Below are 115,343 nucleotides of genomic sequence, written 5' to 3'. Positions count from 1 at the left end.
CAGGCAGTGGATAACTTGCCCTGGATTAATGTGGAATGGTTGAACAAGCTTGGACTGAAGATGCCAACAACAACCGAAGAACTGAAAGAAGTATTGATCGCCTTCAAAACCCAAGATCCTAACGGCAACGGTAAGGCAGACGAAATTCCGTTATCTTTCATTAACAAACCGGGCGGAGAAGATCTGACATTTCTCTTTGCGGCATTTGGACTCGGAGAGAACTGGGATCATACCGTGGTAACCAATGATGGGAAAGTGGTCTTCACGGCAGCTGATGAAGGTTACAAGGAAGCGGTTAAATACATTCATGAGTTGGTTCAGGAAGGTCTCGTGGATGTTGAATCGTACCAGCAGGATTGGAACACGTATCTTGCGAAAGGCAAGGACAACAAGTACGGCATGTACTTCACTTGGGATAAGGCTAACATTACAGGCATGAATGATACGTATGATGTTCTGCCTCCGGTTGCCGGCCCTAACGGAGAGGTCAATGTTACAAGAACAAACGGAATAGGGCTTGATCGTGGTCGCATGGTCATTACCAGCAGCAATAAAAACCTGGAATCCACAGCGAAGTGGGTAGACCAATTGTACGATCCGCTCCAATCCGTGCAGAACAACTGGGGTACCTATGGAGATGAGAGTCAGCAAAATATTTTTGAATTCGATGAAGCCAAAGGGATGCTGAAGCATCTTCCGCTGGAAGGCTCTGCACCTGTGGAGCTCAGACAAAAAACCAGTATCGCAGGACCATTGGCCATTCTCGACAGTTATTATGACAAATACACAACCAAACCGGAAGATGCGGCTTGGCGGATGGAACTTCTTGACAAGGTTATGGTTCCGCATATGAAAGCGGAGAACGTATATCCAAGTGTGTTCTTCTCCATTGATGAACTGGATCGATTGTCCACGATCGAGACCGATCTCTTCGCCTACGTGTTACGTCTGCGTACAGAATGGTATCAGAACGGGAAAATAGATCAGGAATGGGATGCTTACTTGAAAGAGCTGGATCGCCTTGGATTGCAAGAATGGCTACAGATTAAACAAGCGGGATATGACCGTAATAACAAATAAAGAAAAGTACGGAGGAGAAACCATAATGTCGACAATTCTTAAACAAGATTACAGAAATGAATACCACTTTTCACCGAAAGAGAAGTGGATGAACGACCCAAACGGCATGGTGTTTTTCAATGGGGAGTATCACTTGTTTTACCAGTATCATCCATTTGGTACTACATGGGGGCCGATGCATTGGGGTCACGCGGTAACCCGAGATCTCGTCACTTGGGAGGAACTTCCTGTAGCTCTGGCACCGGATGAACATGGCATGATTTTCTCCGGCAGTGCGGTGGTGGACTGGAACAATACTTCTGGATTTTTCGAAGATGAGCCGGGGTTGGTAGCCATTTTTACACATCATCTGGAAGTACCAAATGAGCATCCTGTTCAGCGTCAGAGTCTGGCGTATAGCAAAGACAACGGCAGAACCTGGACTAAATACGAGGGCAATCCGGTATTAAAACATGAGTCCTTTGTTGATTTCCGTGACCCCAAAGTGTTCTGGCATGAGCAGACCAAGGAATGGATTATGATTATCGCTTGTGGTCAAACGGTATGTCTGTACCGATCTCCCAATCTGAAGGATTGGACGCTAGGAAGTGAATTTGGCGAAGGGATCGGTTCACACGATGGCGTGTGGGAATGCCCGGACTTGTTCCCGCTTGCAGTGGATGGAGATTCAGGGCAGGTGAAATGGGTGATGCTCGTTAGCATCGGTGCAGATCCTGCTTTTAAAGAAGGATCCAGAACACAATATTTTACCGGAGATTTTGATGGAAGAACATTTGTCCCAGATGAGGCATCCCATACGATTCGCTGGATTGATCATGGCCGGGATAACTATGCGGGAGTTAGTTGGTCTGACATTCCGGCTGAAGATGGCAGACGCCTGTTTATGGGGTGGATGAGCAACTGGATGTATGCCAATCAGACGCCAACCAATGATTATCGTGGAGCAATGACCATTGCACGGGAGCTGTCTCTGGAGACAAGAGCCGGAGAAGTAATACTGATTCAACGTCCTGCACGTGAACTTAAGCAAGCCCGTACGCCATTATTGTCCCTACAGGATGCTTCGATTCAGCAAGTGAGTGAGCAGTTGAACGCTTTGCAACTAGTGAACTATGAGATCCATGCAGAGTGGACTCCAAATCAGTCGTTCCATTTTGCCTTAAGAAGCGGAGCTGACAACGAAACTCTCGTTGGCGTAGACGCCAACCGAGGGGAAGTGTATATCGATCGTAGTGGATCGGGTATCGGCGATTTTCATGAACATTTCCTGAGCCGTCATACAGCTGAGTTAAAGGCACCGAGTGCGAATCAAAGTTTGCGTATCTTTGTAGATCATTCATCTGTGGAGGTATTTGCAAATGATGGTCAGGCGGTTATTACGGATCTGATCTATCCGGATGTGGATTCCAAGGGCATCTCTGCTCATGCCGAAAATACTGATCTGGTCTTCTCTTCACTTCATATCTATGAGATATCACCAACCAAGGCTAAAGGTTAATTGTAATGAAGGAAAGGAGTCCAGAACGATGCGTATTGGAGCCATAGAAGCGGGTGGAACAAAGTTTGTATGTGGTGTAGGTAATGAGCATGGACAGATTGAAGATCGGATCAGCTTTCCAACAGAACATCCGGAGACCACTCTTGCCAAGGTGATCGACTATTTCAGGGATAAAGATGTGGAAGCAATGGGGGTTGGCTCCTTTGGTCCGATTGATCTGCAACCGGATAGTCCCACCTATGGTTATATTACGACCACACCTAAGCCTGGGTGGGGAAACTGTAATGTGATTGGAACCTTGAAGCATGAATTTCCGGTTCCTTTTGGATGGGATACGGATGTGAATGCTGCCGCGCTCGGTGAAGTGACGTGGGGAGCGGCGCAAGGGCTGGACAACTGTGTATATTACACGATTGGTACAGGCGTTGGTGTTGGACTTGTGGCAGGGGGCCAACGAGTCCATGGATTGTTACATCCCGAGGGTGGACATATTCGCACAAGACGCCATCCAGACGATCACTTTGCCGGATTATGCCCGTATCATGGCGATTGTCTGGAGGGTATGGCTGCAGGACCAGCCATTGAAGCCCGTTGGCAGATCCCTGGCAGTGAATTGCCGGCAGATCATCCGGCGTGGGAGATCGAATCCTTTTACATTGCGGAGTCGATTACAACGGCCATCCTGCTTCATTCGCCGCAGAAAATTATCTTGGGCGGTGGTGTGATGCAGCAAGATCATCTGTTTCCTATGATCCGGGAGCAGGTTGTACGGAATCTGAATGGTTATGTGAATGCTGCCCCAATCACGCAACATATCGACCAATATATTGTCCAGCCTGGATTGGGCCAGCATGCAGGTCTGTGTGGTGCGCTCGCATTGGGTCTGGAAGCATTGCAGCATGCAGCACAAGCGTCACATGCTTCGTAGTTTTCTGAAATAATCTACATCCCAGAAGGGACGGTTGCGGATTCGCTTATTTGTATAAGCAAGAATGCACCGTCCTTTTTGGGCTTTTTTATTTTTTGCGGAGATAAATAGTTTGGAAAATATATTACGTTCTAAAATCCGCTGTTGCTCATGTGAGCTGCCAAAGGTATGATTTTTAGTGTCCTATCCCTATCGTGGGATAAGACATTCAAAAACTAACGTGTCTCCACTGGAAAGGAATTCAACAAATGAACCCAATAACAATGCGTCAAGCTGTACAGGCAGACCAAGAGCAACTCGCTGATTTGCGAGCGTTGGTACTCTACGATGATCTAACCAGACTGGGAAGGTACGATGATGTGAAAGTACGTGAACGTTTCCGGAATACATTCAATCCTGTCCAGACACAGATTATTGAAGTGGAGGGTTCAATGGTAGGTTGTGTAGCGTTGAAGCCCAAGTCTGAGGCATATCTATTGGAACATTTCTACATACATCCCGATTATCAGGGCCAGAGAATAGGAACTCAGATATTGAACATGCTGCTGGAACAGGATGAAGTTCAGGGGAAAAGGGTTATTTTAAATGTTTTGCAGGGAAGTCCTGCTCGGCGATTGTATGAACGATTTGGATTTATATTGGACAGTGAAGATGAGGTCGATGTATTTATGTCGGTCCAAGTGCAGTAATAGTATGATTACCATACGTATTGAAAATTAACTTCATATTTACGTTCTGACTGAGTAGCGGTCAGTGTAACGGTTACGTAACAGACCCATTCATTTAATTCTTGAATGGGTCTATTGAACTTTTCTATTATACTTTCCGATGACGTTACCCTAATATGGATAATAACCTACTTTTTATATAGGAATTATATAGTATGGAGAATGCCAAGATGCCACAATGGAAGAGAAATCTGTATATTCTGTGGTTCGGCCTGTTTTTCAATCATATGGCGTACTCGCTATCCGTTCCGTTCTTTCCTATATTCCTGCAAAATGATCTCGGTATCCAGAGTGGCTTGGAAGCTTGGTCGGGTATCTCCATCTCCATCAGCTTTCTGATCAGCGGATTATGCGCACCCTTCTGGGGATCACTGGCTGATAAATATGGCAGCAAACTGATGCTGGTCCGTTCCGGAGTGGGGCTAGGCATTGCACATCTGGCTAACTTCTTTGTGTATGATCCGTATACGTTTATCGCGGTGAGGGTCTTTCAGGGACTCATGGCTGGTTTTCATCCCGCCTCGATTACACTGATCGGCACCAATACTCCGGAGAAACAGGTGGGTTATGCACTTGGCGTGATCTCTACGGCCAGCGCTGCGGGCGGAATTCTTGGTCCTCTTGCCGGTGGTGTATTGAGTCACTGGATCGGACTGCGGGGATGTTTCATTGCATCCGCTGTAATTACATTGCTCGCGGCTCTGATGGTCCTCGGTGTTAAGGAGTCACGACAAACTCGTACGATCGTTCCAACGAAGATCATAGGGGATTTGAAAAGAGCGGCTTCCACGCCGGGTTTGATGCGAATCTACGGTTTGATTCTCTTAGTCTCGACCTCCGTGCTCATCATCGAACCGGTGCTGACGCTCTATGTGGTCCAGATTGGCGGAGATATTGGCAGTGCAACACTCAGTGCAGGAATTGTCTTCTCGGCGATTGGTGTGGCAACCGTCATTATGGGGCCGCGATGGGGGAAGATTGGTGGAAGGATCGGATACGAGAAAACCCTGTTTATCGGTCTGATCGGCGGTGGGATTGGCAGTCTGCTGCAAATGACAGCAACGAATCTGATTTATTTTGGCAGCCTGCGATTTGTTTATGGTTTGTTCTTTGCGGCAGTCTATCCGGCGCTTAATGCCCTGATCATCAAATATGCTGATCACGATTTTCGTGGGAGGGCTGTCAGTCTGAGTCAGACGGCGAGTCAGTTCGGTATTGTGCTTGGACCGTTAATTGGTGGTTTTCTCGGTGGATGGATCGGCATTCCGTTTATTTTTCTATTTACAGGGATTGTATTGCTTGGAGCGGCTTGGGCAGTCCGGGTAAGTGATGTGAAACAGGCGGATAAACCGGGATTAGGCATGGCAACAGCAGAAGTTAGCGGAAACAGCATAAAGAAATGATGAAACGACTCTCAGAGATAAAAGGATACTCGAACTGAATGGTCATCACCACAACATAGGGAGGAATATATATGTCGCAACGACAATTGAAGTTGGGAGCCAATCTGAACGGAGTGGGTAACAGCATTTCCTTTTGGCGTCACCCGGATATTCCAATTAACGCGAGCGTTAGTCTGGAATTCTACAAGAAGCAGGTGCGTATCGCGGAAAAAGGGAAGTTTGATCTGCTCTTTATTGCAGATGGCCTCTTCATTAACGAGAAGTCCAATCCACATTTTCTCAATCGCTTCGAACCTCTCACGCTTCTGTCCGCACTCGCTGGGGCAACTTCCCATATCGGGCTGGTTGCTACATTGTCTACTTCCTATAGTGAGCCCTTCACGGTTGCGCGGCAATTTGCCTCGTTAGATCAATTAAGCGGTGGGAGAGCCGGATGGAATGTGGTTACTTCACCTCTGGAAGGATCGGCACTTAATTTTGGCAAAGGCGAACATCCGAACCATGCGCTGCGCTACGAGATTGCGGAAGAACATCTGAATGTGGTCAAAGGACTTTGGGATTCCTGGGAGGATGATGCCTTTATCGGAGACAAGGAACAGGGCGTATTTTTCGATCCTGCTAAGCTACATACGCTAAATCACAAGGGAGCGCACTTCTCGGTACAGGGTCCGCTTAATGTGGGGCGTTCGAAGCAGGGGCATCCGGTGATTTTTCAGGCGGGCTCATCTGAATCTGGTAAAGATCTGGCCGCCCGATCGGCAGATGCCGTCTACACGGGACATGAGACGTTGGAGGAAGCAAAGGAGTTCTACCGCGATGTGAAAGCAAGAGCGGTGGCTTATGGACGCAAGGCAGAGGATATCCTGATCTTCCCGGGCATCGGCCCCATTGTGGGTAGAACAGCGGAAGAGGCTGAGCAGAAATATCAGGAAATTGCCGAACTGGTGAGTATTGATCAGGCGTTGAATTATCTGGGACGTTACTTCGATCATTACGACTTCTCCCAGTTCCCGCTGGACGAACCTTTCCCTGAGATTGGGGAGATCGGCAGCAACAGCTTCCGCAGTACAACAGATAAGATTAAGCAGCAGGCACGGGAACAGGGGCTGACCCTGCGCCAAGTCGCGTTGCTGGCATCCACTCCACGTACATCGTTCATTGGTACACCGGATCAGATCGCAGATCAGATTCAGGAATGGTTTGAAGGCGAAGCGGCAGACGGATTCAATGTTCGTACCGTGGTGCCCAATGGTTTGGAAGATTTCGTGGAGCTAGTTGTCCCGGTTCTGCAAGAACGAGGGCTGTTCCGCACGGAGTATGAACATGAGACGCTAAGGGAGAATCTGGGTCTTGAGATTCCGCGTAACCGGTATACGTTAGAGAGCGTGAGATAGAGAAGTTAGAGCGGTAATGACGTTAATATAACGTTGTTGCGGCTCTTTTTTAATGGTTTCTTTTTCGGAGAGTACTGCTATTATAAAATGATAAAGAAAATGATACACAAGCTGCAATTCCAGACTAGTCACAGGAGGAGATTGGGATGATTAGAGGGTTAACGAATGCGGGACTGGGCAACATCGAGTCTGATGAACAATATATCACAGAGGCGGCCAGGCACGGATTCGGATCTGTAGATTTGAATCCGCTCTCATTGATTGAAACGTATGGCAAGGAACGGGCGCAACATCTGCTGGAAAGCAATCAGGTGATCATCGGTTCATCGGGTCTGACGGTAGAGTGGCGGACGACAGATGAACAATTTCGTGAGGGGTTGCAATCTTTGGTCGCTATGGCAGAAGCTTCTGCTTCACTGAATTGTTACAGCTGCTGCACGTATATTTTACCCTCGACGGATCAGCCAGCAGCGCAATTTATGGCGGCGGCTACGAAACGCTTGAGACTCTGCGCAGATATCTTGGATGCTTACGGGATTAAGTTAGGGCTGGAGTTTGTTGGTTGCCATCACTTGCGGACCCAATGGAAAAATCCGTTTATCTGGCGTGTGGAGGATACCCTGGACTGGATCGAGACGATCCATGCACCTAACGTAGGTTTACTGGTGGATTCCTATCACTGGCATACGAATGGTCTACCGATGGAAGATCTGTTGAAGCTGAAGAAAGAACAGGTTGTTCATGTGCATATCAATGATGCTTATGATCTGCCTGTGGAAGAATTGCTGGATTATGAGCGTTTATACCCCGGCGAAGGGGTCATTGATTTGGGTGGATTTCTGAGAAATCTGCAGGCGATTGGTTACAATGGCGTGGTGGCTCAGGAAGTACTGGCACCGGCATCGAATCTAAGTTTGAGTGAAATATTGGCTAAGTCGAAAGCGGGTTTTGACAAGGTATTTGCGGCAATCTAAGTTACTGAAAAAAGGAGGGGGTGTTCCTAGCTATATTTGTGGCTTATGGAACACCCCTGTTCTTGTTCAATTAATCCAGCACGCCGTGATCTTTCATCAGTTGTCTCGTAACGATCCACAGTCTGTTTTGCATGGCCTCATCTCCTCCAGGATGTGTAGGAACAATAGATGCTCCAGTCCCCACATTGAAATATCCTCCCGAAACCTCGCCATACTTCGAATCCACAGCCAACCGAGTAATGATATCCGCACCCCGGCGCGGGTCGCCAATGTGCAAAAAGGTTAAAATGCGTTCAAGCACACTTGCAAACCATAGCTCTCGTCCAAGACCCGTAACATTAAAGCCAGGATTCAAGGCATTTACGCGAATTCCGGTTCCACGCCATTGTCTGGCTAGTTCACCAGTAAACATAATATTGAGCAGTTTGGTTTTGCCATAGATTGGAGAGGAACCGCGTGCAGTAAAAGGAGTGATATCCGTTAAGTCATCTGGCAATACCAGTGTGCCATGATTCCGCGAAGCTTCAGATGCAACATTGACGACTCGGGCATGGCCCGCCTGAAACAGGGAAGATTGCAATGTGTGCGTTAACAGCCAAGGTGCCAAATAATTCACGGCAATCATCTCGGCATATCCTTCGGACGTGACTCTCTGTTCAAAAGCATGAAGTCCGGCATTGTTCAGAAGTACGTCTATACGTGGATAAGCGGCTGCAATCTCAAGCCCAACACGTTTTACATCACTCAGTAAGGACAAGTCTCCATAGAAAAATTCAATTTTGGCAGAAGGCATGATTTCCTTGATTTTGTACCTGGTAGCCTCGGCACGTTCCTTGCTTCGGGCTGTGAGTATAAGATGTGCCCCGCGTTTGGCGAGTTCCATGGCTGCAAGCTGCCCTAAACCGCTTGTTGCTCCGGTAATTACAATAATGGGATGTTTAGTTTTCATGAGAAGATCTCCTTTTGACACGAATAGATTCGGAATTATATAATGGACATAAATCAACTATAAATATTAATTGATATTTGTCAACTATATTTCAAGAAGTCTACTTTCATGTATCTGGGAGAGGGAGTTAACAATAATGAGTGAAAATCCAGTCAAAACCAAAGATAGAACAGCCCTGGAGCTAGCGCTGGGTGAGCAGATTCATGCACTGATCAGTGCTTCGCATGCGCTTAACGTTCGATCTGCCGAGCGTTTTGATGCGAATCTGCAACCTGCCGCTTTTCAACTGGTACGGTGGCTCTACTCCTATGGCCCAACAAGCGCCGCGGCTTTGGCAGAAGCGAATGCAATGGACCGCAGCTCGGTCAGCCGATTAATCAAACAACTCGAAAAGTCGGGATATGTTAGCAAAGAGCAAGACCCCAAGGATCGGCGCGGGGTTTTACTGTCTCTTACGGAACTTGGTCAACAATCGACGGTTGGTGCGCTCAAGGAGAAGGAGTCAGCTTTTTATGACCGTATATCCAGATGGGATGATAAGGAACTGGAGCGTTTCACCGCCATGCTCAGGCAGTTTAACGGATTGGAAGAAAAGTGAGATGAACAATAGTGTGGATTGTATTTGATACCTGAACCATAGGACATGTCACCATTGAGCGAGGTAGACTACAAATTCATAGCAAAAGCGAACATCTGGTGATGTCCGCTCGTGAAGTTCCCAGATCATTTTATAGTTTCCAGGGAAGCTGCGGGATTTTATATCGGAAACCCTGATGGTTTCCTTTTCTCACATATATCCAAGGTGGTGGGACAGGGGTGCCTAGTGCTTTATACAAGACCGTTCCTTCATCGCTTGCGGAATATTCTTCGATACTACTTTGGATATCCTCCCAATGAACCTTACCTTGGTAAGACAGTGTCTGCCCTTGAACGATAACATGAGGTGCACCTGAAATGATTCTCTGCGTTATGTTGAGAACTCCAACCTTTCCTGAGGACAACATTATCAATTCGCTCATGAAAAGTATGATAATCAAAATGACTATGCTCACAATCCATCGCTTTTTGCTCATTTTGTGACCTCCACTACCTAGGGATCATTCCCTCATAGTTAATGTCTTTTAATGACATAATCTCGTCAGAGATGGTATTGATTTTGACTGAGTAGGGCTTAATAGCTTGCAGGAATTCATTAATGGTCTTCTTACGATCTTTATGAAATACGCCAGATGTTATGTGATTCTCCTTTAATACGTTATCGTTCATTATGACTTGTTTAGAATAACTAACAGTATTGCTATAATCGATTAGATGCGTAACCCCCGTGAATTTGCCATTAGTTAATGTACCTTTGGAGAATTCGGATGGTTTAATCCCAATATATTTTTCAGAAGAACCGTGTTTCTTTTTATAATCGATAATCGTGTCAAAAAAGTCCTTGTCCCCGGTTAACTTTTCGTTGAAATAATCATTTTTGAGAGCAATCGTAGTTGTGTGATCAGTATATCCTAGTGAGACAGTATCTGAAGAGTGAATTGCGTAATATCCTTGAGTCATCTTGCCCTGATTGAATGTTCCATTGTTAATGGTGTTGATGTATCTGTCAAGTATAGGGTAAACCTTACCATCAGAAGTAAGATACTGTACTTCTAACCATTGCGTAATTTCTTTTCCTTTACCATGATATGTATCATTAATCCATGATCCGGTGTAGGTTTTTGTAGTGAATTCACCTGTTCCATGGCCCATATTAGATTCATCGTAATCCTCAAAGGGGACACCTCCACCTTTAACTAATGTATATGTATACTTGCCTTTTCCTTGCCGCTTACCACTCATCCAATCTCCAGAGTAAACTTCGGTTTCTCCCCATCTTGCGGTTCCTTTACCATGAGGTTTCCCGTTTAAAACTTCACCATAGTACGTCGCTCCCTCTGACAATTTTAAGTTTACTTTCTTCGATGCTGCTTCTGTTGGAGTAGCGCTTGATAACAGTCCAATGATAATGGTGATCGTTAATCCAAAGCCTAGATAGAATCTTTTCAAAAGTGTGCAACTCCTTCAATGTATATGGATCTTTGCGTTGTTAGACATCTTCAACATTATCGGTATATGTATCGTATTTTTCCAGTTTAAATATAAAGTGGAGATAGGTCGGATCTTACAAACAACACACTACCCAGTCCACAAAAGATTTTCTTCGGGTGGCATGTAAGACGTTCCATAGCTTTAATTCACGAAACGAAAAGACACGTTACTGTGATAGAATGATTTAGGTTGGGATGATGAAACGGTGGGGGCTTAGAAAATGAACAAAACTGAGCGACAGCTTGCGATTACGCTTGAATTGCAGCGAAGAAAGATGTTAAGAGCAGAAGATTTAGCTGCTCAATTGGAGACGAGTGTACGTACGATATATCGAGATATTCAGGCATTAAGTGAGGCTGGTGTTCCGATCATGGGTGCTCCGGGTCAGGGGTATTCCCTCATGGAAGGATATTTTCTGCCCCCGGTAAGCTTCACCGCAGAAGAAGCCGTATCCCTGCTAATGGGAGCTGATTTTATCGAACAGAGAATGGATACAGAATACGCGATGGAGGCTAAGTCGGCTCAACGAAAAATTGAAGCGATCTTACCAGAATCCGTTCGTAATGAATCAACACGTGTTCGGGAAACGATGCGACTGCTTCATACGGTTGAACCTTTAACCCGAGCACGGGTGAAAACATACCTTAACCAGATACGTAATGCCATTCTGGATCAACGTAAAATCAGCTTTATGTATCTGAAAAAAATGCCAGGAACGGATGGGAATCGGTATAACATGCGTGAGGTTTCACCCTATGGCCTCTCACTGGTTCAGGAGAATTGGATGTTAATTGCACGTTGTGATATGCGACAAGACATCCGTCATTTTCGTTTGTCACGCATGACTGAACTTTCCGTGCTGGAGGATCAATTCCTTTTGCCGCCGGATTTTGATCTAAACAGTTATCGACCTCCTGACGACCGTAACGAACACATATTAATCAGGGCTAAACCTGAAATCGCTGACAAAATTATGGAGGCCCTTCATTTTTATATGGATGCATTTGAGGATCAAGAGGAAGGTGTGATTTTTCATTTTCGTGTCCGCTACCCGGAGGAAATCTTGCATTATTTACTTGGTTGGGGTGGAGATATCGAGGTCTTGGAGCCGGAGTCTTTACGCTTTCGAATGCAGGAAGTAGCCAAAAACATCTTAAAACACTACTGACATACACCTGTCAGTAGTGTTTTTTTATATTTTGATATATCACAGATTAAGAGGAGTGGGTTGAAGGATGAGAAGTACAACGGAAGTATTGAAATCATTGGAAATGACAGACAGAAGATATTGGATTGGCGTTGTGTCTGCTTCTCATGTAAATGTAGCCGTAGAGGGAGGGTTTGCGCAGCTATGCCATGGCAAGTCAGCAATGTTGCGACAGATGTCCGCGGGTGATTGGATGATATACTACTCTCCACGTACAGACATATCAACTGGCAAGCCACTTCAGGCTTTTACCGCTATTGGTCAGATTATCGACGACAGGGTCTACCAATATCAGATGTCGGAATCATTTGTACCCTTTCGCCGAGATCTCCGTTATCTTCTGTGTCGAGAAGTAAAGATCGCAACGTTGTTAGATCAGCTCAGTTTTACACGGGGAAATCGCAATTGGGGGTTTCCGTTTCGTAATGGTCACTTTGAAATTGGGGCTGAAGACTTCAGGATGATAGCTTCCTCCATGTTGGAAAATGAGGCACAGTCACTACTGGATATTAGCTTAAGCCATAAATGTTAACCAAACCAAAAGGCCCATAGATTGTCTATGGGCCTTTTTGCTTTATGGATAATCATAAAAAGCTCTGACGATCATTACGGATGTGTGAGACATCCATGAGTAACCGTTGTGTACATGTTATGGATAGTCGGTTTGACATCAACAGACCAATAGTGAGCGTAGGATAACTTAAGAATGCATGACGAGCCGCTAATTATGCGGCATTTTTTTGATTTTCAATTGAAGAACCATAACTCTGAAGGTGATCCTAAAACCATAGTCAGATTTTTGTGGTAATTATCTGCATAAAAACATATTATTTATATATTATTACAAAATGTAACAATGCGGCACTGCAACCGCTGGGGGATTTGAATGGATGCGGAATTATTATCCTAGTTCCAGTATTGGATATTATGCTAATGCAGCGTTAGGTTGGGCTGCCTGGTACAATACTACGGGTGGGCTTACGACTTTCAATTATTATCACACTTCGGTTGCCAAAACAAATAGAGCGACTCCAATGTATTCTAGCTCTTGTAATAATTTGTCTGGTGTAATGAAAGGGCTTCAGTCTGACTATTATATGCAATTTTTTGATGCTGAATTGATGGCTTCTACATATAATCCAAATGCGTGGAGGTTGCAGGATCACCAAGCAGGATCTAACTCAACAGGATATTTTGATAGTGGATATGTAAATGGCTGGAACTTAAAAGCAGAATAAAGCGTTAAGAATATATACTGACTAAATTAGAGGAGGGCCAACCTGTGAAGAAAAAAACATTGGTTTCACTACTCACCATACCACTGGTAGCTGCATCTGTGAGTGGCTACATGTACTTGAATGAACCGTCTATAGTTAGTGCTCAAAGCGATGTTGAAAGCGCAGCACTTAAGGCGACCCAGGGTAAGATTGATTACATTAAAGAATCGTTTGAAGACGGATCATATATCGTTCGCTACCGGGACCGTGTAAATTTGACAGAAATCACTGAGGAATACCGTGATAACCAGCTTCATAATAAATTGATTATTGAAGATGGCGGTAAGAAAATCACTTCGTATGGTCGAGATTTCGAGAAAGGGAAATTGGTTGGGAATACCTGGACCATGCCGGACAACATAGCTGCTGAAAATGAGAAGTTGCTCCAGATCTCGTTGTTGGAGAATGCTAAAGAAGAATTACAGAGTCAGGATTGGACAGTACTGGAAACTGCGGGCACAAAATCCCGTTCTGCTACTGAGAGTAACGAGCAAAAAGCTGTCTCGGAGGATAACCTCCACAAGGAAGTTGTAACCATTGATGTAAATACGGGTTTACCGACGAAACGTGTGATTTATCAGAAAGACAAAAACGGTGAAATTGTAACTAGCTCAACCAAGACAGAAGAGTACAAGTACCTGGATTCCATGCCGATGAAGATCCAGAGCTTTGCTCCGGAAGAATCCGTTGAGATTAAAGAAATACCGGCGCCTGTAATTGAAGATAAGGTGCTTGAAGGTTCATAAGACTTTCAGTCTATTTAATTGTACATAGCCGAAATTAATTGGACTGGTTTTCATCAGAAAGTTGCGGGTACGTCTTCTTAAATCACTTTTTTCCTTCTCCATCTCCTATGCATCGATTTCAATGAGGGGCTGTTCAGCTCATCTCAGCCGCTGTATCTCTAATGACGTTTGGGCATTGGATCAGTCTTCTGATAAGCCTTCTCCCCAGAAAAACAAAGTTGCCTTACAACTTTCAATATTAAGGAAGATTGCGTCTAACTTTCTGAAGTGTTTTGATACCATTAAGGTTTAAATTCAAGTGGAAAAGTCAATAAAGGCTCTGTAAGCAACGCTGTACAATCCACCGAAAACCAGTACAATTGAACCTATAAGAACATGAGATAAAGAGAGGTATTTCTCCATGACCGATACAAGTGGGAATCGCAAAGTTGACGGCTATCTTAAGAAACTCAAAACGTGGCAGGAAGAGTCCACGAAGCTGAGAGAGATTATTCGGGATTTTGACCTGCCAGAGGATATGAAATGGATGCACCCTTGTTATATGCTCGATGGGAAGAACATTGTGCTAATCCATGGATTCAAAGAGTACGTGGCGATCCTGTTCTTCAAAGGTGCTCTGCTGAAGGATACACACGGCATTTTGGTCCAGCAAACGGAGAATGTACAGGCAGAACGCCAGCTTCGCTTCACCAGTCTGAAGCAGATTGTAGAGCAGGAGGCTATGATCAAAGCCTATATCCAGCAAGCGATTGAAGTGGAACAGGCGGGATTGCAGGTGGAAATGAAAAAAACTGCCGAATATAGCGTTCCTGAGGAACTTCAACAGCAATTCGATGAGAATCTTGCTTTCCGAGTTGCATTTGAAGCACTGACACCCGGACGGCAGCGAGCATATCTCTATTATTTCTCACAACCGAAGCAATCCAAGACAAAAGTGTCACGAATCGAGAAGTACATGCAGCCGATCCTGGAGGGGAAAGGGTTGAATGATTAATTCTAGTTATAAAGGTTTCTCCAATTGACAAATATAACGTCTTCCACTAAGATAATCGTACAAGTAAATAATGAATATAATCAGGATTGTTACTGATCAGCAGGCAAGACCGATTGATATGCAAACATGTATAGGCTATATACGATGTGGGCATTATTAATGGTCTTTTTTTTGTTGCTAAATCTTGTTAACGTTTCATTATAAAAGGAGATTCGTATGAAAATCACGCGAATTATTAATAATAATGTCGTCTCTGCGGTCAATGAACGACAACAGGAGATGATGCTTCTGGGAAGTGGCATTGGCTTTCAGAAGAAAAAGGGAGACCTCGTGGAGACAAGTAAGATTGAGAAGGAATTTTTCCTGAAATCCAAAAATGTAACAGGTAAATTATATGCCTTGCTCGCCCAGATTCCCATGGAGTATATTCGGGTGTCCGACAGCATTATTCAACATGCCAAGCAGTCCTTAAACAAGGAACTCAATGAAAATATATATCTAACGTTAACGGACCATATAAATTTTGCTGTGGCACGTTACAAGCAGGGTATGAATTTCAATAATGCTTTGTTGTCTGAAATTAAAGCGTTTTATTCCAATGAATTTCGCGTGGCTATGAAAGCCCGGGATATGATTAATGAGGAATTTAATATTACACTGCCTGAAGATGAGGCAGGCTTTATTGCCCTTCATATTGTCAATGCAGAACTTGGATCTGAAATGGAAGAAACCATGAAGATTACACAGTTGATTCATAAAGTCTTGAATATTATTCGATATCAGTTTAATATACATTTTAATGAAAGCTCACTCCATTATTCCAGACTAGTCACACATTTGAAGTTTTTCGCCTATCGCTTGTTTAATCATACGGTTGTGAAAAGCGGTGACAGCGACTTTCTCCATATCATTAAAGAAAAGTATGCGAATGAATATCAATGCAGTCTCCGGATTGCACAGCTGATTCGAGTCGATTATGGAAAAGAATTAACGGAAGATGAATTGGTGTATTTAACGGTTCATATCAAAAGGGTCATTGATGAAGAGAAGGACTGATTCATCAGCCACTATAATGAGTAAACTAGGATTGTTACTGGTGAGGCAGGCAAGACCTAGAGTTCCATCGTGTATAGAGCTTATCTATATTCGATAGAATTCTAGGTCTTTTTTTATACCTAAAAACGTTTGAGGGGGAGCAGTACATGAAACATGAAAGCACAGCCGCCGAGATTTTAAAACTGGTCGGTGGAGAGAAAAATGTAGATAGTGTAACACACTGTGCTACAAGATTGAGATTTAATCTGAAAGATGAGAAGGTTGCGAACAATGAAGCATTAAAAAATGTACAAGGTGTGGTGGGTGTTGCCAGCAGTGGTGGGCAATATCAGGTCATTATCGGTAATGAGGTAAACAATGTGTATAAAGCTTTGACGAAGCTGGGGAACTTTACAACCAATGACGATGCTCCTACTGTGAAAAAGGGAAAACTGACTACGCTTCTGGACACGATCTCCGGAATATTCACACCGATTCTGCCAGCCATGATTGGTTGTGCGATGATCAAAGCTGTTCTTCTTATATTGAAAACATTTGATCTCGTTGATCTGGATGGGCAATTCAATACAATTATGACCTTTATCGGTGATGCAGCGTATTACTTCTTGCCGATGCTGCTTGCCTGGAGTGCGGCTGTTAAGCTTAAAGCTAATGTGGGTTTTGCATTAACCATTGCTGGTGTTCTGTTGCATCCTTCATTAGGGGCGTTGATGTCTGTAGGTGAGCCTGTTGCGTTTTTAGGACTGCCTGTCACTCCGGCGACGTACACTTCGTCAGTTATTCCAATTATTTTAGCGGTATGGGTCTTGTCGTATGTTGAACGCTTTGCCGAGAAGTATTCTCCATCGGTTATCAAATCCATTCTTAAACCATTGATCGTGATTCTTATTATGGCTCCACTAACGCTGATTGTACTGGGTCCAATCGGTGCCATCGCGGGTAACTACCTGGCGTCAGGCGTTTCTTTTGTTAATACACATGCAGGTTGGTTAGTATCTGGTATTATCGGCGGGGCATTCCCGTTCTTGATTATGACAGGTATGCATTATAGTTTGGGACCTGTTGTGCTCACTGCTTATGCTCAGACGAAAACCGATAGTATTGTTGGTCCAGGTATGCTTGTACACAATATTTCTCAAGGTGCAGCTGCGCTTGCGGTCGCTCTCCGAACTAAAAATAAAGCATTTAAACAAGTTGCATATTCTACAAGTGTAACTGCCCTGCTCGGAATTACCGAACCCGCTTTGTTTGGTGTAAATCTACGCTTGAAAAGACCGCTGATCGCTGTAATCGTTGGTGGCGCTGTAGCGGGTATATATGTTGGATTGTTCGGTGTAGCTCGATCGGCTCTAGGTATTGCAGGTATAGCTACCCTGCCGGCATTTATCACGGATCATCCATGGAACCTGGTTCATGCGGCAATTGGTTGTGTGATTGCATTTGTAGTTACATTCATCATGACTCTGATCTTGGGATTTGAAGATGTACCTGAGGATGGAAAGAATCAAGCAACACAAGAAAAATCATCTGCTACGAACGGTCGTACGCCAGTTGCCGGTGTTTCTGAACATGTCCTCACTGCTCCGTTGACTGGTAAAGTTCTGGAGTTATCCACGATTAAGGACGAAGCTTTTGCAACGGGCGCTATGGGAAAAGGGATCGCTATTGAACCTACGGTTGGAAAACTTGTAGCACCAGCAGATGGTGTGGTATCCGCGGTTTTCCCTACGTCCCATGCCATCGGTATTAGTTCAAATGATGGTGCGGAGATTCTCATTCACATCGGGATGAATACGGTGAAGTTGAAAGGCGAGCATTTTAAGGTTCACGTCAAAGAAGGCGATACTGTAAAAGCTGGAGATCTGCTCATTGAGTTTGATACAGATGCCATAGCGGCTAAAGGTTATGATCTGACTACACCGATCATTGTTACGAATTCGGATGATTTTGTAGATGTCATCACAACGGACAAAGCATCCATTACAATCGGTGAAAATCTCATCAAGATTATTTAAGGAGGACTTGTTTATGTCTAACAAAAATGGTTTCCCCGAATCTTTCATGTGGGGCGGTGCAACAGCGGCGAATCAATACGAAGGTGCCTGGAACCTTGATGGTAAAAAAGCGAGTACAGCCGATATGATGACGGGCGGAACCCATACGGTTCCCCGTCGGATTACGATAACGACTGAAGAGGGGGTTCATTACCCTTCTCATGAAGCAGTAGATTTTTATCATCATTACAAGGAAGACATTCGTTTGTTTGCAGAGATGGGTTTCCGTTGTTACAGAATGTCCATTGCATGGTCCAGAATTTTCCCTAACGGAGACGATGCAGCGCCGAATGAAGCAGGACTTCAATTTTACGACAATGTGTTCAATGAATTGAAAAAGTATAATATCGAACCCATCGTTACAATTTCCCATTATGAAGCACCGTTTGCTTTAACTAAGAAATTCAATGCTTGGGCTTCCAGAGAAATGATCGATTGTTATGTGAAATATTGCGACACAATCTTTAATCGTTACAAAGACGTGGTGAAGTACTGGATCACCTTTAACGAGATTAATAGCCTGATTGTTCCGGCAGGTGCTTACCTGGCAGGAGGACTTCTGGTTGATAAAAAAGGCGGCGTATTTAACAATACAGCAGTGGATAGCAAGCAGATGAGATTTCAAGCGTTGCACCATCAATTCGTCGCGAGTGCCAAAGCTGTCAAGCTTGCACATGAGATTAATCCAGACTTCAAACTTGGTTGTATGATTAATTATAGTCATGGTTATGGAAGCACATGTAAACCGGAAGATATGTTAAAGGCTCTGAGAATGGATCAGATCAACAATATGATGAGCAGTGACGTACAAGTTAGAGGGGAATACCCTGACTTTGCGAAGAGATATTTTGAAGAGAACAATATTCAGATTGAGATGGCAGCAGAAGACGAAGCGGTGTTAAAGCAGGGCTGTGTTGATTTCTATAGCTTTAGCTACTATAAATCTCACGTGGTGGGTACCCGTCCAGAGGGTGATGAGACCCAAGGGAACGTCTTTGGTGGATACAAAAATCCATATCTGAAAGCTACGGACTGGGGATGGCAGATTGATCCGGTTGGACTTCGGTACGTGCTGAACCACGTATACGATCGTTATCGCATCCCGATGATGGTTGTAGAGAATGGTCTGGGTGCAGTGGATGTCGTTGAAGAGGATGGCACCATTAACGATACGTACCGAATTGAGTTTTTGCGCGCTCACATTGAACAAATGAGAGAAGCTGTCCGTGATGGCGTTAACCTGATCGGTTATACAGCTTGGGGTTGCATCGACATCGTTAGTGCATCCACTGGTGAGATGGGAAAACGCTACGGATTTATCTATGTAGATAAGGATAACGAGGGTAAAGGTACCCTGAAAAGAAGCAAAAAGAAAAGTTTCCACTGGTATAAAAAGGTGATCGCATCCAACGGGGCAAGTTTGGAGTTGTAAGTTAAGAAAAAGTAGAATTTATCAGAAGCTTACCATTGAATGGATAAGCCAACGGTTAAGATAAAAAGATAAAAAGATAATTTCATAAACTTAGGAGGCAGTCGAGGTATCATCGACTGCCTTTATTTATTGGATAGGGCGAAGGAGTTCAAAGTAGTTCAACCAAAAAGGTTAAGTATTATGCCTAGCATGAATTCACAACTAATTTGGATCTCGATCTCGGACTCACCAAACTGAGTTTAGAACATCGTCGACTTCTCTGATTCTTGTGACAGATGGTGTTTGAATTAGATTTCCTTTGACCATGACCATTGCGATGTCTGACAAGGCCTCGATATGTTCCAGCGGATTTTGCTCCATGATAATCAGATCGGCATGTTTTCCGATATCCACCGTCCCTGTAACATCGTCAACACCGAGGATCTTCGCATTAGTTCGAGTCACCATGTCGATGACCTGTTTGTTGTTCAGGTTGGCCTGTCTCATGTAGTGATCCATTTCTCTCCACATATTATAGTGAGTCACGTAAGGCATGGCGGCATCGGTACCGATCCCGATGGTGATGTCGTTTTCGATCGCTTGTTTTACACCTTTGAGCATGGAATCGTAGACCAGTTTGGAATTCTCTTTTACCGTTGCACTTACCTTTGTTACGCTGGTATCCAGTGAAGCGGATGGATAGGCGGCTTGCAGGGTGGGGATGAGTGCAGTGTAGCCATTTAGGGTATTGGGATTATTTTTGTACAAACGAATGATTTCGTCGTCCATCTCCGAACCGTGCTCGATGGTATCGACGCCACCTTGTAAAGCTATTCTTACGCCTTCCGTGCTTTCCACATGAGCTGCCACCCGCAGGCCAATCTTATGCGCTTCATCGCAGATCGCCGCAACTTCCTCCACAGTCATCTGTAAACGTCCAGCTTCGCCCACCATTTTCGCATCCGTCACGCCACCCGTCACACAGATTTTGATCAGATCCACGCCGTGTTTCACATTGATGCGCACATTCTTTCTGGCTTGCCACGGAGAGTCGCCCACCAGAGCCAGGAATGGAGCACCATGTCCGCCCGTGACACTCAGGAAAAATCCGGATACTAGCAAATTGGGACCGACAAAGTCACCGTTGTTAATCTCATCCCGCAGCTGGACGTCCGTATAAAAGAATTCGCCCACACTGCGCATCGTTGTCACACCCGCATGGAGTGCGGTCAGCGCGTTGCGTTTCATGCGTTTTTTCAATATGTGTCTGCCGAATTTCGTGTTCAGGATTCGATCATAGGCAAACTGCAACAAACCTTCACTGACCGAGAGACTGAACGGTTTACCATCTGCAAAGAGGTGTACGTGGGCGTTGATCAGTCCTGGCATTACGTATTTCCCTGAGAGGTCGATTGTTGTGTAGTGACTAGGGATATGCAAATCATGATCTCGGCCGATATCCTGAATGAGACCTTGCTCATTGATGAGAATGGTCATGTTATTTTGCAGATTGCGGCTTGAGTCGCCGTGGATCAGATGGACGTTTTTCAATGCGTAAGCGGTGTTCATGTTGTGTTCCTCCTTAGAATGGTGGGTGAGGCTATATAAGTTGAATAATGGGTATGTACACTTATCACTCCGATGACAGAACAACCTTCGGATCGCTGTTATCCCCAGATTTTTTTGATACTCTCTTATTAGGGGAAATCCGGTGATAAATACGAACGCTTCGCTTCCTCTGGTTATTTCTGTCCTCTCCGTTATCGTGTAAATGTAGGTTCAACTTAAATAGTTTGGTAAATGGTAACATTCAACTTAAAAATGAATAAATAATTCATTTTTGGGTCAAAAAAATAAAGTGACTTAATGTTTGATATTTTTTGCGTGCAAACCAAGTGAAGATGATCTGATCTGCACGCTTTGGCTATCCGGTATAAATAATGAGATGGAGCGTTATTCGTTGAGGCTCTTCATGCCGTATAGTCTGTATACATACAACGCTTCGAAAATTTGCTTCCGGCTGTCCTCACTCATATCCCGCTTCAATAGATCCAGGTTCATGTCGATCACGTTGTGTGCGAGGATGTTCAGTAAGATCAAGTTCTCCTCGGTGCCAATCTCATATCGTTTATATTGATTCTTAAGATACGCCTTCTTGGTTTCGATCATCAGCTCAACAAGCTCATTCTTAGCGTTGGTGTAGATCGTTCCTTTATTCTTTTCGAAGATGATCACAATCTGATTCCGGTATTTACGTAATACATCCACTTGTTCCTGCAACAGTGCCGATTTTCGCTCGCTATCGGTTTCCTCGAATAAGGTCTGGTTATCAAAGTGAATCGTCTCCACCAGCACATTTTTCAGATAATCCACCAGATCCGGCGGGACAACGGCGTAGAAGAGTTCTTTCTTGTTCTTAAAATAAGTATAGATATTGCCCACGGAAATATTAATCTCATCCGCGATATCGCTCATCTTGGCATCCACATAGCCCTTTTCAAAAAAGACCTTGAGCGCCGCGTATTCAATCTCTTTCCTGACTTCGTCTTTCTTGGCTTGCACCATAGGGAACGACTCCTTAATAGTGAATGGTTGGTTCGTTATTAGGATAGACCTTTTTGAGGGGGGTGTCAAATGGGATAGTGTTAAAAAATTAAATGAATATTGATGGTTTTGTGTTAATTAATGGAATATTTAATCATATTTAACTCTGATATCAATTGATATGTTATATAATAAACAATATAGGAGGTTAAGAAAAAAATTAGGAACAAGTGGAATTAAATGTTGAGAAGGGATGGTATTCATGGAGGCTTTCTACAATCCAGTTATTGCTTTTTCAGGTTTTTTTAGGTACAGTTGTATTTTATGTCTTTACTACATATTTAAAAATGACTAAGAATCCATTGCGTTTCTTTGTGTCACTTGAGGAAATATTTTATATGGGAAGTACAATGAAATTTTTTAGATTTGTATACATATGGACTTTAATAGTAATAAGTGCTGGAATCTACGCTGTACTAATGTCTTCTTCTCTTTATAAATGGATGAGCAATGAAATTGTATTTGTTTTTAGTAACGTAGGCTATGCACTTTTTTATTTATTTTTCTTTCTAGCAATTATTCAAATTTTATCATTAAAAAAAATGCAGAGTGCTATTACTTCTTGGGCATATAATAAAAAGAGTACACTAAAAAGAAGAAAGTGGTTAATACTTGGCTTAATGATTTTCATTTTGATATATTTAGTCCACTATTCATTATTATATGGTTGGGTGATAAATAAGATTCTAAGTATGCAAGGGAATGCTCTAGGTGGAAATGTAGATGATCCACTCAGTGTGCTGTTACTAATTAGAGATTTTGACCCTTCCACTATTAGTGCCTCAGTGATGATTACAGTTTTATACTTTTTTTTGCTTTTGCGAACAAAAAATTTATTTAGATATATCGGGCACTCGCAAATTTCTGCAAACTTCATACTAAAGGATGGAACAGCCTTTAAAAATAAACAGATAATTCATACAGATATAGATAAAAGTTACTTAGTTGCAGATTCATCTAATGTTTTTGAGTTGAATAAAGATTTAATTCCTAAAGATAATATTAATTTTATAAGTCACAATTACTTTTATTCTAGCTTAGGAAAGATAAGCGAACTTCAAGATTCGAAAAAATTACAGATAGACATGCTAAATTCTGAGGAAAGCTCACTAGTGAATTCACTTCTTAAGAGTAATAAAAAATTTAATATAAAATAACATTGTATCTATTACGCAACGACGTACCACATCCTCTCTTTGGATGTGATACCCTCTCCTTAACAAAGGAGTGGTGACATGACAAGTACCAACAGCGAAGACCTCGCTTTGCAGTACGCACAACTTGTTCAACAAGAAGACGATTACGTTAACCAACTGGTCACATGCAACAAACTCATCCTCGATGCCATGGACATCATCGCAAAGCAGGCAGGTGTGTTAGACATGGACACGGTGAAACAAGCAGCATTTCACCTTCATTCCATGGAACAGGATCTAAACCGCAAGTTATTTGAAGTCCGGCTGGAGAAGAGCATCTTGGCAAATCAAATTAGCCAGTCTACATAAAACCACCTCAACTAAAGGACAGTGCAGGATCACACAAGATGATCTTGAACTGTCTTTTTGTCTGTCCATCCAAACGTTTTTCGCTCCCAATGTAGCATTGACTTTTCTCCCAAATCCCCCTACACTTCAATTATTAAAATACTTTTAAAAACATTCATTGAATGGTTCGGAATGAACGAAAGGAGGCATATAACTAACCATGTTACCCACATCACACAACACCCAACAGGTGAAGCGGATCAACGTTGAACTTGTGAAGAACACTCTCAGATCCATGGGCGTAGGCACGAAGGCTTCCATTGCGAACCTAACCAAACTCAGCGTAGCTACATGTGGCACGATCCTGAACGAATTGCTCCAAACGGGTGAGATTATTGATCTGGGTCCGGATGAATCGAGCGGGGGGAGACCGGCGAGTCGGTATCAATTCAATGCGGACTACGCCAGTGTACTGTGCCTGATTATTCGAACAGAGGGCGGCATTCACTCGATCACACATACATATGCCAATCTGAACGGAGAGATGGCGGACGAACAGACACTCATTTTGGATGAGATTAATGTCCCTGTGGTAGAGGATCTGATTGCAAACCTGATCGAACAACACCACAATGTGCAGGCGATTGGTATTGGCATACCTGGTGTGGCACACAACGGCGTTATTGGGATTTGCGACGTACCGGATCTGATGTATCAGCCTTTAGGCCCAAGGCTCAAGGAGCAATATGAAGACATGGAAGTGGTCATTGGCAACGATATGAACCTGACGGTCTACGGACTGTATAACCAGCAGCAATTTGAGGAAGAGAAGAACTTTGCGGTGGTGACTTTTCCGGAGAACCATTTTCCGGGTGCAGGCTTTATCATTGATGGTCGTCCGCTGACCGGGAATACGCAATTTGGGGGCGAGGTGTCCTTCTTACCATTTGGCGTATCACGGGAAGAGCAGTTGCACATGTTGAAAACGGTGGAAGGGTTGCAGGAACTGGTCGTACAGACGCTGGTATCCATCATCGCGATCATTAACCCGGCTACGATTGTGGTTACAGGGGATACGATGGACCCAGCTATGCGGGATGGCTTGAGGCAAGGTTGTCTGGAGCGAATGATTCCACTGGAGCATATGCCGGAATTGATTATTCAGAGAGACACTCGCCGCGAATATGTTACGGGGTTGGTCGCAGTGACGCTGGAGAGCCTGACCTACCGCATTCAAGTAATTGAGAAGCAATGGTAAAGGAACGGAACGTTGATCAGAAGGATGATCTTTCATCTGATCGAATAAAATTGTAGTAATCCTTTTATATAAGATGAACTATTTCATTAAACAGGTAACGGAGAGGACAGAAAAAACCTGGAGAAGCGAAGCGGTCGCCTTTATCACCGGATTTTCCCTTTGGAGAAGGGAATTCAAAAAATCTGGGGATAACAGCGATTGGAAGGTTATTCTGTCATTGGAGTGTCCAGTTTATGACCCTTGTTTCAACTTATATAGACACACTGGAGGAACTTATTTTGAATCAGCAAGCAGGTACGCAAGGCAACAAACGAAAGTTCAACAAGCTGTACGCCATGCAACTGGCAACGATCTTTCTCGGATTTATCGTATTTGGTATATCAGAAAATATTAAGGGGCCGGCCATTCCGCGCATTCAATTCGACTTCAATCTGGATGAGAAACAGCTCGGGACATTATTATCCCTGAATGCACTGGGTTACCTGATCGCCTGCTCCTTCACGGCTGTTCTGGTTCGCAAATGGGGCATCAAGGCGGTTAGCATCATATCGTTTGCATCGATGATCCTCTCGGGTGTGTTCATTTATGTGTCTCATACCTATCCACTCTTTGCTTCATCGTACTTCTTCATGTACATCGGTAACGGCATGCTGGAGATTGCTTTGGCGATTCTGGGTGCGCGTATCTTTGTGAAAAATACAGGTACGATGATGAACCTGTCCCATTTCTTCTATGGGCTGAGTTCAACAGTAGCGCCTTTGCTGGCGACAGGTGTGATGTCTTTGAGTGTGTTTGGACACGAGCTGGATTGGCGCGGTATGTATCTGGTGATGTTGTCACTCTGCCTGCTGCCGATTATTGCGGCACTGCGCAGCAAATTCCCGGGGGATGATCTTCCTCATGAGGATCGGACTTCACTGAAGACGTTAACACGTGATCCTGCCCTTTGGCTGATGGTGCTCATTCTTTCTTTTGGCGTGGTATCGGAGCTGGCGGTTGGGGGTTGGCTGGTTAATTTCCTGGAGAAAGCCTACACGTGGGACACGGTCAAAGCCTCCGGGTTATTATCTGCGTTTTTCCTCACATTCTCGCTGGGACGCCTGCTGCTTGGGCCATTAACGGACCGGATCGGATTTGTATTGTCACTGATTGTGTTCTCGGCTTTCTCGGGAGTATGTACGTTCGTGGCGCTTGCAGGGGGAGAGCGTCTTGCGATTTTCTTTGCGATATCTGGCGCGGGAATAGCGATGATCTATCCTACTGTGATGGCGTTTATCGCACGCAGATATCCGAACGGCAGTGACACAGCGATTACGTTCACGGTTACCTTGATGGGGGTTGGTAGTGTCATCGGTAACTATGTGATTGGCTGGGTCATTGAAGGCGTGAAGAATATGTACGGTTCATCGACTCAGTTAGGGCTGCTGCGCGGACTTCAGGCGGGATATGGATTCATTGGTTTATGTGCGGTGATCTGTGCGGCATCAGGCGTAGTGTTGTATGTGTATTTGAAAAGACGACAGGAATTGATTTAGATTGTATGATAATTGAAGTTTCTTTGATAACTCTTTCTCATCCAATTATGGAGTGGGAAGGAGTTTTTTTTTATGCTTCATGACAGATTTTCATGTGTAGACAGGGAACAACGGAGTAATTGCTACGATATATAACTTGGGTTCAACTATTCGTCAAATGATACAAAATAGTGCTATTTTCCTTAATGATCAGAATATTCTGGTAATTAATTATTGTTATAAGCTAAATTACATATTATGATGTATAGGTCTTTTGATTCAATATTATACAAAAATCAGGAGAAAAGACTTAATCATTAGGAGGCAATATGGATATTTCGAAAAAACTGGGTGTAGCAGCTATGGCAACGATAGCTCTTACGCTAAGCACGGCAATTCACTCCAACGTGTCGGCAGCATCCGATCCGTTCAAAGATGTTGCACAGGCATCGCCTTGGGCAAAGGGACTTATTCAAGAAGCTCAAGAGAAGATGTTCATGAATGGAGATCGTGAGGGTTATTTCCACCCCTTACAGGAGGTAACTCGTCAAGAAGCGGCAGTCGCGCTTGCCAAATTAATGGGCCTTCAACTAAGTAACAATGTGGTTTCTTCATTTACAGATGTTGCTCCTGATTCATGGAGTGAAAGTGCGATTAATGCGGTACAAAAAGCAGGATGGATGAATGGAGATCGTAATGGAACATTTCGTCCTAAAGCAGTAATTACACGAGAAGAATTAGCTTCCATTTTGGCCAGAGCTACACAAGTAGATGCAGTGGCAGTTCAAGAAGATGAGCTTCCAGCTATTAAGGATAGTCAGAAAATATCCGCTTGGGCTAAAAACTCAGTTTCATCCGTTGTTTCATCAGGTTTGATGACAGGAAGTAATGGAAGCTTTCATCCACAGAAACCAGTACTTCGGCAGGAATTGGCAGCTATTTTAGTAAGAATGGATTCTAAGACTACAAGCAATAAACTTCAAACGATCAAGAAAATAGAAAATGGAATGGTGACGATTGGAAATACCAACTATAGTGTGACGGAAGCATTAAAACCACTTTTCTCGGAAAATAATGTAGCTGCACTTGCTAACGCGGAAGTTCGTGTTGAAACCGTAGATGATCGTATCACCAAGGTATTTGAACTAAAACTCCTTACGCCAGGTCAGGGAGCAGAATCGGGTAAAAAAGAGTTCTCAGGTAATACCATACTAGATGGCGGACAAGCAGTCATTGAAGGCAATGTAAAAGTTGCAGCTGACTACATAACGATTAAGAATATCAACATTAGCGGCGATTTGGAAATTACGAAGGAACTCGAAAATGACTTTTACGCAGAGAAGATTACGGTAAAAGGTACAACATACGTTAAGGGCGGAGACGATAATACGGTCGTATTCGACCATTCGTCACTCCAAGGAATGAATATTACCAAGGAAGATGTTCGGGTAGAAGCAGTAAACAAAACGGTCGTTAAAGAAGTCCATATTGAGTCGAAGCTCTCCGGATTGTGGGGGGATGAATCCATTACATATGAGAGTGTAACTGTAGGAGAAGGTGTTCAAAATGCTTCTTTGTATGCCCACATCCAGAACTTGGAGATCAATACAGGTAATAAAGAAACAACAATTTCTGGAACAGGTCATATCGAATCGGTGACCATTAAAGGTTCTGGCACAATTGCGCTACAAGGTACCGGCGTAATAGGGTCCGTAACGATTACAGATAGTGCCAGCCAAGTGTCACTCCCAGCTAACGGTTCCATTCAACGTCTAGTGCTTCCAGACGGAATAGCACCAGAGAGAGTGATTGCAAACTACGATAAAGTAAAAACACAGATCGCTACGATTAACGGAGCATCGAATCCAGCTTACGTACTCCCAAGTTCAGGAGGCGGTAATTCTTCCAATAGCGGAGGTAATGCGGGGAACTCCGGAGGAGGAACGCCCTCTAATCCGGGTACAACACCAACACCAACGAATCCGAACCCAATAGCATGGTATCCGTACACTTACAAGAGTTATCAAAACCGCACAGAAACTTCGGCTGATGGTTTGATGACCACGAACAAAACGGGTACGGTCTATTACATGGCTGTTCGTTCAGGTGATAATGTACGTCCTACAACTGAACAAGTGAAGAGTGGAATACTTCCTAATAACCTGCCTTCAACACATGGTGCGTTTTCTATAACCGCTAACCAACCTGTAACCTATAAAATTGAAGGCCTGGAACCGACCAAAGCATACAGCATGTATGCCATTTTCAAAAATGGAGAAACGGGTCAGGAAACGCAGCCAATGTTTATCCATTCCGTTATGAATTATATTGCGAACGACATTAGTGTACTTCCTTATGAGAATTCAAACTTAAGTCAGATTAGAATTCAGTTCACTGGTGTACTCACTCCTCCGGCCACAAGTACAACCAATCCGTCTGCCATCATTAAGGATGGTCATCTGCGAAACTATGGCTACGGATTTATTGAGATTAATTCAATAGAATGGGATCTAACCATTCCCGAAATGCCTATTATGAATCTAAATTTTGACCCTGTAACATTGGGAGACGGGACATCCTATCGGTTGGATTGGACCTATGTAAAAAATGCTTTAACGATTAAAAATACAGATGGAAATGGTTCCCGTTCGTTCGGCGGACATGGAAGTTACTCAGGTCCGGAAGTTGTTTCATTAATCACGAAGCAATTATTCATAGAAACGGGCAACATGATCGATCCTTTAAAGGGAGAAGCAGTCATGCGCATTCTTGGAGTGTATCCTTCTCCGTTGAAAGAGGAACTGGAATTGGTTGAATTCAATGGACAACATTATCAGAAAGCTCTGGCAGAAAAAGCAGGCCAATATACGACATTCAGTGATGTCAAACAGATTATTCATGCTACAAACCAGCAATATCCTGCTCCATCCAGCACTGAAGCCAGTGTGATCCGTAATATCAATAGTGCAGCAACCGTTTCTATTATGGAATCTTACCTGAAGAGATATGCATCCACATTAAATATTGATGCAACGGCATACAGCAATATGAATCAGGCTGCTCGAGCAGAAGTTGCCCAAACAATTATTAATAATCGAAGACTTCTGCCTGATAACAAATTCACGAGCCTTGAAGAAATTCGTACTACTTATGAACTTGCATACGTCAAGGCTGCTTCTATACCGATGAGCATTTCTTTTGTGGATACCGATACGGCTGCAGGCTTTATTGGGGGAGATATTAGATGGACTACAGGTACAGATGATAATTCAGTCATTTCTTATGAGATACTCTGGGGAGATGCTGGGCTAAGTCTTTCGAGCATTGCAACAATCGACAAGGATGAAGAGAATAGTTATACCTTACCACAAGGAACGGCTATTCCTTACGGATCGACTCAACTACTTGTACGAGCCGTGCTTCAAGATGGATCTCAAACAGCTCCAATATCCATTGCGATCAAAGATACATTGCCTTCGGCTCCTGAGGAACCAGCAATTAAAATCAATGATGAAAGAAATATACTGATTGATGCGAATTCAAGCATGGAGTTTTCGGTGGACGAAGCTCAATCTTGGATTTCATATAATGATGTAGATCCGCCGATTTTCCCTGGTGATGTATTTGTAAGAGTGCGTGTTAAAGCTGATTCAGCGAATCAAGTTCCAGCAGGGAACTGGTTAACAGTTAGTTTTGTAGATAATGTAAAAATGTATGTTGGTCATAATGATGCCAGTAATACGTTCTATACAGACCACATGACCTCAGCAATGGAGTATTCTGTGAATGACGGGGAAACGTGGACAACGTACAACGAAGAAAATCCACAACAATTTCCTGGGGATCTAACTGTTCTCGTTCGCGAGAGAGGCGGTCAATACTTGGAGGCTGCACCAGCTAAAAGCTTCACATTTACATCGGAAGTTCAGGTTTGGAAGTCAAATAATTCAATTATGGCTTCTTCATCGATACTTGAATACTCCAAGAATAATGGAGAATGGATTCCATTAATCAGCGAACAAACTGTTCCTTTCCAAACAGGAGATTCGGTTCGAGTCCGGGAAGCAGCACAATATCCTTTTCCGGCTGGCGAAGCAACGACATATAATTTCGAATAAATAGAAATATCAAAGGGAGAATCTCTAAACGATTCTACACCCAACAATCACAATAAAGCCCCGCTGATTTTTTAAATCAGCGGGGCTTTACATAACAAATAAATTAGATGAGTTTTTTCATAAGACTATTTCAAAGAATCAACATCAATCTGCGCATCTCATTTCCTTACTTAAACAAGCCTATGACTTGTTCAAAGCCGTTCTTCTTTTCCAACGTTTCAACAGCACATACAATCCAAAAGCACCTAAGAAAACCACCGCTGCCGGCACGATATAAGGCTTAACAATCTCGTCCACGTGCTCCCATTGAGAGCCTAATTTGAAGCCTAAGTAGATGTACAGTGAGGTGATCGGAAGCATGGCCAAGAATGTAAAGATACTGAACTTAAACACATTCATCTTCGCCATACCACAAGGGATGGAGATCACGGTCCGAATGCCGGGTACAAAACGTCCATAGAAAGCTACCCCACTGCCATATTTCTCGAAGAATGTATCGGAAGCGTCCAGATGGTGGGGGCGAATCAAGAAATACTTGCCGTATTTTTCGACCATCGGCCTGCCGCCGTATCGTCCCAACGCATACAACGTCAGAGGTCCAAACGTTCCGCCTACGGTACCAGCGAGTATAGCCAGCCAAAGCTTCATATCCCCAAGATACACCCAATATCCTGCCATGGGCAGCACAAGTTCAGCGGGTACGAATTCAAACGACAAGGCAATAACGAGACCTGCGTATGACAAATCTTTAAAAAAGAGTATAAATTGCGTGATCCATTCTGTCATGCTTTCCCTCCACGAATCTATCTATTTTTTATATTTAATAAACACTCCTCTACAAAGAGTAACAATAGCGAATAGAGCTTGTCAAAACTCACACGCATATCCGATTTAGCCCGTCACGGCGGGATATGTTAGGTCATACATAAGTGATATCTCATTCGACATGTATTGAGCAGGAGGTTGCTTCTCGAACAAGTTGAACTCCATAATTACCCCTAACACCAATATAACGCTCTGAAAATGCTTCCAATTATAGTATGATAAGACTATCACTAGCTTCTTCACCATCCTGTACATAAAGAGAAGGAGATCAGAACATGACCGTAACTTCGATTATCGACCAGATCCATATTATTGAATACGACCCCTCTTACGCTGCCGCACTCGCGGATATGTGGAACCGCAGTAACGAAAGCTGGGGAGGTGGCACCAACCTTAGAACAGAGGAAACGGTTCGCCGCGAGATGGAAAGTTCGTCCAATCTGTATGCATTTCTAGCTGTTCATGAGAAAGAGGTTGTTGGCTTCTGCAGTTTTGCTCATTACCGATATGACGAGAGAGCGCTATATGTACCGCTGCTTAACGTACGCCCCGACTATCACGGATACAAGGTTGGACGCAATCTGATCTTGAATGCTGTGCGCAAGACCGTAGAGGCCGGATGGCCCCGCCTAGATCTGTTCACATGGGCAGGCAATACGAAGGCTGTACCGATGTACAAGAAATGCGGATTCTTCTGGGAGAAAAAAGATGATAATGTGCATCTGATGAATTTCATCCCTACCATCTTGCAGACCGAAGCACTCGCTCCTTATTTTGAGGAGTTGGATTGGTATGCAGACAGCACGCGTGAACTCGTCATTGAGCCAGATGGCCGACGGGAACGTGGTTTTGATTTCTTTGACTATACATGGAAAAAGGGAGATGTCTCCCTGCGGGCTGAATTTGAAAAGTCGGGTCGCGGGCTGACTGCCCTCGAAACACCGGATTACGAAATCTCAACAGAGGTCGACGATCATGATCTGGTATTCGGTTCCAGCTATAAGGTTCGCTATCGCATTAAGAACAATTCAGCTTCCGAACTGGCGGTTGAGATCAAGGGTGAGGATAACAAAAACATACGATTTGCGCTGGACGTAGCACGAGCAGTGGCTTCGGGAGAAACAATCATCGTGGAAAGTGAGTTTCACCTTGATCCGATTACAGAGGAACAGAATAACAATAAGACCCACCCCGTGGTTGCCAGCACCTGGTTGATCGGCGGTAAGAAAGCGGAGTTCAGGTTGGGTATCGCCCCGAAATTCCCGGCCAAGATCAAGACTATCTTGCCTGTGAAGGAGCTCTATCCAGGTATTCCAGCGGAGTTGGTTCTGAACGTGGAAAATAATGTGGATGCAGAAACGGAGTTCAGTTTGGACCTGCCCGAGGATGAATTCCTTGAATGGGCGGAGCGTTCGGTGCGCTTTACGATTCCTGCCAAAGGCAAAGTGTCGGTGCCAGTGCCTTTCACCTTACGTTCGTATGGTCTCTATTCCCAAGAAGTAGAAGTGACGGCTGTCCCAGTGGGGAGCCATGCGATCTCTTTTACAAGCAAACTTTCTGTACTGATGAAGGGAATCGAAGGGAAATATGGCGGGCAGATTGAGGATCAATGGGTGGCTGTTAATGGCGCATTCTCTCTTCATATGAGCAAACAAGATAATAACATGTGGATTGAATATCCCGGTTCCCGTCATTCATTCTGGTGGACTTATCCGAAGCTGGGTAGGCCGTTTGCCGAAGAGTTATCCAAGAAACAAGCCAAAGAAGTGAATATTTATCCCGAAGGGGAACGTCAGGTTCTTGAAGCACTGTATGACTCGGAGGATTTCCCTGGTTTGCAGATTAAGTCCGTGGTCAAGCTGTCTGCGAATGGAATCGCCGAATTCCACCACGAGGTTGAAAACACACGAGACACCGCCTGGGAAGAAGACCTGTATCTAATGAATAACTTTGGTTTCTACGGAAACCGGTTAATTCTACCTTACCAAGGTCGTTTTGTGGATATGGAAGATGATTATGCAGGTGATCCGAACCATTGGGACAGTTCAAAGATTACGGAAAACTGGCTGTTTTGCAAGGAAGAGTATGGCGCGTGCGGCATCTATTGGGACCCTTCTCTGAAGTTGCTTCGTCCGGAATACACGTTGGGGTTGCAGCATGAGCTTGGACGTTTGGAGGCTGGGGCTGTGGCACAAACCAAGGAAACGGTGTTTGCCCTGAACACGTTTGCTAAATGGTCGGATTTTCGTGCGTTTGCACGGAAGCAGCGTAACCCGGTCATTCCGTTGCTGGACAGTCATCTGGATCTGACACTGAGTGAGGGGAATCCATTTGCCCCGGATGTGCTGCAAGCAACGTTGACTGAACATAAACTGGTTTCGCTTGCGGGCAAGCTGGAGCTGTATGTACAGCAGGGTGGCGAATCGGAGGTTATGGCCAATGTGAAGGAATTCAATCCGGAGCAGAATCTAAACTCCGCCAAGCTGACATTTTCACCAGACGAAGCGGACCGAGATCAACACGTGAGTGGTTGGAAAGTTCGTGGGCTATATCGGGGCGAAGATCGGATTCAGGAGCGAACTGCCCTTTGGTTCCCTCAGAGCGGAACAGAGGTGAAGCGGAAGATTGAAGAAGGTTCATCTGGACCTGTGTACAGCGTAGATAATGGAGTGCTGTCGATCTCCGTTGCTCCTGAATTCGGGAGTGTAATACACTCTCTGAAATATGCAGGAGAAGAATGGCTGGATAGCTCGTACCCTGAACCGGCTCCACGCTCGTGGTGGAATCCGTGGTATGGTGGGCTGGGTGTGGGGGTTCCAGGCATGAATGGTTTCAGCCGCCAGTTGGAACAGAGAGCCGCTTCCTGGACAGAGCACAAGGATCAATACGGCAACGTCTGGAAGGGTATAAAGCTGACTACCCGAATTGAAAAGCATGAAGCGAATCGGGGAATCACGATCAACCAGCATTATCTGATGCTGCCGGGTGTTCCTGTGCTCTGCACGCTGCTTGCCGTGACAAACGAAAGCGGCCTGACGCTGACGAATTACTCGCTTGCGGAAGAACGTTTCCTCCAGCCTTCATCTGTCTTTGCGGAAGGTTGGATTGAGCAACCGGGTAAAGATCGATTCCCGCTAGGCAAGGTGGATGTGGGCCTGCCACTTGATGACCTTTTGCGAGTCGGATCGGTTTCGCGTGAAAACATGCTGCATGCGGTCCATCGTTACCCGAATCAGAGTGCATGGGCTTTTGCCAATAATCAGGTGACGGGTCTAAACGTGAATCATCATCTGACTCTCCAACAGGGAGAAACGGTCTGGACGGAGCCGACATATCTGGTTCTGGGACCAATCCCGCTGAGTTCAGCGGATGTGCATGACCTTCTCAAACTGAATTTTGCAACTTCTACCGATGAAAAGGAGGCTTCACATGCCGATCATTGATATTCACATTCATCTGTCGGACATCGACAGCTTTCACCAAACAGCGATTGATCTGTCCAAAGTGGATTACTCTGCCGCTGGTCTTAAAGCGGAGTTTGATAAAAACGACGTCATTCTGGGCATCGGAATGGGGGTTACGGAGCAGACGAAGGGAGCGTTCCCGGATTCCAGTTCCCCTAACCCGATGGGACTTGACCTGGAAGAGAAGGTTCCGTCATTCCTCATGGAATGTGTGGGGATTAATCCTAATGCGTTAGATGGTAAAAACGCTCAGGACGAGCTGGACCGGATTGAAGCTAGACTCCAATCCCCGGAGGTAGCCGGAATTAAACTCTATGCCGGATACTATCATCATTATGTGTATGACAAAATCTATACTCCGGTCTATGAACTCGCAGCCAAGTACAACTTGCCTGTGGTGATTCATACGGGAGACACTTACTCGATGAATGGGTTACTTAAGTACTCACATCCACTGACGGTGGATGAATTAGCCTTGCAACAGCGCGGTGTGAACTTCATGATCTGTCATCTGGGTGATCCCTGGGTGATGGATGCAGCTGAAGTGGTGGCGAAGAATTCTAACGTGTACGCAGATTTGTCTGGTCTTGTGGTGGGGGATCGGCCCCATTTTGAACGGTTCATGAACGAGCCTTTGTTCATGGATCATTTCCGCCGGGCTTTGGTCTATTCGGATCATTACGAGAAAATGCTGTTTGGCACCGACTGGCCGCTTGCGCCCATCGATCTGTATGCCGAATTTGTCCGTCGACTTGTACCGGAACAGCATCATGATAAAGTCTTCTATGAGAATGCTTTTAGGCTGTTTCCGCGTATTGGACAGCGGATAGCCGACCTGGGTTAGAACCTAAGTGCCTAATTATTAATATCTGAGGGGATGTAGACCATGCATGTTACGGAAGCATGCGATGGTTATACTGAATCCTTGTGTTGTAAGCTCCTGCCACTTTGTTGGCAGGAGCTTATTTTGTTCAGAAAAACATTGTTTAGCCATGATAGACTCCATACTCATCGGTTATCTCCTTCTTGCATGTATTTGTTTTTACGAATAAAGAGAATTATAATGGTGGATGCACAAAATTTCAGACTTTTTTTGGAGGAACATACGTAATGAGATCTTTTCAGTTTTATAATCCGACCCGGCTGATTTTTGGCAAAGGGCAACTTCAAGCACTACAGACCGAAGTTCCAAAATACGGAAAACGTATTTTGCTTGTATATGGTGGTGGAAGCATCAAACGCAGCGGGCTGTACGATCAGGTAATCAGCCAGCTGAATGAAATCGGAGCAGAGGTTACGGAACTGGCCGGTGTAGAACCAAACCCACGTCTGTCTACGGTTCACAAGGGTGTAGAGTTATGCAGAACACATGATATTGATTTGGTTCTTGCGGTTGGCGGCGGCAGTGTACTTGACTGCGGGAAAGCCATCGCAGTAGGAGCCAAATACGAAGGAGACATGTGGGATGTTGTTGTACGTGAAGCAACCCCGGAAGGCGGACTTCCACTGGGTACAATTCTAACGATGGCAGCGACAGGCTCTGAGATGAACAACGGTTCAGTAATAACCAATCAGGACACACAGGAAAAATGGGCATGGTTCAGCGAGTATTCTTTCCCAGCGTTCTCCATTCTTGATCCGGAGTACACATACACCGTACCACTGGATCAGACGGTATACGGCATGGTGGACATGATGTCTCATGTGTTTGAACATTATTTCCATTTGGATACCAATACACCGGTTCAGCTTGGATTCTGTGAGACGATTCTTCGTACCGTTATTGATACGGCCCCTCGTCTGATTAAAGATCCAGAAAACTATGAACTGCGCGAAACCATTCTCTACTGTGGAACAATGGCGCTTAACGATGTCCTGAATATGGGTCTTGCCGGAGATTGGGCTTCTCACAATATTGAACATGCCGTGTCGGCTGTGTATGACATTCCCCATGGGGGAGGCCTTGCGATCCTTTTCCCACACTGGATGAAGCATAATCTGGATGTGGATGTAGATCGATTCAAACGTATGGCTGTTAATGTATTTGATATCAACCCTGCTGGAAAGTCGGACAAACAAGTTGCTGAAGAAGGCATTCAAGCGCTGCGTACATTCTGGACTTCAATTGGTGCCCCTAGCCGTCTGGCGGACTATGACATCGACGACAGCCAGATTGATGTGATGGCTGATAAAGCGATGCGATTCGGTCCGTTCGGATTCTTCAAAAACTTGCAGCGTGAAGATGTAGTACAAATTTATCAAGCTGCACTGTAATTGTAAATCTCACAATCACTTTGTATAGTGAGTCATATTAAACAAGGACCTTCCTGTATTACTTAGGAAAGTCCTTGATTTTATTATGACATCATATCGTGTACTCTCCACCGTTTTTTCTGGACTTCAATGTCATGTGATTCCCTTTTCGAATTAATTCTTCGGTTCAACTACGGCTTCATTGACAGGGGTATCCTTTCGTTTCAGATACAACTTGCTTGGACGATGCAAGAGCACGATAAGCAGGGCGAAGAGATGAATCAGGGTAAACAGGTTACTCTCATTCGGAATGGCAACGAATAGCGCCAGACTCAGAAACGTCACGGTGAGCTTGAACTTTCTTCTGGTGATGAATATAACAGCGAGCAGGCTGGGACCGATGATAAACAACATTCTGGCTGAGATTACGCCAGAGGCGTAAGCCAGATCATCTCCTTTGCGTAAGAAACCCAGATAGGCCTCCATATTCTGGTTGAAGTCAATGAGGAACACGATAAAGGACACAATCACGTAGATCAGTTTCACACTCAATAAAATGCGCACGACATTTAATAGCGTAGGTAATGCTGTTTTTACCATATCACTTCTCCTATTCTCTTCGAACCTATAACCGCAGATTCTTCTGGTTGTATTCTTCCCGAGAGTTTTCCTGCTTCAGATACACCTTGCTGGGCTTGTGGAGCAGCAGCGTAAGCAACATAAAGATGTGCAGCAAGACGAGAAAATTCTGAAAGAAAACAACGCCAAAAAATAAGGCCAGGCTCATAAATGTAATTGTTAGCTTATAACTTCGTTTGGAGATAAATACGATAGTCAGAATTGGGGGAACCAGAACCAAGAGCACACGGAGCCCGATGCTTGTAAAATAGGCGATCTGATCAGATAGCGGAAACGCGAAGTAATCCGCACTATTACGGAATAGATCTGCAATAAGGAATGTCATGGAAATCCCAATGAAGATGGATTGTACGCCTAACAGGGCACGGATAACATTTAATAAAGTAGGCATTTTCGGATTCAATGCGTTTTCCCTCTTCCTGCACGATATGTATTTCATATATTATACGATGTTGATGTCATATTTTGTATTAACCCAAAGTCTTCATTTTCCAATCGTGTGCAGTGGCCTTTGACCTAGTATAACTGGGGAAACAGCTTACAGATTATTTGATATCGACCGATATAAAGTAGATACATAGAATTTGGACTTCATAATGATGAAAATGAAAATGGATGGTGAATGTAATCATGGTATTTAGCAAGGCAAGAGAACGCATGCGCAACATGTCGTTCAGAGTCAAATTACCACTTATGATCAGTCTGTTGGTGTGTATCGTACTGGCGGTAACTGCGGTAGTGTGTTACAGCGTAGCGGCAGTTATTACACTCGATAAAAGCAAAGATGAAATTAAGGCAACCTCGGACCGGGTGGGGGCAGGTTTGTATGCTTCACTAAGTTTGGAAGAACAGTCCACCTTTCTGATTACAACACATCGTACCTTCCGGGATCTGCTAGAGATTCGGAATACGGATGGGCAGGAAGGTGAGAACTTTTTCTCGGAAAACAATGAACTGCTGGATAAGGCAAGTGGTATTCTCGCGGACAGTCTTGCAGGTATGGAAGGTAACAACAGTCTGATTTTGTTGGATCGGAATGGCATTATTGTTGCAGCGAATGATCCGGCAGTTATCAAGGCAGAACGCGGAGATCGGGCATATTTCCAAGAAGCGATTCAGGGTAAAAACGTGATTAGTGAAGGGATTGTAGCCAAGTCCTCAGGACAACTTGGTACGGCTTTTGCCATGCCAATCTACAATGAGAATCAAGAAGTACAGGGAGTGCTCGTATCTGCGGCATCCACCTCGTTCTTCGTTAATCAGCTACAAAATATCAATATTAATGATGAGGGAAAAGTGATCATTCTGGACCGTGTAGGTACGGTCATCTACGATTCAGCGGATGAGAAGTTGGCAGGCCAGAAGATGGAGTCCGGCGAATACCAATCATTGATAGATCTTGCTCCTGGCGCTGAACTACAGCAAGGGGATATTAGCACAGATGAGAAAGTGGCGTATTACTCCAAAATCCCAAGATCCGACTGGACTGTCGTTGTAGAAGATAAAATGAGCGATGTGCAGAAGCCTTTACGTGCGATGGCAAAACAGATGTATATTGTTTTGTTTAGTGCTATTGCGGTTTCCGTCGTAGCGGGTATCCTGATCTCTTTGCTGGTAACCAGACCAATTACAAGACTAACTGTGTTGTTCAGACAGCTTGCGGGCGGCGATCTGACGGTGCAGGCTCAAGGTAAATATAGCGGAGAATTCAAACAATTGGTGGACAGCTTCAATACCATGGCAGCAGGCAATAAACAGTTGATCTCCAGCATGAACCATTCCATCGGCATCCTGAAAACAAGTACATCCGAGCTGGAACAGTCCACTCAGCAAACTTCGACCACGATTGCCGAAACAACGACAACAGCATTTGAGATTTCACGAGCTATGGAGTCCCAGGCGAACGATACGGGAGCCATTGTGGATAAATTCATGAATGTTGGTAACAAGATTGCCAACGTGAATGGGATGTCGCAGGCAGTGAAGTTCAAGGCAGATGAAATTACGGATGCATTCAAAAATAATCATGAAGTTATTGATGCACTCATTGCGGTGAACGGGCAAAACGAGATTGAAGTTGGCAACATCTCCAAAATTACAGTCCAACTCGCTGAAAGCTCCTCGGGCATTCACCAGATCACGGGTACGATTGCTGAAATCGCAAATCAGACGAAATTACTTGCGTTGAATGCTTCGATTGAGGCCGCAAGAGCAGGTGAGCAAGGGCGCGGCTTTGCCGTGGTTGCTTCCGAGATTCGCAAGCTGGCAGAGCAGACAACAGCTCAATCGGAGGATATCAACCGAATTGTGATGCAGACCATTGATCACGTGGAGCAGAATAACCGAAGTGTTCAGGCTATTGAAGCGATTGCGGAACAGCATAAGAGCAGCGTTAGCCAGACCAAGGAGACATTCAATTTTGTCACCGAGAATATGAATGAGATGATGAGCCAGGTTCAGGCTATTGCTACTGAGATCGAATCCATTGAACGTGATAAGGATGACGTCATTGGAGCTGCACAGAACTTGTCCGCTTCCGGTGAAGAGGTGTCGGCTTCTGTTGAGGAAGTCACAGCAACAATGCAGGAACAGTCCGGCATGACGGAACATTTGACAGATATGGTGCAGAGAATCGATGAACTGACCAAACAACTTGCCGAAGAAGCATCTCGCTTCAAAACAAAATAGGAATACGAAAAGAAACCGATTTCTCAAAAGAGAACCGGGTTTCTAGACAAAGAGAGCACCTGTACCCATCTATGGCTACAGGTGCTCTTTGGTGATGTGTTACTCTCCTCGGACGGAAGGCGCATACGCCAGCACTTCCATTTCAATTAAATAAGGACCTAACCCGCTGAATACGGTAATACGGGCGGGATACGGCTGCTTAATCATTCGCGCATACACTTCGTTGTATTCGGGCTGATCCTCGACTCGGGCCAGATGAGTGGTTGCCTTCACAATATGATCGAGTGTAAGTCCGGCTTCTTGCAGGATCACCTCAATATTACGAATGCACTGCTCAGTCTGCTCCTTAATACCCCCGATAGGCTCAAGCGTCTGTGGATCAACGCCTACCTGACCTGCAACGTAGACCAAATCTCCTGCGCGGACAGCATGGGAGAAAGGAAGCGGGAACTTGGGTGCTGCACTTGCATGTATGATGGTAGACATCGTAGCTGTCATTCCTTTCCTAATGAGTGTGTATATTTGTTGTTAACTGATGCCAGTTCGTAACCTGCTGATAATGATGAACGATGGACAACAAGCGGTCTTCTCTCATGTGTGGACCGGCAAGCTGCATGCCGATAGGCAATGGCTTCCCTGAGGTGGTATCAAACCCGATGGGTACGGTGATGGACGGTAGACCTGTATTGGTAAACGGTCCGTTGAAAATCGGGCTGCCTGTCTTGTAGCCATATGGGGCCACATACGGTGTGGATGGAGTCAATAACACATCTACTTCATTGAAAAGCATCATCATTTCGCTCCGGAATATCGTTCGGATGCGTTGTGCCTGCAAATAATCAACGGCACTCGTCTGGTAACCGAGTTCAAGCTGCTCCCGCATCGTGTGGCCGTAACGATCAAAGGCTTCCGCGAAGCGTTCCTGATGGAAGGCGGCAGCTTCTGCCCGCATAACCGTACGATGAGCAGCAATGGTCTCTTCCATATAAGAAGGCAGGTCAACTTTCTTCCATTGCATGCCCAGCTTCTCAAGCACAGCGATTGCCGACTCTACCGCTAACAAGATCGCGGGTTCATCAGTCTGGAAGAAGTTGCTCGGCAGACCGATCACCATTCCTGAAATAGGATGCTCAAGAGCATTTGTTAAATCTGGCTTGCCGTGAGGGAGCGTGAAGGAGTCCAGCTCATCTTGTCCGGCCATCGCTTCCAGAACGATTGCGTTATCTTGTGCGGATCGAGTGAAGGCGCCAATATGATCCAGGCTCCAACTCGCTGTGATGACACCATTACGGCTAACCCTGCCGTAAGTGGGTTTCATACAGGTTAATCCGTTGTAAGCTGCGGGTCTAAGCAGAGATCCAAAGGTCTGTGTTCCGAGTGTGAAGGAGGCCATGCCAGCTGCTACTGCAGCGGCGGAGCCGGAGCTGGAACCGCCCGGGGTATGTTCTAGATTCCACGGGTTGCGTGTTGGCGGTTCTCCTCCCTGAAAGGCGTATTCCGTCGTTGTTGTCTTGCCGAGCAGGATAGCGCCTGCAGCTTGCAACTTATTAATCACAGTTGCATTCGTTCCGGGTACGAAGTCAGGAAAGGTATTTGATCCGGCCGAGGTGCGTATGCCAGCGGTATGGATAATGTCTTTGGCTCCATAGGGAATGCCATGCAGAGGACCGAGATATTCGCCATTCATCAGTAGTTGTTCAGACTCTCTTGCGGCCTGCAAAGCCTGTTCGGCGGTGACTGTAACGAAGGCTTGCACCGCAGGTTCTACTTTCTCAATGCGATTCAAATAGGATTTCGTAAGCTCTACAGGAGATATCAACTTGTTTTTAATCAATTTTGCGGCTTCAGCAATCGTCAGCTCGTTCAGTGGTTCGGTAATCATCGCAGAGGCACGCTCCTATACGGGGGATTGGGCCCTATTTCTTCTGGCAACTTGAAGCCACGAATCAGTTTCAAGTCGGCTGTAAATAGGGCAAGCTCCTCGCTGGTAATAACTCCATTCGCATATTTCGCACTTTCCGTACAGCGGTGTGTGAGATAGTCGTCTTGGTTCAGAGTAATCAACCTTTCTCTCTCTATTTGGTGAAGCTTGAATCGATAATATCCTCGTAAGCGAGTTCTTCCTTCAGATTCCCGATGAATCGCTGCATATCGATTGCGGTGTTAAAAGCTGATTCATTGATGAGCCCATCAGCAGGGTATACCTTGCTGTCGATCATGCGTTGTACTGCTTGCTCCACGACTTTCTGGTCCAGATTCGGAAATTCCTTCACTGCAACAGCTTTGGCGCCTTCAGGGTTCGATTGAATAAACTCCAGGGCTTGCTCGATAGAGTTGACAAAGCGCTGGGTGAGATCAGGATTTTTCTTAATGAAGCTTGCAGTTGTATTCATCGTTGCAAAAGCGAAATCAGGATAGTCCTTCGTGAAATCATGGACAATATGCAGCCCTTCTGCAATGCCTTGATCCAGCTGAGGCTCGTAAACGATAGCAATGTCGGCTTTGCCGGCTAATACAGCACCAAGCTCGGAGCCATTCTGAACCTCAGTGATCGTCACATCCTTGTCGATATCGATGTTATTGTCAGCGAATAGTTTCCGCAGTAAGCTGTTCGAGCTTGTAGGTGCCAAGCCCACAACGATGGTTTTACCTTTGAAATCCGCTGTCGAGTTCACGGTTACTCCTTCTCGCGCAACTGCCCATACTGGAGCACTGCCGGATAGAAGGACCAGTGAGCGAGCATCTCCGCCCTTTGCATTAGCAAATGCGACATGCTCAGGACCGTGGAAGGAGAACGCAGACTCGCCTGAGATCACCGAAGACAATGCTGTTGGTCCACTTCCGGCAGCACGGATGGAAGATAGCTCAATGCGATTCTCCTCTAGGAATCCTTGGTTATTCGCTACATACAGAGGAAGGTAGAGCAGGTTGTGATACACCTCGGACACCATAATTTTGTCCACCTGTGTATTTGCTTGCCCCTCGCTATTAGATGCACCTGCGCCGTTAGCAGGTGTTGTGGCATTGCTGCCACACCCGCTGAGCAGTGTAGTCAATAGAAGTGTCATCGCTGCTAGAATAGCTATCTTTTTGAATGTACGCATTAGTCATCAGTCCCCTTTAATCGTTGTAGGTCAGCTATACAGATGTGGATTTGCTGCTGGTCTTGTTGTCATTCCATGGAAGGAGACGGGATTCGATATAACCGACACAGGTGTAGAGGAGCATGGCGACCAGCATAAGCATGAACACGCCGACCCATACGGCCGGAAGGTTGAACAGGTTGCCTTCGACAAATACCATATGTCCAAGTCCTTTGTCAGAAGAGATGAATTCTCCACCTACAACAGACACCAATGCCAAACCGATATTGATCCGGAAGGCCGAGATGATCCATGGCAGAGAGGAAGGAACGATAATTTTACGGAAAATTTGTGATTTCTTTGCACCGAAGGATTTCATCAGGTTGATCTGGGATTCGTCGATTTGATGAGTCGCTTGATAGGCGGATAATAGCGCTACGATAAATGTTGCTACGGAGGCCAGAGCAATCTTGGAGAAGATGCCTGAACCAAACCAGATGATAATCATGGGAGCGAGTGCGATCTTCGGAATACCGTTCATCGCAACAATGAACGGATCAAGCACACGGGCAACGGACTTGGAATACCACATGAGCAGTCCTGCCAATGAGCCGATTAAGCTTCCGGCTACGAATCCGATAACGGTGGCATTCACCGTTGCAAACGCGTCTGTAAGCAGTTGCCCTGAGCTGGCCATGGTGATGGCGGCATCAAGAATGGCGCTTGGTGATCCCATGAGAAATCCATTAACAAGATTCAAACGAACGGCGGATTCCCAGATCACCAGGATGACCGCTACAATAATGAACCGCCACAGCATCGTCATCAGCCATTCCTTGGAGAAAGTGGACTGTCTGCGTTTGCTCTTCGCAACTCCAGCAGGCTTCCCGGCAAGGGTAATTTCAGGTGATGTGCTCTTCATTAGCTGATCCTCCCCATTTGGATATCAAGCTCTGACCAGATCGATTCAAAATACTGCTTGAACTTGTGGTCGGAGCGGGCTTTCAGTGCTGAACCGTATTGCGAAGCGAGCCCAATGTCATACACCTGCTTCACGGTCGTTGGTCGTTTACTCATGACGGCAATACGGTCGGAGATGGCGATCGCTTCCTCGATGTCATGTGTTATAAGGACGCCTGTCTTGCCCTCAGATTTCAGGATGGACAAGATTTCATCTTCCAGAATGAGTCTGGTCTGATAATCAAGTGCGGAGAAGGGTTCATCCAGTAATATAATATCGGGCTGGGTAACGAGGGTACGTATGAGGGCTACACGTTGGCGCATACCGCCTGATAGTGTGGAGGGATAGGCTCCTGCGAATGAAGCCAGGCCATAACGATCCAGATAATCCATGGCAATATCGCCGCGATCCTTTTTGGACAAGCCCTTCACTTCCAAGCCTAACGTGACATTGTCCAGGATGCTTCTCCAAGGAAGTAACAGGTCCTTCTGCATCATATAACCGACATGCCCGGTGGTCTGATCGATCTCTTCGCCACAGACGATTACCTTGCCATTTGTTGGCTTAAGCAGACCTGCGATAATATTAAAAATCGTACTTTTGCCGCAGCCGCTCGGTCCCACGATACTGAAGAACTCCTGTTTCTTGATTTGCATCGAAACCTCAGCCAGGACCTGAATATCTTCTCCGGTTGCACTGACAAATGATTTGGATACGCCTTGTATCTGTATAGCCATGATAGGTAGCCCCTTTCCTACAGCCTGATGTTTGTTTATTTCTTGATGTGAAATGGTGTTAAGTAATATAACATTGATGAATATATTCCTAATCATATAGACTGATTGACGAATTGTCATTAGTTACTCTGAACATAAAAATAGAATTAAATCAGTTAAAATGCACAAATGAAGATTGAATCTGAATTGAATATGAAAAGAAAACAAAAAAACGTGTCATTATACATGACACGTCCTCGGTTCAAGTCGTATGATTAGCTTCGCTAGGGGCTGGATGAACATTCAGAAGGGACTCAAGTGCGAAGGCAAGTCGGAAGCGCAGGCTCTCCATCGGGTCCTTAATGTTCCTGCCGGTTAGTTTCTCGCATTTCTCCAATCTGTAGATCACTGTATTGCGATGTACGAACAACTCTTTCGCTGTATCGACGATCTGGCAATGATTCTCATAGAAAGAGGACAGGGTTTTCATAAGTTCACTGCGCTCGTTCGGATCTCGGTCTTCGAAGGGTTTAAAGGTTTCTTGATGAAATTGCAGCATCTCATCGTAAGGAATCATGCGCAGCAGACGGCTTATATCCATGGTTTGATAGGAATGAGCGAAGCGTGTCTTGCGCATCTGATAGCCGGATTGGAGCGCCTTGACTGCTTCTTTATAGGAGAGTCCAATATCCAATACGTTCGTGTAGGGATTACCTATTCCGAAGGATAGGCTGAGCTGCGACTCTGTATACAGATTGCTCGCAATCCGCTCAAGCTGCTGAACAACGGTGTGTTCGTCCCAAGACGATTCGGCCAAAAAGACGAGTATGCCGAACTGGTCGTTCTTTGTGAACATGACAAAGGAGAGATCGAGTCTGGCGAACTCCTGCTTAATCAGCTCGTAATAAGCGTCTCGTTCCGAGATGAATCGCTCTTCCCCAGGGGGAGTGAGGATGTGATTAGGTTTGTTCGTTAAGGGTTCATCCATCTTGGCGATGATGAGAACGGAGCTACCTTTTGCTTGCAGCCCATATTTCCTGCCACGATGCAGGGCTTCTTGTTCAGAACGAATGAACCCTTGAATGAGATCGGAGAAATATTCATTTTTGTACCGACGGGAGCGTTCCTTGACTGCTTGTTTCTTGGTTAACTCCAGACCGATCACATTGACGGCTTGCTCCAGTGCCAGAGTGGAGAGTTTAGAGGTTGCCGAACTGTCGTATAGTGAGATTAAATAACCCTCGTGCCGATCCGTGAAGATGGGATGAAGCTCGGCGTGTCGATATTTATCAGCAGTAAGCAGGCAGATCGAGATTGCGGTATGGAAGGAAGGGTGTTCATCAATAAATGTCAGTAAGGGCGCGGCGAGAGACTGGTCATCCATCTGTTGTGCATAATGGGAGCTTGCCGTAATCTGCTTCTTTGAGCCAAGCAGAAGTACAGGTGAGGATAGCAACTGAGATAACGTATCTACGATGGAGGGTATGCCTTTTCCCTGCATAACCATCGTGGAAAATTGCTTGTGAATAGACAAAGCATAGTGGAGTTCATGGGTTTTGTTCTGTAGGATGGCACTGATCGAATGTTGAAATATCTCGCCCAGTGTATTGTCTATCTCAGACAGCTCGATGATAGGGAAGCCCAGTCTGTTGGCTGTCTCAAGCAGTTGCGGAGATAATTCAAGAGAGAAACGCTGTGTCTTGACAGCAAGCGCCGCACAGCCAATAGTATGCATGTCTGTAATGAATGCAAGATGAGCATCGGGACGATCTTTCAAGATATAACCGTTTGTCAGCAGCATATCTCCCGGCTTCAGGAATTGGACAATATCTGGCGCATCCATAATATTAATCGATTGCACCAAGCGATCAAGGCCACGATGTCCGGCAATAACCTTTGCTTTGGAGAGAATGGGGATAGTTAATAACTGTTGCAGATCCATCTTCAACCCACTCGCTTTCATAATGATATGTTATAAAATCTAACATTAAGTGAGGTGGGCGTAAAGAAGAGTTTGGATAAAGAGGATAAAAGATATCGGATTTTTTAAGCTAATTGTACAAGGTGTTGAGGTAATAAGGTGTTTGTCTATTAATTTGCGTGAAGTAAAATTACATATGATTAGGATGATTAACAGCTGCTTGATTCGGTGATCAGCGGATGCTGTCAATGGGAGGCCGTCTGCTTTAAGTGAAGGGGTTTACGGATACGTGGAGAATGTTACGGAGAACAAGCAGCTTGCAGAAGAGTCATGGGAGATTCGATGTAAATAAAATTCTCATAAATATAAAAACTTTCCAATAATTTAATGCATTATACTAGGGCGTGTCTTCAAACTCAAGCAAGCTACACCATAATGGATGCAATGCCAGTTGAATCTTCGGATGGACATCAAGGCAAGGTGATTTTAACAAATGGATAGAGCTGCTTATTCCGTTAAAGGGCGGATATCTGAGAAATGCGTTTTGTATTGCAGAATCTGAATAACATACTCGAAAATAGAACATTTAAAGTCATATATAATTTCAGAATTAAAATCCATTTTGATCAATCTTTTCAAGATGGATTTTTTTTCATGCTGAAATATAAGTTTAACTGAAAAATGATAAGTCAATTCTTATTTGTCCATATTAAAAATACCTTCCTTATAGTTTCTTGATATTTATTTTCTATATTTGTATTAAATAAAGATAAGGGGTTGTAATAATGGCTAATTACATTTTAGAAACAAGACATTTAGAAAAGAAATTCAAAAACGAAAAAGTGCTGTCAGACATAAACCTGCATGTGAATTATGGAGAAATTTATGGTCTTCTCGGACTAAACGGAGCTGGTAAATCCACACTAATGAAAATAATAAGTGGAATTTTCCAAGAAACAAATGGCGAAGTGCTATTTGAGGATGATAAGTGGAAAAGAGATGATTTAAAAAAGATTGGATCACTCATAGAAGGTCCTGCTATATATGGAAATCTAAGTGCGTACGACAATTTAAAAATCTTTTGTTTACAGGAAGGTATTCCTTCTGAGGAAATTAATGAAGTTTTAAAAAAAGTAAATCTCTCTAATACAGGTAAGAAAAAGACAAAAGAGTTCTCTTTAGGAATGAAACAAAGGTTAGGAATTGCTCTAGCTTTAATAAAAAAACCAGTATTTCTAGTTTTGGATGAACCAGCAAATGGATTAGATCCGGCAGGAATAAGAGAATTAAGAAATCTTTTGAACGAGTTAAAGAAAGATGGTGTGACAACCATGATTTCTAGTCATATTTTAAATGAAATACAAATCTTATCAGATACCATTGGTATTATTCATAATGGCAAGTTGGAGTATCAAAATAAATTTAATCACCAAGATAGCCTTGAAGACTTGTTCTTTGAAATTACTTCAGGCAATAGAAAGGACGTATAAGTATGTCTAATTTTATTCAAGCTGAATTATTAAAAATGAAATCATCTTTATCGAAGAAATTACTTTTAGCTATTCCAATTTTCTTTCTAGCCTTTGCTGTTTTTTCAAATATATATGCGGAGCAACAGTCGTCTACAAATGTTTTTTTAACAATTGTTTATAATCTTTGGCCTATATTTTTCCTGCCTGTGGGTTTGGCTATGGCATGTGGGATGAATATTAATCAAGAGAAAAAAATTGGTGATTATAAAAACGTTTTGACAAACAACATATCTTTATCCAAAATGTTCTTTTCTAAAGTTGTTGTAATTTTAATTTACCAATGTGTCTCGGCAGTATTGATAGCTGCTGCGTCTATATTGGGTTCATTGCTAATATATAATGAATTGCCAATCATACCCCAAGTAATTATGACAACCGCGTTCATAATAATTGTTGCTTTACCATTAATTCCTTTCAGTTTAATTGTGAGCAAGTATATCGGTGTACTTATGACGACTCTAATAAACCTGATTGGTGCCGTCGGCTCAGTGTTTATCGCTTTAAAATCTTATTTTTGGGTTCTTCCTTGGGGAAGTATGTTAAGGGTACCAGTGGAAACAATGGGAATCCATCCTAATGGTACACCCATTGAAAACTTCAATTTAGTACCAGACTTTCAGGTTTTAGCTATAGCAATGGGAGTTAGTGTGGTATATTTCCTAATTTTAATGTGGTTATCCAATAAGATTTTTAAAAGGAAGATGTATATATGAAATATTTAAATGTTATGCTTTATAAAATGGCAAAATCCTTTTGGTTTCTTATAATGATTTTAGCTCCTATTATATATGGGGTTAGCTTATTTTTATATCTTGAGAGGTATGATTCTCTAAACCATATATTCGTTGACTATACGGTCTATTTTAATAGTGCAATACCATTTGGTATTTCGCTAATGATAAGTCTGTATGTTAGATACGAAGAACAGATAGGACACTTCAATCACCTTTTACAGTTGCGAAGCAGAAAAGAGTGGAGTACGGATTTAATCTTGGTAAGTTTAGGTTCAGTTATGTTCAGTACGTTAGTTAGTTGCATACCATTATGGATGCTTATTGGTAATCATTTCACAGGGGATATTTTATTATATTCTATTTTAACAACGATATTCTCTTTACCCGTTATAATTATTTTATGTTTCATAGCATTAAAAATAAATACAAGTGTATGTCTCGGTATGGGAATCTTTTTCAGTATATTTCTTATCTATTTTGGTGCAAACAGTTTAGGGGATTCCATATGGCAGTACATTCCTTTACTGTATGGCACAAGATATTTACATCTGCTAACCATTGGTGACTATGGAGTTTCCACTTTGGTGTGGGGGCTATACACTAGTGTGAGTGTGATTTTATTCGTAGCATTTGTAATATGGTTTAATAAATGGGAGGGGAGGACAATTAGTGAATAAGAAAATATTGATTGCGGAAGACGAAGAAGATATGAGACAGATACTCTCGCTTCATCTGACTTCCAAGGGGTATATAGTTTCGGAAGCAAAAGATGGCATAGAAGCGATTGATAAGGCAGAAGCAGATGTTGACTTAATTCTGCTGGATATCATGATGCCAGGGTATGATGGGTTAGAAGTGTGCAAACAAATTCGTAATCAAGTAATTTGCCCAATAATATTCATTAGTGCCGCTTCAGATTATATGAATAAGATGAAGGCATTTTCTTTAGGAGGTGATGATTTTATATCTAAACCTTTCTCCTTGAAGCTGTTAACATATAAGGTTGAAGCCTTATTTAAAATGAGAGAACGTCTTCTGCAAAATCATGATGAAAGTAAACGAAAAAAAATATTGATTGACGACCTAGTTGTTGATATAACTTCACGAGAGATTATGTATAGTAAAAAGGTGATCCCCTTTACTAAAAAAGAATTTGATTTATTGGTCTTGTTACTTTCATCGCCAAAGCAGGTTTTTACCAAAGAACATATATATGAGCGTATAAGTGGAATTGATGGACAAGGAGATGCAAGTTCTGTAGTGGAGCATATTAAAAATATAAGAAGTAAATTATCGTTTGCCGGTTTTCCTGAAAATTATCTACAAACCGTTTGGGGAATAGGGTACCAATGGAACAGTCAATAATCAAGGATATAAGAAGGTTATATATCAAAAGCATAATATGGACTATTATAATGAGTGTATTTACAATTATTATTTCAATTTTGGTTATTTTTGCAACTATTGAACGGACAGCTAATCATAGTGAAAAACTAGTCCATAAACAGAGCAAAAGCATGACGGATCATCCATCTGAATATATGAAGTCTTCTAAATTTAATGAGATGAAAGGGAATCTGAAAAAGAATGATATCATCCTAAACAAATTTAGCCCCATTGGTGAGTTCATTGATGGTAGTGAAAAATTCAGTGGTTTATTTCAGGGAGTAAATGTTGTTGATATGTTTAATAGTACTCATTTTTACAAAGATTACTATCATCTCGTTCAGCCAATAGTAATTGAAAATCAAATTAAAGGACTTTGGGTATATTCTTATCAGATAAAAAGTCGGCATTCTGTTTCTGGCTATATTATGTTTGGGTTAATAATTATCCCTTTAATATCACCGATTATTTATTTCATTATATTTTCGAGATCCTTTATTAATAAGCTTTATTATTCCGTAAAAGCTCCTTTGGAGGAGTTATTAAATGCGTCGATTATGATTAAAAATAAAAATTTGGAATTTAACCTTAGTTATAATAGTAATAATGAAATTGGCGAATTAACACAGTCATTTAGACAAATGCAAGGAGAACTAAAGAAGTCTTTATATAAAAATTGGCAACACGACTCAGAGTGGGCAGTTATGATGTCTAGCTTGTCACACGATCTAAAAACACCTGCTACACTCATTGCTTTAAGTACTGAAATGTTAAATAGTGTGGACGATTTAACACCTAATCAACAATTACAGATAGACATTATAAATAGAAACATCTTAAAGGTAAATAATATATTAGAAAGTATGGGACAAGCAAGTAACATCAAGGATCCAACACTGATTTATGATGTTACATCTATTGATGAATTAATCAAAGACGTGGAAAATGATTTTATTCACTTAATGGAAAAGAAAAATATTCAATATGAGCATGATTTAAAAATAAATAATCACGTGGAAATTCCTTACCTAAAGGTCAATCGAATCTTAGAGAATCTTTTTGCCAATGCTATTCAATATACGCCAGAAAATGGTGAAATTCGTTTTTTTGTTAAGGAAAAAGGCAATAACATTCATTTCGCCATTGAGGATTCGGGAGTGGGAATAGAAAAGGAACACCGTGATTTGGTGTTTTCCAAACACTTTAGGGAAGATAGATCAAGATCTAATTCGTTGGGTAACGCTGGTTTAGGTTTGTTTATTACTAAAAAACTTGTTGATGAACTATACGGAAATATTGAAGTTGTAGATCCCTTAGTGTTATCGGGGGCACGTATTGAATTTAATATTCCGTATAAGTAATCTTTCCCTTTTTAAGGATGCAAACTTAAAAAGTTATAAATCTACAGATCAGATACGAAAGCCTAATTTCTCTCTAAAAGAAGGAGGAATCAGGCTTCTTTATTCTTCATTATTTTCAATATTTCACAAAAGATAAATGGGTGACAACAAGTGATAAGCTTTTTATCAACAGTAAAAAGATAACAAATAGTAGACATTCTCTTGGCGTGATCTACCAGACCACTTCCCCAATTGGAAATCCGTCTACAGCCGATTTCGACGCTGGCAGAAAGCGGTGATTTGGGATGAAGTGTTAAAGCATGTTTCCCTGGATCCTGACGAGGAAAGTGTGATGATTGACGCCACGATTGTGCGAGTTCACCAGCATGGATCAGGCGCAAAGGGAGCAAATCAAGCAAGCGATCGGACGTTCCCGACGTGGATTAAGCACGAAAATTCATGCGGTCGTTGACGCGTTAGAAAATCCACTTCGCTTCGACTTGACCGGACGCGAAGCGCATGACTCCGTCCAAGGTTTCAACATCCTTAAAAGCATGAAACTGACCCGGAAGCAAGTTCTAGCCGACCGAGCGTACGATAAGAATGTCATTCGGACCTTTTTGAAAGAACAACAGGCCATACCGGTGATTCCAGGGAAGAAAAATCGCCGAATGACCCTAAAATATGAACGGTATGTCTACAAAGAACGCCATTTAGTGGAATACTTCTTTAATAAAGTAAAGAATTATCGTCGTGTGGCGACTCGCTATGATAAATTAGCGTGTACTTTCAAGTCTTTTTAGGCCTTGGCATCCATTATGGTGTAGCTTACTTGAGTTTGAAGACACGCCCTAAATAGATCTAAAGAAAATTTGATCACTATTACTAACTCTATCACTAAAAAGGAGTTCTCAATCCATGAAACGAAAAGGATTAGTATCGCTTTTACTTGCCAGTGTTGTTGCTGGTTCTATTTTAGTAGCATCGACTACGACTGCGGAAAGAGTTGTAGCCCAAACTCCGATGGAAGCAGCAACGGAGTATTTTCAGGCTTACATTGCTAAGGATGTAGAGGGAATGATGTTTTATTCTAAAGATACAAATTATTTGGATGAGAAAAGTCGTGAAGAAGGATATGTGAAGGACTTTAAGACCAATCCAACTACAGGGTATGAAATTGTGGAAAGCAAACAAATCAATACGGATGAAGTTCAACTTTATGTAGTTCAAAAGTATGCAGGACAAGACTACGAACAGTCGGGTTGAGTGGGGATACGATTTTAATTTTATTGTCTTCATAGGTTCCCATAAACCAATTGGGCGCATCTGGCTCGTTTATTGCTTGATGAAAAGTAGGCAGATCCGGATAGATCTCAATAGCGATTTTCTGAGAAGGTCGATGACGATAGGTTGTAATAATTCGATCTACATTTCTTTTCAACTCTTCAAATAAGTCATGGTACACCTTGTTCATACCATCATTCTTGGAGGGAGCCTCGCTTTTATCCACAATTGATATCAATTCGCTAATAGACATGATTGTAATGTCACCCCATTCTTTTAATTCTTTTTTTAGTTTGTTTAAGGCACGATAGAGTCTGTTCTTGACTGCGCTTTGAGGCATCCCGATGATTTCGGATATTTCCAATAAAGTGCAATCGACGAAAAAACGCAATGATATAATTTGCTGATCTAATTCATTCAATCGGGCTAATGCAGCACTAATATCAAGACGGATATCGACATCTCTAGCAATATCGAGGGATATCGATTGGGACTGAAAATCGATTACTTCGTACACCATTTCTTTATTTCGTGATTTCGTGGGATACTCGTTTTTCACAATATTTTGCGCGATTTTGAATAGCCAAGTAAATATACTGGAGTTACACTTAAACAAGTGAAAGTTTTCCATTGCTTTTAAAAAAGCTTGTTGCGTTAAGTCATCGGCAGTTGCCGAATTTGTCTTTACTGCAATATAATTTCGAATTCTATCTCGATATTGATTATAAATGGCTTCGAAATGCTGGATGTGCTCCTGATCCTCCGGAAGAACAGGGATTTTCTTTTTGTCTTGAGCTCGTGACACCAGTAATACCTCCTCATGAACTTACAATTCATTAGACACCGAAGGGAGGTAAAAAGCCACATCGTTTTAAAATTATATTACACGACGCCACTCCACTTTTTTTAAACCCCGAAAAAGCAAAGCGTAAAGGCAATTCGGCTATGTGGTATTAAGTGAGGATTACCAATGGAGCTTAAAAAACGTATTGAGCTTTCTGGAAAAGCAAGTTCAGCTCATCTTAATTGGAATCTTTCAATTTATAACCCTCCAATCAATTGAACTAACGGGGAACGTTAGCTCAATAAAACCAACAAAGCAGCTGACCAACGTGATCGGCTGCTTTTGTTCAACTAACATGCGGGTTAGTTTAATTCATACAGAAGAGTAGCAGTTTAAAGTCCGCTTAAAAAAAACGGTTTTTTCTTTTTTTCATCAATTAATGTGGAATTATGCTATCAAAAGAGTTGATTTAATTGGAAATAAATACAAAAATAACAATTAGCTTTGTAGATGAGGATGTTTTAAGGTACTTTGAACAGATCATAATCGATGTTTTCGCCTTGCTGAAGCCAACGATGAAAGCCCAGGGCGACTACCTGAACATTCGGCGAGTAGTCGTACTAGCGGGAAAAGACTCCCTTCCTCAGACCTTGCGTAACCAAGGTGAGAAGGCGAGCAGGGTTTCACCCGAAAAAGATTACTAAGTACCCACTAAATCTTAGATCCAGACAAAGCCGATTCAGCAATGAGAGCAAACCAAACGAAGCGACGGTACGACTAAGTAACATTTTTTTCCTAAGAGATTCAGATACCGAATCTTACGCGGCAGATTGTGTCCGTTATGGATTACATCTTATTCCGATTGGTACATGGGACATGCTTGCTTGTATGCAACAGACTTCGCCTCCTGATGAACCTCATTAGCATTGATAATGAGTACGTTATGAAGTTGTAGTCCTGGTATTCCGAGCAGTATTTTTTAAAACTCAATTAACGAACAAATTGTCTTAACTGGAAAACATTTTTTTGATTGTGTTAATCTGTTTACTAGTGGACTCCATTTAGAGAGAGGGATGTTACTTGAAAAGAAACGTATTATACATTGAAGATAATGAGAAAATAGGGAGTTGGGTAAAAGAAGAATTGGAACAGCGAGGATTTTCAGTTCAGTGGCTGCTTTCTGGGGAAGGGGCCGAAAAAGAAGTAAATCAACATGAAATCGTTATTTTGGATATCATGTTACCCGGTTTAGACGGCTTTACTGTGGGAAAACGATTAAAAAAGGCAGCTCCTGCTGTTCCTATTTTGCTGTTGTCTGCCCGAACATCGATAGATGATAAGGTAGATGGTTTACAATTTGCTGATGACTATGTAACGAAGCCCTTCCATACGGATGAATTAGTTGCAAGATTAGAAGTATTAATTCGTCGAAGCCGTGGAATACATTCCGAACGCATTTCATTAGGAAATCATATCGAAGTGGATCCAGAAGGCCATATGGTATTTGACAAACGCACAGGAAAAGAAGTCATATTGACGGGGAAACAGCATCAAATTTTAATGTACTTCTTACGCCACCCTAATCAAGTTTTACCAAAAGAACAAATATATGAAGCCGTTTGGGAAGAAGCTTATATCACTGGTGATAAAACTTTAATGGTGCATATCCGTCGACTGCGTCAGAAGTTGGAACGTGATCCAGATTCCCCAGAGATAATTGAAACGTTGAAGGGAATAGGCTATCGGGTGAAACTATGAATCAGACTAGATCATTATTTCGTCGTTATCTAAAAGGACATTTTCTGTTTATCTTTTTTCCTCCAATTTTGCTGATTTTCTTATCTACGTTCATTGGGGTTTCTAACAAAGGAGAACATCTGAATACGTTAAATCTATTTTACGTTACCGTACTTTTGTTTGGTTTTATAATTGTCGCATTTGTTGTAATGTCTTGGCTGTTCTTCTTGAGACTTCGTAAACGTCTCACCTATTTACAGGAGGTTATGTCATTTTCAGCTAATCATAATTCATTTCCTAAACCAATATCTGTTCAAACGGATCGTATGGATGAAATAGACCAGTTAGGAAGTTCTTTTAATTGGATGATTCAGCAGCTTGAAGACAGTCGCAAGCGAGAATATGAAGAGGAATTATTACGACATCGGCTCATTGCGAATTTATCTCACGACTTACGGACGCCACTTACCATTTTGAGAGGACATATCAACAGATTAAATAAAGAATCAATGAGTTTAGAAGGGCAAGACTCATTAGCAGAAATGAACCATACGATTACAAGAGTCGGAGATTTAATGGATGATTTACTTTCCTACACATTGCTTACATCAGGGAAACATCCGTTTCATCCCACTTCAACAGATATTGTACGTTTAGTAAGAGCATCTGTTGCTGCGTGGTATCCTGCATTTGAAGAAAAAGAAATTCAGTTAGATGTTGATTTATCGACAGAGAAGACTTTTTATTGGGAAGCAGATCCTAAATGGATGACACGGGTTCTGGATAATTTATTTCAGAATATTCTTCGCCATGCAGCAGAGGGGAAATATACAAATATTGTGGTTGATGTAGAAAAAGAACTGATCATTGTTGCAGACAGAGGTCCCGGTATGGATAACTCTTCCTATGAGGGCGGGTCGGGAATTGGTTTATCGACTTCAAATTATATGTTGAAAAAAATGAAGCTGAAAGCTGACTTTACATCAAATGACATTGGCACAAGAGTAGCTATTGGTAGAGCTCAACCTAAAGTTAAACCAGAAGTAAACAGCATGATAACCGAGATGTAACTTTGCTTCTTTATAATGAGAAACATAACAGAAAGGGAGTGTTATGGTTGCTTACCATTAATAATTTAGTCAAACATCGTGGAACTGGGGAAATCCTATCAGGTATCAGTTTTAAAGCTAGACCAGGTAGAGTAACTGGTTTTTTAGGTCCAAATGGGGCAGGTAAAAGCTCTACACTTCGCATACTGCTTGGATTAGATCGTGCCACCTCAGGGAGTGCACTGATTAATGGAAAGCCGTTCGCAGAATTACATAATCCTCTAACAACCGTAGGTGCCGCACTTGATGGATCGGGAGCTCATCGTATGCGAACAGGACGAGCTCATTTGCGTTGGATTGCCCGTGCCGCAGGGTTGCCCCGCTCCCGTGTCGAGGAAGTTCTGGAAATCGTAGGTCTTACGAATGCAGCTGGCAAAAGAGTTGGGAAGTATTCCCTTGGTATGGGGAGAAGGCTTGGAATGGCGGCTGCATTACTTGGTGATCCCCATATATTGATTTTAGATGAGCCCGTAAATGGGCTCGACCCAGAAGGAATTCGCTTTATTCGGACATTTTTACGTGAACGTGCTGAGTCTGGAAACACGGTGTTACTTTCTAGTCATCTAATGGGAGAGCTTGCAGAGACTGTTGATGATGTGGTGATTATTAAGCATGGAAAAATCGTTGTAGATGGAACATTGGAAGAAGTAATAGGTAACCATTCCAACCTAGAGGAAGCCTTTTTTGCTCTGACCTCCGAAAATGCAGGTGAAGTTGTATGAGAGCATTTAACTCGGAACTATCTAAATTGCTCTCCCTGCCCGGCATTTGGCTTGCCTTTCTTATTGGGGCCTTTGCCCCAGCGTTCATTGCTGCCATGGACAGTATGGCACAAAAAGAGGAGATTATAGCTGGAGTTAGCACACGGGTATCGGAAGTTGGCTATATTGGATTGGCTCTTGGTGTACAAGGTGTCATCATTCTTGGTGTGTATGCTGTCAGTAGCGAGTATTTGATGGAGAGCAGTGAATCTGGTGGAGGACAACAGATTACAACGAGTTTAACGGTTGTTTCATCCCGTATTCATTTTTTGCTGGCAAAAGCAGGCGCTGTGACCGTAATCAGCGTACTGCTTTGTATTGTTGCTATAATGACAACTGTGTCAGCCACGCATCTTGTTCTTGGTGAGTATACCCCTGCATTTGAATGGTCTAAACTGCTCGGTGCAGTTTGTTACTGGACATTCACTGCTCTTTTAGCATTTGGGATTACTGTTCTAACTAAGAATGGCACTATTCCGCTTGCTGTGCTCATCATAAATACTTCCGTTGTATCATTTAGTTTCCTGCTTTCTAAGGTTACACAGTTAGCGTTATACTTACCGGATCGGGCTGGCCTTGAAATGTTTATGTTTCTGAGCGACAGATTTCTCACCCCGTTCACTGGCGGCTTAGTCATGTCTGCCTGGGTAGTCGTTCTTTTCATTGCTTCAGCAATTGTATTCCATAGGAGGGACGTTGCAGCATGAGTGTCCCTTCTAGTAGAAAGATAACACAAATTCTTCGTGCTGAACTGGATAAATTAGTTACATTACCATTGATATGGCTCACTCTAATAAGTACATTCATTCTTAATTTACTATTAGCCGCAGCTTTTACTTCTATTGGTCTACAAGGGGCAGCAGGGACGCAAAGTATACTGAATATAGGGCTTGCTTCTATGGGATATCTTCAAGCAGGATTCATTATTCTTGGGATCATAGCTACTTGTTCGGAGTATACCAGTGGACAGATCCGAACGACGTTAGCTACGATACCTTGGCGTGGGATTCAATTATCCATGAAGCATTTGGCATTGGCAATCATAACCGTTCCTGCGGCGTTTATTATTGCTGGATCCGGTATACTATATACTTTTATGATGATGAGAGACACAGCAGTAGAGATTGAAATCGACACACTGATCAAGACATTAGCAGGTGCAACAGGCTATCTGACATTAACCACACTTCTCAGTGCAGCTATAGGTAGTTTACTAAGACGAACCACTCCTGCATTAGTGATACTGCTTGGTTGTTATTTCGTTGTCAGTCCTTTGTCGAGAGATTTTCTACCTAGTACTAAAATATATTTTCCGGATACGGCAGGATATTATATGTATATGCCGCTTTCCTCTGATGAAATAAATATCCTTACACCCACGCAAGGGACAGGTATTTTAATGTTATGGACATTGATCTTTATTACAGTAGCTATTGTATTTTACCGTAAACGAGATGCCTAAGTTTAAGTTCCATCAATTCAAAAATGTAACGGTAGTGATTTTTTTTAGGTGGTGGGCAAATGACAACGCAGGCACTATTAACACTTAAGGAAGTTTCCAAAAAATATGGAAATAGAGATGTATTAATTGATGTCTCTCTTACGATGAACAAAGGAGATTGTATAATTTTAAGGGGTAACAATGGATCCGGAAAAAGTACGATGCTCCGAATTGTGGGTGGGCTAATTCCAATAAGTTCAGGAGAAAGGTTACTGAAGCATTCTGATTTAGTTATTGGGTACACCCCTGACCGACTCTCAAAACTAAGGATGACGTCTACTGAGTACCTGACACACATGGGGAGAATATCTGGTGTATCAAAAATAAATCTGAAGACTCGTATTAGGGAGTTGCATGAGTTTTTTAGTCTTGAACAGACTAATACGTTGAAAATGACTCATTTTTCTAAAGGAATGTTGCAAAAAACGAACCTAATGCAAGCAATGATCAAAGCACCGGATATCCTTATACTGGATGAGCCGTTTTCAGGATTAGATAAAGAATCTACAGGGCACTTACTAAGCTCATTAAAGAGAATAAAATCTCAAGGAACTTCAATACTTGCGGCGGTTCATGATCCGTTACTAGCAAGTCAATTGGAGAGTAGGACATACTGGATCAGGCAAGGGCGAATACTGATGGATGATGTAGATGATTCTTCAGCTCATTCGACTGATTTTTTCGAAATGGAAGGTTCAGTGGACCAGGAGACTGTAGATCGTCTTTCAAATTTATTTTCTGACGTTACTTGGAAAACATACGATAATGGTGATCTCCTGTTCACCATTATGAAGAAAGATTATCGTGACTTTTTAATTGAATTTATACATAAAGGTGGAGAGATTAACAGCCTTTCAAGAAAGGAGCTGAATGAATGACTTCACTGGTGTCCTTCTTACATATTTGCTACATGCGTTCTTATCGGTATGGCTCGCCTACATTTGTCTTTTTTCTGGGTATCATATTTGTGTATAGTGTAGTTCCAAATCCCGTGATGGCAAGTTATGCGTTTTCAACGACATTTTTATTTATTATTTCTGCGATTATTTGTTATACGCTCATAGATATTGAAACGGCGAATCAGGAATCTGTAACGATGTTGCACAGTGGAAGTATACTTAAACTGTATATTTCTAAATTGGTATATAGCTGGCTATTTTCTGTCCCGTTGGCGTTATATGCGGTGTTGTTTCCTGCATTATTTCAAAAATTTGATAGAAATCCCAGCCTTGGAGAACTATGCATGTCGTTGATTTATCATGTATCTTCATCCTGGTTAGGTGTCGCACTAGCTTGTTGGTTCAGTTCTAAATTTTTTCGATCCCGAGTAATGTCTTTATTATTGTTAAGTGTTGTCGTTGTCATTACGCTTTCCGTACAGGGAATTAAAAATATTTTGCCTGAAAGCTTAGAAAACGCGATTCTTTTATTGCCTCCATTAAATAGCACAGTAAACGTGCTGGTTGATTATGATGCTGCGACGCTTTATAGTAAACTAACTGTCATTGGAGCATCACTACTATATGGTCTGATTATTGCTGCGTTATTTCTGTTCATGCTTCGTAAACGAAAGCTGGATTCATCTCATTCTTAAGAAAGAATGTAAATTTTGTTTTATGAAGAAGCGATCTCTTTGAATATGAGTAATTATTAATCTATACGCATACTAAAAATCAATTTATTGTATTTGCTATTTCAATTAATGTTTGGTAATCGTATAACGGTTCAAGATTGTTGTTTTTCCTGAAATAAGAGAGTAAGTTAAATCCTCTTTTCTCCAATAGATGGCACTTACATGTTTGTCTCCTTGGTCCCATGTTTGCAAAACTTTTAGTTAATTTTAGACATGTGAACTCTTTCTTCTTCTGAAACTAATTCATAAAATAGAGATCACATAATTCCATTTGGAAATGATTTAGAACCATTTCTATCAAGAACGTGTATGCTAGAACTATAACTATTATGTTTAAAGCTGCTGGATTCAACGTAAAGTTACTTGAGTACTCTGATGAAGAAGGTAATTTTCATTACAAGGAGTGGGATAAGAACAAGGTATATTTTTCTATTCCAAACGTATTGATCATCGAAATATTAATGGTAAATTAGGCTTGTCTCTCTAATTATTGACGCTGAGAAGCCTGTTAAGTGATTCAACTAACGGGAAACGTTAGCTCATAACAACAAGAAAGCAGCTGATCATTGTGATTGGCTGCTTTTATTCAACTACTTACCATTACTCTTCAATACAACTTTTCTTTGTAAATTGCGTCTTAATCTAAGCAACTATTGGCTAGTTTACACAGTCATTAGAGAGGAATGGTCAGAATGAAGAAATACCTTGCTGGATTATTAATTATTTTTTTCCTATGTTTGGGCTTACCAGGACAGGCTTACATGGAGGTGTCTAACCAACAGCCTTTGGCTTTTGAGGATCTCAATCTAGAACAAGCGCTTAAGTCATTCTTGAATAAAAACGACGATGAATCCCTAACAAAAGAGGATTTAGAGTCACTGACCGACGTTTCTTTATCGGGTAAAGGAATTAAGAGTTTGCAGGGTTTGGAGTATGCAGTCAATGTGACGAAGCTCTCTTTAAGCAGAAATCAAATTGCTGATATTTCACCTCTATCCGATGCTGTAAATTTGACAACTTTGGATTTGAGTGGCAATCAAATTGAGGATATTAAGCCCCTTGGGAAGTTAACGAAGTTGACAGATTTATCGGTATCTAGGAACCAATTCAATGATCTTTCAGCGCTAACGGGACTAGTTAATCTGAATACGTTGTCCATAAGTTCTAACAAGATCACAGATCTAAAGTCGCTAGCAGGATTGGTTAATCTTTGGAGACTCGATGCTGCGAATAATAACATCAAAGATCTTACTCCGTTATCTAAATTAACTAACTTACTTTCTCTGGATTTATCATCTAACCAGATCTATGATTTGGAGCCGTTGAGAAATCTTCAAAGTTTGGCTTACCTCTATTTGAACAACAATCGAGTCTGGGATTTAGAGCCGATCCAACAACGTAGTTTTTTTCCGTATTATGATACGGGTGCATTCATTGAACCACTTGCGCTGCAAAATAACTATTTAGATTTAAGCAAGGGATCGAAAACATATAAATTATTTGTGAAACTGGCAGGAAATGAGTTGCCTAGCGGTCAGCGTAAGACACAGCGCTTAGTGATCGGCAGCACGACAGCTTATGTGGGAGAAAGTGCTTATCGTATTATCGCAGCGCCATTTATTAAGACGGGACGTACCTATGTGCCGATCCGCTTCATCTCCGAGAAGCTTGGGGCAACCGTGAATTGGAACCAGAGCACCAAAGAGGTAACGATTCAGAAGGATGGTAAAACGATTCGTTGGGCTGTAGGGAACAGGCAGGTAAAAGTAAACCAGCAAACGGTGATGCAAGATGCTTCTTTACTTCTGAAGAACGGCAGTGCGTTCGTTCCTGTTCGTTTTGTGGCGGAGCAGTTAAATACTTCCGTTGAATATATGGGAAGCAAGCATATGGTCTTGATTTTCAAAAATTAAGTAGCATAATGAAATTACAGAAATAATATTTGAAGATAAGGACGCAATGACCATGCTTCAAAACAAAAGAAAACATGCAGAACAGATTAAACTAACTTAAAAACGAGAGCTCATAAAACCAAGAAAGCAGCTGATCAATATGATCGGCTGCTTTTGTTCAGTTAACGGCAAGGTTACGTTATTGGTAAATCAGCAAAATTATATACTTGACTCTAAAGTACTATAGTGGGTATCATTTCCATATATTGATGATTAGGAGAATAGCCGATGTTAATTTTAGAATTAAAACAATCTCATCATCATGAATAGCGTTAATTCATTCCTAAAAAAATTGGGGTGGGTTAACGCTATTCGCGCTTCTCATCCTGTGATATATGAACGCGCAGGACTTAGGTCCAGCGCGTTTTTTTATTTTGGTTACAAAGAAATGGAGGAGTAGAAATGGCAATCATGACAGATTCAATAGGTAACATTTTTTTGGAATTTATTCGTATCGAGTACGATAAGGTCATTACAAGCACACTGGATGCTCCACTAACACATGCTCTAATTGTGGTGAAGTACCAAGGAAAGTATCTATTCATGCATAATAAGTGGAGAAACAACTGGGAACTTCCAGGTGGTATTATTGAAGCTGGAGAGAATGCGGAGCAATGTGTAATTAGAGAATTGTTTGAGGAAACCAATCAAAATATGGATTCGGCTGAATTCAAAGGGCTAATGAAGTTTAGACTCCAGCCAAGTTTTCATGGACCTGAACGGACAGAGTATGGAGCTCTGTTCATGGGTGAATTGTGCCAACTTGATGATTTTGTTGAAAACGATGAAGCTTCTTCAATTATCCTTTGGGATGGTACATCGGAGATTGGTGATATCGCAGAAATAGATAGAAAGTTAATTGAATTCGTGTGATACATGATTGAACTAACAGTAAATGATATCCAGGGAAATTAAGGAACAAATTGAGCAACCCTTTCTATGTATCATTCGTTAGAGTATGAGAGAGGTGAGATGAAATTATTAAAATGAGTAATAACATCTTAATGTTGGTATTAGCGGTATCCATGACAATAGCTGGGTGTTCATCAACCGAAAAAAATGAGGATAATGTTACTGAACGTGTAGTAACATCTGATTTTATTCTCGAAGTAACAACACCAACAGTTTTAAGTATGGGTGAGACAATTAAAGTAAAAGGAACATTAAAATATACAGGTATTAAACCTGTTGAAGTAACCCATGGAAAACCTATCATTCGTTTTTTCTTTTCCGGTAGTGACGAGGAGCGTAATTATACGGATGTGGGATATGTAACTGAATTTAAATCAGGTCAAGTGGTTGAGGTTGAAGATGAATTTATGGTAACCAAGAAAGGGAAACAAAATCTCATTGTGGATATGACCGCGGATATCTCATTAACCATGAATCCAATTGAAATTCTTGTGAAGTAATCTGAGTGATAATGAATTGGCGGGTTTAGAAGTAGGCTTAATGATGCAAAGAAACCAAAACAAAGAGAGCCAAACGTTTAAGTTAGGCTCTTATTGGCGATATATTGTGTCTCTGTGTCATTTGAATCCTGGCGCTTTAAAAATATCTTACTTGGTCGATGTAAGAGCACAACTAACAAGGCGAATAGTTGAATAAGTCCAGTTAATAGTCCTTCATTCAGTAGTCCGATAAATAAAGCGATACTCAGGAACGTAACAGTCGATCTGAATTGTCGTTTGGTGATGCAAATGATAGCAAGCAAACTAGGAATGATCAAAAATATGATTCTCCCAGTAATTTCATTAGAGAAATTAATCAAATCATTGCCGTTCACTTGATAACCGGCAAAGGCTTCAGGATTTTGACTGAAAATATAGAGAAATACACTGAAAGAAATAATAAGGTATATAACTTTAATACTCAACAAGATGCGGACTACGTTCAGGATCATGGGTAACTTCATAAGTTTTAATTTTCCTCCTCGACACTTCTAAACGGATACAATGTTCTAACCGTGTTTTTGGTATAACTAGACTTATATCTTTAATTAGGTATTCCGTTTTGTGGATCTCCTAAATTCATATGTGGTTATCTAAGTATACGGTTTACTTGTAATTATTTGTATTAAACTAAAGTCTATATTAATTAATCAAATTTTCACCTCTTTTGTCCCGAAAAATATTCGGAAATAGAGCAGCAGAGGTACAGAGGCACTGCACGAATATGAAATGTTTACGAACATAATGCCTAATGAACTCATTAAAATTGATAAAAAACCTCCCGTCCCACATAACATCTGGACTTGGGAGGTTTTGATTATAGTGCATATTCAACGTTTATCGTACAAACCATCCAGTGGGCTGTGGGGCTACGTCTGCGGTATCTCGTAAATCATGGACTTTGACATTACTGCCATAGATCATGGAATCGCTACTCAGTCGGAACGAAGGGAAACTGTGCTCGGATTGCAGACGCAGAGAGGGTTCGAAGTAAATCTGCTGCTGTTTGTTGATTACAAAGGGAAGCGACCCCGCTTCTACGGTAACATCATCGCTATCCGGCTCGTTCAAGATCAGAAGTACCGCAATTCCGTCACAACCGCATCCATCGGTATCATAAAACAATTTGAAATAGCCTGGTCGATCTCCCAGCTTTTCAGTAAGTCTTGCTTCTGCCAGCGGACTGACTTGAATGATCATGACGTTGTTCACACTCCTCTAATCTCCAATGAATTCGCTTACAATTTAATATATGGACCATAAACGCAGATTAGAAGGTGAAATAAAGAAAAGCAAACATGTCCTGTAAAAATATTGACGCTAATGCGTAATGCAACGAACCATTCACGTATGAATGTTATACCCGGAATTTCTATGGGTTCAGTGTGAAATCATTCGCCCGTCAATGAAACCCATTTCATCGGCATTCCTTATCTGGTATGATAAGCAGGGAAAATAGGGAAAATTAGAGAAAAAGGAAGGTTCCGCTATGACACCGATCACCATATACGACATCGCCAAGGAAGCAAATGTATCTGTAGCGACAGTCTCCCGGGTACTGAATGATACGGCACCTGTGCGTGCAAGCACCCGAGAGAAGATTATGTCCATCATTGAAAAACACCAGTTTCAGCCCAATGCGCAGGCGCGCAGTCTGATCAAGAAAGAGACGGGTACCATCGCCATCATCCTGCCGGACATTACGAATCCCTTTTTCCCGGAAGTGTTCTGGGGTGCGGAGAATGAGGCTCGCGGATTGGGGTACACCTTCTTTCTGTGCAATACCGCAGGCGACTACAACAGGGAATCTGAATATTTGTCCATCCTGCGAGAGAAGCGGGTAGACGGGATTATTTTCCTCGGCGGGCGAATTAACATGCAGGTCTGTCCGGATGACATGGCTCAGGAATTGATTGATATGGGCAAGCGTATGCCAATTGTACTGGTCAATGGCAATATTGCGAAAGGCGGGTTTCACCGGGTATACACGGATGAGGGGGCAGGGGCAGCCCTTGCAGCTGAGCATTTGCTTGAACTGGGGCATCGCGATATCGCCTTTGTTGGCGGTCTGAAAGAGTTGTCCACAACCATGGTCAAGGTCAGAGCTGTGCAGAAGAAACTTCGGGAGCATGGACTCGAAATACCAAAAGAACGGCAACTGCTCGGCAGCTTCTCCATCGACGACGGCAAACGGGAGATGTCCAAACTACTGGATCGTGACAATCCGCCAACCGCAGTCATCTGCGTTAATGACAACACAGCGATTGGTGCGATCAAGTCAACGATTGAGCATGGGCTCTCGATTCCGAAGGATATATCCATTGTGGGTTATGATGATACACCGCTCGCCAGTGCCGTTATACCGGAACTGACAACCGTATCCCAGAATACGTATCAGCTTGGCAAACAGGCTGTGGATGTGCTGCATGAGCTGATTAACCAAGGCAAACCGAAGAAGCAGATCATTCTGCAACCGGAGCTGATTGTGCGTCAAAGTACAGGACCTGCTGCAAGATAAAGGGCCTGTAATTGGAAAAGAAAGCGTTGACATTTCCTCGAAGGGTGAAATATAATGAGTGCGTGAATGAAACCCCTTTCATAAAGTGGAACGGGTTTTATGTTTCAGCTTAATGAAACCCATTTCATGAAACGGGTTTCAGTGTAGTCATCCATTCATTATATCAAGGGGGCGTAACGTATGAGAAGAAGTTTAAAGGTCATTTCGTTATTGATGCTGGTCATGGTAATGGGTCTGACAGCCTGTAGCAGCGGGAGTAAAAACGGTTCTTCCGGCGAGTCCGGTGGCAAGGTTGATTTGAGCATGACGATCTGGGGCTCGGAGGATGAGAAGAAAATTTATCAGGAACGACTCGACATTGTGAAACAGACGTATCCCGATATTAACGTGAAGCTGAACGTGGTTGCAGGAGATTATGACCAGAAGGTACAGACCATGATCGCCGGAGGAACGGCACCGGACATCATGATGATTGCCGAGAACTATCAGGCTTACGCCTCCAAGAATCAGATTATACCGCTGGATGACATGATTCAGGCGAACAATGTGAACATGTCCGAGCGTTATTCCGATGATATTGCCAACCTGATGAAGTATGATGGCAAACAATTTGGTTTGCCGGATCGGGCAGGTGCGATGGTCCTCTTTTATAACAAAGATCTGTTCGACAAGGCTGGGGTGGAATATCCAACCAAAGATTGGACGCAGGACGATCTGATGGCGGCAGCTCAGAAGCTGACGGTGAAGGAGAATGGCAAAACGGTTCAATGGGGCTACTACCCGGGTAGCTGGTGGCCGCAATGGATGCAGCTGATCTACCAGAACGGTGGCTCATTGTTCGATGAGAGTGGTAAACCAACCTTCAATACAGAGCCTGTGCGGAAAGCATTACAATTCATGAATGACCTGACCTTCACACACGGTGCGGGACCAACGCCAACCGAGATTGCCGACATGGGGAATATCGGAGCCGATCCGTTGTTCGCTCAAGGCAAGATCGCCATGGAAACGACAGGGTTCTGGAACATCGGTTCACTTGCCAAGGTGGAAGGCATTAATTGGGATATCTCTCCGGTATGGGGCGAAACGAACGCATTCTTTAACGGGTTAACGATTACCAACGCTTCCAAACACAAGGAAGAAGCTTTCAAAGTCATCGAAGCACTGACCACACCGGAAGCACAGATGCCGATGGTCAAAGCCGGTCAGGATGCTCCTGCAACCAAAGCAGGTTTGTCCAGTGATGAATTCCTCAATGCTGAATACGGCGGCAAAAAAATCAACATGGCTGCGTTCAGTGAATCGACGATCTATGCAGAACCGTTCAACCCGCAATGGAACGAAATGATGAAGCTCATTAACGATAAGCTGGGTGTGTACTTCAACAACAAAGCCTCGCTTGATGATACCGTAACCGAAATTCAGAGTGGACTGGAAAGACTCTACAAATAGAGGATTTTTCTGAACATGCACAAATAGCAGCGACAGCAGGACAGGTGGAATCGGCGTGAATGCGGGTTCCATCTGCTCTCTGCGTCATGGGAGGGCTTAACGTGAGAAAAAAGGACGGGAAATGGTTCTACATCTTCATCTCGCCTTGGCTGATCGGGTTTCTGGGGCTGACCCTGGGTCCGATCCTGTTTTCCATCTATATGAGCTTCACGAATTGGGATCTGTTCCAGTCCCCTGAATTCATTGGTATCGAAAATTACAAAACGTTACTGACCGATGATCCGATTTTCTGGAAATCCGTAGGCAATACATTCTTCTATGCGCTAATATCCATTCCGCTGGGCATGTCGATCTCGCTCTGGATTGCATATTACCTCAACAAGAAAATCAAAGGGATCACCTTCTTCCGTATTCTGTTCTATCTGCCTTCCGTTGTTCCGGTGGTTGCGAGTTCATTGCTCTTCATCCACTTGCTTGCACCGACGGAAGGGTTGATCAACCAGGCACTTGCGATCTTCGGTATTCAGGGTCCCGCCTGGCTTCTTGATCCGAACTGGGTTAAGCCTGCATTGATTCTCATGTCCTTATGGGGTGTAGGTGGTGGCGTGGTATTGCTGCTTGCAGGTATGAAAGGTATTCCACAGGAGCTGTACGAGGCCGCTGCCATTGATGGAGCGAAGAGTACACAATCGTTCTTCCATATTACATTCCCGATGCTGACTCCCGTCATTTTCTTCAATCTCGTGACTGGTATGATTGGAGCGCTCCAGACCTTCGCGCAGGTATTCATCGTTACTGCCGGCGGACCTGACAATTCAAGTCAGATGGTTGTTCCCTACTTATTCCAGAATGCGTTCCAATTCTACAAAATGGGATATGCATCGGCGATTGCCTGGGTACTATTCATCATCATCATGGCGTTGACACTCGTTGTATTCCGTTCATCGGCGCTATGGGTGCACTACGAGGAGGGAAAAGCCAATGAGTAATCCATCGACTGTGGAGAAGACGATATCCTATATTTTTCTGATTCTGGTCGGGGTGCTGCTTGCTTCGCCTTTCCTGTACATGATCTCCATTGCACTGGCAAGTGACGCAACAACCGTCAAATCAGCTTTTACCTTCGTTCCAATGGAGTTCCAATGGTCGAACTTTTATACGATTTTTACGAATAACAATCTTGGAACATATCTCAAAAACTCGGTCATCATTACCGTCTTTACGATTATCGGATCGGTATTATCAGCTTCGATCGTATCCTACGGCTTTGCCCGAATCAAGGCAAAAGGCAGCCGTTTCCTGTTTATTGTGTTGCTCAGTACGATGATGATTCCGGGTGAGGTGACGATGGTACCGCAGTTCATCATCTTCCGTCATCTGGACTGGATTAATACATTTTACCCGCTGATCGTACCAAGCTTCTTCGCCGGAGCATTCAACGTATTCCTGATTCGGCAGTTTGTCATGAGTATTCCCAAATCACTGGATGAAGCCGCCATGATCGATGGTATGGGGCACCCGGGAATCTACTGGAAGATCATCATGCCACTGACTTATCCCATACTTGCGGCCATTGCGATCTTTTCGTTCTCCTATAACTGGGGCAACTTCATGGGGCCGCTCATCTATATCAATGATCCGGAGAAAATGCCGCTGGCACTCGGAGTGCAGCTGTTGACTACGGTAGGTGGTGGGCAGATGCCACCATGGAACCTTGTGATGATCGCTTCCCTGTTCCTCACTATTCCGATGGTACTGGTATATCTGTTCGGACAACGTTATGTCTACGAAGCCAACATTAGCGGCGGAAGCAGCGGAATCAAGTAACCGAAGTGTCTGTAATGTGTGTATGTACTGAACCTGACGTTCAAGGTCAACGAAGTAATCATCGTACATGGAGAAGGGATTGTATAGCCCATGGCGCATAAAGAACAACGCAGCAGGAGCAAACGGAACTATATCATTATGGGTGTAGCCCTGATTGCCCTGCTGGCAGGAGGAGGAATTGTTATCAATCATTTTGCCAATGAATCATCCAAAACACTTGTATTTCAAGAGGAACCGGTACGTCTGAAGCTGGATCAGTCCTATGATCATTTTGAAGGCTGGGGCACGTCACTTGCCTGGTGGGCCAATGATCTTGGCGGATGGAAGGATCAGGCGAAGGTTAGTGAAGTGATGGATCTGGTCTTTGATCCGGAGAAAGGATTAGGCCTGAACATCGTTCGTTACAATATTGGCGGTGAGGAGAATCCGGAGATGAAAGCCCTCCGTCCCGGTGGGGATGTACCTGGCTTCCAGCCTGAACCTGGAGAGTGGGATTGGGAGGCTGATGCAGGTCAGCGGGCTGTATTACAAGGCTCGATGGAGCGCGGCGTGAATATTGCTGAAGCATTCTCCAATTCACCACCTTACTGGATGACGATCAGTGGATCGGTGACCGGAGCCGTGGATGGCAGCAATAATCTTCGTGACGATCAGTATGATGCGTTTGCCGATTATCTGACCGAAGTTGTGAAGCATTATCGGGACGAGTGGGGGATCACCTTCCGCACACTGAATCCGCTCAATGAACCTTCCTCCGACTGGTGGAAGAAGGGCAATATGCAGGAAGGCAGTCATTTTACCAATGAGAAACAGGCCGAGATTATCAAGAAAGTTGCTGCATCGTTGAAGAGCAAAGGACTGGATGGAACCGTCATTAGTGCCGCAGACGATAACAGCATTGATGAGACGGTGTTTAATTTCAACCTCTATGATCAGGACACGCTGGACGTAATCCAGCAGATCAATACCCACTCCTATAATGGTAGCAAAATGGAAGAGCTGCGCACATTGGCAGAACGCCATGGCAAAAAGCTGTGGATGTCCGAGTACGGAACGGGCGGCAGCGAGCCGCACAGTCATGAGGATATGACCTCGGTGCAAGAGTTGGCAGAGCGAATCATGTTTGATCTGAAAATCATGCAGCCATCCGCTTGGGTATACTGGCAGGCCGTTGAAGATGAAGGCGCCAATAACAACTGGGGATTCATTCACGCCAACTTTAACGGAGAAGAGCAGTATGAGATGACCAAACAGTATTATGGTATGGCCCAGTTTACGAAGTTCATTCGTCCCGGCGCGACGATTATTCCAACGGATGGTGGACGCACACTGGCTGCTTATGACGCGGAACGTCAGAGACTGGTGCTGGTGATTCGTAACGAATTGTCAGCTGGAACAACGGCGTTTGAACTGGAAGGGTACACGTATGGAAAATCAGCCACTGCGCAGGTGTATCAGACTTCACCGGACCGGAACATGGAACAGCTTGAAGACATTCCGGTGTATGCCAACGGACTGGAAGTACCTACCGCAGATAATTCCATCACAACGGTTGTACTGGAAGGCGTGACGTTGCAGGGGAACTGATGATAGCAATCGGAAAGTTGTTCTGACATCGTAGTGCCAGTATAGATCATCTTTCAGTTCAACGAATTTGGTTCACCTTAAATTAATTACAGGACATATGAACCTATATAAATTGAACTAAACATTTACACCAAACGTAGAGGACAGAAAAAACCTGAAAAAGCGAAGCGTTCGCCTACAAGCTTTCTGCAAGAAAACTACATCGGAAGCATATGCTATCCCCGGATTTTCCCTTTGAGAAAAGGAATTCATAAAATCTGGGGATAACAGCGATCGGAAAGTTGTTCTGTAATCGAAGTGTGCAGTGTAAATAATCTTTAGTTCAATTTATATAAATAAAGAGAAGGAGGGGATCACTTTGACAGAGAAAGCATCCCTTTTGCTGCAGGAACAGGAGAAGAACATCACTAGGGCTGAGAACGGTGTTCTATCTGAATTAACATACGATGCACGCAGCTTTTTCCTAAACGGAGAGCGTGTATTTCTGAACAGTGCCACGATCCATTATTTCCGTATGCCGAAGGAAGAATGGCGTGAGGTTCTGCTGAAGGCGAAGCTGGCAGGCATGAATTGCATCGACACCTACTTTGCATGGAATGTGCATGAACCGGAAGAAGGACAGTGGTCCTTTGAAGGGGACAACGATTGCGGAGCATTTCTGGATTTGTGCGCAGAACTGGGCATGTGGGTCATCGCGCGTCCGGGTCCGTTTATCTGTGCAGAATGGGATTTTGGCGGTTTTCCATACTGGCTTGGTACGAAGGATGGCGTGAAATTCCGGGAAAATAATGAGACGTATTTGCACTATGTGAATTTGTATTTTGACCGGCTTGTGCCGATTATTCGGGAACGCCAGCTGTCCGCTGGAGGCACGGTCATTCTGGTTCAGGTGGAGAATGAATACGGGTATCTGATGGATGACGCTGCTGCAAGTGACCATATGAATACGCTGAGAGATGGATTGTTGCAACGTGGCATTGACGCTACGCTGATCACTTGCGTTGGCGGGGCGGAAGGCACAATTGAAGGGGCTAATTTCTGGTCAGGTGCTGACGGGCATTATGAGAAACTCCGAGCCAAACAGCCGGACACCCCGAAGATGGTCACGGAATTCTGGACCGGATGGTTTGAGAATTGGGGAGGACCTTCAGCCATTCAGAAGACAGCGCCTTTGCTGGAGAGACGCATCATGGAAATCCTGCGTGCCGGGTATACCGGAATCAGTCACTATATGTTCTATGGTGGCACGAACTTTGGTGGATATGGCGGCAGAACGATGGGTAGCAGTGATATTTTCATGATTACGTCCTATGACTATGATGCACCGCTGAATGAATATGGACGGGTGACACCGAAATATGCAGTAACCAAGAATTTATCCTATTTCGTCCATGCTTTCGGGGCCCTTCTGATGGAAACAGAGGAAATTCCAGAAGAACAGATCGTTGTACGTCATCCTGAAGGCATATCTGTACGAGGCAGACAGGCTGGCAACCAGAAGATTTGGTTTCTGGAGAGTCACAAGGATGAACGCGAGACCATGCACATTACGCTGGAGGAAGGCCGGACTCTTCCCGTATCGGTGAATCCGGGTCAGATTGTTCCGTTGCTGGATCGAGTACAGATTGCTGAACACGTATATCTGACTGCGGGTACGATGATTACGGGCAATGAAATGATAAACGGAGAATTAACCCTGTTCATCGTGGCCGCTGCCGGGCAGCGGTCAGTTGTTGAACTGGAAGCTGGGGCACTAAACGTTACGGGCAGTACGGTGCAAGTGCTGGTTGAACATGATTCAGCAAGGAACGTATACCGCTTCGATCTGTTCCATTTCCAAGAGCCGGGAATGATCCGATTGAAAGCAAACGGCACACCGATCCGTTTCGTCATTCTGGATCAAGAGACGATGAATCGAACATGGCGATTGGAAGCAACAGACCAGAAGGGACTTCGTTATGCGATCAGCTTCGATGACGTAGACGTATTGCCATCTGGTCAGGTCAAGGGCATGATTACTGACCCAGATCGCACAATTACGCTGCTTGGTGACTGGACCGATGGAGAACGGACGTTAACAGGTCACGAGTTCTATGCCAGCGAGAAGCCTATTGCAGGTAAACAGCAGCAGCTTCCGTGGACATTACCGAGTGCGCCGGCATTGTCTGATTCTCCTGAGATGTCACGTATTGCGTTAACTGCGAAGGAACGCTCGGCGAGTGGACAACCGGAAGACTTTTCTCGGTATGGACAAGATTTTGGTTATTTATTGTACGAATGTGATTTCGAGAGTCCAACCGAAGGGATCACTAAGCTCATTTTGCCGGATATCCAGGATACTGCCAGAATCATCGTTAATGGTGTTCAGCAGGCATTAGTGCGTCAGTTAGGTGCCGCTGGAGTGCAGTTGCAGGTGGCCAAAGGAAAGAATACACTTCAGATTCTGGTGCAGCATATGGGCAGATTGAACTTCTCCCCGTATTTGGGTGAGAGCAAAGGTCTGGCTGGTGCTGTGTATCTGGATGGCAAGGTTCAGGATATTCGTCGGGATTGGCGTATGGAGAGTGGACTTGTGCATCTCGATGAAGTGAACTCTATACATGGGGCGCCAATTCTGAGCAGAAGCTTTACGCTGGATGGCATGGATCGGGCGATTCTTGTGGGTGCCTTGAGCAAAGGTCTTCGTATCAATGGCATCGAAGTTCCAATGGAAGGATATCAGGATTGGTTTGCCTTCCAGACGTTAGACATAGCCTTGTATATCAAGCCCGGAGAGACGAATACACTGGAAATGCCGTATAGCCGTTCATCGCTGGACAGACTGGAACTGATCACGTATCCAAGTCAGGGAGAATTGAAGGATTGGCGTATGGCAGGGACGGATGTATTACTTCCGCAACAATGGGAGAGATACGAGGTAGAACAGGAAGCGCTACATCCTGGACAGGGATCAATCCAGCGTGCAGGACAGTCTGGTATCGCCACAGGTGGCAATTGTACTGCCAATTTGGTTCCCCACACCACGAATGGATCGGTTAATCGTGCTACATTGAGCGAGAAGTCTCACCCTGTATCCAATCATACTCCAGTCAGAGGATCGTATGGTCAGCCGGTCTGGTACCGCTGGCGTTTCGCGAAGCCTGCGGTTTCGGGGCATCATAAAGTGAACCTGATGCTTCGCTTGACAGGGATGAGCAAAGGAACCATTCACCTGAACGGACATCATCTGGGCCGTTACTGGCAGATTGGTCCGCAAGAGGATTACAAGATTCCAGTAGCATGGCTACAGGAAGAGAATGAATTACTTTTGTTCGATGAAGAAGGTAGAACACCAGAACGTGTACGATTCCTGTTGGATGCGCCATCCCGTTATCCGTGGGTTGCGGTGGAGTAGCTCATGTATTGATCTTTAGCTGTCTTATTGATTTAGAGATGCAAGGGAGCGATGACTGGAACGAGATCGTTCGAGTTTGAAGCAGCCTTTTATAGTAATGGACCAGGATTAGAAAATAGCATCACATAACGCAAAAGTTTATTTTTACCGCAGTTTTACCCCCTCATTTTCTTAGCCCAATTGACCTGGATTTGTGAATCTTCGGATTCGGTCTTGGGAGTGAGTTCGGCTAAGAGGATGGGGAACTGTGGTAATCAGGTTTGTACAATAAGCATAGGGAACATTTGTAGCATTATTATTTGTAAACGTTTACATATATAAAGAGTGTTCATCCATGATCTGTGAAGGGAGTGATGCTTCATGTAATTGGAATTTGAACAGGTAGTCGTAAGGTGTGTTTATAGAGGTTGACTCCAAGATAACGTGTATTCTGCCATAGGGTATGTTAAGTCTAATTAATTATTCTATTCGATCATGGATAAGGAGATGACCCAATTTTGACGAAGAAGGAAGAGGGAATAGGAGTAGGAAAGTCCAAAGGTTTTAAGGCCGGAATGATCCTGCTGCTCGGAACATTGCTTCTATTAACGATGTTATTCCCCAATACAGCCAGAGCAGCGACAAGTGTTTATACGATATCCGCCTTTACGAACACAAGTGAGTCCAATATGTATATCTATGAATCGTATAATGCGACCCACTATGGTTTGCTGAAAGGGCCAGCCTATACACCTCCGGCCAATCTGATCCGCGATCCCAGCATCATGAAGCACACAGATGGTCTATATTACGTCGTCTACACCACGAACTGGTCGGGTAACACCATCGGCATCGCCTCCAGCCCGGATAAGGTAAACTGGACATTTGTCCGTAACATTACATTATCCACACCTATCACAATTGCACACACCTGGGCACCAGAATGGTTCAAAGACAGCAACGGCAGTCTGAACATTATCGTGTCCCTCTCACCAGGCAACTATCAGAATTTCAAACCTTATGTACTCACAGCTTCAGGTAGCAATCTAACATCTACCTCATGGTCTGCACCTACTGAACTGGCAGGCATTGCTCCCAATTATATCGACACTTTTATCGTGAAGACAGGCTCAACCTATCATGCTTTTACCAAAAACGAGACCACCAAATACATTGAATATGCGACATCCACCTCGCTAACGGGTCCTTACAACTTTAAAGGCACAGGGGATTGGGCAGGTTGGGGTTCTTGGGTGGAAGGCCCGGCGCTTGTTCAGTTGGATAATGGTTCATGGCGAATCTACTTTGACGGCTATGCGACACAAAAATATTATTACAGCGACTCTGCTGACAACTTCCAGACTTGGGGTGCCAAACAAGAGATTGCGGGTCTTACCGGACTCGTCCGGCATATGACCGTATTGAAAGAGTCCGGACAACCGGGTGATATCCGCAAGCTGGAGTCATTCAATGTGCCGGGCAGCTTCATTCGTCATTACAACTATCAGGCACGGATTGATGCGAATGTCAGTCCAGCGGAGGATGCACAATTCCGTATCGTTTCAGGTCTGTCAAATGCAACAGGCATTTCGTTTGAGTCCATGAATTATCCGGGTTATTTCCTGCGCAATAATAATGGCAGCATTACACTTGTGAAAAATGACGGCAGCGCTACGTTCCGAAATGACGCCACGTTCAAACGTGTAAATGGACTTGCTAACGCTAGTTGGACATCGTATACCTCGTTTAGTAACCCGAACCTGTTTCTTAGACATTATAATAATGTGCTGAAATTGGAAGCTGTCATTACCGCACTAGATAAGTCAGACGCGACCTTCCGAGAGGTTGCACAATAATTGGTGTTCGTGTTTCGAAAAATTCATAAGGAGTGAAGCGGATGAAGTGGTTAAAACGAATGAGCTCGCTGCTGCTGGCAGGAAGTCTGCTAACAAGCAGTTTAGGTCTGGGCACAGAGGTATCTGCTGCGGGAGCTTACACGGCTATTGCCGATCCATCAAAGCAATATCAGACGATGGAAGGATGGGGAACATCCCTCGCGTGGTGGGGCAAGGTGGTTGGAGAATATTCCAATCGGGATGAGTATGTGGAGAAAATGTTCAACGCGAATACTGGACTGGGACTGAACATCCTGCGGTACAACATTGGAGGCGGGGATAATCCATCGTCCAATATCCTCGAATATCGCAAAGCCGTTCCTGGTTACCAGCCTTCTCCCGGCGTGTATGACTGGAATGCAGATGCAAACCAACGATATATGCTGCAAGCTGCCAAAGCACAAGGTGTGAATGTCATCGAAGCTTTTGCGAATTCCGCACCTTACTGGATGACGATCAGTGGTAATGTGTCCGGTTCGGCGAATGGAGGTAACAACCTCAAGCCTGATTACTACGATGATTTTGCCGATTACTTAACCGAGGTTGTGAAGCATTTTCGGGATAACTGGGGGATCACATTTGATAGTGTAACTCCACTGAATGAACCGATCTCAACGTGGTGGAAGCAGGGCAATGACCAGGAAGGCATGCACTTTGACCGGGCGGATCAGAACACAATTCTGAGTCAGGTACAAGCTTCATTGAATGCGAAGGGCCTGTCTACAAAGCTGAGCGCACCGGAAGAATACAGTATCGATGATACGAATGTGTCGTTCAACAGCTATAGCAATGCCGTTAAATCAGCGATCACTCAGATCAACACCCATACGTATGGCGGAAGCAATCGTACTGCTTTGCGTAACACAGCGACGTCTGCGGGCAAACATCTGTGGACCTCGGAATATGGAGACGGAGATGCAAGCGGACTTACGATGTCACGGACCATCCTCAAGGATATTCGCAATATGGGCGCAAGTGGATGGGTGTATTGGCAAGCCGTGGATAGTGCAGAAGGATGGGGATTCTTCAAGAACGTGTTGAACAATACACAAACGACCAGTTACACCGTAAACCAAAAATATTATGTCATGGGCAACTACAGCAAATTTATTCGTCCTGGGTACAAGATTATCGGCATGAGTGATGCCAATACCCTTGCAGCCTATGATGCAGCTTCCGGCAAAGTAGTGCTGGTTACAACCAATTCGGAATCGACGGATACAACGGTAACCTATGATCTCAGTCGTTTTACTAACACAGGCACGTCTGCTCAAGTATATCGGACCTCTTCAACAGAGAAGTTGCAGCAACTGACCAATATTTCGGTGCAAAACAAAACCTTTACCGCTACAGCCAAGGCCAACTCGGTCACAACTTACGTCATTTCCGGTGCAACTTACAATGGTGGTACAGGATATGAATCCGGGGCAATCTACAAATTAATCAACCGCAATAGTGGACTTGCACTCGATGTTAACGGTGCTTCTTCTACGGGTGGGGCAACGATCATTCAGTGGAATGATAATGGAGCAGCCAACCAGCAGTGGAAGCTGGAGTCGGCAGGTAACGGATATTACAACATCCGCAATGTAGGCAGTGGCCTTTTATTAGACGTGAATTCGAGTTCTACACAAGGCGGAGCCGCTCTGATTCAGTGGCAGGATAACGGAGGCAACAATCAGCAATGGCTGCCAATTGATGTGGGAGGATATGTGGTACTTGCGAATCGAAACAGTGGCCTGACGGTTGACATCAATCAAGGGTCTCTAACCGCAGGTGCCTCCACGATTCAGTGGGCCGACAATGGCGGGGCCAATCAGCAATGGAGCCTAGTCAAAGTTAATTAGTGTGAGTGGGCATGAATTAACGCTCTTACGTGTCCTTCTTTCTTGGAGGTGCAGTGCTCTAAGCAACACTGCACCCTCTAAGAAAGTAACTATTTTAGACATACATATTATTCATCCACCCGGCAGGTAATTAACGAAAACGGGATAGGGCGAACCTGCTAATATCCTGATCCGTGTGCCCTGTTTGCACCAAGTCGGATAGAATCTGCCCAATGGCACTTGCAAACTTGAAGCCGTGACCGGAGAAACCGCCTGCGAGCCACACACGTTCATGGGCAGGGTGTCGGTCGATAATAAAATCTTCATCCGAAGTGAATTCATACTTGCACACACTACCACGTTTCAATTCTCCAGCTGCCTGAGGCATATGAAGTTCGAGCAGCCTGCGCAGATCCCCCTCGTCCGTTTCTTCCGTACCAAATGGAGCCATTGGACTTCCTGGTGTCCACACCTGACCTGTATCATGACGACCCATCTTCAGACCTGATCCGCCCATGCTTGGAAATCCATAATATGTACCTTCTTTTCCTGCCAGTGTAAAACCGGGGAAGTGTGCCTCTCCGTATAAGGCTTCTGGTGCATCAAACCATCCAACCGTTTTACGCACTGCCTGGATCGGGAGATCCACGAAAGGTTTTAATGTCTGAAACCAGGCGCCAGCGCTCAGGATGATTTGATTCGCGTGGTATGTCTCGCCACCTGAAGTCTGAACTGCGACGGAATGTGGTCCGTATTCGATATGCTCTACCCGAGTGTGATTTAACAAGGTGGCACCATGAGTCTCGGCTGCCTTGCGGTAGGCACGAATACAGGGTTCACTATACAAATAACCCGCATCAGGTTCATACATGCCCTCGTAATGTTCAGGTACTGTAATACCTGGCCAGCGTTTCATTACCTCGGCTGCGTGCAATGTTTCATACCGAATACCTGCATCATCTGCATGGCTCAATCGGTTGCGGAAGGAATGAATCTCCGGATCAACCACATTTAGTACACCGGAAGGAACAAACAGTTGGTCTCCGGTCGTTTCCTCCAGCTCATGCCATAACTTCTGTGCAAGTAATGCCATGGCAATATAGTCAGGCCCTCCACTGTACACATGGCGCATCAGTCTGGTATCCCCATGATGACTTCCTTCCGTATGCGGAGGATCAAAGGCATCAATTAATAAAGTTTTGCATCCACTGCGCGATAGATAATACCCAGCACTCATACCCATGGAGCCGGCTCCAACGATAATAACGTCATATGATTGTGTGATAATAGCACGTCCTTTCCTATGTACCCTTTTATACAGTAATGCCTTAATAGAACATATTAATAGTAAAAGCTTGATGAAGGCAAGTGTAGTAAAATGGACTTCTACAATAAATGTTGTAAAGGAGACCAAGCATGAGTGAGCAATTTAGGTTTGATCTATTTCCATTAATTCAGACAGAACGATTCATCCTCCGGTCGGCAGAGGCTGGGGACAGCCATGATCTGTTGGAGTTATATTCCGATGAAGCTGTGGTGCAATATATGCCATTCACTCCCTTTGAATCCGTGGAGGATGCACAGGGTGAGATGAGCTGGTATACGAAGATTTTCAAGGAACACACGGGATTACGCTGGATGATTGAAGACCGTGAAACTCGTAAAGTGATCGGAACCTGTGGGTTCCTGAACTATGAAGATGTACATAACCGTGCAGAGATCGGATACGACTTGCGTTCCTCTTTCTGGGGCCGCGGTGTGATGACTGAAGTGGCCCGTGCTGTGTTCCATTTTGGATTCACAAGCATGCAGCTCAACAAGATTGAAGCAAAGGTTGAACCGGAGAACGAGGCGTCAATTCGCCTGTTACACAAGCTTGGTTTTCAACAGGAAGGTGTACTGCGGCAGCATGAGTTTGAGAAAGGCAGATATATTGACCTTGCGGTGTTCTCTAAGTTACGAAGCGAAATATAGGCAAGCTAGCCCCCTAAGGATTCCAATGACTCCATCTCATTCCAGAGCCGCAAGGCTTGTCCCCCGGAATGGGCCCATGCTATATTGGAGAGATGTGAGGAGATGAGGATATGAAGCTGGTGTCCTGGAATGTGAATGGCTTAAGGGCATGTGTGACCAAAGGATTCATGAATTATTATCAGGAGAGTCAGGCGGATATTTTCTGCCTTCAGGAGACCAAATTACAAGCCGGACAGATTGAGATGGACCTGGGGGAAGATGTTTATCAATATTGGAATTATGCGATCAAAAAAGGTTATTCCGGTACGGCTGTATTTAGCCGAATCAAGCCTTTATCCGTTCGTTACGGGATGGAGGAGGACAGCGAGCCGGAAGGACGGATGATTACACTGGAGTATGATGAGTTTTATCTGGTGAACGTCTATACCCCTAACGCAAAGCGGGATCTGACCCGGCTGCCTTACCGTCTGGAATGGGAGGATCGATTCCGGGGGTACATTCTGCAATTGGAGCAGACTAAGCCGGTTATCGTCTGTGGTGATCTGAATGTGGCTCATCAGGAGATTGATCTGAAGAATCCGAAGCCCAATCTGGGCAACTCGGGATTTACCCTTGAAGAGCGTGGCAAGATGACCGATTTGCTTGCTTCTGGTTATGTGGACAGCTTCCGCCATCTTTACCCGGATCGTACGGATGTGTACAGCTGGTGGTCTTATATGCCGAAAGTCAGAGAACGGAATGTGGGCTGGCGCATTGATTATTTTCTAGTATCCAATCAATTGGCACCTAAGGTGGCAGATGCGCATATCGACTGCCACGTGATGGGCAGTGATCATTGCCCGGTGGGTCTTACTTTGCAACTATAGGTAAGGATCATCGTGAGATAGATTGAGGTAAGAGTTTTAGAATACAAGTATAGATGAACTGCAAGTTTCCTGAATGGGAGATTTGCAGTTTTTTTGCGTCACAGGTAGGGGAGGGACACTGGACTTTGGTTGGGGAAAGAACTGGACTCGGGATTGTTTCAATCCCGCTATTTCTTGGGTACGATTGAAGCATACATATATAGATGAACCTTTGGGGTAAGGGGTAGAGAAGATGAAGAAGGGGTTACGGAGAGGGGTAAAAGTGCTGGGAGGCATCATGCTTGCCACAGGACTTTTGCTGCTGGCAGGTACAGCGTATGAAACGTATCAATCCACGCAGGATATGAAGTCCTATCCCCCGCCAGGCAAGTATTATGAAGTGAGTGGTCGCAACATGCACCTCTACACCGCTGGCAAAGGAGAGGTAACCGTGGTGTTTGCCTCAGGCTGGGGTACACCTAATCCGTATGTGGATTTCAGTCCGCTATATGACAAGTTGAAATCACAGGTAAAAATTGCGGTATATGATCGGTTCGGGTACGGATACAGCGACTATACGGATGAACCTCGTGATGTCGATACCATCTCGGAAGAGATCCACCAATTGCTGCGAACATCCGGTCAACGTCCACCTTACATCATGGTCGGTCACTCCCTGGGTGCGCTGGAGACACTGCGGTTTGCGCAAAGGTATCCTGATGAGGTGGCTGGCATGGTCATGATCGATGGCGGAAGTCCGGAGTATTACAGTCGTACGGACCTGAATACACCAGAATGGATGATGGATTGGTCCCGTTTTCTGGTGAAAACAGGCATAGCACGAACATTGCTGCAATCGGATCGCATGATGGCATCTCTGGTCATTGACCCAAATCTGGTAACGGAACCGATGAAAAAAGCCGTCACGATATCCACGCTGAGACATGCGTACAATGACAATGTCATGGAAGAGGTTCGGAATTCCAGAACAAATGCAGCGTGTGTGCTTGAGAACAAAACGAAGTTTGGCTTCCCCCTGACGATTCTCACAGCCGGTTCGGAGGAGTCGGATGAGGACAGTCAGGCATGGCAGGCCGACCAAGCGAATTTTGCTTCATGGTCAAGACACGGAACACAGCTGACGGTTCCACAAGCGACACACAGTATCCACAACAGTCAACCGGATATTGTCGCTGCCGAGATCATGAAATTAGTCACAACGTCCAGTGATCTATGAGTAACATGATTCCACAAACACATGATGAACAGGATGAGGAGGAGGGGTGGATGAAAAAGTTTAGAGTGATCACCCGCTTCCTATCCATTCTCGTAGCCAGTTGTCTATTGTCTTTAAGTGTATTATCTGTATCTGTGATATGGGTTAAGAATAATGTTCATGCGGTGCCTGTAATCCAGTCGTTTGAACGTGATTAGCACATAAAATGAAGAAGAAGGAGTGGTAACGGATGGTGAAGAGAAGGAAATATGTATTGGCCTGTGCGGCACTGGCGATGATGGTGGCCTTGAGTGCTTGCAGCAGCGCGGCAGACGAACCGAGTGATACTGAGAAGGTGGACACTGAGGTTTCCTCCGGAACTGGTGAACAAGCGACTGATGAAGGTGCAAGCGAAGCAACAACAAGTGAAGTGACCGAAACGGAGGGTACTACTGCACCAGCAGACTCCGAGTCAGCTCGTGGTGAGGAAGCGGCTACTGGAACCAATGAGTTGCCGGAGAACTTGCCAAGTGATTTCCCATTGCCGGAAGATGCAACGATTCGTTTAGCCAATTCTGGTGAGAATGAAGGCAAGCAATCGGCCATGGTGATTTTCTCCACTGAACAAGATATGAAAACCGTATCTGAGTTGTATAAAGATTACTTCAACGCCAAAAAGTTGACGGATGCAGGTCAGACGATCGATGACAAAAATATTATTATTCAGGGAACTGACCCGGAGACGCAGGATGTCTGGTCCTTGATTGGAGGAACATTGGCGGGACAGGAAGGCGTCATTGAACTGACGTTGACCTGGACAGAATCATAAGCAGAAGATAAGGGCTACTCTTCTTTCCTGCTTTTTTTCTTCCTAAAATAACGAATGAACGCCATAATACCTTGCATACGGAGCCGCATTATTGCTGCACCGCTGCAAGGTATTTTTATTTCGAACTGGAAACCTGACAGGTTACATGGTATGTTATATCATTAGAATAGAGTAATAGACAACTATAGAAGAAGACAGGAGAGGATTGAACATGATTAGAGTGGGTATTGTTGGTTACGGTAACTTGGGTAAAGGTGTAGAGAAAGCCATTTCCCAGAACGAGGATCTGGAACTGATTGCTGTGTTTACACGTCGTAATCCGGAGCAGATGGTCGCTGAAGGTACAGAAGTACGTTTTGAGCATATCTCTGCAGCGGAGCAATACATAGGCAAGATTGATGTTATGATCCTCTGTGGTGGTTCTGCAACCGACCTTCCAGAGCAGACACCAGCCATCGCCAAATTGTTCAATACGGTAGATAGCTTCGATACACATGCGAAGATTCCTGAATTCTACAAAGAAGTGAATGCTGCGGCAGAGCAAGGCGGTCACGTAAGTGTCATTTCCACAGGTTGGGACCCAGGCTTGTTCTCCATGAACCGTCTGCTTGCACAGTCCATCCTGCCAGAAGGGAAAGAGTACACGTTCTGGGGTAAAGGTGTGAGTCAAGGTCACTCGGATGCGATTCGTCGTGTTCCAGGCGTTAAAGCGGGTGTGCAGTATACGGTTCCTGTTGAAGAGGTGATCAACCGCATTCGTGCAGGGGAAACACCAGAGCTGTCTACACGCGAGAAACATCTGCGTCAATGTTATGTGGTAGCAGAAGATGGTGCTAATCAGGATGAGATCCGTGAGACGATTGTGTCGATGCCTAACTACTTTGCAGATTACGATACAACGGTAACGTTCATTACCGAAGAAGAATTGAAATCCGAGCATGAAGGCATGCCGCATGGTGGATTTGTAATTCGCAGTGGAGTTACAGGTGCCGGTCAAAAGCAAATTATTGAATTTGGTCTGAAACTCGACAGCAATCCTGAATTTACAGCAAGCGTACTTGTGGCTTATGCAAGAGCCGCACAACGCTTGAGCGTGGAAGGACATAAGGGAGCGAAAACGGTATTTGATATTCCACTCGGTCACTTGTCTCCGAAATCGGCTGAAGATCTTCGCCGCGACTTGTTATAATTCTGATTCGTTCCTGTGATTTGTACAACAAACAGCTCGTCCTTGGATGTTTAGGACGAGCTGTTTTTTTTGCTGTTGCTGTATACGATTCATACATTCATATGAATTGGCAGGTACTATCTTGCTTGTATCCCTGCTCGTGCTCTTGTGGAAATGGCACCCTACACCCAGTGTGAGGGAAGGTTAAGATGATCCGGCAACTTGGTATTCACATTACCTTTGGCCGCATTGATCTGCGATTGCGTGAGGAAGATGCCACCTCGCAGGTCTGCACCGCCCAGATCCGTATCCCGCAAGTCCGCGCCAATCCAATCGGCATTTCGTATATCTGCATGTTGGAGGTTGGCTGCGATCATTAAAGCCCCTCGGAAGCTTGCGCCCCGCAGGTCAGCCCCTTTTAAGTTGGCACCAAAAAAGTCACTTCCGGTACGTTTTTTGCTCTTCTTCGACTTCCCTTGTCCTTGAGAGGTAGATGGCACATGCGCGCGTACCATTTCACTTGCCTGGACCAAGAGTTGATTCACAGTGGACCGATAATCGGCGATGTCCAGACGGAGGAGGGCCGCAGGCTCCAGATTGCTCAAGCGCTCAATCTCCTCATATAACTCACCAAATGCCGAGTGAAGGGATGACGTCTCTGGTCTCATCATCATTTCCTTCATATAACTGAGCAACTCGTGAAGTTGTCGCAAGGCAGGCAGACAATCAAACATCTCCTTTGCAGACTCTGGATGATCACGCCAATCTTTGCCCGCGTAGGTCACTTGGGACAGCTTCTGTCCAGCTCCGAAACAGTCGTATACCGTGCAACCTTTGAACCCTTTCTGCCGAAGCTGGGTATGGATACCGCAGCGATTGTCCGTGCGCAGATTGGGACAGGGTGTGCCGCTGGCTTTATCAAAAGCAAAGTCAGATGACTTGCCGTAGGGCAAGGCAACACAGCACAGCCCAAAACATTGCTCACAGTCTGCGCTCAGATGCGGACTCGCAGTGCTGGCATATGGTTGGTTAGACAATGTAAACACTTCCTTATAATAGTACAAATAGATGGAATTACGTCAGTACCACTTTACCATCCCACCGGAATGCGATCAATTGTATTGTTAACAATTATTCAACAGCGGGCGTGGCGACAGGTACACAGGATCTGCGTTCCACAATTTCTGTATTCACATAGATGTGAGTACCGTTTTTCTCATTGTTCCCCAGGTTAGTCATAATCAGATTGACGGCCGTTTTGGCCATCATATCTTTTTTGACATGTACGGTGGTTAATTCAGGGCTGATTACATTGGCTTCGAAAATGTTGTCAAAACCCATTACCGAAATATCTTCGGGCACCCGGATGCCGATATTTTGCAATGATTTGATCGTGCTGATTGCCATATAATCGTTCTCGCAGAAAATAGCAGTAGGTCGTTCCTCTAGGTGGAGGATCGATTGCTGCAAATGTTCCTGCGCCATCACCAGCATGGGCTGCAGATGGAAGGTTAGTGTCTCAGCAACGGTCAGATGATGTTCGGCCAGCGCGGTGCGAAATCCATCTTCCCGTTTGATGAAGTTTGGGATTCGTGTACCGGATTTCACATATCCGATACGACTGTGCCCCAGCTTAACCAGATGTTGACCTGCCTGATATCCGCCCAATGTATTATTAATAGATACGAAATTTGCATCCACATGTTCAAATGACGTGTCCAGAATGACGACATTGTCATGAATGGATTGAATGGTTTCAATCATGGGCGCAGTCAGGTTGATCCCGAGCAATAAAAGGCCGGCGGACGGTTGTTCCTTTTCTAACGTTTGCAGTTCTTGCTGCAAATCCTGTACGTCAATGGAAGAGATGACAAGTGTACTGCCATGTTGCTTGACCTGTTCCGTGATGTGGTGGATCAATTCATTGAAGAACGGGAGAGAATCGTAATGCTCTGTGACGATGTCGGAATTTTTGCAGGCAACAAAACGAATAATAGCATTGCTTTTCGGTGCTTCTCTTCCAACTTTGACTGTTCTTGGTTTGTAGCCATGTGCTTGTGCGATGTTAAGTATATGTTCACGTGTCTGTTCGCTGACACCAGGTTTGTTGTTGAATGCCAGAGAGACCGCTGCTTTGGAAACTCCAGCAAGCCTTGCAATATCATCAATCTTCAATAGGGAACCTCCTAAATAGTGTACATTGGTTCAGTATACCATGAATTAAGCGTTTAGTTTAGCTGATTACTAAACTAAACTTAACTAAAATATTTGGGTTGTAAACTAAAATTGTAATTGACTGTTTATGTTTACGGTGCTAACATTCAAATTGAAAACGCATTTATAATCCCTTTTGAATGACTTTTTATATTAATTTAACTAAAATAATATTAATTAATTTAGTTAGAAGGATAGGTGAAATGATGTCTGTTGAGGTTACGACTCACCGCAGGACGTTTGAGAAAGAAGGCAATCCGTTCTTTTATTTGGCGGATACGGTTTGGAGTGCATTTACCAATGCTTCATTGGAAGAATGGGAAGAATACCTCGATTATCGCAGTATGCAGGGATTCAACGTTGTACAGATCAATATTTTGCGCCAATGGGATGCAAGTGGTTCTGATCTGAATATCGAACCTTTTAACCAGCAAGGAGATGGCTCGACGGACTATTTTTCACTTAATGAAGCTTATTTTGACCGTGCACAAGACATGGTTCGTATGGCAACAGAACGTGGATTCACACCCGCACTTGTGCTCCTTTGGTGCAACTATGTACCCGATACCTGGGCCACCATGTTTCAGAAGGATGGCAAGATGCCACTTGAAGCTGTTGAGCCTTATGTGACCTATGCGGTAAATCGATTCTCGGAGTTTAATCCGATGTATCTGGTCAGTGGGGATACCGATTTTCCTTCCGAAGAGGCGAATGCCTACTATCAGATAGCGCTGGAGACTGTAAAACGCATCAGCCCATCCAGTCTGACGACGCTACACATCCAAGGCAGACTACGAGAGATTCCTGAAGTGTTTGCAAACCATGAAGGGCTGGACTTTTACATGTATCAGTCTGGGCATAACTCGGAATTCCAAGCCTATGCGCATGAGATTGCAGATCACTTCTATCATCAGTCGCCTGTACGTCCAGTGATCAACGGTGAGCCTTGTTATGAACAGATTAGTTATAGCCGCAACGTCTATGGGCGCTACTCTGCATTCGATGCTCGCAAGGCTGCATGGCAGAGTTTGCTTGCCGGAGGTGGGGCCGGTGTCACTTATGGGGCACATGGCATCTGGAGCTGGCACAAGAAAGGCAAGTCTTTTGGCATTGTGGAGGGTGAAGGTTTTGATAGCCCTTATGATTGGAGATCAGCTCTAAGGTTCGAAGGTGCGTGGGATTATTCCTTTATCAAGTATCTCTTTGAGCAGTACAAGTTGGTGGGTGTGAAGCCGATGGATATCGTATTAAACAAAACGAAGGAGATTCGTGCGGCAGGCACGGAGGACACGCTTGTGCTGTATGTTCCGGTAAATACCAAGGTACGTCTGGACTTCCCGGTTGAAGAATACGATTTTACGACCATTGATCTCGTACAGCGCCGATTTGCCAAGACAGCAGCTTATCGCGAGAACGAATATGGTGTGATTCCCATGCATGCTTTTGAACATGACGTGGTGATGATTGGTACACGTAAATAAGAGTTACCAGAGAGAGGTGCCAAAGCTGGCACAAATAGAGATTTATATTATAGATGGGGTGAAGGTATGTGGAAAATTGGTATTGTCGGAACAGGGTACTGGTCAGAAAAACACATTAAGGCTTGGCAATTCGTTGCTGATGCCGAGATAACAGGAATTTGCGACAGGCACGAAGATACATTGAATGAAAAAGCAGAACAATTTAACATCCCGGCAACATTTCGTTATTCGGATGTGACAGTGATGCTAGATAATGCGAATCTCGATGTAATCGATATCATCACGCCACCGGAAACTCATCTGGAGCTGGTGAAAATGGCTGCAGCAGCGGGGAAGCATATTATGTGCCAGAAGCCGTTTGCCCGTTCTATTGAGGAAGCTGAAGAGATGGTGCGTATTGCGGAAGAGGCAGGTGTGCGTCTGATGGTGACGGAGAATTGGCGCTGGTTAGAACCTTTCCAGTTGATCAAGCAACTGCTTGAGGAAAGTACTGTGGGACAATTGAATACGATTCGGTATATTCATACGGATTATTATTCTCCGAGATTCGCACCGGAAGAGAAGGTGCCACAGCCTTTTTTTAGAGACATGCCACAATTGCTGTTCTATGAGATGGGTGTGCATTGGTTTGACACCTGGCGGTTCTTGTTTGGTGAGCCTGAACGTCTATATGCCGAGACCAGAAAGATTAGTAAATATACGTTGGGGGAAGACAGCGGTATGGTCATGCTGGGATACAGGGATTATGTCGGTCTCATGGATATGAGCTGGGCGACTCGTCGTGAACTGAGTGAACCTTTGCCGAGCCAGGTGCTTCCGGATCATAAGGAGCAACTCATCATTGAAGGGGATAAGGCTTCCATTAAGCTATATAAAGACGGAAGGTTGTCCATCATTGATAATGCTGGTGTGGAGACGGTATATGCTGAACGTACAGAGTTAAACTACGAGGACAGTCATCGAAAACTGCAATCCCACTTTATTGAATGTTTGAATACAGGTGCGGAATTCCAGACCAGCGGTTCGGATAATGTTAAAACGCTTCGCTTGGTATTTGATACGTATGAAAGCGCAACCCATCACAACGTGAAGCGGTATGTACAGGAGTAATCATGCCCATTAATGATGTTGTCATGATCCTTATTGCATTTTTCCTGGTGCTTGGCGCTCTGGACAAGGCTTTCGGGAACAGGTTGGGCCTTGGAGCAGCATTCACGGAGGGCATTATGGCGATGGGCACACTCGCCCTGGTGATGGTGGGAATTGTATCACTTGCACCATTCCTAGCGAATATGCTTATGCCGCTGATATCTCCATTATATGAAGCGATCGGTGCCGATCCGGCATCGTTCGCCAATACCATCCTCGCGGTAGATATGGGAGGGTACGCTCTGGCTGGACAGATGGCCCAGAGTGAACAGGCTGGCCTGTTCTCCTGGGTGTTCCTGGGTACCATGTTTGGGCCAACTATCGTGTTTACCATCCCTGTTGCACTGGGCATTCTGGATCGGAAGGATCATCCGTACTTTGCCAAAGGGGTTCTGATCGGCATCAGTACCATTCCAGTTGGTTGTTTAGTCGGCGGTCTGGTAGCGGGCATCAATTTTACAGTGATATACCGAAATCTGATGATACCGATTCTGTTATCTGTAATTATTATGATCGGCTTGCGCTATTTTACGAATCAGACCGTGAGGTTGTTTAAAATATTTGGAAGCGGTATCACCTTGTTGTCCCTGATTGGACTGGTGGCTATAGCTGTAAAAACCCTTACAGGTTGGGCACTAATTCCCAATATGGCACCGCTCTCGGAAGGCATTACAACGGTAGGTACAATTGCGATTGTGCTGGCGGGTGCTTTTCCCATGGTAGCGGTAATCAATAAAGTCTGCCAAACCCCGCTTGAGCGAGCGGGCCGTTTGCTCAATTTGGATGCGCCAACAACCGCCGGACTTGTTGCTTCACTGGCTCACAATATTCCGACCTTTCGAATGGTCAAAAATATGAATCCAAGGGGAAAAGTTATTAGTATCGCTTTTGCAGTCAGCGGCTCCTTTGTGCTTGGGGGTCATCTGGGTTTCGTAGCAGGGATGGACAAATCTATGGTAACTGCCATGATTGTGGGCAAATTGACAGGGGGCATCAGTGCGGCGATGGTAGCAGCATGGGCTACACCAATCAAGAACGATATTCAAATATGAATCATTTAACAACGGTATTTAAATACTAATTTGTCTGATTAAGAAATTATTGCAAGATATTACGGCATCCATGTAAAGGAGTATATGACATGAATCACGACCAAACAGCAAAGGAAATTCTCAGCGCCGTCGGTGGCAATGAAAATATCAATAACGTCATTCATTGTGTGACTCGTCTCCGATTCAACCTGAAAGATATGAAGGCACCCAACAAGGAAGAGATCAAGAAGATCGACGGAGTACTCACTGTTGTGGAGAGTGGTGGCCAGTTCCAGGTGGTCATCGGCAATGAAGTTCCCAAAGTCTATGAGTCCCTGATAGGAATAATGGGAAAAGAACCGATGTCAGCCACTTCAGAACAAAAGGGGCAAGGAGATAAGCAAGGTCTGTTCAATCGCTTTGTTGACGTGATATCTGGCGTATTTATGCCGGTAATCGGTGTGCTCGCGGCAGCGGGTATTCTCAAAGGGTTGCTAGCCCTGTTCAGTACGTTGAAATGGCTTACGGAAGACATGAGCACATACAAGATATTGTTTGCAACCGCAGATGCACTGTTCTACTTCTTCCCGATTCTGCTTGGGTTCTCTGCAGGGAAAAAGTTTGGAGGTAATCCATTTATCTCTGCAACCATTGGTGCTGCACTCGTATATCCAACGATGACCGCTGCCGCTACGGCAGGGACAGGTATGTCCTTTCTGGGCATTCCGGTCATTTTAATCAACTATACACAATCGGTTATTCCAATTATTATTGCTTCTTATCTGGCAGCAAATTTCGAGAGATGGGTTACAAAAATATCTCCTTCTCCCATTAGAATGTTTGCCGTACCGCTGGTTACACTGACAGTAATTACCCCGGTTGTTTTTATGGCAGTGGGGCCGGTAGCAACGCTAATCAGTGACTATTTGGCCAAAGGAGCAATGTGGACTTACGGGCTAAGCCCTATTGTTGCCGGATTGCTTCTGGCTGGCCTCTGGCAAACCATTATTATTTTTGGGTTACACTGGGCATTTATTCCCATACTGCTAAATAATTTGGTAACAAACGGATTCGATCCAATCAATGGTATGTTGTATGCTACTACGTTTGCCCAAACCGGGGCAGCATTTGCAATTGCGATCAAAACCCGGGATAAGAAGTTGAAGCCGATTGCGATGTCTGCGACAATTTCAGGCCTCATGGGTGTAACGGAACCCGCCATTTACGGTGTAACATTACCGGCGAAAAAAGCGTTTATTATGGCTTCCATTGCAGGTGGTATCGCAGGATCTGTCGCTGGTTTCATGGGTTCTACTGCGTATGGCTTTGGTGCAGGGTTGTTCGGTATTCCGTTGTTCATTAATCCTAATGGAATTGATACCGGATTCATTGGTTTCATTCTTTCAGTCCTGATCGCCTTTGTATTGGGCTTTATTCTGACGTACATGTTCGGTTACAAAAATGCAGCCACGTCTTCTGCTTCAATGAAGCAGGAAAAAGCAGAACAGGTGCAACCAAAACGTATATCATCGGATTACAAAGAAACTGCTGGTGATGTTTCTGCCACGACTCCAGTTCAGGCAACTACGGAAGTGTATGGGGAGAAGATCGTGTCCAGCCCGCTGACGGGCCAACTGATTCCGTTGACAGAGGTCGGGGATGAGGCGTTCTCTAGTGGAGCCATGGGTCAAGGGGCGGCGATCATTCCGACAAAGGGTGTGGCGTATGCACCGTTCGATGGTGTAGTGGTTACGATTTTCAAGACGAAACATGCCATTGGACTGTTGTCTGAGGATGGCGTGGAGATTTTGATTCATGTGGGTATCAATACCGTGACTCTCAAAGGCAAGCATTTCACTTCATATGTCTCTGATGGCGATACTGTTCGCAAAGGAGACAAGCTGGTGGAGTTCGATCTGGAGGGCATTACAGCCGCAGGGCTGGATATAATGACCTCTGTGATCGTATCGAATACAGCTATTTACACAGACATTCAGGCTAAACAACAAGGTAACATCGAACATGGTGAAGCTTTGATCACTGTAAAATAAAAACGTATGATATGTCAGAGCAATAGCATTTCAATATAATTATGTAACAATACCAATAAGGGCAGTTCTCCGAATTTACGGGGAACTGCCCTTATTCATTCCGTATAGATTAGTGAGAGATGAATTAAACCACACCTTGAGCAATCATGGAATCGGCTACTTTGAGGAAACCGGCGATATTCGCTCCGGCTACGAGGTTACCTTCACAGCCATACTCTTCAGCAGCTTCTACACAACTGGTGTAGATGTTCTTCATGATGTCATGCAGCTTGGCGTCTACTTCTTCAAATGACCAGGACAACCGCATGCTGTTCTGTGACATTTCAAGAGCAGACACGGCTACACCTCCGGCATTAGCCGCTTTGGCTGGACCAAACAGCACGCCTGCGCCGTGGAAGACGTCAATGGCAGCCAGGGTGGAAGGCATATTCGCGCCTTCGCCAATGGCCTTCACGCCACCTTTAACCAGCAGGGCCGCAGCTTCTTCATCGATCTCGTTTTGCGTTGCACATGGAAGAGCAATATCACAAGGGATAGACCAGATGCCTTCACAGCCTTCGGTATATGTAGCATGCGGATGTTCTTTGATGTATTCGCTGATGCGAAGACGATCAACCTCTTTCAGACGTTTCACGGTATCCAGGTTGATGCCTTGTGGATCGTGTATGTAGCCGCCTGAGTCACTACACGCCACGACTGTAGCTCCAAGCTCCTGTGCCTTCTGAATGGCATAGATGGACACATTACCAGAGCCAGAAACAACGACTGTGCTGTCTTGGAAGCTGAGACCCTTGGATTGCAGCATCTCCTTCACAAAGTACACACAGCCGAAGCCAGTCGCTTCCTTACGTGCCAAGCTTCCTCCGTACAGCAGTCCTTTACCTGTCAAAACGCCTGCTTCATGCCCGCCATGAATACGTTTGTATTGGCCGAACATGTAACCGATTTCCCTTGCGCCTACACCAATGTCACCTGCCGGTACATCCGTATCGGAACCGATATATTTGTACAGCTCAGTCATGAAGCTTTGCGTGAAACGCATGACTTCCAGATCCGATTTTCCTTTGGGATCGAAGTCAGAACCGCCTTTACCACCGCCAATGGGCAGACCGGTCAAAGCATTTTTGAAGATCTGTTCGAAGCCAAGGAACTTGATGATGCCCGAGTATACAGAAGGATGGAAGCGAAGTCCGCCTTTGTAAGGGCCAATGGCACTGTTAAATTGCACCCGGAATCCACGGTTAACCTGAACTTTGCCCTGATCATCTACCCATGGGACACGGAATGTGATTACACGTTCAGGTTCAACAAGCTGTTCCAGCAGACTATGGTTCCTATACTTGGGGTGTGCTTCAATAACAGGAATAAGGGAATCCAGAATTTCTTTGACAGCCTGATGGAACTCATCTTCATGCGGATTTCTGGCGACAACCGACTCGTAAACGGAATGAACATAATCTGCGGCAGTAACTTGAACGGACTCTGTAGTTTCTTTTGTTATCGTGGACACTTTTTCGATGCACTCCTTTATTGTGTTAAAGTCTGTAGATGCTTATTTGTATAAATTGCATAAAAGTTTGTAGTTAAATATACAGTAAAGCAAATAAAAATACGAGATGAAAATCCATAAAATGTTTTTTATGCCGTAATTAAAATGTTCTATGGATCTACCATATGATGTGAAGAATTAAGTTATTAAATGGAAGATATGACCACAAATGATAATAAACAAGCAAGTTAGACGAATATACTGGATTAAAATATTAGTTTTGGTAAGATGGTAAGAAGGTCTCGTATCCCGGGGTCTTTTTATAATAAAAAGGAGGAAAACAAGATGATGAAGAGAAACATGCCAATCAACATGGAGAACAAGGCTTGTATAGGGGGTGAAATCTATTATGAACCATAGGACTTCCCGCCATAATTGCAGAGAGAAGCTGGTGAGCCAGCTATTTACATTCGGTGAAGAGAAAAGAACATTTCTCGACGCCTATTTCGACGTGCGCGATCCAGAGCGGATACAATTAGAAAAACAATTGTCGGCATATACGGAGTATGTGGAAAAACTGCTCCTGGGCCCTGATGAAGATCTCGATTCGGCTGTATTGATCGGTAGTCATATTGATTTTGAATATATCGATTTTCATACGTCAGATTCGTTCATGATTGTTATGCCAGAAGATACCAATCCTGATGAGGGTCGTATTTCCTTCCTCTCTCCAGTAGGGAGTCAATTACTGCTTGGCAGTAAAGGGGAAGTTAGGTCTGTTCATACACCATCAGGTTCCATGAGAATCCGCATTACGGGGATTGAGCTGAGGAGCGAAACCTTGAACGAGCCGGCCCTAGGGGGTGCAGATCATGCACTTTAAAGAGACAGACTTACCAGGGATTGGACGTAAATACTGGCTGCATACCCGTAGTGGTGAGCACTTGGTCATTGTGATTCATAACGACGAGCGACGTGACCTGTTCCATATGGAGTCAGGGGATACGCCTGAAGAGGTGGGTGATATGGTATCCCTTGTCACCCTGGACGATGATGAAGCCCGGGCGGTAGCCGCTATCGTTGGTGGTATGACCTATAAACCGAAGTTTCAGGATGAGCGTGAAGTGATGCTTGAAGGGCTGTTAATCGAATGGCTACGAATTGAGCCTCACGCAGCAAGTGTAGGCATGACGATTGGTGAACTAGATATCCGTCAGGCTACGGGCGCCGTTATTCTCGCTGTTGTGACCAAGGATAAGGAGAAGCATTTTAATCCAGGTCCGGATTATGCTTTTACCGCTGGAGCTACAATTGTAGTTGCTGGCGAACGAAATCAGATCAAACATCTCAAACAATTGTTGACTGATGGACGGACTTAGCCTATGGATATGCTCATATTCGAAGTGGGAATTGCCGTTGCGCTGATTACACTTACTGGGCTGATATCTTCACGATTACGATTTTCGGTCATTCCTTTCTATATCCTGATTGGTATGGCTGTTGGACCACATGCACCACAGATCGGCATAGTGGATTTACGTTTTATCGAAAGTTCGACCTTTATTGAATTTATGGGCAGGCTTGGTATTTTGTTTTTGCTATTTTATCTGGGTCTGGAGTTCTCGGTCTCCCGTTTATTAAAGTCTGGTAAAGCCATTCTGACCGGAGGCATGTTCTATGTAGGCCTGAATTTTGTCTCTGGATTGCTGTTGGGGTGGTTCATGGATCTGCCCCTTCAGGAGACACTTGTTGTCTGCGGGATCATGACCAGCTCTTCTACAGCCATTGTGGCTAAAGTGCTGGTTGATCTGAAACGAACGGCAAACCCTGAAACAGAGATTATCATGGGCATGATCATGTTCGATGACTTGTTCATCGCGATTCATATCTCCATCCTGACTGGGCTTGTGCTCAGCGGGGCAACTTCATTCTTAAGTGTTCTGCTGGTATCACTGTCTGCCCTGCTGTTTATTGTGCTGTTCCTGATTATTGGCAGGAAAAGCATCAAATATATTGATAAGGCACTGAATATCAAGTCATCAGAGTTGTTTCTGCTTACCGTCATGACACTGCTCTTCCTGGTGGCTGGTTTCTCGGAGACACTGCATGTAGCGGAAGCTATTGGAGCGTTGATGATGGGGCTTGTGCTGGGCGAATCAAGACATGTGAGTCGGATTGAGCACCAGATCATGCCTTTCAAAGATTTTTTTGGTGCAATTTTCTTCTTCAGTTTTGGTCTGACCATCGAGCCGTCTTCACTTGGCGGAGCTATTGGCATGACAATTATTGCCGTTATTCTGACAATCGCCAGTAACTATGGTGCAGGCATGATTGCTGGCAGATTGGCTGGAATGAGTCCTAAGGCCTCGTTGAATGTGGGCTTTACCCTGGTCTCACGGGGCGAATTCTCCATTATCATGGCGAACATCGGCAAGGCCGGAGGGCTAATGGCATCCATCCAATCGTTTGCCGTATTGTATGTGTTAATTCTGGCTGTGCTGGGGCCTATCCTGACGAAAGAATCTCCGCGGATCTACGCACAGTATGAGCGACTAAGGAAGCGGGTGAAACGAAGGGAAACGGGTTGAGTCAAATGCTGACTGTCCTTGGACAGACCGGGTATTCTGACCGTAGTGTTTAATAGGCGTCACACCATTCGGAGAGCGAAATTACTCCGGGGTGTGGCGTTTTTTTATTACTGGGAACCCATCCAATACAGGCTTGTTATTATATCAATTTCACCAAATTATGGTATGTATCCATATCTTGTGCGTGGTCATGAATGTTCAAGTCCACGGGCAGGACTATAGATGTGATTTGGTAGATAGGGATTGAAAATAAACAGTTATTATGTAAAATAATGTTATATTCAAATCTAGCAGTTGAATAGATATTTTACACGAGAACGTAGAGGAGGGATAGCTCATGAACAAGAAAAGTAGATTTCAACGATTAAAATGGGTCGGTACAGGGATGTTGCTCAGTCTCGTATTATTTGCTCTACCTGCATCTGCTGCATGGAATGATACATATCAGGGTTACGCGACGTATACGGGCTCAGGTTACTCGGGAGGTGCGGTGTTGCTTGATCCCATCCCGGCGGACATGAAGATTACTGCACTTAATCCGTTCCAACTCAATTATAACGGTGTCAAAGCCGCTTTAGCGGGAGCCTATCTCGAGGTGCAGGGTCCTAAAGGCAAAACAACCGTCTATGTAACAGACCTCTATCCAGAGGGCGCCAGCGGAGCGCTGGATCTCTCACCGAATGCCTTTAATCTGATCGGTGACCCAAAAGCAGGCAAAATCAATATCAGCTGGAAAGTGGTCAAAGCTCCAATTCAAGGCAACGTCTCCTATCGGATCAAGGAAGGCAGCAGTCAGTGGTGGGCAGCCATTCAGGTTCGTAATCACAAATATCCGGTGCTGAAGTTCGAAGTGAAACAGAAGGATGGTACGTGGCTCAATCTTGAAAAGCAAGACTATAATCATTTCCTCGGAACCGGACTGGGCAAAGAAAAACTAAACGTTCGTATTACCGATATTCGCGGTCAGGTATTAAATGACACGATCCCGGCTCTGCCTAATGATGGGTCAGGCGGTGCATATATCGTACCGGGCAATGTACAGTTTCCCGATTGACAGATATACGGAAGGTGTTATAAAAAGAAGTATGGTCATAGACGTATTCTTAACGAAAAGTCGTACACTGTACGGCTTTTTTTGTATACGAAAAGAGGAGAATGTACCGTATGAAAAAAAGTTTGCCTTCATATCAGACAACACATCCCTATTGGAAACAGTATCAGGCCTTTTTCCCGGAAGAAGTGAGGTTAGGAAAGCATACAGCTCCTGAGGAAGAATGGTGGGAGTCAAATGGGGTTCATCTGCATATCGATCGCTTGCCTGCGCCGGAGTCTTCAATCAAAATTTTGTTCATTCATGGTGCGGGGGGCAATGGCAGGTTGCTCGCTCCGTATGCCCGCATGTTGCAGCGACATGGATACGAGGTGGTATCGCCAGATCTTCCGCCGTATGGGTTAAGTTACGCAATGTCTGGTACACGTATTAACTACGAACTTTGGATAGAGCTACTTGTGTCACTCATCGAACGGGAACACAAAAAAGATGGCAAGCCAATCGTTGTATTGGGAAGTAGCATCGGAGGGATGCTTGCCTATCACACCAGTGCACGCAGCAAGCGCGTTAAGGGTCTGATCGCAACTACATTTGTAGATACGAGTAACCCGGAAATGCGTGATCAGCTTGCGCCGAATCGTCTGGTGAGTCGGGCGGGAAAACGGATGATGGATCTGTTCCCTGGTCTGCTGGATCATGTACGTATTTCGGTCAAACAGGTATCCCGAATGCAACTGATTACTAATAACAAGGACTTAACCCGGCTTATTATGGATGATCCACAAGCGGCAGCTACACGTATTCCGTTGGAATTATTAAGAACATTCCTTAATAAAAAACCGGAGGTAAGCCCGGAACAGTTCAACCAGTGTCCGGTCCTGTTGGTTCACCCTGAACTGGACCCCATGACACCGATCAGGTTCAGCCAATCTTTTTTTGATCGTCTGGTGGTGGACAAGGAATGTGTGATCTTGGAAGGGGCAGGCCATTTTCCTATAGAGCAGCCAGGACTGAACCAGATGGAGGTAGCGGTACTACGATTTTTACAACAAATTCAATGATGACCACAGGCCAGGCTACTACTGCTTCGCATAAGATAGTTTACATATCCTAAGTACGGAAAACACCTCCCATTAAGGGAGGTGTATTTTAATGTTTTTGATATGAACTGCGCTACCTCCAACCTGAATCTGTGTGATTTCATTGGAATTGTCCAAAGTTAATCTGGCTCGGATCTCAGAGGGGCGGTTCATGGTATACCCTTGTCTGATCGTGTACGTGTGATGATGAGGATCTGTGAGTTGGTTGTACTTGTATAAATAACAGAGCATTGCACCATTGGATGTGCCTGTTGCGCTCTCTTCCGGTATATCATAAAGCGGTGCAAAATTACGGCATTCTGCCAGAACGTCCATAACATCTGATTCGAGTGTAAACACGTGATAACCTATGGCATGATGAGCCTTGCTTATTTCAGTGATACGCTGGAAGTAAGGATCGATTTTGGTCAGAACATCAACATCTTTAACGCCTATCATGATATCGGGTAGCCCGGTAGACACAATCTGTACAGGTAGCTCGGAATGCAAATCCTCCATAGAAATACGTAACGAGTCGGCAATCTGCTGTCGATCCACGATCTCCCCAAACTCCGGCAACGTCTGAGACAGATAGACTTCTCCATTGACTGCGATATCAACTTTAAGAATTCCGGCCAGTGTCTCCAGTGTATATGTACCAACATTAACGAGCTGCTGTGTCTTCATTAGATAAAATAAAGCAATTGTGGCATGTCCACATAGATCGACTTCATCACTTGGGGTGAAATAACGCACTTTGAAATCAGCCTGATCCGAGGGCATAACAAATGCAGTCTCTGAAAAACCGACTTGTCTGGCAATCTCCTGCATCTGGGTCTCAGACAAATGCACAGCTTTTAAAACAACACCTGCAGGGTTTCCGCCATGAGCCTTGTCCGAAAATGCATGTAATGTACTTACTTCTACTTCCATCGTGTTACCTCGCTTGTTCAGTTATTGGATTAAGATTTAACGTAATCGATAATCGATATTATATCATGATTATTGAACTGGCTTGTGAATCCCAAATTGTTGTGAATTTGAATGAATAGGTCAAGTGATTGCTGGGAAAGGGTAATGATGGAGGAGAGCATAACGATAATCCAATGGAAAGGCTGGGATCTCTAATGAAAGCAATTGTGATTGAGGAATTTGGTGGAGCGGAACAATTGAAAGAAAAGGAAGTAGCCAAGCCAACATGTGGAGTGAATCAGGTGTTAATCCGAACGCATGCCACGTCGGTGAATCCGGTAGACTTCAAAATCAGACAAGGTGATATGAAAGAAGCAGCGGAGAATTTTCCGTTGATTCTGGGCGGCGATGTTGCCGGTATTGTGGCTGAAGCAGGCTCAAATGTCACGCGGTTCAGAGAAGGTGATCGGGTATTTGCGCGTCCGCGTCAATTCGGAACTTATGCAGAATATGTTGCTGTTGATGCAGACATTATTGCCCGTATACCGGAGAACTTGAGCTTTGAGGAAGCGGCAGCGATCCCCTTGGCTGCGATGACCGCCTGGCAAGCACTTGTGGATCACGGACGTTTAGGCAAAGGGCAGAAGGTACTCATTCATGCTGGTGCAGGTGGTGTGGGAACGTATGCCATTCAGATTGCCAAGTCCCTAGGTGCTGAAGTGGCTTCCACGGCAAGTGAATCAAACGAAGCATTGCTTCGCTCGTTGGGTGTGGATCATTTTATCAACTATAAAAAAGAAGATTTCTCGGAGATTCTCTCCGGTTATGATGTTGTGCTAGACACCATGGGCGGTGATATTCAGCGTAACAGCTTCAAGGTGTTAAAGTCTGGCGGGCATCTGGTATCCTTGGTGGAACAACCGGATGAGAAGCTTGCCAAGGAAGCCGGAGTAACGGCCAACGTCTTCATGATGGAGCCCAAAGGGGATCAACTGGATCAGCTGGCTGAACTGGCTGCGGAAGGCAAGCTCAAATCGATTATTGATGGAACGTACCCGCTAACTCAACAGGGAGTACGGGAAGCACATGAGAAGAGTGAAACCCATCATTCCCGCGGGAAACTGGTTATTCAGGTGCAATAGAATTCATTAACTGGTAGAAGTATGTGGACTCATGAGTCTGATACAGATTGAACCAGGCCTGTAATGTTTCTGGTGTATAGACATTCAACAGCTTTAACACATGCATCGTAAATTCTAACGGAGCTATTCCAGATGCAGTAACTACATTTCCATCGGTTACTGCTGGCTCCGTTTCATAATATGTTTCTCCAGTATAATCTGGGCATATGATCTTCAGGTATTCTAAATCATTGCTTGTATGGTGTCTGGAATCCAGTATCCCTATTTTTGCAAGTGCAACTGTGGCACCACAAATCGCCGCAATAACCGTACCCTCTTCTATAGAGGCAGCAACTTTTTTTAATAGAGGATCATGGATGGTGTCCATCCAGGTGTTTCCTCCTGGAAGAATAATGACGTCATCACCTTTCAATGTACATTCATCAATAGAAATATGGGGAAGGATGTTCAATCCGCCCATGGTAGTTACCGGATGTTTATCTACACCTACTGTTACGACCTGCAAAGGCGTGATCTCTTTCCTGAAATACCTTCCCGAGTTAAGTTCAGCAGTTAAATAACCTACCTCCCAGTCTGACATCGTATCAAATACATATAGATATACGTTCCTCGTTTGCATCATACACTCTCCTTTTGTTATTTATGATTGATTGGATTACTCTCGTATTATAAAAAAACTTCACTGACAACTATGGTCAGTGAAGTTTATAAATTTGATATTTAACAGATAGGGACTGCTCCCCAATTGTGGTGGAATAAGATATAATAGGAGAAATTTATTCCATTCTGTGCATGAGGTGATTAGGATGTCCAACGAACTCATTCAAGCCATTCAGTTGTTAAAAGAAAAGAAGTGGGTGGATCTGACCCATACATTTGGACCGGACTCCCCACATTTTTCAGCTTTTGAAGCAGCACATTTCGATACGTTGTTTGATCACAATCAAGGTTTCTTTGCCCAGAGCTTCAAGTTCCCGGGTCAGTACGGGACGCATCTCGATGCGCCGATCCATTTCGTACGTGATACCCGGTATCTCGATGAGTTGGGTTTGAAGGAGCTTGTGCTACCGCTTGTGGTCATTGACCAGTCCGCTGAAGTGCAGAATAATCCGGATTTTACACTGGATGTGGAGCATATTCTTGAATTCGAAAGAGAGCATGGCGTGATTGAAGCGGGAAGTTTTGTAGCCTTACGTACCGATTGGAGCAAACGCTGGCCTAACCATGAAGCATTTGATAACAAGGATGCGGAGGGCAACAGTCATGCACCCGGATGGTCGGTTAGTGCGCTCATGTTTTTATTTGAGGAGAGAAAAGTACAAGCCATTGGGCATGAAACCTTTGACACGGATTCAGCGGTGGATTATCAGAAGAATGGAGCACTTCTGGCAGAATATTATGTACTTGCTCAGGATACATACCAGGTCGAGCTGTTAACAAACCTGGATCAGGTGCCGGCTAAAGGCGCTGTTATTTTCAACATTGTACCCAAAGCGGAGAAAGCTTCTGGTTTTCCAGTCCGGTCTTTTGCCATTTTGCCGTAAAACTAGCTAGATCAAAAGCTATAAGATAAATCAGGCACAGAACTCAGAATGATACTTAAGTAGACAGCCGGCTAAATAGTCGGCTGTTTTTCAGTTAAGCTAACGGGCAGGTTAGTTGAACAAGAGTGAATAAAAAATCTGCTAAAATTGATAAATGAGTGGGATTAGGTTATTTGTTAAAAAATCTTTAATCTTTTTTTATATAAAGTTATCGATTCTTATTCTAAATTGTAATCTCCCCACTTGCACATAGTTTGAAGGATTGGTAAAAATCCCTTACCAAGAGGGGTTAAACAATATTCGACTCTTGGTGGAACCTCTTTATAAATTTCACGATGTAGGAGTCCGTCACTTTCTAACTCTCTGAGCTGCTTCGTTAGCATCGATTGCGTAATATCCGGAAAAACACGATTTATCTCCCCAAACCTTCTAGTTTCCTCAGCAATATACCATAAGATCGATAATTTCCACTTCCCTGCAACTATTTTTTGTACTTTATTTAGTCCACAATCAGACGAATACTTGTTGTTGTGATACATATTTTCCCCTCCAAAATAAATATACAGGCTCTTAGAAGCGTGTAATAACTCATTAGTATTGTTTTTTATAGTATGTTCTAAAAATGATCGTACTTGTTTAAAGTAAGATACTTTAATAAGATTACGGAGCGAAACAATATGGTAATTATACTTTATATATGATGGAGGAATAAAGGTTGAAATCTTTGGAGATGAAAAAATACAATACGAGTGCGATTATGGCAGCTTTGCTTATATGTGGTTTTTTCGGCTATCTAAGCGAAACTGCCATCAATATTGCAATGACTAATTTGATGGAAGTATTCCAAATCTCGGCTGCGACGGTACAGTGGTTAACAACGGGCTACATGTTGACGATAGGCATTTTAACGCCAATAAGCGCAATGTTGTTGCAGATGTTTTCTACGAGAAAGCTCTTCACAGTTTCGCTCATCAGTTTAATCGTGGGTACATTAATCGCGGCGTTGGCGTTAAATTTTGAAATGTTGATGTTCAGTCGAATTTTACAGGCAGTAGGCATGAGCACCTTGATCCCACTATTGTTCAATACAATTCTCGTCATCTATCCGCAGAATAAACGGGGAGCGGCGATGGGGTTAGTCGGGCTTGTTACCATGTTCGCCCCAGCGTTCGGACCGACCTTTGGGGGGCTGGTAGTTGGATATTTAACATGGCAGTATATTTTCTGGTTCTCACTTCCATTTTTAGTCGTAGGATTGTTGATGGGGTTGAAGTATTTGGAGAACGTTACTGATGTCAAAAAGCAGCGGATTGATTTACTGTCTGTGTTGTTGTCAACGATTGGATTCGGCGGAGTTGTTTTTGGCTTTAGTCAGGTAGGCGAAGGATCTGAAGGCTGGGGGAATCCGGTTGTGATCACTTCAATCATTGTCGGCCTCATTGCACTGGTGCTGTTCGTGTTGCGTCAGAACGTTATGAGTAGTCCGATGATGAATCTGAGCGTGTTCAAGTATCCCATGTACGTTGTTGGGCTGATTCTGGTAGCGTTATGCCCGATGATTTTTATGACGACCCTGATTATCCTGCCGATGTTTTTGCAGACGGGCGCCGGATTGTCTCCGTTCACTGCGGGACTCATGCTTTTGCCGGGTAGTGCGCTTTTCGGTCTCCTCTCCCCGCGCATAGGGCACTTATTCGATAAACATGGGCCAAAATGGCTCGTTATCCCCGGATTCGTGATCGTTTCAGTCATGTTATGGTTCTTCACTACGCTATCTCCTGCTTCTTCAATCGCCTTTATGGTGGCTGTGCATATAGGGCTCTCTATTGGGACAGCCTTGATCTTAATGCCTGCTCAAACGCACGCGCTAAATCAATTGCCGCCAGACTTGTACCCGCACGGTACGGCAGTCATAAACACATTGCCACAGGTTACGGGAGCGATTGGAATTGCTGTAGCTGTCAGTATCCTTATGGACGGTATGGATAAATACCTGCACGGCTTCTCGGCTCTTGCCAAACAGGTCGAGATGGCAAACGCGATGTCGGCAGGAGCATACAACGTATTCGTGTACATGATTATCCTGGCCCTAATTGGCTTGGTCACAGCGTTCTTCATTCGCCGCGGCGTAGTCAACCGTAAAGAGGTGCATTCGCACCATTAATGTTTTGTCAGCGAATCTTATCGGTGCCTATGAAGAACGTTCACACAAAATGGTAGGGAACTTTATTTATCCATAAATACAAAAAAGTGTACTAAGGCAATTTAAATTGCCCTCTTCCAAAAGATGAGCAATGATTTTATTCTAAAAGATGAATGTAACAAAAACAATCAATACAATTCAATCATATCCAAATAAGCATGGATTTATCAAAAGCATTATGTGAAGAAACATCGAAAAACAAGAGGAGGTTACACTAATGACTACTAAATCTTTTCAAGAAGTTGTACGCTCTCGACAATCTGTGCGTCAATTTCTCTCTACACCCGTTAAGGAAGAAGTGATTCGTGAGGTTCTCGAAGATGCTCAATATACACCGTCTAATTGCAATACGCAGCCTTGGAATGTTCATATTGTTTCAGGTGATAAGAAGGATGAATTGAGTGAAGCTTTGTTACGCGCGAATGAGGAAGGGAATCATACACCAGATTTTACATTTGATATGAACGCCTTTTACGGCCGATATGGCGAACGCAAAAATACGCATGGAAAAGCTTATTATGAATCACAAGGAATAGCACGAGAAGATTACAAAGGTCGCAAGCAGGCAGCTGCACAAAATTATAATTTTTTTAATGCACCCCATGTTGCTTTCTTATTTATGCCTTCATTTGGAGATAATGTGCGTGTCGCATCTGATATTGGAATGTATGGTCAGTCATTTCTACTAGCGCTTGAGGCACGTGGGATAGGCGGTATTCCCCAGACAGCATTAGGCTTTTCTGCTGATACTGTCCGTGAAGTTCTTGGAGTATCGGGCGAACTAAAATTATTATTTGGAATATCATTTGGTTACCCAGACAAAGAAGCACCAGTAAATGGTTTGCGGATGGGTCGTGACTCAATCGAGGACAGTGTGACATTCCATCGATAAACAAAATCTATAAATTGGTTATATAATCAACAATCCCTTCTTCAAACTTAATTGGAGGACTACAGGCTGTGCTGGAACAGATTTCGGTTAAACGTTTCATGTTTAATGTTTAATGGCACAACCAGTGGTAAAGAAAACTTTGATAAATTACTGGACACAGCCATGGAACGGAACATTCCTCTATACGCCATTCAGCAGGGCATGTCCTATAAGGCTGATAAGGAGACGAGTTTACATTTTATAGCTCCAGATCTGGCACACATGGAAGTAGAAGCTTCAGGCAGTTTGCCTGTGTCTGAACACCAGAATCATGATTCCGTTGTCTTTTTGCTGGAAATGGCCGGGGCTTCCTTGTTGTTCACCAGGGATATGGATGCTGCGGCCGAACAGGACCTGCTCTATATGATTCAAGATGGCTCATTGGCGGCCCAGTTTGAACAGAAAGGTGCAGATCTTGGAGTTAATGAGGGGGGTGCACAAAGGGTACTTATACATCCGTTGCAGATTAATTCAAATGATGCATCAGCTGTGACTTAAACCATAAGAAGATAAATTTTCACCTATATGTGTGCCGGAAATTGCTTTAATTTCCGTTGTTTTTTGCTTTTCGGAACACAAACAGAAGCATAAGTTTGTCAGGAGTCGAAATTGGAAACATAAAGTTGCCGTGGGCCCCCAAATAGATTGATATTCGAGTATATAGCGAGCTAATCTATAGGGGTTCTTTTGCGTTAAGCTAACAGGCAAGTTAGTTCAATCATGTCGACAGTATCTTTTAGAAATTCACAAAGGCAGTAAAGTATGAGAAGTATGTGGAATAAATATACAACTTTATCTTATTTGGAGGTTGTAAAATGGTGTTCCCGACACATATTGTATCTGCAGGTGGAATTGTAGAAGATGGAACTGGAAATATCCTTTTTGTAAAAGCCCATGACGATGGTTGGGTGTATCCTGGTGGGATAACTGAAGTAGGATAAAACCTGATTGATGGTGTCATCCGTGAAATCAAAGAGGAAAGTGGAATAGATGCCACGGTTAGTTAATTGATTAGTGTTATTTCGAATACAGCAATCCATAAGTGGTATGACGGTGTGACTGATGTCCCTACGAAGGTCATGTTTGATTTCGTGTGTAAAGCTGTGAGTCGAGAGTTAGCTACTTCTAATGAAACGAGCGAATGCAGGCGGGTTCCAAAGGAAATTGTTCTGAATTTGATTACTTCACCTGGAATCCGCATGCGATATGAAGCTTATTTGAACTTTAACGGCTCTGTGAATTATATGGAGTATGTCACTGCGTCAACGACAGAATTTAATGTCAAGCTTCAAAGAAGTGTTTAGTTGTACGAGGGATCGTGTATTGAACTAACGGGCAGTTTAGTTTAACCAGGTACTTAGATTGAACTGGGCGCTTTTGTACAGTGTGAAGAAGTGATCAGCTAATTGAGTTGGCAATGAGCTCAAGCTCGGTTACAACTTCATCAAGCGGCTTCCTGGTATCGATCTCAACAGTAGCTCCAGCACGTAAGAGAGGCTCAACACTAGCGACGTATTGTATAATTTCTTCACGTTGTTCAACCGTTTTTCCATATTCGTTCGTCTTACGGGAAGTTATACGTTCAAGGATTACTTCGAGGGGGGCGCTTAACAACACTACCGCATCAAACCTCGGGTAAAACTTCCCCTGATTTGATACACAACCCGAAATGAATAAAGCACCTTCGCTATGTTCAGTGAGCAGCTCATCAATTCGATTCTCGTGCCATAACCACCCAGAATCATCCACATTCTCACTCCAACCATCATAATCGGTGTCGATAACTCTATGCCCCCTATGAGCAAGTTCGCCCAGAACCGTTGATTTACCTGTACCCGACATTCCTGTCACCAGAATTATCGCCTTCTTTTTTGATATTGAGCCTGAAGTATTTGTCATATTTTCACTCCCTTTATAAGAAATTCCCTTGGACTAGATTAACACATAAAGGCAATAAACTGGCAACAGGTAAGTAAACTTATCAGGAACCAAGTCTAGCTAGGATTTGATTTATTAGAAGCATAAATGTGTGCTTTGGCAAACTTATGGATTAACTCACAACTAACTAATCTAAATAATTCACTTTTGTAAATAGCAAGGGAGGCGTATTCCGCCTCCTTTTTATGTTGTTACTTTTGATCCGAGTGAGGATCTTGATTAAATCTTTGAGAGATTTTTTTCTCTGTTTTCTTACGCCGTATCCAGCGCTTGAGTAAACCTTCTTCTTTGCGTTCTTGCAGTGTTTCCTTCAAACCTTGAATCATAAATTCCGATCTTCGTCTGTCATCCCGACTAATCTCGCGTAATTCCTTAATAAATTTGTCGTCCATATCTGCCTCTCGCTTATTCAGGATAATTCCATTATACCGAACGTACGTTCTTTTATCAAGTTTTTCCATTACGAATGATTTTCGAGACCAATATAGTGAAAAGAAGCACAGGAACAATGCACGGCATGTGTGAGAATGGTACTAGAGGGTTTGATAATAATCCGCCTATGAATGACTGTATGAGGTTGAGAAACGAGAGGATGGAAGGAGCAATTCATGATGAAGCAGAGTGAAGGCAGATCGTGGTTACTCATTTTGATGCATGGAATTCTGGGGCTTGGGGCGATTGTTGGAGGCGTCATTTTAATCATGGACCCATCCGGAAGTATGGTGAATTTGCCCGAATCTTTGTTGAAGAATTCTCCATTTGCCAGTTTTTTGTTCCCAGGGATCATCCTATTGCTGGTCCTTGGCGTGATGCCTATAATGATTGCTATCTCGCTTTTCCGCTACGTTCATTGTGGGCAGGGTGAGAGACTGAATCTCTATTCTGACCGCTACTGGGCCTGGACTTTTTCCTTGTACACGGGTTTTGCTCTCATCATCTGGATTATGGTGCAGGTGTACTGGATTCAGGATGTCTCTATTATTCACTTGGTCTATTTTGCATGGGGAGTTAGTATTCAAGTTGTGACCTTATTGCCTGCTGTACAGCGAATCTATTCTAAATAAATTGCTTGTATATTGAACAAACGGCTGCCGAAAGATTCGTTAAATGATTCTTTTGGCAGCTATTTTTTATGGGCATCGAGATGATACGTGTTGTTGTAGTCATGTTGTCCACATGTTCCTTGGACTGAAAAGGGCTCGGATAAATCTAAATCATATTGACAAAGAACTATTATCCTCGCATACTTACGTAATATACTTTATAAAGTGTATTTATTAACAGGAGAAATAAGCACATATGAAGAATATCGCAAAATCATAAATCCGCATGAAACAGGGAGGTAAGTATGGATGGTATACGTTATTATGGCAGTTATAATATGGGCAGGTACCTATGCCAGTATGGCCTTGTCAAAACAACCGATTGAAGTGAAGCCTGTGAAGTCAATGGATGATTTGTTTGAGTGAACAAAGTAGCTCTGCCGATTTCGATCCAGTGCCAGCACGATGGAACTCATGTGTTCGATTAAGGCATTATGTTATGATATGGGGTGAAATGACATCCATACCATTGCTTTGGCTCAATTGAACCAGAGTAGAAACGAGAGGGTTATGAAAAAAGCCAACGCTACAATGATGAAATACATCAATATGAATAATGTGCGTGAAGTCATGCAGCAGATTGAGACGGCGACCAAACCGCAATTAGCTTCACTAACCAATCTTAGTGTTGTTACCATTAATGCGCTGATTCAGGAATTATGTGATGGCGGAGAGTTGTTCCAGGATAAAGTGGTTCCCTCTAACGGTGGTCGTCCTGCTCAGGCTTATCGATATAATTATAACTTCAAGCTTGCTTTGGTTCTTTACATCAAAGAGATGAAAGGCCAGGAGTTGATTTCGGCAACGGTCATGAATCTGGAGAATAAGGTTGTGCTGAAGGAAGAGAGCATCTTGCCTGCTTTTGATAAACAACATGTGCTGCAACTTATCGCGCGTTTCGTTGCGGAGTACCCTTCCATTGATATGATCGGCATCGGTATTCCGGGGCAAGCCGTGGATGGGGATATCACGGTGAGCAGTCATGAAGAGCTTATCCATTCACATCTGATACGGGAGATCGAGAGCGAGTTCCAACTGAACGTTCTCGTGGAGAATGATGTTAATGCAGCGATTAGCGGATACTGTACATTGCATGCGGATATGAAGGAACAGAGTGTAGCAGGAATTTATTTTCCGAACCGATACCCACCGGGTATGGGCATGATGTTGAATGGACAGATGATCCGCGGGAAAAACGGGATGTTTGGTGAGATCAAGTATCTTCCATATTCACCTGATTGGAAACGCGACATGAGCAAAGATGATTTTGTAGTGCAGGTATGTCATATTCTGCAAACGATTAATGCCGTCGTTGCCCCGCACCAGATTGTCATTTATCAGGAACGTGTGGAGAGAGAAGAGCTGGATTTGGCGTGGCAAAAGTACGGGGAGGATCATCCCATGCCGTCGTTGCCGGAGATTGTACATCAGGACTCGTTCCAACATGATTTTGATGCTGGGTTACGAGGAATGGTGCTTCAGGCGTTGAAGTCAGGCATTCTATCAGAAGCGTTATAACCCCACAGGCCATGTCTGTGGCTTTTATTTTATAAGCTAACTCTTGTAGAGGAGGATTCATGATGCGTGAAGAAGAGAGAATCATGCAGGGCATGTTGTTTAGTCCAAGTGATCCGGAATTAAAGACCATCAAAAGGCGGGCCCATAATCTCAGTCAGCGTTACAGTCAGACCTTTGAAGAACAGACTGAGGAAAGGAATCAGATATTGCAACAGCTACTGGGGCAGATCGGTGAAGGTGGATTCATGCAAGGCCCCATCTTCTTTCATTATGGTGTGCATACCCGGATAGGCGACCACTTCTTCGGTAATTACAATCTGACGATACAAGACGACGCGCAAGTGACGATTGGGGACTATACCAGTTTTGGACCCAACGTTACGATTGTTACCCCCGTTCACCCCATGATTGCCCGTGAGCGGCGACAGATGTTGGACCAGAACGGTGATGTGAAGTCGCTATGTTATGCCAAACCGGTCACGATTGGAAACGATGTATGGATCTCGGCAAACGTCACAGTGTGCGGAGGCGTAACGATTGGAGACGGATGTGTCATCGGAGCGGGTAGTGTGGTGACGCGTGATATTCCACCGCATTCTTTTGCGGCAGGCGTACCATGCAGCGTTATTCGCAAAATTACGGAAGCGGACAGCATGCGGAATTACCCCGATGTTCTGGCAGATTGCCGTGTGCTGGAAGAATAAAAAAGGCTGCCATCAGGATCAAATACATGATCCTGATGGCAGCCTTTTGTTGTAATACGTTTACTTTGAAGCGTTATAGTTGCTCAAGAATTCTTTTACTTTTGCAGGATCAGCTTTCAATTCATTCCCGGTCTGAACGAGCGGGCTTACTGTAGAGTATGCTTTAAGTTTGTTGTTCTTGTAGAAACTCAAAATCTCATCCTGATTAATGGAGTACAGCACGGCTTTTCTCAAGTCGCTGCTCTTGGCAACTTCACGATTGGCCGTGTTGAACAACAGATAGGAGACAGCGTTACTTGGCAGACTTTGCAGTTTCAGTTTGCTGTCATTTTCGATGATGTCATACTTGGTTTCAGGTACACCGTAGTATAAGTGAATTTCACTGCTGCGAAGAGCAGAGAGGGCGCTGTCTGCATCCGCGATGAATCGGACGTTAACCTGAGCAATTTTTGGCTCATCTTCCGTGCCTTTCCGGTAAGCCGGATTTTTTAAGAATACACCTTCATAGTCATTTTTATAAGACAAAATATAAGGTCCGCTAGTATAAAGGGTGTTATTGTATGCTGCGCCTTCAGTCACCGTGTTCTGATCACCGTAAGGAATATCTTTGTTGACGTCAAAGGAAGCTACATCATATGTGTTGATGCTCTCCACCTGTTTTTTGGACACGATACCCGCAGATTGGTGAGCCAGGTAGTTCAGTACTTGCGGGAAAGGTTCAGTTGTTGTCAGTTTAACGACCTGATATTTACCTGCGCTATTATCTGCTTTGGTTTTGTCAGTCACGAGTTCTGTAATTTTACTGCCCAATCCTTGTTCCAATGCTTCGAGGATTGTGCCGTTACCGCTGGATTGTTTAATGGATTGTAATGCACTCAGATCCGTTACAACCTCAGCTTCTTTGATGTGTTCATGCAGACTGTACGTCCGGTGATCCGGAACGGAATCTTTATTTTTAGCACGATCCAGGGAGAAGATCACATCATCTGCACCGACACGTTCTCCTGTATCTACAGCTTTTTTGTTATCAATCTTCGCAAAGTTGATATCGTCTCTGAGAATGAAGTAGTAGTCCGAATTACCTTCAGCAATACTGAAATTATGGGACAGTGATCCTTCTGCTGTCAGCTGATCGTCATCTGTCAGGTTAACGAGACGTACATACATATTGGTGTTCAACTGGTTGATGGAACCGTCGTTTCCTTTGATTGGATCAAGGGAAGTCAGTACGGATGCACTTTGCGTCAGAATCAACGGGTCTGTGGCATTTTTGGAGCTGTCCTTGAACTCAATCGGTTCCCAAGCCATGGCGCGGGATTTGGAGAGACGAACAGTGTCGACATTCAGAATGTCTTTGTTCACAGCCTGACTTTTCAGGGAAATGTACAAAGGTGCGATATACGCCTGATCCGTTACCAAGCGATCTTCCAATTGTTTGTACGTGTCTTTGTATTCATCTGGAGTTTGAGTAGCTGCCTGATCGATGAGTTTATCAAGTTCCGCATCTGCAAGGATACTGTAATCTCCACCTGTTTTGAAAAGGGAACGTACCGCATAATCGGGATTTCCCGTTACCGTTGTCCAGCTGGACAAGGCAATGTCATAATTCCCTGCATCTTGCTGGGATTTGAAGCTGCCGTAATCCGGCTGCAGGTTCAGCTTCACATTGAAGCCGTTTTTGGTCAGTTGGTCGCGGACAATGTTTACATCATTTTCAGAAGAACTCATGGCGAGCAGTTCAATGTCAGCCGGTTTTTGTGCAGTTTCTGTTGTATCCGCTGGTACGGTCTCCGCCTGGGATTCGGTTTTTGTTTTTACACTGCAGCCGGAAATCACAATGACGAGAATTAATAGCAATGAGATCAGTGTACGTTTTTTCATGGGATTACCCTCCATATCTTGAATGTGTGATGTGTGAATTCTTTTTTTTCTATATCATTCATTTCAACAAATCATTTAGGCCTTTTCCAGCTTGGGATCAAGCGCATCACGCAGACCATCACCGAGGAAGTTAAACGAAAGGACCAGCAGAATAATAGCCAAGCCTGGATAAATCGCCAGATAAGAGTGGGTCTCCAGGTATGTACTGCCGAGCTTCAGAATGTTACCCCATTCCGGAATATGCGGCTCCACGCCGAGTCCCAGATAACTCAAGCTGCTGGTAGCGATAACAGCTCCACCAATCGTGAGTGTGGACTTGATAATCATGGGCGCAAGGGAGTTGGGAATAATGTGTTTGAAAATAATCGTACGATTGTTGTACCCCAGTGCACGTGCAGCTTCCACAAATTCAAAAGTGGATACATAGAGCACACTGGCTCTCATCGTACGGGCGTAAGTTGGAATTGAACCCAGACTCAGCGCCAGAATGAGATTGACCGTATTGGCTCCAAACGCCGCAATAATGGCAATGGCGAGCAGAATTCCCGGAATGGCATAGAGAATATCCAGCAGCCGCATGATGATGTTATCCGTATGCCTTCCGTAGAAGCCGGAGAATGCTCCGAGGACTCCGCCGATCAATACAGGAATGATGGTCGACATGCAACCTACGATTAAGGAGATCCGGGCACCAAATACAATCCGGGAAAATAAACATCGTCCGAAGTCGTCCGTTCCCAAGGGATACGCAAGGGAAGGCGGTTGAAGCAGAGCCGAGTAGTTATTTTCCACAGCCATGCTGTAGTCAAAGGTAAAAAAGCTGCAGATCGATATCGAGAACAGAAAAATGATAAAAAACAAACCGGACATGGCAGTCATATTCGGAGCAAGGCGCTCCCACAGATCGTTCCAGAAGTTTGATTTTTGTTTCCCCTGTCTGCGAATGCGTCCAATGATGGAAATGCCGAGCAATAGTGCAAATACATTACCAGTGATCGAGGTCAGAATCAGTATTACACTGACACCGATCATCCAGCGAGGGAGGATAGAGGTCGCGTTATATCGGGATACGATAATCAGTACGACCAGGTCGATGATCAGAATAAATATGAGCACCGCCATGGCTGGCAGAAAGTTATCAGCCACATAGGGTTTGAAAACATTTAACGCAGATACACCGATGACGAACAGCTGAGTTAACAGCATATACACCGCAAAGGTATACTCCACATTCCTCGCTTTTCGAATCAGGTGAAAGGCTGCCGTTACGATAAATATATTGCCTGAAATGATGGCAAGTAGCTGAACCCAAGCTAACCTGCGAGTTAGAACAGAGACCGTACCGGTACGGATCAAGTCTTTTCGAATCCGAAGGGTGATGACACTTTGGACCAGTGTGAAGAATACATAGATCCCAAGTATCGTTAGCAGAAATGGTTTGAACGTCTGTCCGCTCCAGTCATAACTGTTGAACAGCAACAAGGCAGTCAAGAGAAGGGACGTGATCCAGGCGAAGCTTGCCTGACTGTATTCTCGAGAAGACTTAAGTCGGAAACGCATTTCTTGTGTTAAGGAAGAGTTTGTCATAATACACCTGCTTTAAGAGGTAGTTCAACACACACTTTAATATTGTTTCATCTTGGAGCGCACTCTTGGATCAATAAAAGCGTACAGCAGATCAACCGCTACATTGATAATGGAGATTGTAATGGCTGTGTAGATTACTCCGCCCATGATACTCGGAATATCGGGGATAAATTGTTTATCCACAATGTAGCTGCCGAGACCGCTGATATTAAACACTTTCTCCGTCACTGCTGCCCCGCCCAGCATGGCTCCGAATTGAAGTCCAACCACCGTTACAATTGGAATCAATGCATTACGTACAGCGTGTTTCAGCATGACCTGACGTTCGCTTAACCCCTTGGCGCGGGCAGTCATGACATAATCCTCATGAATGACTTCCAGTGTAGAAGACCGGGTCATCCGTGCCACCGCAGCCGTAAGTCCCGTGCCCAGCACAATGGTTGGCATAATGATCGACAGCCAGTTCTGCGGGTTGAAGGTGGCGGGAAGCCACTGCAGTTTGATCGAAAAGTTCAGAATGAAAATAAGTCCTTGCCAGAAATTCGGGATCGATAATCCAATCAGAGCGATAAACATAAATGTATAATCGAACCATGAATTAGGCTTAATCGCTGAGATAATACCGATGGGTAATGCAATGACAAGTGCTAACAGCAGGGAGATGACCGCGAGGGTCAATGTAATCGGAAACTTCCTTGCAATCGTTGCTGTTACGTCT

Annotated in this window: 104 protein-coding genes (2 of these 104 cut by a window edge); 75 read left to right on the top strand and 29 right to left on the bottom strand. The window is 44.1% G+C overall.

Annotated features, from left to right (window positions below; genetic code table 11):
* The 7 genes from NZ043_RS01760 to NZ043_RS01730 form a co-directional block, all read left to right on the top strand.
* On the top strand, positions 1-1,080 hold the 3' portion of the coding sequence (locus NZ043_RS01760) for an ABC transporter substrate-binding protein (RefSeq protein WP_339310377.1). It extends 528 nt beyond the left edge of the window; 1,080 of the gene's 1,608 nt are visible here — the last part of the coding sequence; its start codon lies off the left edge, out of view; it ends in the stop codon at positions 1,078-1,080.
* 25 nt (positions 1,081-1,105) lie between these two features.
* Positions 1,106-2,578, top strand: coding sequence for a glycoside hydrolase family 32 protein (locus NZ043_RS01755; protein WP_339310375.1), 1,473 nt, complete (start codon positions 1,106-1,108; stop codon positions 2,576-2,578).
* 28 nt (positions 2,579-2,606) lie between these two features.
* The gene (locus tag NZ043_RS01750; RefSeq protein WP_339310373.1) at positions 2,607-3,506 is read left to right on the top strand and encodes an ROK family protein; all 900 of its coding nucleotides are present in this window, start codon (positions 2,607-2,609) and stop codon (positions 3,504-3,506) included.
* A gap of 248 nt (positions 3,507-3,754) precedes the next feature.
* Entirely contained in the window at positions 3,755-4,195 is a 441-nt protein-coding gene (locus NZ043_RS01745; RefSeq protein ID WP_133385804.1) for a GNAT family N-acetyltransferase, read from the top strand.
* A gap of 209 nt (positions 4,196-4,404) precedes the next feature.
* On the top strand, positions 4,405-5,637 hold the full coding sequence (locus NZ043_RS01740; RefSeq protein ID WP_091034755.1) for an MFS transporter: 1,233 nt from the start codon (positions 4,405-4,407) through the stop codon (positions 5,635-5,637).
* A 71-nt stretch (positions 5,638-5,708) separates the two neighbouring features.
* Complete coding sequence (locus tag NZ043_RS01735; RefSeq protein ID WP_091027882.1) at positions 5,709-7,031, top strand: LLM class flavin-dependent oxidoreductase; 1,323 nt, start codon at positions 5,709-5,711, stop codon at positions 7,029-7,031.
* Between the two features lie 146 nt (positions 7,032-7,177).
* Positions 7,178-8,005: a sugar phosphate isomerase/epimerase family protein gene (locus tag NZ043_RS01730; protein ID WP_339310372.1), complete on the top strand. Its 828-nt coding sequence runs from the start codon at positions 7,178-7,180 to the stop codon at positions 8,003-8,005.
* 70 nt (positions 8,006-8,075) lie between these two features.
* Here the strand turns inward: NZ043_RS01730 and NZ043_RS01725 are convergent, their stop codons facing one another.
* Positions 8,076-8,954, bottom strand: a complete 879-nt coding sequence (locus tag NZ043_RS01725) for an SDR family NAD(P)-dependent oxidoreductase (RefSeq protein WP_339310370.1) — start codon at positions 8,952-8,954, stop codon at positions 8,076-8,078.
* Positions 8,955-9,090: 136 nt separating this feature from the next.
* On the opposite strand from NZ043_RS01725, the gene NZ043_RS01720 reads away from it, so the two are divergent.
* A complete protein-coding gene (locus tag NZ043_RS01720; RefSeq protein ID WP_339310368.1) occupies positions 9,091-9,552 on the top strand; it encodes a MarR family transcriptional regulator in 462 nt (153 codons plus the stop codon).
* A 130-nt stretch (positions 9,553-9,682) separates the two neighbouring features.
* On the opposite strand, the gene NZ043_RS01715 is transcribed toward NZ043_RS01720, so the two are convergent.
* On the bottom strand, positions 9,683-10,027 hold the full coding sequence (locus tag NZ043_RS01715) for a hypothetical protein (protein ID WP_091027891.1): 345 nt from the start codon (positions 10,025-10,027) through the stop codon (positions 9,683-9,685).
* 13 nt (positions 10,028-10,040) lie between these two features.
* The gene (locus NZ043_RS01710; protein ID WP_091027893.1) at positions 10,041-11,000 is read right to left on the bottom strand and encodes a hypothetical protein; all 960 of its coding nucleotides are present in this window, start codon (positions 10,998-11,000) and stop codon (positions 10,041-10,043) included.
* Positions 11,001-11,262: 262 nt separating this feature from the next.
* On the opposite strand from NZ043_RS01710, the gene NZ043_RS01705 reads away from it, so the two are divergent.
* The 8 genes from NZ043_RS01705 to NZ043_RS01670 all read left to right on the top strand — a co-directional run bounded on the left by NZ043_RS01705 (position 11,263) and on the right by NZ043_RS01670 (position 19,808).
* Entirely contained in the window at positions 11,263-12,210 is a 948-nt protein-coding gene (locus tag NZ043_RS01705) for a YafY family protein (RefSeq protein WP_091027895.1), read from the top strand.
* A 67-nt stretch (positions 12,211-12,277) separates the two neighbouring features.
* Complete coding sequence (locus tag NZ043_RS01700) at positions 12,278-12,781, top strand: EVE domain-containing protein (protein WP_240768078.1); 504 nt, start codon at positions 12,278-12,280, stop codon at positions 12,779-12,781.
* 358 nt (positions 12,782-13,139) lie between these two features.
* Positions 13,140-13,487, top strand: a complete 348-nt coding sequence (locus NZ043_RS01695; RefSeq protein WP_339310365.1) for a hypothetical protein — start codon at positions 13,140-13,142, stop codon at positions 13,485-13,487.
* 44 nt (positions 13,488-13,531) lie between these two features.
* Positions 13,532-14,272 carry a hypothetical protein gene (locus NZ043_RS01690; RefSeq protein ID WP_091027900.1) on the top strand — a complete coding sequence of 247 codons (741 nt, stop codon included), beginning with the start codon at positions 13,532-13,534 and terminating at the stop codon, positions 14,270-14,272.
* Between the two features lie 400 nt (positions 14,273-14,672).
* Positions 14,673-15,266 carry a YdeI family protein gene (locus NZ043_RS01685; RefSeq protein ID WP_091027901.1) on the top strand — a complete coding sequence of 198 codons (594 nt, stop codon included), beginning with the start codon at positions 14,673-14,675 and terminating at the stop codon, positions 15,264-15,266.
* A gap of 216 nt (positions 15,267-15,482) precedes the next feature.
* Positions 15,483-16,322 carry a PRD domain-containing protein gene (locus NZ043_RS01680; protein ID WP_091027904.1) on the top strand — a complete coding sequence of 280 codons (840 nt, stop codon included), beginning with the start codon at positions 15,483-15,485 and terminating at the stop codon, positions 16,320-16,322.
* Between the two features lie 146 nt (positions 16,323-16,468).
* Complete coding sequence (locus NZ043_RS01675; protein ID WP_091027905.1) at positions 16,469-18,337, top strand: beta-glucoside-specific PTS transporter subunit IIABC; 1,869 nt, start codon at positions 16,469-16,471, stop codon at positions 18,335-18,337.
* 13 nt (positions 18,338-18,350) lie between these two features.
* Positions 18,351-19,808 (top strand): glycoside hydrolase family 1 protein, encoded by a 1,458-nt coding sequence (locus tag NZ043_RS01670; protein WP_339310361.1) that lies wholly within the window; start codon positions 18,351-18,353, stop codon positions 19,806-19,808.
* 225 nt (positions 19,809-20,033) lie between these two features.
* On the opposite strand, the gene NZ043_RS01665 is transcribed toward NZ043_RS01670, so the two are convergent.
* Both NZ043_RS01665 and NZ043_RS01660 read right to left on the bottom strand, forming a co-directional pair.
* Positions 20,034-21,356 carry an amidohydrolase family protein gene (locus NZ043_RS01665; protein WP_339310359.1) on the bottom strand — a complete coding sequence of 441 codons (1,323 nt, stop codon included), beginning with the start codon at positions 21,354-21,356 and terminating at the stop codon, positions 20,034-20,036.
* 384 nt (positions 21,357-21,740) lie between these two features.
* Positions 21,741-22,352, bottom strand: a complete 612-nt coding sequence (locus NZ043_RS01660) for a TetR/AcrR family transcriptional regulator (protein WP_090809647.1) — start codon at positions 22,350-22,352, stop codon at positions 21,741-21,743.
* A 377-nt stretch (positions 22,353-22,729) separates the two neighbouring features.
* On the opposite strand from NZ043_RS01660, the gene NZ043_RS01655 reads away from it, so the two are divergent.
* The 5 genes from NZ043_RS01655 to NZ043_RS01635 all read left to right on the top strand — a co-directional run bounded on the left by NZ043_RS01655 (position 22,730) and on the right by NZ043_RS01635 (position 30,765).
* Positions 22,730-23,548: a hypothetical protein gene (locus tag NZ043_RS01655; protein ID WP_339310357.1), complete on the top strand. Its 819-nt coding sequence runs from the start codon at positions 22,730-22,732 to the stop codon at positions 23,546-23,548.
* 78 nt (positions 23,549-23,626) lie between these two features.
* Entirely contained in the window at positions 23,627-23,896 is a 270-nt protein-coding gene (locus NZ043_RS01650) for a hypothetical protein (RefSeq protein ID WP_339166796.1), read from the top strand.
* Between the two features lie 199 nt (positions 23,897-24,095).
* A complete protein-coding gene (locus NZ043_RS01645; protein WP_339310355.1) occupies positions 24,096-25,133 on the top strand; it encodes an ROK family protein in 1,038 nt (345 codons plus the stop codon).
* Positions 25,134-25,468: 335 nt separating this feature from the next.
* On the top strand, positions 25,469-26,668 hold the full coding sequence (locus NZ043_RS01640; RefSeq protein WP_339312621.1) for an MFS transporter: 1,200 nt from the start codon (positions 25,469-25,471) through the stop codon (positions 26,666-26,668).
* Positions 26,669-26,976: 308 nt separating this feature from the next.
* On the top strand, positions 26,977-30,765 hold the full coding sequence (locus NZ043_RS01635) for a DUF4073 domain-containing protein (RefSeq protein WP_339310353.1): 3,789 nt from the start codon (positions 26,977-26,979) through the stop codon (positions 30,763-30,765).
* A gap of 180 nt (positions 30,766-30,945) precedes the next feature.
* Here NZ043_RS01635 and NZ043_RS01630 read toward each other — a convergent pair whose 3' ends face one another.
* A complete protein-coding gene (locus NZ043_RS01630; RefSeq protein ID WP_133385793.1) occupies positions 30,946-31,551 on the bottom strand; it encodes a DedA family protein in 606 nt (201 codons plus the stop codon).
* A gap of 314 nt (positions 31,552-31,865) precedes the next feature.
* Between NZ043_RS01630 and NZ043_RS01625 the strand changes: the two genes are divergently transcribed.
* The 3 genes from NZ043_RS01625 to NZ043_RS01615 all read left to right on the top strand — a co-directional run bounded on the left by NZ043_RS01625 (position 31,866) and on the right by NZ043_RS01615 (position 37,328).
* Entirely contained in the window at positions 31,866-35,033 is a 3,168-nt protein-coding gene (locus tag NZ043_RS01625; RefSeq protein ID WP_339310352.1) for a GNAT family N-acetyltransferase, read from the top strand.
* Positions 35,020-35,898: a TatD family hydrolase gene (locus tag NZ043_RS01620; RefSeq protein ID WP_339310350.1), complete on the top strand. Its 879-nt coding sequence runs from the start codon at positions 35,020-35,022 to the stop codon at positions 35,896-35,898. Before NZ043_RS01625 ends, NZ043_RS01620 begins: the two co-directional genes overlap by 14 nt.
* 266 nt (positions 35,899-36,164) lie before the next feature.
* A complete protein-coding gene (locus tag NZ043_RS01615) occupies positions 36,165-37,328 on the top strand; it encodes an iron-containing alcohol dehydrogenase (protein ID WP_339310348.1) in 1,164 nt (387 codons plus the stop codon).
* A gap of 153 nt (positions 37,329-37,481) precedes the next feature.
* On the opposite strand, the gene NZ043_RS01610 is transcribed toward NZ043_RS01615, so the two are convergent.
* Positions 37,482-37,907: a hypothetical protein gene (locus NZ043_RS01610; RefSeq protein ID WP_339310347.1), complete on the bottom strand. Its 426-nt coding sequence runs from the start codon at positions 37,905-37,907 to the stop codon at positions 37,482-37,484.
* Positions 37,908-37,932: 25 nt separating this feature from the next.
* Positions 37,933-38,349, bottom strand: a complete 417-nt coding sequence (locus NZ043_RS01605) for a hypothetical protein (RefSeq protein WP_339310345.1) — start codon at positions 38,347-38,349, stop codon at positions 37,933-37,935.
* 227 nt (positions 38,350-38,576) lie between these two features.
* Here NZ043_RS01605 and NZ043_RS01600 point away from each other — a divergent pair, with 227 nt between their 5' ends.
* Entirely contained in the window at positions 38,577-40,634 is a 2,058-nt protein-coding gene (locus NZ043_RS01600; RefSeq protein ID WP_289390075.1) for a methyl-accepting chemotaxis protein, read from the top strand.
* Between the two features lie 99 nt (positions 40,635-40,733).
* On the opposite strand, the gene NZ043_RS01595 is transcribed toward NZ043_RS01600, so the two are convergent.
* The 6 genes from NZ043_RS01595 to NZ043_RS01570 form a co-directional block, all read right to left on the bottom strand.
* Complete coding sequence (locus NZ043_RS01595; RefSeq protein ID WP_062835750.1) at positions 40,734-41,120, bottom strand: Rid family hydrolase; 387 nt, start codon at positions 41,118-41,120, stop codon at positions 40,734-40,736.
* A 19-nt stretch (positions 41,121-41,139) separates the two neighbouring features.
* On the bottom strand, positions 41,140-42,516 hold the full coding sequence (locus tag NZ043_RS01590) for an amidase (protein ID WP_339310342.1): 1,377 nt from the start codon (positions 42,514-42,516) through the stop codon (positions 41,140-41,142).
* Positions 42,517-42,709: 193 nt separating this feature from the next.
* On the bottom strand, positions 42,710-43,738 hold the full coding sequence (locus tag NZ043_RS01585; protein WP_289390071.1) for an ABC transporter substrate-binding protein: 1,029 nt from the start codon (positions 43,736-43,738) through the stop codon (positions 42,710-42,712).
* A gap of 34 nt (positions 43,739-43,772) precedes the next feature.
* Positions 43,773-44,639 carry an ABC transporter permease gene (locus NZ043_RS01580; protein WP_289390070.1) on the bottom strand — a complete coding sequence of 289 codons (867 nt, stop codon included), beginning with the start codon at positions 44,637-44,639 and terminating at the stop codon, positions 43,773-43,775.
* The gene (locus NZ043_RS01575) at positions 44,639-45,415 is read right to left on the bottom strand and encodes an ABC transporter ATP-binding protein (RefSeq protein ID WP_091027961.1); all 777 of its coding nucleotides are present in this window, start codon (positions 45,413-45,415) and stop codon (positions 44,639-44,641) included. Before NZ043_RS01575 ends, NZ043_RS01580 begins: the two co-directional genes overlap by 1 nt.
* 241 nt (positions 45,416-45,656) lie before the next feature.
* Positions 45,657-47,336, bottom strand: a complete 1,680-nt coding sequence (locus NZ043_RS01570) for a PucR family transcriptional regulator ligand-binding domain-containing protein (RefSeq protein ID WP_339310338.1) — start codon at positions 47,334-47,336, stop codon at positions 45,657-45,659.
* 764 nt (positions 47,337-48,100) lie between these two features.
* Between NZ043_RS01570 and NZ043_RS01565 the strand changes: the two genes are divergently transcribed.
* The 7 genes from NZ043_RS01565 to NZ043_RS01535 all read left to right on the top strand — a co-directional run bounded on the left by NZ043_RS01565 (position 48,101) and on the right by NZ043_RS01535 (position 53,573).
* A complete protein-coding gene (locus NZ043_RS01565) occupies positions 48,101-48,805 on the top strand; it encodes a lantibiotic protection ABC transporter ATP-binding subunit (protein WP_133385782.1) in 705 nt (234 codons plus the stop codon).
* Between the two features lie 2 nt (positions 48,806-48,807).
* The gene (locus tag NZ043_RS01560) at positions 48,808-49,560 is read left to right on the top strand and encodes a lantibiotic immunity ABC transporter MutE/EpiE family permease subunit (protein WP_289390068.1); all 753 of its coding nucleotides are present in this window, start codon (positions 48,808-48,810) and stop codon (positions 49,558-49,560) included.
* Positions 49,557-50,258 (top strand): hypothetical protein, encoded by a 702-nt coding sequence (locus tag NZ043_RS01555; protein ID WP_133385780.1) that lies wholly within the window; start codon positions 49,557-49,559, stop codon positions 50,256-50,258. Before NZ043_RS01560 ends, NZ043_RS01555 begins: the two co-directional genes overlap by 4 nt.
* Positions 50,251-50,946 (top strand): response regulator transcription factor, encoded by a 696-nt coding sequence (locus NZ043_RS01550; RefSeq protein WP_133385779.1) that lies wholly within the window; start codon positions 50,251-50,253, stop codon positions 50,944-50,946. Before NZ043_RS01555 ends, NZ043_RS01550 begins: the two co-directional genes overlap by 8 nt.
* Entirely contained in the window at positions 50,931-52,328 is a 1,398-nt protein-coding gene (locus NZ043_RS01545) for a HAMP domain-containing sensor histidine kinase (RefSeq protein ID WP_133385778.1), read from the top strand. The genes NZ043_RS01550 and NZ043_RS01545 overlap by 16 nt, the downstream gene beginning before the upstream one ends.
* A 365-nt stretch (positions 52,329-52,693) precedes the next feature.
* On the top strand, positions 52,694-53,110 hold the full coding sequence (locus NZ043_RS01540) for an IS5 family transposase (RefSeq protein ID WP_339310334.1): 417 nt from the start codon (positions 52,694-52,696) through the stop codon (positions 53,108-53,110).
* 115 nt (positions 53,111-53,225) lie between these two features.
* Positions 53,226-53,573: a hypothetical protein gene (locus NZ043_RS01535; RefSeq protein ID WP_133385777.1), complete on the top strand. Its 348-nt coding sequence runs from the start codon at positions 53,226-53,228 to the stop codon at positions 53,571-53,573.
* Here NZ043_RS01535 and NZ043_RS01530 read toward each other — a convergent pair.
* The gene (locus tag NZ043_RS01530) at positions 53,503-54,396 is read right to left on the bottom strand and encodes a sigma-70 family RNA polymerase sigma factor (protein ID WP_240768076.1); all 894 of its coding nucleotides are present in this window, start codon (positions 54,394-54,396) and stop codon (positions 53,503-53,505) included. The two genes, NZ043_RS01535 and NZ043_RS01530, sit on opposite strands and share 71 nt — an antisense overlap.
* A gap of 452 nt (positions 54,397-54,848) precedes the next feature.
* Here NZ043_RS01530 and NZ043_RS01525 point away from each other — a divergent pair, with 452 nt between their 5' ends.
* From NZ043_RS01525 to NZ043_RS01475, 11 genes are all read left to right on the top strand, one after another.
* A complete protein-coding gene (locus tag NZ043_RS01525) occupies positions 54,849-55,079 on the top strand; it encodes a hypothetical protein (protein WP_133385776.1) in 231 nt (76 codons plus the stop codon).
* A 376-nt stretch (positions 55,080-55,455) separates the two neighbouring features.
* On the top strand, positions 55,456-56,133 hold the full coding sequence (locus NZ043_RS01520; RefSeq protein WP_133385775.1) for a response regulator transcription factor: 678 nt from the start codon (positions 55,456-55,458) through the stop codon (positions 56,131-56,133).
* Positions 56,130-57,182: a HAMP domain-containing sensor histidine kinase gene (locus NZ043_RS01515; RefSeq protein ID WP_339310331.1), complete on the top strand. Its 1,053-nt coding sequence runs from the start codon at positions 56,130-56,132 to the stop codon at positions 57,180-57,182. The genes NZ043_RS01520 and NZ043_RS01515 overlap by 4 nt, the downstream gene beginning before the upstream one ends.
* A 47-nt stretch (positions 57,183-57,229) precedes the next feature.
* Entirely contained in the window at positions 57,230-57,943 is a 714-nt protein-coding gene (locus NZ043_RS01510) for an ATP-binding cassette domain-containing protein (RefSeq protein WP_133385773.1), read from the top strand.
* Complete coding sequence (locus tag NZ043_RS01505; RefSeq protein WP_133385772.1) at positions 57,940-58,689, top strand: ABC transporter permease; 750 nt, start codon at positions 57,940-57,942, stop codon at positions 58,687-58,689. Before NZ043_RS01510 ends, NZ043_RS01505 begins: the two co-directional genes overlap by 4 nt.
* Entirely contained in the window at positions 58,686-59,444 is a 759-nt protein-coding gene (locus NZ043_RS01500) for an ABC transporter permease (RefSeq protein WP_133385771.1), read from the top strand. The genes NZ043_RS01505 and NZ043_RS01500 overlap by 4 nt, the downstream gene beginning before the upstream one ends.
* A 59-nt stretch (positions 59,445-59,503) precedes the next feature.
* Positions 59,504-60,361: an ABC transporter ATP-binding protein gene (locus NZ043_RS01495; RefSeq protein WP_133385770.1), complete on the top strand. Its 858-nt coding sequence runs from the start codon at positions 59,504-59,506 to the stop codon at positions 60,359-60,361.
* A complete protein-coding gene (locus NZ043_RS01490; protein WP_165980245.1) occupies positions 60,358-61,077 on the top strand; it encodes a hypothetical protein in 720 nt (239 codons plus the stop codon). Before NZ043_RS01495 ends, NZ043_RS01490 begins: the two co-directional genes overlap by 4 nt.
* Positions 61,078-61,808: 731 nt before the next feature.
* Positions 61,809-63,029: a stalk domain-containing protein gene (locus NZ043_RS01485; RefSeq protein ID WP_133385769.1), complete on the top strand. Its 1,221-nt coding sequence runs from the start codon at positions 61,809-61,811 to the stop codon at positions 63,027-63,029.
* Between the two features lie 441 nt (positions 63,030-63,470).
* The gene (locus NZ043_RS01480; protein WP_091027975.1) at positions 63,471-63,941 is read left to right on the top strand and encodes an NUDIX domain-containing protein; all 471 of its coding nucleotides are present in this window, start codon (positions 63,471-63,473) and stop codon (positions 63,939-63,941) included.
* 113 nt (positions 63,942-64,054) lie between these two features.
* Entirely contained in the window at positions 64,055-64,480 is a 426-nt protein-coding gene (locus NZ043_RS01475; RefSeq protein ID WP_143023548.1) for a hypothetical protein, read from the top strand.
* A gap of 77 nt (positions 64,481-64,557) precedes the next feature.
* Here NZ043_RS01475 and NZ043_RS01470 read toward each other — a convergent pair whose 3' ends face one another.
* Together NZ043_RS01470 and NZ043_RS01465 are read right to left on the bottom strand one after the other, a co-directional pair.
* The gene (locus tag NZ043_RS01470; protein WP_091027980.1) at positions 64,558-64,983 is read right to left on the bottom strand and encodes a hypothetical protein; all 426 of its coding nucleotides are present in this window, start codon (positions 64,981-64,983) and stop codon (positions 64,558-64,560) included.
* Positions 64,984-65,356: 373 nt separating this feature from the next.
* Positions 65,357-65,731 (bottom strand): iron-sulfur cluster biosynthesis family protein, encoded by a 375-nt coding sequence (locus tag NZ043_RS01465; protein ID WP_237177085.1) that lies wholly within the window; start codon positions 65,729-65,731, stop codon positions 65,357-65,359.
* Between the two features lie 277 nt (positions 65,732-66,008).
* Between NZ043_RS01465 and NZ043_RS01460 the strand changes: the two genes are divergently transcribed.
* From NZ043_RS01460 to NZ043_RS01425, 8 genes are all read left to right on the top strand, one after another.
* A complete protein-coding gene (locus NZ043_RS01460; RefSeq protein ID WP_091027982.1) occupies positions 66,009-67,037 on the top strand; it encodes a LacI family DNA-binding transcriptional regulator in 1,029 nt (342 codons plus the stop codon).
* A gap of 180 nt (positions 67,038-67,217) precedes the next feature.
* Positions 67,218-68,489: a sugar ABC transporter substrate-binding protein gene (locus NZ043_RS01455; protein ID WP_091027983.1), complete on the top strand. Its 1,272-nt coding sequence runs from the start codon at positions 67,218-67,220 to the stop codon at positions 68,487-68,489.
* A gap of 101 nt (positions 68,490-68,590) precedes the next feature.
* Positions 68,591-69,478 (top strand): sugar ABC transporter permease, encoded by an 888-nt coding sequence (locus NZ043_RS01450; protein ID WP_339310324.1) that lies wholly within the window; start codon positions 68,591-68,593, stop codon positions 69,476-69,478.
* Positions 69,471-70,316: a carbohydrate ABC transporter permease gene (locus NZ043_RS01445; protein WP_062835736.1), complete on the top strand. Its 846-nt coding sequence runs from the start codon at positions 69,471-69,473 to the stop codon at positions 70,314-70,316. Before NZ043_RS01450 ends, NZ043_RS01445 begins: the two co-directional genes overlap by 8 nt.
* A 90-nt stretch (positions 70,317-70,406) precedes the next feature.
* Complete coding sequence (locus NZ043_RS01440) at positions 70,407-71,903, top strand: glycoside hydrolase (protein ID WP_339310322.1); 1,497 nt, start codon at positions 70,407-70,409, stop codon at positions 71,901-71,903.
* Positions 71,904-72,261: 358 nt separating this feature from the next.
* A complete protein-coding gene (locus tag NZ043_RS01435; protein WP_339310320.1) occupies positions 72,262-75,297 on the top strand; it encodes a beta-galactosidase in 3,036 nt (1,011 codons plus the stop codon).
* Between the two features lie 497 nt (positions 75,298-75,794).
* Positions 75,795-77,132 (top strand): glycoside hydrolase family 43 protein, encoded by a 1,338-nt coding sequence (locus tag NZ043_RS01430; RefSeq protein WP_339310318.1) that lies wholly within the window; start codon positions 75,795-75,797, stop codon positions 77,130-77,132.
* 41 nt (positions 77,133-77,173) lie between these two features.
* Complete coding sequence (locus NZ043_RS01425; RefSeq protein ID WP_339310316.1) at positions 77,174-79,018, top strand: RICIN domain-containing protein; 1,845 nt, start codon at positions 77,174-77,176, stop codon at positions 79,016-79,018.
* Between the two features lie 130 nt (positions 79,019-79,148).
* Here the strand turns inward: NZ043_RS01425 and solA are convergent, their stop codons facing one another.
* The gene (gene solA / locus NZ043_RS01420) at positions 79,149-80,282 is read right to left on the bottom strand and encodes an N-methyl-L-tryptophan oxidase (protein ID WP_339312619.1); all 1,134 of its coding nucleotides are present in this window, start codon (positions 80,280-80,282) and stop codon (positions 79,149-79,151) included.
* Positions 80,283-80,413: 131 nt separating this feature from the next.
* On the opposite strand from solA, the gene NZ043_RS01415 reads away from it, so the two are divergent.
* The 6 genes from NZ043_RS01415 to NZ043_RS01390 all read left to right on the top strand — a co-directional run bounded on the left by NZ043_RS01415 (position 80,414) and on the right by NZ043_RS01390 (position 85,050).
* The gene (locus tag NZ043_RS01415; RefSeq protein WP_339310314.1) at positions 80,414-80,971 is read left to right on the top strand and encodes a GNAT family protein; all 558 of its coding nucleotides are present in this window, start codon (positions 80,414-80,416) and stop codon (positions 80,969-80,971) included.
* Positions 80,972-81,081: 110 nt separating this feature from the next.
* Positions 81,082-81,837 carry an exodeoxyribonuclease III gene (locus tag NZ043_RS01410; RefSeq protein WP_339310312.1) on the top strand — a complete coding sequence of 252 codons (756 nt, stop codon included), beginning with the start codon at positions 81,082-81,084 and terminating at the stop codon, positions 81,835-81,837.
* A 232-nt stretch (positions 81,838-82,069) separates the two neighbouring features.
* Positions 82,070-83,053, top strand: coding sequence for an alpha/beta hydrolase (locus tag NZ043_RS01405; RefSeq protein WP_339310310.1), 984 nt, complete (start codon positions 82,070-82,072; stop codon positions 83,051-83,053).
* Between the two features lie 50 nt (positions 83,054-83,103).
* The gene (locus NZ043_RS01400; protein ID WP_165980244.1) at positions 83,104-83,250 is read left to right on the top strand and encodes a hypothetical protein; all 147 of its coding nucleotides are present in this window, start codon (positions 83,104-83,106) and stop codon (positions 83,248-83,250) included.
* 32 nt (positions 83,251-83,282) lie between these two features.
* Entirely contained in the window at positions 83,283-83,861 is a 579-nt protein-coding gene (locus NZ043_RS01395) for a hypothetical protein (RefSeq protein WP_339310308.1), read from the top strand.
* 205 nt (positions 83,862-84,066) lie between these two features.
* Positions 84,067-85,050: a diaminopimelate dehydrogenase gene (locus NZ043_RS01390; protein ID WP_091027998.1), complete on the top strand. Its 984-nt coding sequence runs from the start codon at positions 84,067-84,069 to the stop codon at positions 85,048-85,050.
* Between the two features lie 161 nt (positions 85,051-85,211).
* On the opposite strand, the gene NZ043_RS01385 is transcribed toward NZ043_RS01390, so the two are convergent.
* Both NZ043_RS01385 and NZ043_RS01380 read right to left on the bottom strand, forming a co-directional pair.
* Positions 85,212-86,066, bottom strand: coding sequence for a pentapeptide repeat-containing protein (locus NZ043_RS01385; protein WP_249912007.1), 855 nt, complete (start codon positions 86,064-86,066; stop codon positions 85,212-85,214).
* Between the two features lie 94 nt (positions 86,067-86,160).
* On the bottom strand, positions 86,161-87,204 hold the full coding sequence (locus NZ043_RS01380; protein WP_091028002.1) for a LacI family DNA-binding transcriptional regulator: 1,044 nt from the start codon (positions 87,202-87,204) through the stop codon (positions 86,161-86,163).
* Between the two features lie 245 nt (positions 87,205-87,449).
* Between NZ043_RS01380 and NZ043_RS01375 the strand changes: the two genes are divergently transcribed.
* From NZ043_RS01375 to NZ043_RS01360, 4 genes are all read left to right on the top strand, one after another.
* Entirely contained in the window at positions 87,450-88,724 is a 1,275-nt protein-coding gene (locus NZ043_RS01375) for a DUF4038 domain-containing protein (protein ID WP_133385756.1), read from the top strand.
* A 66-nt stretch (positions 88,725-88,790) separates the two neighbouring features.
* The gene (locus tag NZ043_RS01370) at positions 88,791-89,834 is read left to right on the top strand and encodes a Gfo/Idh/MocA family oxidoreductase (protein ID WP_249912009.1); all 1,044 of its coding nucleotides are present in this window, start codon (positions 88,791-88,793) and stop codon (positions 89,832-89,834) included.
* 2 nt (positions 89,835-89,836) lie between these two features.
* Positions 89,837-90,925, top strand: coding sequence for an ethanolamine utilization protein EutH (gene eutH / locus NZ043_RS01365; RefSeq protein WP_339310304.1), 1,089 nt, complete (start codon positions 89,837-89,839; stop codon positions 90,923-90,925).
* 89 nt (positions 90,926-91,014) lie between these two features.
* Positions 91,015-92,955, top strand: a complete 1,941-nt coding sequence (locus NZ043_RS01360) for a beta-glucoside-specific PTS transporter subunit IIABC (RefSeq protein ID WP_339310302.1) — start codon at positions 91,015-91,017, stop codon at positions 92,953-92,955.
* 124 nt (positions 92,956-93,079) lie between these two features.
* Here NZ043_RS01360 and gdhA read toward each other — a convergent pair whose 3' ends face one another.
* On the bottom strand, positions 93,080-94,465 hold the full coding sequence (gdhA, locus tag NZ043_RS01355) for an NADP-specific glutamate dehydrogenase (protein ID WP_176872533.1): 1,386 nt from the start codon (positions 94,463-94,465) through the stop codon (positions 93,080-93,082).
* A 388-nt stretch (positions 94,466-94,853) separates the two neighbouring features.
* On the opposite strand from gdhA, the gene NZ043_RS01350 reads away from it, so the two are divergent.
* From NZ043_RS01350 to NZ043_RS01330, 5 genes are all read left to right on the top strand, one after another.
* Positions 94,854-95,327 carry a GreA/GreB family elongation factor gene (locus tag NZ043_RS01350; protein WP_091028010.1) on the top strand — a complete coding sequence of 158 codons (474 nt, stop codon included), beginning with the start codon at positions 94,854-94,856 and terminating at the stop codon, positions 95,325-95,327.
* A complete protein-coding gene (locus tag NZ043_RS01345; RefSeq protein WP_036617317.1) occupies positions 95,317-95,823 on the top strand; it encodes a cation:proton antiporter regulatory subunit in 507 nt (168 codons plus the stop codon). The genes NZ043_RS01350 and NZ043_RS01345 overlap by 11 nt, the downstream gene beginning before the upstream one ends.
* A 3-nt stretch (positions 95,824-95,826) precedes the next feature.
* Positions 95,827-97,032 carry a cation:proton antiporter gene (locus NZ043_RS01340; RefSeq protein ID WP_091028012.1) on the top strand — a complete coding sequence of 402 codons (1,206 nt, stop codon included), beginning with the start codon at positions 95,827-95,829 and terminating at the stop codon, positions 97,030-97,032.
* A gap of 337 nt (positions 97,033-97,369) precedes the next feature.
* Positions 97,370-98,086, top strand: a complete 717-nt coding sequence (locus tag NZ043_RS01335) for an expansin EXLX1 family cellulose-binding protein (RefSeq protein ID WP_091028013.1) — start codon at positions 97,370-97,372, stop codon at positions 98,084-98,086.
* Between the two features lie 110 nt (positions 98,087-98,196).
* On the top strand, positions 98,197-99,144 hold the full coding sequence (locus NZ043_RS01330) for an alpha/beta hydrolase (protein ID WP_091028015.1): 948 nt from the start codon (positions 98,197-98,199) through the stop codon (positions 99,142-99,144).
* A gap of 72 nt (positions 99,145-99,216) precedes the next feature.
* On the opposite strand, the gene NZ043_RS01325 is transcribed toward NZ043_RS01330, so the two are convergent.
* Positions 99,217-100,095: a PhzF family phenazine biosynthesis protein gene (locus tag NZ043_RS01325; protein WP_091028016.1), complete on the bottom strand. Its 879-nt coding sequence runs from the start codon at positions 100,093-100,095 to the stop codon at positions 99,217-99,219.
* Positions 100,096-100,289: 194 nt separating this feature from the next.
* Here NZ043_RS01325 and NZ043_RS01320 point away from each other — a divergent pair, with 194 nt between their 5' ends.
* Positions 100,290-101,216, top strand: coding sequence for an NADP-dependent oxidoreductase (locus NZ043_RS01320; RefSeq protein WP_091034773.1), 927 nt, complete (start codon positions 100,290-100,292; stop codon positions 101,214-101,216).
* Here the strand turns inward: NZ043_RS01320 and NZ043_RS01315 are convergent.
* Positions 101,200-101,835, bottom strand: coding sequence for a type 1 glutamine amidotransferase family protein (locus NZ043_RS01315; protein ID WP_091028018.1), 636 nt, complete (start codon positions 101,833-101,835; stop codon positions 101,200-101,202). The two genes, NZ043_RS01320 and NZ043_RS01315, sit on opposite strands and share 17 nt — an antisense overlap.
* Before the next feature lie 187 nt (positions 101,836-102,022).
* On the opposite strand from NZ043_RS01315, the gene NZ043_RS01310 reads away from it, so the two are divergent.
* Complete coding sequence (locus NZ043_RS01310; protein WP_091028019.1) at positions 102,023-102,760, top strand: cyclase family protein; 738 nt, start codon at positions 102,023-102,025, stop codon at positions 102,758-102,760.
* 218 nt (positions 102,761-102,978) lie between these two features.
* Here NZ043_RS01310 and NZ043_RS01305 read toward each other — a convergent pair whose 3' ends face one another.
* A complete protein-coding gene (locus NZ043_RS01305) occupies positions 102,979-103,299 on the bottom strand; it encodes a winged helix-turn-helix transcriptional regulator (protein WP_091028020.1) in 321 nt (106 codons plus the stop codon).
* A 191-nt stretch (positions 103,300-103,490) separates the two neighbouring features.
* Here NZ043_RS01305 and NZ043_RS01300 point away from each other — a divergent pair, with 191 nt between their 5' ends.
* The 4 genes from NZ043_RS01300 (at position 103,491) to NZ043_RS01285 (ending at position 106,835) form a co-directional block, all read left to right on the top strand.
* Complete coding sequence (locus NZ043_RS01300; protein ID WP_094030641.1) at positions 103,491-104,924, top strand: DHA2 family efflux MFS transporter permease subunit; 1,434 nt, start codon at positions 103,491-103,493, stop codon at positions 104,922-104,924.
* Between the two features lie 256 nt (positions 104,925-105,180).
* Positions 105,181-105,855: a nitroreductase gene (locus NZ043_RS01295; RefSeq protein WP_091028023.1), complete on the top strand. Its 675-nt coding sequence runs from the start codon at positions 105,181-105,183 to the stop codon at positions 105,853-105,855.
* A 105-nt stretch (positions 105,856-105,960) separates the two neighbouring features.
* Complete coding sequence (locus NZ043_RS01290; RefSeq protein ID WP_091028025.1) at positions 105,961-106,392, top strand: hypothetical protein; 432 nt, start codon at positions 105,961-105,963, stop codon at positions 106,390-106,392.
* Between the two features lie 317 nt (positions 106,393-106,709).
* Positions 106,710-106,835 carry a hypothetical protein gene (locus NZ043_RS01285; protein WP_339310297.1) on the top strand — a complete coding sequence of 42 codons (126 nt, stop codon included), beginning with the start codon at positions 106,710-106,712 and terminating at the stop codon, positions 106,833-106,835.
* A 457-nt stretch (positions 106,836-107,292) separates the two neighbouring features.
* Here NZ043_RS01285 and NZ043_RS01280 read toward each other — a convergent pair whose 3' ends face one another.
* On the bottom strand, positions 107,293-107,793 hold the full coding sequence (locus NZ043_RS01280; RefSeq protein WP_091028027.1) for an AAA family ATPase: 501 nt from the start codon (positions 107,791-107,793) through the stop codon (positions 107,293-107,295).
* Positions 107,794-108,023: 230 nt separating this feature from the next.
* Complete coding sequence (locus tag NZ043_RS01275; RefSeq protein ID WP_091034774.1) at positions 108,024-108,224, bottom strand: hypothetical protein; 201 nt, start codon at positions 108,222-108,224, stop codon at positions 108,024-108,026.
* Between the two features lie 216 nt (positions 108,225-108,440).
* Here NZ043_RS01275 and NZ043_RS01270 point away from each other — a divergent pair, with 216 nt between their 5' ends.
* The 3 genes from NZ043_RS01270 to NZ043_RS01260 all read left to right on the top strand — a co-directional run bounded on the left by NZ043_RS01270 (position 108,441) and on the right by NZ043_RS01260 (position 111,157).
* A complete protein-coding gene (locus NZ043_RS01270) occupies positions 108,441-108,896 on the top strand; it encodes a hypothetical protein (protein ID WP_133385745.1) in 456 nt (151 codons plus the stop codon).
* A 549-nt stretch (positions 108,897-109,445) separates the two neighbouring features.
* Positions 109,446-110,453: an ROK family protein gene (locus tag NZ043_RS01265; protein ID WP_091028035.1), complete on the top strand. Its 1,008-nt coding sequence runs from the start codon at positions 109,446-109,448 to the stop codon at positions 110,451-110,453.
* A gap of 59 nt (positions 110,454-110,512) precedes the next feature.
* The gene (locus NZ043_RS01260; RefSeq protein WP_339310294.1) at positions 110,513-111,157 is read left to right on the top strand and encodes a sugar O-acetyltransferase; all 645 of its coding nucleotides are present in this window, start codon (positions 110,513-110,515) and stop codon (positions 111,155-111,157) included.
* A 60-nt stretch (positions 111,158-111,217) separates the two neighbouring features.
* Here the strand turns inward: NZ043_RS01260 and NZ043_RS01255 are convergent, their stop codons facing one another.
* The 3 genes from NZ043_RS01255 to NZ043_RS01245 form a co-directional block, all read right to left on the bottom strand.
* Positions 111,218-113,038, bottom strand: a complete 1,821-nt coding sequence (locus tag NZ043_RS01255; protein ID WP_339310292.1) for an ABC transporter substrate-binding protein — start codon at positions 113,036-113,038, stop codon at positions 111,218-111,220.
* 75 nt (positions 113,039-113,113) lie between these two features.
* Positions 113,114-114,625 (bottom strand): ABC transporter permease, encoded by a 1,512-nt coding sequence (locus NZ043_RS01250; RefSeq protein WP_091028042.1) that lies wholly within the window; start codon positions 114,623-114,625, stop codon positions 113,114-113,116.
* Positions 114,626-114,661: 36 nt separating this feature from the next.
* On the bottom strand, positions 114,662-115,343 hold the 3' end of the coding sequence (locus NZ043_RS01245) for an ABC transporter permease subunit (protein WP_091028045.1). The gene runs 782 nt beyond the window's last position; 682 of the gene's 1,464 nt are visible here — the last part of the coding sequence; its start codon lies beyond the right edge, outside the window; it ends in the stop codon at positions 114,662-114,664.

The organism is Paenibacillus sp. FSL k6-2145 (assembly GCF_037976585.1).
Classification (GTDB): domain Bacteria; phylum Bacillota; class Bacilli; order Paenibacillales; family Paenibacillaceae; genus Paenibacillus.
Note: the sequence above shows the minus strand (reverse complement) of the source record. Positions and strands in the feature narration are given on the sequence as shown.

Bases quoted from the DNA above. Each gene is read 5' to 3' on its own strand.
- NZ043_RS01755 (WP_339310375.1), top strand. From the start codon at position 1,106: ATGTCGACAATTCTTAAACAAGATTACAGAAATGAATACCACTTTTCA.
- NZ043_RS01750 (WP_339310373.1), top strand. From the start codon at position 2,607: ATGCGTATTGGAGCCATAGAAGCGGGTGGAACAAAGTTTGTATGTGGT.
- NZ043_RS01745 (WP_133385804.1), top strand. From the start codon at position 3,755: ATGAACCCAATAACAATGCGTCAAGCTGTACAGGCAGACCAAGAGCAA.
- NZ043_RS01740 (WP_091034755.1), top strand. From the start codon at position 4,405: ATGCCACAATGGAAGAGAAATCTGTATATTCTGTGGTTCGGCCTGTTT.
- NZ043_RS01735 (WP_091027882.1), top strand. From the start codon at position 5,709: ATGTCGCAACGACAATTGAAGTTGGGAGCCAATCTGAACGGAGTGGGT.
- NZ043_RS01730 (WP_339310372.1), top strand. From the start codon at position 7,178: ATGATTAGAGGGTTAACGAATGCGGGACTGGGCAACATCGAGTCTGAT.
- NZ043_RS01725 (WP_339310370.1), bottom strand. From the start codon at position 8,954: ATGAAAACTAAACATCCCATTATTGTAATTACCGGAGCAACAAGCGGT.
- NZ043_RS01720 (WP_339310368.1), top strand. From the start codon at position 9,091: ATGAGTGAAAATCCAGTCAAAACCAAAGATAGAACAGCCCTGGAGCTA.
- NZ043_RS01715 (WP_091027891.1), bottom strand. From the start codon at position 10,027: ATGAGCAAAAAGCGATGGATTGTGAGCATAGTCATTTTGATTATCATA.
- NZ043_RS01705 (WP_091027895.1), top strand. From the start codon at position 11,263: ATGAACAAAACTGAGCGACAGCTTGCGATTACGCTTGAATTGCAGCGA.
- NZ043_RS01700 (WP_240768078.1), top strand. From the start codon at position 12,278: ATGAGAAGTACAACGGAAGTATTGAAATCATTGGAAATGACAGACAGA.
- NZ043_RS01695 (WP_339310365.1), top strand. From the start codon at position 13,140: ATGCGGAATTATTATCCTAGTTCCAGTATTGGATATTATGCTAATGCA.
- NZ043_RS01685 (WP_091027901.1), top strand. From the start codon at position 14,673: ATGACCGATACAAGTGGGAATCGCAAAGTTGACGGCTATCTTAAGAAA.
- NZ043_RS01680 (WP_091027904.1), top strand. From the start codon at position 15,483: ATGAAAATCACGCGAATTATTAATAATAATGTCGTCTCTGCGGTCAAT.
- NZ043_RS01675 (WP_091027905.1), top strand. From the start codon at position 16,469: ATGAAACATGAAAGCACAGCCGCCGAGATTTTAAAACTGGTCGGTGGA.
- NZ043_RS01670 (WP_339310361.1), top strand. From the start codon at position 18,351: ATGTCTAACAAAAATGGTTTCCCCGAATCTTTCATGTGGGGCGGTGCA.
- NZ043_RS01665 (WP_339310359.1), bottom strand. From the start codon at position 21,356: ATGAACACCGCTTACGCATTGAAAAACGTCCATCTGATCCACGGCGAC.
- NZ043_RS01660 (WP_090809647.1), bottom strand. From the start codon at position 22,352: ATGGTGCAAGCCAAGAAAGACGAAGTCAGGAAAGAGATTGAATACGCG.
- NZ043_RS01655 (WP_339310357.1), top strand. From the start codon at position 22,730: ATGGGAAGTACAATGAAATTTTTTAGATTTGTATACATATGGACTTTA.
- NZ043_RS01650 (WP_339166796.1), top strand. From the start codon at position 23,627: ATGACAAGTACCAACAGCGAAGACCTCGCTTTGCAGTACGCACAACTT.
- NZ043_RS01645 (WP_339310355.1), top strand. From the start codon at position 24,096: ATGTTACCCACATCACACAACACCCAACAGGTGAAGCGGATCAACGTT.
- NZ043_RS01640 (WP_339312621.1), top strand. From the start codon at position 25,469: ATGCAACTGGCAACGATCTTTCTCGGATTTATCGTATTTGGTATATCA.
- NZ043_RS01635 (WP_339310353.1), top strand. From the start codon at position 26,977: ATGGATATTTCGAAAAAACTGGGTGTAGCAGCTATGGCAACGATAGCT.
- NZ043_RS01630 (WP_133385793.1), bottom strand. From the start codon at position 31,551: ATGACAGAATGGATCACGCAATTTATACTCTTTTTTAAAGATTTGTCA.
- NZ043_RS01625 (WP_339310352.1), top strand. From the start codon at position 31,866: ATGACCGTAACTTCGATTATCGACCAGATCCATATTATTGAATACGAC.
- NZ043_RS01620 (WP_339310350.1), top strand. From the start codon at position 35,020: ATGCCGATCATTGATATTCACATTCATCTGTCGGACATCGACAGCTTT.
- NZ043_RS01615 (WP_339310348.1), top strand. From the start codon at position 36,165: ATGAGATCTTTTCAGTTTTATAATCCGACCCGGCTGATTTTTGGCAAA.
- NZ043_RS01610 (WP_339310347.1), bottom strand. From the start codon at position 37,907: ATGGTAAAAACAGCATTACCTACGCTATTAAATGTCGTGCGCATTTTA.
- NZ043_RS01600 (WP_289390075.1), top strand. From the start codon at position 38,577: ATGGTATTTAGCAAGGCAAGAGAACGCATGCGCAACATGTCGTTCAGA.
- NZ043_RS01595 (WP_062835750.1), bottom strand. From the start codon at position 41,120: ATGTCTACCATCATACATGCAAGTGCAGCACCCAAGTTCCCGCTTCCT.
- NZ043_RS01590 (WP_339310342.1), bottom strand. From the start codon at position 42,516: ATGATTACCGAACCACTGAACGAGCTGACGATTGCTGAAGCCGCAAAA.
- NZ043_RS01585 (WP_289390071.1), bottom strand. From the start codon at position 43,738: ATGCGTACATTCAAAAAGATAGCTATTCTAGCAGCGATGACACTTCTA.
- NZ043_RS01580 (WP_289390070.1), bottom strand. From the start codon at position 44,639: ATGAAGAGCACATCACCTGAAATTACCCTTGCCGGGAAGCCTGCTGGA.
- NZ043_RS01575 (WP_091027961.1), bottom strand. From the start codon at position 45,415: ATGGCTATACAGATACAAGGCGTATCCAAATCATTTGTCAGTGCAACC.
- NZ043_RS01570 (WP_339310338.1), bottom strand. From the start codon at position 47,336: ATGGATCTGCAACAGTTATTAACTATCCCCATTCTCTCCAAAGCAAAG.
- NZ043_RS01565 (WP_133385782.1), top strand. From the start codon at position 48,101: ATGGCTAATTACATTTTAGAAACAAGACATTTAGAAAAGAAATTCAAA.
- NZ043_RS01560 (WP_289390068.1), top strand. From the start codon at position 48,808: ATGTCTAATTTTATTCAAGCTGAATTATTAAAAATGAAATCATCTTTA.
- NZ043_RS01555 (WP_133385780.1), top strand. From the start codon at position 49,557: ATGAAATATTTAAATGTTATGCTTTATAAAATGGCAAAATCCTTTTGG.
- NZ043_RS01545 (WP_133385778.1), top strand. From the start codon at position 50,931: ATGGAACAGTCAATAATCAAGGATATAAGAAGGTTATATATCAAAAGC.
- NZ043_RS01540 (WP_339310334.1), top strand. From the start codon at position 52,694: ATGGATCAGGCGCAAAGGGAGCAAATCAAGCAAGCGATCGGACGTTCC.
- NZ043_RS01535 (WP_133385777.1), top strand. From the start codon at position 53,226: ATGAAACGAAAAGGATTAGTATCGCTTTTACTTGCCAGTGTTGTTGCT.
- NZ043_RS01515 (WP_339310331.1), top strand. From the start codon at position 56,130: ATGAATCAGACTAGATCATTATTTCGTCGTTATCTAAAAGGACATTTT.
- NZ043_RS01505 (WP_133385772.1), top strand. From the start codon at position 57,940: ATGAGAGCATTTAACTCGGAACTATCTAAATTGCTCTCCCTGCCCGGC.
- NZ043_RS01500 (WP_133385771.1), top strand. From the start codon at position 58,686: ATGAGTGTCCCTTCTAGTAGAAAGATAACACAAATTCTTCGTGCTGAA.
- NZ043_RS01495 (WP_133385770.1), top strand. From the start codon at position 59,504: ATGACAACGCAGGCACTATTAACACTTAAGGAAGTTTCCAAAAAATAT.
- NZ043_RS01490 (WP_165980245.1), top strand. From the start codon at position 60,358: ATGACTTCACTGGTGTCCTTCTTACATATTTGCTACATGCGTTCTTAT.
- NZ043_RS01485 (WP_133385769.1), top strand. From the start codon at position 61,809: ATGAAGAAATACCTTGCTGGATTATTAATTATTTTTTTCCTATGTTTG.
- NZ043_RS01480 (WP_091027975.1), top strand. From the start codon at position 63,471: ATGGCAATCATGACAGATTCAATAGGTAACATTTTTTTGGAATTTATT.
- NZ043_RS01475 (WP_143023548.1), top strand. From the start codon at position 64,055: ATGAGTAATAACATCTTAATGTTGGTATTAGCGGTATCCATGACAATA.
- NZ043_RS01470 (WP_091027980.1), bottom strand. From the start codon at position 64,983: ATGAAGTTACCCATGATCCTGAACGTAGTCCGCATCTTGTTGAGTATT.
- NZ043_RS01460 (WP_091027982.1), top strand. From the start codon at position 66,009: ATGACACCGATCACCATATACGACATCGCCAAGGAAGCAAATGTATCT.
- NZ043_RS01455 (WP_091027983.1), top strand. From the start codon at position 67,218: ATGAGAAGAAGTTTAAAGGTCATTTCGTTATTGATGCTGGTCATGGTA.
- NZ043_RS01445 (WP_062835736.1), top strand. From the start codon at position 69,471: ATGAGTAATCCATCGACTGTGGAGAAGACGATATCCTATATTTTTCTG.
- NZ043_RS01440 (WP_339310322.1), top strand. From the start codon at position 70,407: ATGGCGCATAAAGAACAACGCAGCAGGAGCAAACGGAACTATATCATT.
- NZ043_RS01425 (WP_339310316.1), top strand. From the start codon at position 77,174: ATGAAGTGGTTAAAACGAATGAGCTCGCTGCTGCTGGCAGGAAGTCTG.
- NZ043_RS01415 (WP_339310314.1), top strand. From the start codon at position 80,414: ATGAGTGAGCAATTTAGGTTTGATCTATTTCCATTAATTCAGACAGAA.
- NZ043_RS01410 (WP_339310312.1), top strand. From the start codon at position 81,082: ATGAAGCTGGTGTCCTGGAATGTGAATGGCTTAAGGGCATGTGTGACC.
- NZ043_RS01405 (WP_339310310.1), top strand. From the start codon at position 82,070: ATGAAGAAGGGGTTACGGAGAGGGGTAAAAGTGCTGGGAGGCATCATG.
- NZ043_RS01400 (WP_165980244.1), top strand. From the start codon at position 83,104: ATGAAAAAGTTTAGAGTGATCACCCGCTTCCTATCCATTCTCGTAGCC.
- NZ043_RS01395 (WP_339310308.1), top strand. From the start codon at position 83,283: ATGGTGAAGAGAAGGAAATATGTATTGGCCTGTGCGGCACTGGCGATG.
- NZ043_RS01375 (WP_133385756.1), top strand. From the start codon at position 87,450: ATGTCTGTTGAGGTTACGACTCACCGCAGGACGTTTGAGAAAGAAGGC.
- NZ043_RS01370 (WP_249912009.1), top strand. From the start codon at position 88,791: ATGTGGAAAATTGGTATTGTCGGAACAGGGTACTGGTCAGAAAAACAC.
- eutH (WP_339310304.1), top strand. From the start codon at position 89,837: ATGCCCATTAATGATGTTGTCATGATCCTTATTGCATTTTTCCTGGTG.
- NZ043_RS01360 (WP_339310302.1), top strand. From the start codon at position 91,015: ATGAATCACGACCAAACAGCAAAGGAAATTCTCAGCGCCGTCGGTGGC.
- NZ043_RS01350 (WP_091028010.1), top strand. From the start codon at position 94,854: ATGAACCATAGGACTTCCCGCCATAATTGCAGAGAGAAGCTGGTGAGC.
- NZ043_RS01345 (WP_036617317.1), top strand. From the start codon at position 95,317: ATGCACTTTAAAGAGACAGACTTACCAGGGATTGGACGTAAATACTGG.
- NZ043_RS01340 (WP_091028012.1), top strand. From the start codon at position 95,827: ATGGATATGCTCATATTCGAAGTGGGAATTGCCGTTGCGCTGATTACA.
- NZ043_RS01335 (WP_091028013.1), top strand. From the start codon at position 97,370: ATGAACAAGAAAAGTAGATTTCAACGATTAAAATGGGTCGGTACAGGG.
- NZ043_RS01330 (WP_091028015.1), top strand. From the start codon at position 98,197: ATGAAAAAAAGTTTGCCTTCATATCAGACAACACATCCCTATTGGAAA.
- NZ043_RS01325 (WP_091028016.1), bottom strand. From the start codon at position 100,095: ATGGAAGTAGAAGTAAGTACATTACATGCATTTTCGGACAAGGCTCAT.
- NZ043_RS01320 (WP_091034773.1), top strand. From the start codon at position 100,290: ATGAAAGCAATTGTGATTGAGGAATTTGGTGGAGCGGAACAATTGAAA.
- NZ043_RS01315 (WP_091028018.1), bottom strand. From the start codon at position 101,835: ATGCAAACGAGGAACGTATATCTATATGTATTTGATACGATGTCAGAC.
- NZ043_RS01310 (WP_091028019.1), top strand. From the start codon at position 102,023: ATGTCCAACGAACTCATTCAAGCCATTCAGTTGTTAAAAGAAAAGAAG.
- NZ043_RS01305 (WP_091028020.1), bottom strand. From the start codon at position 103,299: ATGTATCACAACAACAAGTATTCGTCTGATTGTGGACTAAATAAAGTA.
- NZ043_RS01300 (WP_094030641.1), top strand. From the start codon at position 103,491: ATGAAAAAATACAATACGAGTGCGATTATGGCAGCTTTGCTTATATGT.
- NZ043_RS01295 (WP_091028023.1), top strand. From the start codon at position 105,181: ATGACTACTAAATCTTTTCAAGAAGTTGTACGCTCTCGACAATCTGTG.
- NZ043_RS01290 (WP_091028025.1), top strand. From the start codon at position 105,961: ATGTTTAATGGCACAACCAGTGGTAAAGAAAACTTTGATAAATTACTG.
- NZ043_RS01285 (WP_339310297.1), top strand. From the start codon at position 106,710: ATGGTGTTCCCGACACATATTGTATCTGCAGGTGGAATTGTAGAAGAT.
- NZ043_RS01280 (WP_091028027.1), bottom strand. From the start codon at position 107,793: ATGACAAATACTTCAGGCTCAATATCAAAAAAGAAGGCGATAATTCTG.
- NZ043_RS01275 (WP_091034774.1), bottom strand. From the start codon at position 108,224: ATGGACGACAAATTTATTAAGGAATTACGCGAGATTAGTCGGGATGAC.
- NZ043_RS01270 (WP_133385745.1), top strand. From the start codon at position 108,441: ATGATGAAGCAGAGTGAAGGCAGATCGTGGTTACTCATTTTGATGCAT.
- NZ043_RS01265 (WP_091028035.1), top strand. From the start codon at position 109,446: ATGAAAAAAGCCAACGCTACAATGATGAAATACATCAATATGAATAAT.
- NZ043_RS01260 (WP_339310294.1), top strand. From the start codon at position 110,513: ATGATGCGTGAAGAAGAGAGAATCATGCAGGGCATGTTGTTTAGTCCA.
- NZ043_RS01255 (WP_339310292.1), bottom strand. From the start codon at position 113,038: ATGAAAAAACGTACACTGATCTCATTGCTATTAATTCTCGTCATTGTG.
- NZ043_RS01250 (WP_091028042.1), bottom strand. From the start codon at position 114,625: ATGACAAACTCTTCCTTAACACAAGAAATGCGTTTCCGACTTAAGTCT.